The sequence below is a fragment of the Neisseria elongata subsp. elongata genome, assembly GCF_900113545.1.
GTDB lineage: Bacteria > Pseudomonadota > Gammaproteobacteria > Burkholderiales > Neisseriaceae > Neisseria > Neisseria elongata.
Genome location: NZ_FOPS01000004.1, coordinates 1 through 112817, shown reverse-complemented (window position 1 = coordinate 112817; position 112817 = coordinate 1). Strand labels below are relative to the sequence as shown.

At 53.8% G+C, this 112817-nt stretch carries 97 protein-coding genes, 2 tRNA genes and 2 pseudogenes; 44 read left to right on the top strand and 57 right to left on the bottom strand.

The genetic code is table 11. From position 1 onward, the window contains the following. Positions 1 to 223 precede the first annotated feature (223 nt). The 14 genes from cas2 to miaA form a co-directional block, all read right to left on the bottom strand. Positions 224 to 517: a CRISPR-associated endonuclease Cas2 gene (cas2, locus tag BM261_RS05300; RefSeq protein WP_070540902.1), complete on the bottom strand. Its 294-nt coding sequence runs from the start codon at positions 515 to 517 to the stop codon at positions 224 to 226. Positions 518 to 591: 74 nt separating this feature from the next. Beyond that, positions 592 to 1605, bottom strand: a complete 1014-nt coding sequence (gene cas1c, locus BM261_RS05295) for a type I-C CRISPR-associated endonuclease Cas1c (RefSeq protein WP_074895931.1) — start codon at positions 1603 to 1605, stop codon at positions 592 to 594. A 586-nt stretch (positions 1606 to 2191) separates the two neighbouring features. Further along, entirely contained in the window at positions 2192 to 2842 is a 651-nt protein-coding gene (gene cas4 / locus BM261_RS05290; protein WP_074895928.1) for a CRISPR-associated protein Cas4, read from the bottom strand. Between the two features lie 14 nt (positions 2843 to 2856). Beyond that, a complete protein-coding gene (gene cas7c / locus BM261_RS05285) occupies positions 2857 to 3696 on the bottom strand; it encodes a type I-C CRISPR-associated protein Cas7/Csd2 (protein WP_074895925.1) in 840 nt (279 codons plus the stop codon). Positions 3697 to 3717: 21 nt separating this feature from the next. Beyond that, complete coding sequence (gene cas8c / locus BM261_RS05280) at positions 3718 to 5718, bottom strand: type I-C CRISPR-associated protein Cas8c/Csd1 (RefSeq protein WP_074895922.1); 2001 nt, start codon at positions 5716 to 5718, stop codon at positions 3718 to 3720. Next, complete coding sequence (gene cas5c / locus BM261_RS05275) at positions 5715 to 6437, bottom strand: type I-C CRISPR-associated protein Cas5c (protein ID WP_074895920.1); 723 nt, start codon at positions 6435 to 6437, stop codon at positions 5715 to 5717. The genes cas8c and cas5c overlap by 4 nt, the downstream gene beginning before the upstream one ends. A gap of 7 nt (positions 6438 to 6444) precedes the next feature. Then, positions 6445 to 8916: a CRISPR-associated helicase/endonuclease Cas3 gene (locus BM261_RS05270; RefSeq protein WP_074895918.1), complete on the bottom strand. Its 2472-nt coding sequence runs from the start codon at positions 8914 to 8916 to the stop codon at positions 6445 to 6447. Next, the gene (locus BM261_RS05265; RefSeq protein WP_083426651.1) at positions 8913 to 10838 is read right to left on the bottom strand and encodes a CRISPR-associated helicase/endonuclease Cas3; all 1926 of its coding nucleotides are present in this window, start codon (positions 10836 to 10838) and stop codon (positions 8913 to 8915) included. Before BM261_RS05265 ends, BM261_RS05270 begins: the two co-directional genes overlap by 4 nt. Positions 10839 to 11069: 231 nt before the next feature. Then, a complete protein-coding gene (locus tag BM261_RS05260) occupies positions 11070 to 11792 on the bottom strand; it encodes a DUF4184 family protein (protein ID WP_074895915.1) in 723 nt (240 codons plus the stop codon). 278 nt (positions 11793 to 12070) lie between these two features. Continuing rightward, entirely contained in the window at positions 12071 to 12520 is a 450-nt protein-coding gene (locus BM261_RS05255; RefSeq protein WP_074895912.1) for a DUF4149 domain-containing protein, read from the bottom strand. A gap of 70 nt (positions 12521 to 12590) precedes the next feature. Next, on the bottom strand, positions 12591 to 13976 hold the full coding sequence (locus tag BM261_RS05250; protein WP_074895910.1) for an MFS transporter: 1386 nt from the start codon (positions 13974 to 13976) through the stop codon (positions 12591 to 12593). Between the two features lie 66 nt (positions 13977 to 14042). Continuing rightward, positions 14043 to 14306, bottom strand: coding sequence for a hypothetical protein (locus tag BM261_RS05245; protein WP_074895908.1), 264 nt, complete (start codon positions 14304 to 14306; stop codon positions 14043 to 14045). Between the two features lie 13 nt (positions 14307 to 14319). Beyond that, positions 14320 to 14838, bottom strand: coding sequence for an RDD family protein (locus BM261_RS05240; RefSeq protein WP_162817027.1), 519 nt, complete (start codon positions 14836 to 14838; stop codon positions 14320 to 14322). A gap of 174 nt (positions 14839 to 15012) precedes the next feature. Next, positions 15013 to 15951: a tRNA (adenosine(37)-N6)-dimethylallyltransferase MiaA gene (miaA, locus tag BM261_RS05235; protein ID WP_074895901.1), complete on the bottom strand. Its 939-nt coding sequence runs from the start codon at positions 15949 to 15951 to the stop codon at positions 15013 to 15015. Between the two features lie 196 nt (positions 15952 to 16147). On the opposite strand from miaA, the gene panC reads away from it, so the two are divergent. From panC to BM261_RS05220, 3 genes are all read left to right on the top strand, one after another. Continuing rightward, positions 16148 to 16984, top strand: a complete 837-nt coding sequence (gene panC / locus BM261_RS05230; RefSeq protein WP_074895898.1) for a pantoate--beta-alanine ligase — start codon at positions 16148 to 16150, stop codon at positions 16982 to 16984. Positions 16985 to 17041: 57 nt separating this feature from the next. Next, the gene (gene pip / locus BM261_RS05225; protein ID WP_074895888.1) at positions 17042 to 17977 is read left to right on the top strand and encodes a prolyl aminopeptidase; all 936 of its coding nucleotides are present in this window, start codon (positions 17042 to 17044) and stop codon (positions 17975 to 17977) included. A 159-nt stretch (positions 17978 to 18136) separates the two neighbouring features. Beyond that, positions 18137 to 19351: a pyridoxal phosphate-dependent aminotransferase gene (locus BM261_RS05220; protein ID WP_074895886.1), complete on the top strand. Its 1215-nt coding sequence runs from the start codon at positions 18137 to 18139 to the stop codon at positions 19349 to 19351. A 79-nt stretch (positions 19352 to 19430) separates the two neighbouring features. Here BM261_RS05220 and cysI read toward each other — a convergent pair whose 3' ends face one another. Beyond that, complete coding sequence (gene cysI / locus BM261_RS05215; RefSeq protein ID WP_074895883.1) at positions 19431 to 21200, bottom strand: assimilatory sulfite reductase (NADPH) hemoprotein subunit; 1770 nt, start codon at positions 21198 to 21200, stop codon at positions 19431 to 19433. 215 nt (positions 21201 to 21415) lie between these two features. Here cysI and secA point away from each other — a divergent pair, with 215 nt between their 5' ends. Then, on the top strand, positions 21416 to 24181 hold the full coding sequence (gene secA / locus BM261_RS05210; RefSeq protein WP_074895880.1) for a preprotein translocase subunit SecA: 2766 nt from the start codon (positions 21416 to 21418) through the stop codon (positions 24179 to 24181). Positions 24182 to 24508: 327 nt separating this feature from the next. On the opposite strand, the gene BM261_RS05205 is transcribed toward secA, so the two are convergent. The 17 genes from BM261_RS05205 to hda all read right to left on the bottom strand — a co-directional run bounded on the left by BM261_RS05205 (position 24509) and on the right by hda (position 38426). Then, positions 24509 to 25741 carry an HlyD family type I secretion periplasmic adaptor subunit gene (locus tag BM261_RS05205; protein ID WP_074895877.1) on the bottom strand — a complete coding sequence of 411 codons (1233 nt, stop codon included), beginning with the start codon at positions 25739 to 25741 and terminating at the stop codon, positions 24509 to 24511. 103 nt (positions 25742 to 25844) lie between these two features. Further along, positions 25845 to 27992, bottom strand: a complete 2148-nt coding sequence (locus BM261_RS05200; protein ID WP_074895875.1) for a type I secretion system permease/ATPase — start codon at positions 27990 to 27992, stop codon at positions 25845 to 25847. Between the two features lie 65 nt (positions 27993 to 28057). After that, positions 28058 to 29344: a TolC family protein gene (locus BM261_RS05195; RefSeq protein WP_074895873.1), complete on the bottom strand. Its 1287-nt coding sequence runs from the start codon at positions 29342 to 29344 to the stop codon at positions 28058 to 28060. Between the two features lie 220 nt (positions 29345 to 29564). Next, the gene (locus tag BM261_RS05190) at positions 29565 to 30137 is read right to left on the bottom strand and encodes a 50S ribosomal protein L25/general stress protein Ctc (protein WP_049250299.1); all 573 of its coding nucleotides are present in this window, start codon (positions 30135 to 30137) and stop codon (positions 29565 to 29567) included. An 89-nt stretch (positions 30138 to 30226) separates the two neighbouring features. Further along, entirely contained in the window at positions 30227 to 31213 is a 987-nt protein-coding gene (locus BM261_RS05185; RefSeq protein WP_107992932.1) for a ribose-phosphate pyrophosphokinase, read from the bottom strand. Between the two features lie 184 nt (positions 31214 to 31397). Continuing rightward, positions 31398 to 31474 (bottom strand) — tRNA-Gln (locus BM261_RS05180). Between the two features lie 14 nt (positions 31475 to 31488). Further along, positions 31489 to 31565 (bottom strand) — tRNA-Gln (locus BM261_RS05175). Between the two features lie 12 nt (positions 31566 to 31577). Beyond that, positions 31578 to 32426: a 4-(cytidine 5'-diphospho)-2-C-methyl-D-erythritol kinase gene (gene ispE / locus BM261_RS05170; RefSeq protein ID WP_074895872.1), complete on the bottom strand. Its 849-nt coding sequence runs from the start codon at positions 32424 to 32426 to the stop codon at positions 31578 to 31580. A 2-nt stretch (positions 32427 to 32428) separates the two neighbouring features. After that, positions 32429 to 33013 (bottom strand): outer membrane lipoprotein LolB, encoded by a 585-nt coding sequence (locus BM261_RS05165; RefSeq protein ID WP_074895870.1) that lies wholly within the window; start codon positions 33011 to 33013, stop codon positions 32429 to 32431. An 85-nt stretch (positions 33014 to 33098) separates the two neighbouring features. Beyond that, positions 33099 to 34124, bottom strand: a complete 1026-nt coding sequence (locus tag BM261_RS05160) for a hypothetical protein (RefSeq protein WP_074895868.1) — start codon at positions 34122 to 34124, stop codon at positions 33099 to 33101. Positions 34125 to 34211: 87 nt separating this feature from the next. After that, a complete protein-coding gene (locus tag BM261_RS05155) occupies positions 34212 to 34577 on the bottom strand; it encodes a VOC family protein (protein ID WP_049248043.1) in 366 nt (121 codons plus the stop codon). Positions 34578 to 34659: 82 nt separating this feature from the next. Then, the gene (locus BM261_RS05150) at positions 34660 to 35154 is read right to left on the bottom strand and encodes a hypothetical protein (RefSeq protein ID WP_049248044.1); all 495 of its coding nucleotides are present in this window, start codon (positions 35152 to 35154) and stop codon (positions 34660 to 34662) included. 146 nt (positions 35155 to 35300) lie between these two features. Further along, a complete protein-coding gene (gene trmB / locus BM261_RS05145; protein ID WP_074895865.1) occupies positions 35301 to 36008 on the bottom strand; it encodes a tRNA (guanosine(46)-N7)-methyltransferase TrmB in 708 nt (235 codons plus the stop codon). Between the two features lie 69 nt (positions 36009 to 36077). Next, positions 36078 to 36461, bottom strand: coding sequence for an aspartate 1-decarboxylase (panD, locus tag BM261_RS05140; RefSeq protein ID WP_074896232.1), 384 nt, complete (start codon positions 36459 to 36461; stop codon positions 36078 to 36080). 293 nt (positions 36462 to 36754) lie between these two features. Next, a complete protein-coding gene (gene cutA, locus BM261_RS05135; protein ID WP_074895862.1) occupies positions 36755 to 37078 on the bottom strand; it encodes a divalent-cation tolerance protein CutA in 324 nt (107 codons plus the stop codon). Between the two features lie 14 nt (positions 37079 to 37092). After that, the gene (locus BM261_RS05130) at positions 37093 to 37761 is read right to left on the bottom strand and encodes a histidinol-phosphatase (protein WP_074895859.1); all 669 of its coding nucleotides are present in this window, start codon (positions 37759 to 37761) and stop codon (positions 37093 to 37095) included. After that, positions 37758 to 38426 (bottom strand): DnaA regulatory inactivator Hda, encoded by a 669-nt coding sequence (gene hda / locus BM261_RS05125; protein ID WP_074895856.1) that lies wholly within the window; start codon positions 38424 to 38426, stop codon positions 37758 to 37760. Before hda ends, BM261_RS05130 begins: the two co-directional genes overlap by 4 nt. Positions 38427 to 38599: 173 nt before the next feature. Between hda and BM261_RS05120 the strand changes: the two genes are divergently transcribed. After that, positions 38600 to 39247: a DedA family protein gene (locus BM261_RS05120; protein ID WP_049248061.1), complete on the top strand. Its 648-nt coding sequence runs from the start codon at positions 38600 to 38602 to the stop codon at positions 39245 to 39247. Between the two features lie 122 nt (positions 39248 to 39369). On the opposite strand, the gene BM261_RS05115 is transcribed toward BM261_RS05120, so the two are convergent. Both BM261_RS05115 and BM261_RS05110 read right to left on the bottom strand, forming a co-directional pair. Further along, on the bottom strand, positions 39370 to 39579 hold the full coding sequence (locus tag BM261_RS05115) for a heavy-metal-associated domain-containing protein (protein WP_003775097.1): 210 nt from the start codon (positions 39577 to 39579) through the stop codon (positions 39370 to 39372). Positions 39580 to 39850: 271 nt separating this feature from the next. Further along, a complete protein-coding gene (locus BM261_RS05110) occupies positions 39851 to 40573 on the bottom strand; it encodes an SDR family NAD(P)-dependent oxidoreductase (protein WP_074895853.1) in 723 nt (240 codons plus the stop codon). Positions 40574 to 40635: 62 nt separating this feature from the next. Between BM261_RS05110 and coaBC the strand changes: the two genes are divergently transcribed. Next, positions 40636 to 41823, top strand: coding sequence for a bifunctional phosphopantothenoylcysteine decarboxylase/phosphopantothenate--cysteine ligase CoaBC (gene coaBC, locus BM261_RS05105; protein ID WP_074895850.1), 1188 nt, complete (start codon positions 40636 to 40638; stop codon positions 41821 to 41823). 89 nt (positions 41824 to 41912) lie between these two features. Here the strand turns inward: coaBC and BM261_RS05100 are convergent, their stop codons facing one another. Together BM261_RS05100 and BM261_RS05095 are read right to left on the bottom strand one after the other, a co-directional pair. Next, a complete protein-coding gene (locus tag BM261_RS05100; protein WP_074895847.1) occupies positions 41913 to 43271 on the bottom strand; it encodes a CAP domain-containing protein in 1359 nt (452 codons plus the stop codon). Between the two features lie 196 nt (positions 43272 to 43467). Beyond that, on the bottom strand, positions 43468 to 44760 hold the full coding sequence (locus tag BM261_RS05095; protein WP_074895844.1) for a D-alanyl-D-alanine carboxypeptidase family protein: 1293 nt from the start codon (positions 44758 to 44760) through the stop codon (positions 43468 to 43470). A gap of 200 nt (positions 44761 to 44960) precedes the next feature. Between BM261_RS05095 and ilvA the strand changes: the two genes are divergently transcribed. The 4 genes from ilvA (at position 44961) to BM261_RS05075 (ending at position 49322) form a co-directional block, all read left to right on the top strand. Further along, entirely contained in the window at positions 44961 to 46484 is a 1524-nt protein-coding gene (ilvA, locus tag BM261_RS05090; protein ID WP_074896229.1) for a threonine ammonia-lyase, biosynthetic, read from the top strand. A gap of 141 nt (positions 46485 to 46625) precedes the next feature. After that, on the top strand, positions 46626 to 47585 hold the full coding sequence (locus BM261_RS05085; RefSeq protein WP_074895841.1) for a DnaJ C-terminal domain-containing protein: 960 nt from the start codon (positions 46626 to 46628) through the stop codon (positions 47583 to 47585). Between the two features lie 15 nt (positions 47586 to 47600). Continuing rightward, on the top strand, positions 47601 to 47891 hold the full coding sequence (locus tag BM261_RS05080; RefSeq protein ID WP_049248054.1) for a chaperone modulator CbpM: 291 nt from the start codon (positions 47601 to 47603) through the stop codon (positions 47889 to 47891). A 198-nt stretch (positions 47892 to 48089) separates the two neighbouring features. Then, positions 48090 to 49322, top strand: a complete 1233-nt coding sequence (locus tag BM261_RS05075) for a paraquat-inducible protein A (protein ID WP_083426655.1) — start codon at positions 48090 to 48092, stop codon at positions 49320 to 49322. 352 nt (positions 49323 to 49674) lie between these two features. Here BM261_RS05075 and BM261_RS05070 read toward each other — a convergent pair whose 3' ends face one another. The 4 genes from BM261_RS05070 to pheA all read right to left on the bottom strand — a co-directional run bounded on the left by BM261_RS05070 (position 49675) and on the right by pheA (position 53069). Continuing rightward, a complete protein-coding gene (locus BM261_RS05070) occupies positions 49675 to 50235 on the bottom strand; it encodes a ubiquinone biosynthesis accessory factor UbiJ (RefSeq protein WP_074895837.1) in 561 nt (186 codons plus the stop codon). Positions 50236 to 50391: 156 nt separating this feature from the next. Next, positions 50392 to 51225 (bottom strand): Rossmann-fold NAD(P)-binding domain-containing protein, encoded by an 834-nt coding sequence (locus BM261_RS05065; protein WP_074895835.1) that lies wholly within the window; start codon positions 51223 to 51225, stop codon positions 50392 to 50394. A gap of 3 nt (positions 51226 to 51228) precedes the next feature. Beyond that, positions 51229 to 51903: an SMI1/KNR4 family protein gene (locus BM261_RS05060; protein ID WP_074895832.1), complete on the bottom strand. Its 675-nt coding sequence runs from the start codon at positions 51901 to 51903 to the stop codon at positions 51229 to 51231. Positions 51904 to 51986: 83 nt separating this feature from the next. Next, a complete protein-coding gene (gene pheA, locus BM261_RS05055; protein ID WP_074895830.1) occupies positions 51987 to 53069 on the bottom strand; it encodes a prephenate dehydratase in 1083 nt (360 codons plus the stop codon). Positions 53070 to 53254: 185 nt separating this feature from the next. On the opposite strand from pheA, the gene BM261_RS05050 reads away from it, so the two are divergent. The 13 genes from BM261_RS05050 to BM261_RS04990 all read left to right on the top strand — a co-directional run bounded on the left by BM261_RS05050 (position 53255) and on the right by BM261_RS04990 (position 66355). Further along, positions 53255 to 54358, top strand: a complete 1104-nt coding sequence (locus BM261_RS05050) for a conjugal transfer protein (protein WP_074895827.1) — start codon at positions 53255 to 53257, stop codon at positions 54356 to 54358. Continuing rightward, the gene (locus BM261_RS05045) at positions 54355 to 54822 is read left to right on the top strand and encodes a low molecular weight protein-tyrosine-phosphatase (protein ID WP_074895824.1); all 468 of its coding nucleotides are present in this window, start codon (positions 54355 to 54357) and stop codon (positions 54820 to 54822) included. The genes BM261_RS05050 and BM261_RS05045 overlap by 4 nt, the downstream gene beginning before the upstream one ends. Before the next feature lie 74 nt (positions 54823 to 54896). Next, complete coding sequence (locus BM261_RS05040) at positions 54897 to 55127, top strand: NGO_0222 family membrane protein (protein ID WP_074895821.1); 231 nt, start codon at positions 54897 to 54899, stop codon at positions 55125 to 55127. Between the two features lie 9 nt (positions 55128 to 55136). Continuing rightward, positions 55137 to 55730, top strand: a complete 594-nt coding sequence (gene rdgB, locus BM261_RS05035; RefSeq protein ID WP_074895817.1) for an RdgB/HAM1 family non-canonical purine NTP pyrophosphatase — start codon at positions 55137 to 55139, stop codon at positions 55728 to 55730. Positions 55731 to 55811: 81 nt separating this feature from the next. Then, a complete protein-coding gene (locus BM261_RS05030) occupies positions 55812 to 56579 on the top strand; it encodes a DUF6630 family protein (RefSeq protein WP_240317879.1) in 768 nt (255 codons plus the stop codon). A gap of 67 nt (positions 56580 to 56646) precedes the next feature. Beyond that, positions 56647 to 57822 carry a radical SAM family heme chaperone HemW gene (gene hemW / locus BM261_RS05025; RefSeq protein ID WP_074895814.1) on the top strand — a complete coding sequence of 392 codons (1176 nt, stop codon included), beginning with the start codon at positions 56647 to 56649 and terminating at the stop codon, positions 57820 to 57822. Between the two features lie 204 nt (positions 57823 to 58026). Continuing rightward, on the top strand, positions 58027 to 58608 hold the full coding sequence (locus BM261_RS05020) for an opacity family porin (RefSeq protein ID WP_049251514.1): 582 nt from the start codon (positions 58027 to 58029) through the stop codon (positions 58606 to 58608). A gap of 181 nt (positions 58609 to 58789) precedes the next feature. Continuing rightward, positions 58790 to 59371 (top strand): opacity family porin, encoded by a 582-nt coding sequence (locus BM261_RS05015; RefSeq protein ID WP_074895811.1) that lies wholly within the window; start codon positions 58790 to 58792, stop codon positions 59369 to 59371. Positions 59372 to 59504: 133 nt separating this feature from the next. Continuing rightward, positions 59505 to 60596, top strand: coding sequence for a metallophosphoesterase (locus BM261_RS05010; RefSeq protein WP_074895809.1), 1092 nt, complete (start codon positions 59505 to 59507; stop codon positions 60594 to 60596). Positions 60597 to 61041: 445 nt separating this feature from the next. After that, a complete protein-coding gene (locus BM261_RS05005; RefSeq protein ID WP_074895806.1) occupies positions 61042 to 61437 on the top strand; it encodes a hypothetical protein in 396 nt (131 codons plus the stop codon). Between the two features lie 59 nt (positions 61438 to 61496). Further along, positions 61497 to 63479, top strand: a complete 1983-nt coding sequence (gene tkt, locus BM261_RS05000; RefSeq protein WP_074895803.1) for a transketolase — start codon at positions 61497 to 61499, stop codon at positions 63477 to 63479. 408 nt (positions 63480 to 63887) lie between these two features. After that, a complete protein-coding gene (gene hutW, locus BM261_RS04995) occupies positions 63888 to 65720 on the top strand; it encodes a heme anaerobic degradation radical SAM methyltransferase ChuW/HutW (protein WP_074895801.1) in 1833 nt (610 codons plus the stop codon). 2 nt (positions 65721 to 65722) lie between these two features. After that, positions 65723 to 66355, top strand: coding sequence for an NAD(P)-dependent oxidoreductase (locus tag BM261_RS04990; protein ID WP_074895799.1), 633 nt, complete (start codon positions 65723 to 65725; stop codon positions 66353 to 66355). 234 nt (positions 66356 to 66589) lie between these two features. On the opposite strand, the gene BM261_RS04985 is transcribed toward BM261_RS04990, so the two are convergent. Both BM261_RS04985 and BM261_RS04980 read right to left on the bottom strand, forming a co-directional pair. Beyond that, entirely contained in the window at positions 66590 to 66784 is a 195-nt protein-coding gene (locus BM261_RS04985) for a YbdD/YjiX family protein (protein ID WP_074895796.1), read from the bottom strand. Further along, positions 66774 to 68855: a carbon starvation CstA family protein gene (locus BM261_RS04980; RefSeq protein WP_074895793.1), complete on the bottom strand. Its 2082-nt coding sequence runs from the start codon at positions 68853 to 68855 to the stop codon at positions 66774 to 66776. The genes BM261_RS04985 and BM261_RS04980 overlap by 11 nt, the downstream gene beginning before the upstream one ends. A 359-nt stretch (positions 68856 to 69214) precedes the next feature. On the opposite strand from BM261_RS04980, the gene BM261_RS04975 reads away from it, so the two are divergent. Continuing rightward, positions 69215 to 69823, top strand: coding sequence for a bacteriohemerythrin (locus BM261_RS04975; protein WP_074895790.1), 609 nt, complete (start codon positions 69215 to 69217; stop codon positions 69821 to 69823). Positions 69824 to 69961: 138 nt separating this feature from the next. Continuing rightward, positions 69962 to 70450 (top strand): 5-(carboxyamino)imidazole ribonucleotide mutase, encoded by a 489-nt coding sequence (gene purE, locus BM261_RS04970; RefSeq protein WP_074895788.1) that lies wholly within the window; start codon positions 69962 to 69964, stop codon positions 70448 to 70450. 224 nt (positions 70451 to 70674) lie between these two features. Here the strand turns inward: purE and BM261_RS12375 are convergent. The 3 genes and pseudogenes from BM261_RS12375 to BM261_RS04955 form a co-directional block, all read right to left on the bottom strand. Further along, positions 70675 to 70782 (bottom strand): annotated as a pseudogene (locus BM261_RS12375) (IS5/IS1182 family transposase); the annotation flags it as partial. 57 nt (positions 70783 to 70839) lie between these two features. Continuing rightward, positions 70840 to 71463: a dTMP kinase gene (gene tmk, locus BM261_RS04960; RefSeq protein ID WP_074895781.1), complete on the bottom strand. Its 624-nt coding sequence runs from the start codon at positions 71461 to 71463 to the stop codon at positions 70840 to 70842. A 40-nt stretch (positions 71464 to 71503) separates the two neighbouring features. Beyond that, positions 71504 to 73531 (bottom strand): site-specific recombinase, encoded by a 2028-nt coding sequence (locus tag BM261_RS04955; RefSeq protein WP_074896223.1) that lies wholly within the window; start codon positions 73529 to 73531, stop codon positions 71504 to 71506. A gap of 156 nt (positions 73532 to 73687) precedes the next feature. Here BM261_RS04955 and BM261_RS04950 point away from each other — a divergent pair, with 156 nt between their 5' ends. Then, entirely contained in the window at positions 73688 to 74335 is a 648-nt protein-coding gene (locus BM261_RS04950) for an alpha/beta hydrolase (protein ID WP_003775007.1), read from the top strand. A gap of 105 nt (positions 74336 to 74440) precedes the next feature. Here BM261_RS04950 and prmB read toward each other — a convergent pair whose 3' ends face one another. Then, the gene (prmB, locus tag BM261_RS04945) at positions 74441 to 75340 is read right to left on the bottom strand and encodes a 50S ribosomal protein L3 N(5)-glutamine methyltransferase (protein ID WP_074895778.1); all 900 of its coding nucleotides are present in this window, start codon (positions 75338 to 75340) and stop codon (positions 74441 to 74443) included. 151 nt (positions 75341 to 75491) lie between these two features. On the opposite strand from prmB, the gene recN reads away from it, so the two are divergent. The 7 genes from recN (at position 75492) to mpl (ending at position 82219) form a co-directional block, all read left to right on the top strand. Then, on the top strand, positions 75492 to 77153 hold the full coding sequence (gene recN / locus BM261_RS04940) for a DNA repair protein RecN (RefSeq protein ID WP_074895776.1): 1662 nt from the start codon (positions 75492 to 75494) through the stop codon (positions 77151 to 77153). 115 nt (positions 77154 to 77268) lie between these two features. Then, entirely contained in the window at positions 77269 to 77826 is a 558-nt protein-coding gene (locus BM261_RS04935) for a hypothetical protein (protein WP_074895774.1), read from the top strand. A 74-nt stretch (positions 77827 to 77900) separates the two neighbouring features. Next, positions 77901 to 78926, top strand: coding sequence for a tetraacyldisaccharide 4'-kinase (gene lpxK, locus BM261_RS04930; protein ID WP_074895770.1), 1026 nt, complete (start codon positions 77901 to 77903; stop codon positions 78924 to 78926). A 206-nt stretch (positions 78927 to 79132) separates the two neighbouring features. After that, positions 79133 to 79708, top strand: a complete 576-nt coding sequence (locus BM261_RS04925; protein WP_074895767.1) for a DUF2059 domain-containing protein — start codon at positions 79133 to 79135, stop codon at positions 79706 to 79708. Between the two features lie 61 nt (positions 79709 to 79769). Beyond that, positions 79770 to 79952 (top strand): Trm112 family protein, encoded by a 183-nt coding sequence (locus BM261_RS04920; RefSeq protein WP_002221286.1) that lies wholly within the window; start codon positions 79770 to 79772, stop codon positions 79950 to 79952. Further along, positions 79949 to 80719: a 3-deoxy-manno-octulosonate cytidylyltransferase gene (gene kdsB / locus BM261_RS04915; RefSeq protein ID WP_074895764.1), complete on the top strand. Its 771-nt coding sequence runs from the start codon at positions 79949 to 79951 to the stop codon at positions 80717 to 80719. The genes BM261_RS04920 and kdsB overlap by 4 nt, the downstream gene beginning before the upstream one ends. 123 nt (positions 80720 to 80842) lie before the next feature. Further along, entirely contained in the window at positions 80843 to 82219 is a 1377-nt protein-coding gene (gene mpl / locus BM261_RS04910; protein WP_074895761.1) for a UDP-N-acetylmuramate:L-alanyl-gamma-D-glutamyl-meso-diaminopimelate ligase, read from the top strand. Positions 82220 to 82484: 265 nt separating this feature from the next. Here the strand turns inward: mpl and BM261_RS12870 are convergent, their stop codons facing one another. Further along, the gene (locus BM261_RS12870) at positions 82485 to 82607 is read right to left on the bottom strand and encodes a hypothetical protein (protein WP_256205704.1); all 123 of its coding nucleotides are present in this window, start codon (positions 82605 to 82607) and stop codon (positions 82485 to 82487) included. Positions 82608 to 82922: 315 nt separating this feature from the next. Here BM261_RS12870 and BM261_RS04900 point away from each other — a divergent pair, with 315 nt between their 5' ends. Further along, the gene (locus tag BM261_RS04900) at positions 82923 to 83549 is read left to right on the top strand and encodes an NAD(P)H-hydrate epimerase (RefSeq protein WP_074895756.1); all 627 of its coding nucleotides are present in this window, start codon (positions 82923 to 82925) and stop codon (positions 83547 to 83549) included. Between the two features lie 72 nt (positions 83550 to 83621). On the opposite strand, the gene BM261_RS04895 is transcribed toward BM261_RS04900, so the two are convergent. Next, entirely contained in the window at positions 83622 to 84929 is a 1308-nt protein-coding gene (locus tag BM261_RS04895) for a replication-associated recombination protein A (protein ID WP_074895753.1), read from the bottom strand. Between the two features lie 224 nt (positions 84930 to 85153). Further along, positions 85154 to 86752 carry a hypothetical protein gene (locus BM261_RS04885; RefSeq protein WP_074895750.1) on the bottom strand — a complete coding sequence of 533 codons (1599 nt, stop codon included), beginning with the start codon at positions 86750 to 86752 and terminating at the stop codon, positions 85154 to 85156. A gap of 142 nt (positions 86753 to 86894) precedes the next feature. Between BM261_RS04885 and BM261_RS04880 the strand changes: the two genes are divergently transcribed. From BM261_RS04880 to BM261_RS04870, 3 genes are read left to right on the top strand one after another with little or no spacing between them, the layout of a single operon-like run. Continuing rightward, a complete protein-coding gene (locus tag BM261_RS04880; RefSeq protein ID WP_074896209.1) occupies positions 86895 to 87284 on the top strand; it encodes a hypothetical protein in 390 nt (129 codons plus the stop codon). A gap of 53 nt (positions 87285 to 87337) precedes the next feature. Then, positions 87338 to 88747 (top strand): threonine synthase, encoded by a 1410-nt coding sequence (thrC, locus tag BM261_RS04875; RefSeq protein ID WP_074895747.1) that lies wholly within the window; start codon positions 87338 to 87340, stop codon positions 88745 to 88747. A 1-nt stretch (position 88748) separates the two neighbouring features. Continuing rightward, the gene (locus BM261_RS04870) at positions 88749 to 89567 is read left to right on the top strand and encodes a BUD32 family EKC/KEOPS complex subunit (RefSeq protein WP_074895744.1); all 819 of its coding nucleotides are present in this window, start codon (positions 88749 to 88751) and stop codon (positions 89565 to 89567) included. 126 nt (positions 89568 to 89693) lie between these two features. On the opposite strand, the gene BM261_RS04865 is transcribed toward BM261_RS04870, so the two are convergent. Both BM261_RS04865 and BM261_RS04860 read right to left on the bottom strand, forming a co-directional pair. Then, positions 89694 to 90368 carry a DUF3108 domain-containing protein gene (locus tag BM261_RS04865; protein ID WP_114910501.1) on the bottom strand — a complete coding sequence of 225 codons (675 nt, stop codon included), beginning with the start codon at positions 90366 to 90368 and terminating at the stop codon, positions 89694 to 89696. A 96-nt stretch (positions 90369 to 90464) separates the two neighbouring features. Further along, positions 90465 to 91955, bottom strand: a complete 1491-nt coding sequence (locus tag BM261_RS04860) for an FAD-linked oxidase C-terminal domain-containing protein (protein ID WP_070452702.1) — start codon at positions 91953 to 91955, stop codon at positions 90465 to 90467. A gap of 237 nt (positions 91956 to 92192) precedes the next feature. On the opposite strand from BM261_RS04860, the gene lepA reads away from it, so the two are divergent. The 5 genes from lepA to BM261_RS04835 all read left to right on the top strand — a co-directional run bounded on the left by lepA (position 92193) and on the right by BM261_RS04835 (position 99528). Next, a complete protein-coding gene (lepA, locus tag BM261_RS04855) occupies positions 92193 to 93986 on the top strand; it encodes a translation elongation factor 4 (RefSeq protein WP_074896206.1) in 1794 nt (597 codons plus the stop codon). After that, positions 93987 to 95042 (top strand): signal peptidase I, encoded by a 1056-nt coding sequence (lepB, locus tag BM261_RS04850; RefSeq protein WP_074895741.1) that lies wholly within the window; start codon positions 93987 to 93989, stop codon positions 95040 to 95042. A gap of 149 nt (positions 95043 to 95191) precedes the next feature. Beyond that, positions 95192 to 96238 carry an ADP-glyceromanno-heptose 6-epimerase gene (rfaD, locus tag BM261_RS04845; protein WP_074895738.1) on the top strand — a complete coding sequence of 349 codons (1047 nt, stop codon included), beginning with the start codon at positions 95192 to 95194 and terminating at the stop codon, positions 96236 to 96238. Between the two features lie 153 nt (positions 96239 to 96391). Next, positions 96392 to 97141 carry a 23S rRNA (guanosine(2251)-2'-O)-methyltransferase RlmB gene (gene rlmB / locus BM261_RS04840; RefSeq protein ID WP_070452737.1) on the top strand — a complete coding sequence of 250 codons (750 nt, stop codon included), beginning with the start codon at positions 96392 to 96394 and terminating at the stop codon, positions 97139 to 97141. Between the two features lie 206 nt (positions 97142 to 97347). Continuing rightward, on the top strand, positions 97348 to 99528 hold the full coding sequence (locus BM261_RS04835; RefSeq protein ID WP_074895736.1) for a malate synthase G: 2181 nt from the start codon (positions 97348 to 97350) through the stop codon (positions 99526 to 99528). Positions 99529 to 99600: 72 nt separating this feature from the next. Here BM261_RS04835 and BM261_RS12365 read toward each other — a convergent pair. The 5 genes and pseudogenes from BM261_RS12365 to BM261_RS04815 form a co-directional block, all read right to left on the bottom strand. Then, a pseudogene (locus tag BM261_RS12365) lies at positions 99601 to 99814 on the bottom strand (aminotransferase class I/II-fold pyridoxal phosphate-dependent enzyme); the annotation flags it as partial. A gap of 60 nt (positions 99815 to 99874) precedes the next feature. After that, positions 99875 to 101068 (bottom strand): amino acid aminotransferase, encoded by a 1194-nt coding sequence (locus BM261_RS04830; protein WP_074895733.1) that lies wholly within the window; start codon positions 101066 to 101068, stop codon positions 99875 to 99877. 343 nt (positions 101069 to 101411) lie between these two features. Further along, entirely contained in the window at positions 101412 to 103997 is a 2586-nt protein-coding gene (acnB, locus tag BM261_RS04825) for a bifunctional aconitate hydratase 2/2-methylisocitrate dehydratase (RefSeq protein WP_074895730.1), read from the bottom strand. Between the two features lie 331 nt (positions 103998 to 104328). Next, entirely contained in the window at positions 104329 to 105147 is an 819-nt protein-coding gene (locus BM261_RS04820) for an RNA methyltransferase (protein ID WP_074895727.1), read from the bottom strand. 60 nt (positions 105148 to 105207) lie between these two features. Next, complete coding sequence (locus BM261_RS04815) at positions 105208 to 106362, bottom strand: TolB-like translocation protein (RefSeq protein ID WP_074896203.1); 1155 nt, start codon at positions 106360 to 106362, stop codon at positions 105208 to 105210. Positions 106363 to 106547: 185 nt separating this feature from the next. On the opposite strand from BM261_RS04815, the gene BM261_RS04810 reads away from it, so the two are divergent. Next, on the top strand, positions 106548 to 107336 hold the full coding sequence (locus tag BM261_RS04810) for an inositol monophosphatase family protein (protein WP_074895724.1): 789 nt from the start codon (positions 106548 to 106550) through the stop codon (positions 107334 to 107336). A 350-nt stretch (positions 107337 to 107686) separates the two neighbouring features. Here the strand turns inward: BM261_RS04810 and pqiB are convergent, their stop codons facing one another. Next, complete coding sequence (gene pqiB / locus BM261_RS04805; protein WP_074895722.1) at positions 107687 to 109312, bottom strand: intermembrane transport protein PqiB; 1626 nt, start codon at positions 109310 to 109312, stop codon at positions 107687 to 107689. Positions 109313 to 109670: 358 nt separating this feature from the next. Between pqiB and BM261_RS04800 the strand changes: the two genes are divergently transcribed. Next, positions 109671 to 112817: TonB-dependent receptor domain-containing protein (locus BM261_RS04800; RefSeq protein ID WP_074895719.1), on the top strand; the 3147-nt coding region annotated here is incomplete at its 3' end.

Here is a 112817-nt window from a genome sequence, read left to right as displayed (position 1 = left end):
GTTGTTTCAACACACAGCCGCCTAAAGGCGGCTGAGCCTCTCTCAAAAGCCTTGCTCCATCAGGCTTCGCAGCCCCGATTTCGCTAAGCTCCTAAGAAAAGCGTGAACGCGAGTATAACACAGCCTTGTCTGTTACACCCACATTCACAATATCCTGATTGTTAAAGAACAATTCCAGTTCGCCAACCCTGTCGCATTTTCATGAGAACCACAGGTTGGCGATTCACACAATCAACGTATCCTTAAACACATCGACCGCTGGTTTTGCGCCGTGGTGTTCCACTTTGCGCCGCCATTTGCTGCCCAGATGGTAAAAGCGCAGGCTGTCGGTTTCGGGGTTGTAGGTTTTCAAGAGTTTGTCTTTTAAAATAACCCATTGGTCGGGCGCGATGTCGCATTCGAACACCGAATACTGCACGCGCACGCCGTAGTCCAGACACAACTTTGCCACGCGCCGCAGTCTTGCCTGTCCTTCTGCGTCTTCCAGCGAAATATCGTAAGTAATCAGCATCAGCATTTTGTATTCCCATGTGCAGGCTGCTTTAGAGGTCGTCTGAAAATGTCCAACCCGTTTTCAGACGACCTGCAAACCTATCTCATCAAAAACGGCGGATATTCCGCCAAATCCCCGCGCAAATGCCGCGCCAACAGCATGGCCTGAATATACGGCAACAGCCCGATTTCCACTTCTTCGCCCAAAAACGGATGCACGATTTTCTCCTGCTTTTTTGCTTGCAAAGCTTGGAACAAGAGCTTACGCGCATCGGCTTTCAAGTTCACCGCGCCGCTTGCCTCGGTAACAAAATCCTGCGGTTTTATTTGCCCTCGGTTAATCAGCGACAACACCAGCCTGTCTGCCCACCATGCGCGGAATTCTTCCAAAATATCCTGCGCCAAACTGTCGCGCCCCGGACGGTCGGCGTGCAGAAAGCCCACCTGCGGGTCCAGCCCCACGCCTTGCAGCGCGCCGCTGATGTCCTTGCCCAACAGACTGTACACAAACGACAACAGCGCGTTCACACCGTCTCTGGGCGGACGGCGGTTTCGCCCGTCAAAAGAAAAGCCGCTTTTCTCGCTCAAAAGCTGCCCGAACACGCCGAAATAACGCGCCGCCGCATCGCCCTCAATGCCGCGCACCACGTCCAGCCCATCCGCGCCCTTCAACTGCCGCAGCGAAATGTTCAAAGAATCGACCGCACTTTGAATCGCCGCATTCTCGCCGTAATTGCGAATCTGCCGCTGAAGCACCCGCTTACCCGCCTGAATCTTCGCCGCAATGATATTGCGCGCAATCGGCACGGGATTTTGCTCCGACACCCGATACTGCGCCCGACGCAGCAGGACATTGCCGCTCTGCCGCCCCTGAAGCCGCCCCAAGAAACGTCCGTTTTCGGTAAAAAACGCCAAATTCACATTATTTTCGCCGCAAAACCCCAACAAAAACGGCGACACCAACACATTCCCAAAACAGAAAATATGCCCGATGGAATGCACCGGCAACTGCGCCACCTTCTTACGCTCCTGCTCCACCACCAGCGTCTCCCGCTCCTTATGCAGATAGCTGCCTTGGGTGGTGATGTAGAGCGTGTTTTGCAGTTTGCGCATGGGAAACTCCTTGGGTTTTGACCGCACTTTTTTAGGTATTTAACAGGGTTGATCCACCTGAAAAACGGTAGGTCGGATTCTCGAATCCGACATTGCCAGTCCACAGCAATCATTTCAAATTACATCAATCTCAACAAATCTTTGGACACAAGTATCAGATCTTGTATCTACGCATATCAGATAAATCAATTAAATAAGTACCGCCATAAAAAAGGCGGTACTACTCAATCAAATTAAACAAAAAACAATCAAGGTTTCAACACACAGGCATCTATAAAGCACCTGGAATTATAGAGTGATCTTCTTACACACCTCCTTTAAAGACAAAAGACAAACAAATGAATATATTCACGAATGGAAACGGAAATATCCATCTATCAAATAGATAATAGTAAATACAGTTAATATTAGTAAACTAACAATTTTTCTAATTCCCTTAACATGGAATAAAAATTCATCATCGGCTCTTTTTTCAAAATGAATTTTCCAGCCTTTATCGTTCCGACTGCCCATTTTTTCTCCCATAACAAGATGTCATGGAATCCATGATAGACCACTTCAAACAGAAAGTCAATTCCTTGAATGTTTATTGTAAGAATAATCTATTTATATACCCCACACTCCGATCCCGTTTCCCCAACAACTCCGGCTGGCAAATCTCCACCAGCGAGCAGGCTTTGCAGCGTTTGCCGTAGGCGGGCAGCGGGGTTTGGCCGCTGTTTAGAAGGTCGCGCACGGCGGCGATGGTGGCGAGTGTTTGGGCGCGCAGGTCGCCTGAAAACACAACGGGGACGCGGTGGCGGGTTTGCATATACCATAGCGCACCCTCAGAGACGGTTTGCCCCGTCATTTCTTCCAAGCACAAACCTTGGGCGCAAAGTTGGATTTCGTCCATTGGGTCGGGTTTGGGCTTACCGCGTTTATATTCCACGGGTTTCAGGCTGCCTGTTTTCGTGTCCACTTCCACCAAATCCAACACGCCGCTGATACCCAGTTTCTCCGCCGACACATGCACCGTCCGCTCAAAGCGCACGCCCTTGCGCATTTCGGGCTCGCCCGAATCCACCCGCTCGTGCAGCGCCTTGCCCTGCGCGGTCAAATAGTTCTCCGCCCACGCCTGCTCGTTATGTATCAACGCGCATTGACGCGGGCAAAAGGCGTAGTGTTGCAGGGCGGAAAGGGGAATCAGGCGCATGTCCTGATTTTCCCCTTGGCTCTCAGTTGAAAGTGCGGTCATTTTTTTGAATGTTTTTAGAAGCCGTCGATTTCCTGCGGAGTTAAACCATCAAGTTTTTCCAGTTCATAGCCGCCATCGGCATTCACTTTCAGGCTGCCATGCACTTTGGCGGAAGAATATTGCCCTGCTTTGCTGTTGTGTTCCCACCAGATGAGTTTCAGCACCTGCATACTGCCTTCGGGGCGGGCGGAAGATGCGTCACCCTCAAAGAGTTTGGTGAGTACGGCTTTGATTTTTTCGGCATCGTCGTCTGAAAAGCCGGTGCGCTCGGCAAGCTGCGGTGACATCGCGCCGAAGGCAACGTACACGCCCTGATCGACGCGGTGCTTCATGCCCATGGTGTCGGAAGATTTTTTCGTACCGTCGCCTTCGCCGCTGACGCTTTTGGTGATTTGGGTACTGGTGATGTTAATCGGCTCAACGCTGAATGCGGATTGAATGGTAACGGGCCCACGCACAGCAATGGAAATGCCGCTGCTGCCGTCGCCGCTGAATGCGAAGACCTGCCCGAAACTGCGTACATCCAGCCATTTTTCACAGGCCTTTTTGGCGGTATCGTCTTTGTTGGCTTTTTTGGCGTTAAAGGCATCCGCACCCAAGCCGACATCTTTGTCTTTGGCGCGGTTGGCCAGGCTGGTCATGCCGTCGGTTTTCTTTTCGTCCGATTGTACGAAGATGCTCTCGCCGCTGTCTTGCAGGCGGTCGCGGATTTTGCGTTTCAGGCACACATCAGTCATTTCGCCAAAGCCTTGGAAATCGGCACGCGGGCGGTTGCCGTTCAAGGGGTCGCCGTTAGGGTTGGCGTTGGTTACTTTCAGGATTAAGGCAAAGTCGATTTTTTTGGTTAAGCTCATTTTAGTTTTCCTTTAAATGGGTTATTCGTGGGTTTTGGATTTGTTGGCGGAAAGCTCGGCAATGCGGCGGGCAATTTCCATTTTTTGGCAGTGGTAGCCCAAGAGAAATTCGCCGCTTAATTTGTCGTCGCAGGTGAAATCATCGGTGGCAAATAATTCCATAATCTCGCCGATTGCCTGTGCGCCAGTATCTTTACCGTTGTTGCGCAGGCGTTCTTGATAGGGTTTCAACGCCAGCTCGATATTGCGCCATGTGGCAAACGGATGTTCGGCAAAACGCTGCATATAGCGTTCGGCGGTGGTCGCGCGTTTCTCGCCGGCCAGATACAGGGCGTAGGATTCGGTGTTTTCAGCGACGGCAAGCAGCCTGCCGTATAAGTAGTCGCGCGAGCGGTTTTGGGTATCCAAGCTCATAGGGTAAGTTCTCCGTTGTGATAAATCGTGATGACGAGCGCGCCAGCCTTTGTATAGGGCGCAGGCGACGCCGATGTTTCTTTGCCATTCCCAGTTTTCGCAGCCATTAGGATTGCAGGCTGCCTGAAAACTTTGACGCACCAAATCTTCAGGAATCGGCACGGATGTTCCGCCTGCGATAACGGGCAGAAGGCGGGCATAAAGTTGTTTTTTGAGCGTGTCGGACAGGGATTTGCCGTACACGGCTTCGGCAATGCTGTAAGGCGACGGCGGGACGAAACGCCATTGGGTGCGCTTGTCGGTTTTTTTGCCATTTGGGACTTCAATGCTGTAACGCTGATACCAAGAAAAATCGTCAATCCATGCGTCCAAATTGGCAAAATAATCAGCAGGCAAAAATTCTTGGTAATAAGTTAATGCCATGCGCCCCGGCGTTGCAGAATCGAGCATAATCAGGGAGATTTGTTCGTGGGCTTTCAATTCCGCCTGATAGCCATGCAGTTTCTTTTTGATAATTTGTGCAGCAGCACGCCCGATATTTACTGACCAATCGGGGGGTGTTTCCGAATTTTCAGGTAGCCTTTGGGCGGCAATTTCATCGGGATTTTCGACCGCACTGATGTCCCAGTTGCCCATATCCGCCCAATCCAGTTCGGCGGAAATGTCTTTCATCGGCGACGGAACGGGTTTGCCGCTGATTGCCCAGGCGACGGTAACTTGGTCGCCGTTTCGGATGCCTTGGCGGGAAATCAGCCAGCGCAGCGCGCTGTGTGCCTTGGCGGATACGTCTGCCGATACGCTGGCGGCTTCTTCGGCGGTGGCAAAACGCCCGCGAAAGGTGTAACCCGCCGTATCGTTGGAAGAAATCAGTTTGGCTTTATCGCCCGTGTGGCGCAGCTTGGCGGGATGCATGGTGGAAATGACAGTTTCTTCGCCCTGCACCAAGCAAAAACCTTTTTCGGCTTTTCCTGAAGCGGCGTAATCCGCCCAAGATTGCTGTATGGTTTTGTCCGTCCAAGTTTGGCTGTGTACGTCGCCTGCAATTTCCACCTGCCAGCACACCAATGCCGAGCCGAATTCGATTTCGCCCTTGGTTTTAGGCAGCACGGAGAAAATCGGCGGCGCATCGCCTTCTGTTTCCCATTTGTTCAACACTTTGCCGTCCGAATCAAGCGGAAATATGCCTGCTTCCACCAAATCGGCAACCACTCGCCCTTTGGCAACATAGTGCAACACAGCCTGCACTTTAGGATGGGCAAAAGGCGATTCGCACCATGCTTTGAGTTGTTTCAGGTAGCCGTCAAAATAGGCTTTCTTTTCTCCGCCGTAATCGACGTAATCCTTGGCGACATATTGGATTTTGTCAGCAAGCGGATGCGGGGCTTCGCCGCTGGTGCGGTTTTCAGACGACTCGGTGGCAGGCAGCAAAATCGCCGTTTTCGGCGGCATCACGCATGCCGTCTGAAAATTGCCCTGACCGTTAATCACGATAACGATATGCGCGTTTTGGATGGTATGCCCGACCGGCGTCAGCGGCTCGGCATCATCAGTAACACCCTGTTCCAAAATGCTTTCATACGTCCGATAAAGTTTCTGCATCCAACTCATAATTCCAGCTCCTTGGCTTCATCTTCCACAGGCTTGACGTTTTCGCCGCGCTTGAACGGTTTTTCAGGCTGCATTTTGCGGATAAATCGGGTTTTCAGGCAGCCTGCACTTTCGTTTACACTGGGGAATTCAATCACACCGTTTTTCATATTGGCCATCCAAAAGCGGCTTACCAATTCAGGCTTTCCGGTTTCTTCGGGATAGCCGAAGCTGTGGAACATCAGACCGAAATCTAAATTATCTATTTCGTCGTAAAATCCTTTTCCTTTGCCAAACTCACAAGGTTCAACATAGCCTTGGCAATCGCGCGTACCAAGGAAAATATCCTGCCGTCCGCCGCGTTCCAACATTCTTCTGGCAATGGCGATATGTTTGCCGAAATTACGGTCGCCTGCCAATTCTTCCCAATGCTCATTCCATTCAAAATGGGCTTCCACTTGGTATTCCACGTCCTGCAAAAAGGTGTAAATCGCCAAAGTGTTGCCGCCGTTCCAGTCCAGAGGTTTAGTGGATTTGCTTTGGGTCCGGATGGGTCTCATCACACGAATGCGGTCGATATGCCAAATCAACGTGGGTTTCCAATAGATGCTTTTAACGATGCCTTTAATGGCTTCGTATGTCGGCACTTGGTAGCTGAATTTTTCGCCGCCAATTTTGGTAACGGGGTCGGTAAACAAGGCTTGCCGCCCCCATACGCGGAAACTGATTTTGCTGTCCATATTGCTCCTATAAGTCGTAAAAAGTCATTTCGCTTGTTTCATCCAAAGACAAGCCGAATTCATCGTTGTAATAGCGTTCATTCAGATAATAAATGCCAGAATCTTCAATGGTTTCGTGTAAGGCATTTTCTTTTTGCAATTTATCCCAAACGTTGGGGAAGACGTTTACGCTGTAACGCTGGGCTTTTTTCTTTGCATCATACATTTCTTTCGGATCCCATTCGCCGCAGAGTTTGGCAATGAGTTCCGCGCCTTCGCCATATGGCACAATCACGGCGTGTGTCGGCGCGTCTATGGCTTGAAAAGCACGCCCTGCACTTTTGAAGGATTGCATCAGCAATGGTAACGGTTTGCTTCTTTTATTGTTTTTTTCGCCATAAGGATTCAATGTATTATCACTCAGCCAATCCAGCAGGGAGCCCGTTGCGCTGTTTTTGACAGAATACGCCATTTCATCGCTGCGCTGGTAAAAATAGTATTCAAAATAACGTTTCATCGCTTCTGGCTGTAAAATATCCTGTCCAACAAAATCGCGAAACACGCGTTCGGCATGGGTTTTGCCCGCCTGAATATCGGGCAATATCCGCGTAAAATCCTGTTCTTGCAAATTCAACACCCAAACCTGTCCTTTGCCTTCTTTCTCGCCGTGCCGGTTGCAGCGCCCTGCTGCTTGGGCAATGCTGTCTAATCCGCCCAAGGCACGAATCACGCAAGCCATGGAAATATCCACACCGGCTTCAATCAACTGGGTGCTGATGCAGATAACGGGTTGTTTGTTTTCCAGACGAGCTTTGATGGTGTCAAAAATCGCTTTGCGGTGCGCCGCGCATTGGTTGGTACTTAAATGAAACAAGGCCTCGGGCGGCACATTCTGCCTTTGGCAATATTGATAAAGCTCTTGCGCCCATTTTTTGGTGTTGACAATAAACAGGCAGCTTGGGGTTATCTGAAACTGTTCCAGCAAAAACGCGCCCGCTTCTTCCACATTCCAATCGCCTGCTTTTTCGTTGAATCGGATTTCCACGCGTGATAAATCAGCAAATAATTTGTCCAAATCCTGATGCTTGCCCATGATTTCGGCATTTTCTGACAGCCTTAATAAACCACGTGCAGAGATACTTTCTCTTTTTCCTTCAGGAAAATTCTGCAAGCCCGATTCGCCGAGTAAAGGCTGCGTCGCCGTACACAAAACCGCCGTGCTTTTGCCGAACGTCGTCAGCCAGTTCAATACGTTGCAAAACAAATGTACGCATTTCACAGGCAGGGTTTGAATTTCGTCAAAAATCAAGACGCTATTTGTCATCGGGTGGATATGGCGTGCGCCGCGCGTACCGCCGCCGAACCATGCATCCAAAAACTGCACCATCGTGGTAAACACAATGGGCTTGTCCCAGTTTTCGGACAGCAGTTTGTCCTGCCAGCTTTGTTTTTCAGGTTCTAAATTGGAATGGTGTTCGAGCACCCAATCTTCACCGAGAATTTCACGCACGGCTTGGGCGTTTTGATCGATGATGGAAGTATAGGGAATGATGTAGATAATGCGGTCGAGATGGTGTTTTTGCGCATGATGTAGAGCGTAGCGCAGACTGGCCAATGTTTTGCCGCCACCGGTCGGCACTGTGAGCGTATAAAAGCCTTGAGAATCGGATGCTCTTTTTAAGCAGTCGTCTGAAATTCGACGGCGGATTTCGTCAATGGGATAACGGTTTTCAAAGCTCGCCAGATGCGTTTCCAATTTATCGATTGCCGATTGCCAATCTGGTTTTTCGGTCAAGCGGCGGACTTCTTTTTGCGCTTCCCGTTCAAAATCCGAGCTGTTGATGCGGTCGGCATCAATCAGGCAGCTAAACAGAAAACGGGTTAGGCAGCCGAGATAAAATTCTTTGATTTTATTATTGATTGTTTGATTGGAAAGAATCGGCTTCACCGCATTCAGCAGGCTGCGAATTAGGTTTTCACCGGCCAGTTCTTTCGCTTTTTGCTGAACGACTTCATCGGCATTTCGTTCGCATTCCGTCAAATGTGTCAGTTCATCAGTTTTATTAAACCGCTCAATCCATTTCGGATTACCTTCTCCATCCAAACAGTCAATCAAGCCTTCGCCGTGGTGTGATGCAATGCACAAACCCAGCATTTGTCCGAACAATTCGCCGATGCCCTGCTCTGCACCAAATTTTCTCAATTCGCGGTAAACCCATTGCGCTCCGGCGGTGGAATGATCCACTTTACTGCCGTTCGGCGTACTTTCTTCATCATCCAAATCAGGATTAAACAAACCGGTTTCATCGTGGATATATTTTTGGAATTTGCGGGAATATTTACCAAAATCGTGCATGAGTCCGAGTAACTCGCCCGCCTGATCCAAATCCAGCTTGGATGCCAATAATTTGGCGATCTCGGCAGTTTCCGTCAGATGCGTTTGCAAAGATTGAGGTTGCCCGTCCGATTTGCGGACGTGGGCAATATAGTCAAAATTCACGTCAATTCTCCAAATTTAAAACGCGCAAAATTTAACGAACAAGCCCTATAAATGGCTTGAAGGATTGAAAAATCGAAAATCTGTGGAATGAGGTCGTCTGAAAAGCTGTCGGCGGTCAGGCGCATAACGGCAGCTTGGGCGGCAAGTTCGGGTGGGGCTTTCCATTGTTCTTCGGGTGCGAGTATCCAGACAAAGCTGTTTTCAGACGGCCTTTTACCTTCGCGGTTGCAGCGCCCGGCGGCTTGGGCAATGCTGTCTAAACCTGCTTCGGCGCGCATCACTAGCGGAAAATCGACATCAACGCCGGCTTCGATTAAGGAGGTGGCGATAACGCGGCAGGGTTCGCCGTTTTTCAGACGACCTCGGATTTCATCGAGTTTTTGGCTGCGGTGTTTGGCGCACATTAAGGTGGTCAGGTGGAACATTCCGTCAAGGTGTTTGGCTTTGTCATACAGGCTGCGGGCATGGCGGCGGTTATTGACGATGACGAGCATTTTCGGGTGTTCGGCAAGTTTGGTGAGCAGGTCGACGTCGGTTTGTGTGCCGATGTATTGCACGGTGGTGCGGCGCAGTTTGTCGAAAAGTGCGGTCGGTTTTGGGGCGATTTCGCGCACGTTTTCAAAGCCGCGATAGAAGCCGTTTTCGGCTTGCACGGCCGGCTGGGTGGCGGTGCACATGACGATGCTGCAGCGGTAGTTTTGCGCCAATTCTTTGATGGCTTGCATGATGGGCAGCAAAAGATTGAGCGGCAGCATTTGCGCTTCGTCGAGGATGATGACGGAGCCTGCGATGTTGTGCAGCTTGCGACAGCGCGAGGAGCGGTCGGCAAAGAGGGATTCGAAGAATTGCACGGCGGTGGTCACGACAATCGGCGCATCCCAGTTTTCCGAGGCAAGGCGCAATTTGTCTTTGGTGGCCTCATTTTGCAGTTTGCCGTCGTCGAAGGTGCTGTGGTGTTCCAACACGGCTTGTTCGCCTAATTCGCCAAAGGCTTTGCGAAATTCGGCGGCATTTTGTTCGATGATGCTGGTGAACGGGATGACGTAAATCACGCGCCGCATGTCATGTCGTTTGGCGTGTTCCAGCGCAAATGCCATGGAAGTGAAAGTTTTTCCGCCGCCTGTCGGCACGGTGAGCGTGAACAGCCCTTGCGGTTGTGCCGCTTGTTCTACGGCGTAATCGAGAATTTCGCTACGCAGGCGGTTTAAGGCGGCATTACGTTTTTCGGCTTCGGTTTGCGCTGGAGCTTGGGCGATACGTCGTCTGAAAGCGTTGATAAATTGATTGAAATTATGTTGTAAGGCGTTTAGATCGGGATAACCGTCGCGCTCGACGGCTTTGTTTTCTAGGTTTGAATAAAAAGCTTCGGTGTCAAGATAATCAGCATCCACCAAGCAGGAATAGAGCATTCGGGTGAAGAAGGCGTAGGAGAAAAAAGGATGATGCGCGTCGGCTTTGAGTGGTGGTACGGACAGGTTTTGAGGGAGTTTGATTTCTTGTTGCCACAGGTTATCGAGGGCAGGAATATCTGCGCCAAATTGCAACGCCAAACGCTGTTTTAATGTGCGGCGGTTATCGCCTTCACCGTTTCCATTTGCCAATCCGGCATGATGCCCCGCAATGCAAAACGCCATCAGCTTGCCGATAACATTTCCCCAACGCTCGACAGCAATTTTGGCGCCGGCGGTAGCATGATCGACTGAGGAACTGCCGTGTAATCGACGGTCAAAGGCTTCTGAATATTTCCCTAAGTCATGAAGCTGTCCCGTCTGGCAGGCAATTTCCTGTGCACCAAATACCCGCGCAAACTCCGCCGCCATTTCCCCAACATTGACCGAATGGCTTTGCAAGGTTTGCCAATGTTCGTAAGGCAAGAGATTGCCGAATTTGTCTTGCGCGGAATGGGCGTAGTAAGTCGTCATCTAAATCCCCTTGGGTATTTTCACAGCTGGGCTATTTCTGTTTTCTACCATCTGTCTTTGCAAAGACAGACTACGGTTGTCAGTCTGCTTTGAGAGTATGGGCAATATAGTCAGAATTCATTGCTTGCCAAATCAATAAAATAGAAATGATTCTATATCATCATGAAAATACCTTCAATAATAAATAGATATAAAAACAACACACTTAACGATTGCCATAAAACCGCTTTTTCAGCCATTTGCCTTTCGGGCAATATGCCTCAGACACAATATCGAAAATGAAATCACTGCACAATCAATCAAGCGGATTATTTGTGTGGCAGCATGATCCAACGGCACGGGAGCAATGATTTGCCAGATGGAAAAACCAAGGAGCGACAGCATAGCGCAGAGAATCCAAAACCGGTATTTTTGTCCAATGGTTTGACGAGAGCGGTATGGCCGGTGGCGGGCGGTGTGGAATACAAAGTACAGGCAGGTGGTTAGACCTATTACACCGCCGCCGTATTGCAGCCATTTAAAGATTGGCAGAAACAATACGGTTTGTTGCAGTACGGGGAAATGCTGTACAAACCAGCCGGTGGGGTGGGTAAACGCATCAAGGAAAAGATGGGTAGCCATGCCGAATAAGGCACTCGGTATGAAGGCCGCCGATTTGAGTTTATTAAAATCTACATTTTCAGACGGCCTATAAGGGGCAGCATTAAGGCAATTGGGTAAAAAATCAGATAAAGCGTCCCGCCATAAGGCAAGATAAAGCCAATAAACCGCGAAACACAACGGCAGGTTCGGCCACAGCATATCGGCCAAACCATGTCCGCCGGATACGGCACGTCCATGCAGGAAATAGACGAAATCAGGAGAAAGGCTTCCAATGACCAATGCAGGGAAATGGCAATAACGGCAGCGTGAAAACGGCAAAACGGCAACCGGGTGGGCAAGGGTAAACGGCATATTTTGAAATCCGATGATGATGCGAAAACGTGATTTTAGCGCAGCCGGAAGAGTAGAAAATATCGGATTGGATTGAAGGCAGGCCCATTTTCTATGTTCACAAAGAAAATAAAAAATCTGAAAAACTGTTTGTTCAAACCGGTTTTTCAGACGGCCTTTTACTGAGTTTCTGGAATATTATGAATAACGGACAATAAATTTGGCAGCCCGCTTCCATCCGTACAATAAGGGGCGCAGGCTTGCCGCTTCTTGGCTGATAAAAATACTTCCTCAGACGGCTAATTTTTCTCAAACTTCAAATAACGCAACAGCAAACCTAAGCCCAAGAAACTGCATACCAGATAAATGACGTTGGAAATGCCGTGCCACATACCGAAAGAACCGCCCAACAACGAAAGCAGCCAGTTTTCCGTACCCGCCTTGTGCGCCGCAATAACCGGGTTTATCAGGAATTGGTTGGCCGCAGTCAGCAGCAGGAGGAGGATAATGAATTTCGGCGCCACCTTGCCATTGTTGGAAAACGAACGGTTGCGGTCACTCCGCACCACCAGCCAAGCCATGGCCCAGGCCAGCAGGCCGAAATAATTGTTGATTGAAAACAGCACGCCGGCGATGTTCCCCGCTTCCTGCTTGCCTAGCCGTTCAAACAAAACCGGTGCGGCCACATAGCCCGCCATTACCTGCATACCCAGCCACAGGCCGGTCAGCAATGCGCACAATCGGTTCATCATTTCCTCCTGAAATTCAAATCTGCCGCATACTAACATAATTTTCAGACGGCCTGAGGCTCATACCGCCCTACACCAAATTCGACCCGTCCTTCGGATGCAGATAAACGAAAACCCAGCTTGCACAAAAAGTAATCGTACCTATAACCAAAAACGTATATTGGAAAGCCTGATGCACATTGCCCGTCCGCGGATTGCCGCTGCCGAAAAAGTTAAGCAGCAGCGCGCCCAGCGCAATGCCGAAACTGATGGCCAACTGTTGGTTTACTGCCATCAGGCTGTTGCCGCTGCCTTCCATCTGCGGCCGCAAATCGGCCAGGGTCAGCGTATTCATCGACGAATATTGCAGCGAATTGCACATACCGAGCACAAACAGAACCGGCACAATCAGCCAAACCGGCGTAGACGCATCCGGCAAAGCCATAGACATAATCAGCAAACCGATAATGCGGGTATTCCAAATCAGCACCCTGCGGTAGCCGAAACGGGCAATCAACGGTTTCACAAACGGCTTGGTCAGCAAAGCAGCCAACGCCACGGGCGCGAGCATCTGTCCCGACACACTCGCACTGCGCATAAAGGCCACCTGGAGCAGCAAGGGCATCAAAAACGGCATCGCCCCCATGCCCAAACGGCTGATCAGGTTGCCCAAAATCCCCAAGCGGAACGTCCGCACCAAACGCAGGCGCGGCGGATACAGCGCGAGGTCGCCGTCGTGCCGCGCATGCCGCCAATAGCACCACAAAGCCGCCAAACCGCCCATACCGCACAAAGCGGAAAACAAACGCGCCCCCGGATGCATCAGCAGCTCCACCGACAGGCTCAACCCCACCGCCGCCGCACCGAAAAGCAAAAAACCGGTCAAATCGAAATGCGGCACACTACCCTCGGGCGCGGAAAAGTTGGGCATGATTTTCGTCGCCCCAACAATGCCCGCCAAACCGATGGGCACATTGATCAAAAACACCCAATGCCAACTCGCATATTCCACCAAATAGCCGCCCACCAGCGGACCGGCTATCGGCCCCAGCAGCGCAGGCATCACGACGAAATTCATCCGGTTGATCAACTCGGCCTTATCGTAAGCGCGCAGGATAATCAGCCTCGGCACAGGCACCATCATCGCCCCGCCCATCCCCTGCACCACCCTGGCGAACACCAACAGCGGCAGATTCGGTGCCGCCGCGCACATCAGCGAACCCAGCACGAACAACGCCATCGAAACGGAAAACACCTTCTTCGTGCCGTAGCGGTCGGTCAGATAACCGCTCATCGGCATAAACAACGCCAGCGTCAGCGCATAGGAAATCACCGCCGACTGCATATTCAGCGGCGATTGCTGCAAATCCGCCGCCATCTGCGGCAGCGCGGTATTCAATACCGTCGCATCCAGCATCTGCATAAAAATACAAACCGCCAACAGCAGCGGCAACCATCTGGACGGTGTGGCAGCCATATTTGGCCTCCTCTTAAATAACAGGCCGTCTGAAAAACGGCTTTCAGACGGCCTCATCATAACGCACTAAGCTTTTTCGTTCACTTCGGCAAGCATCGCCTGCAACATCGCTTCGATATCCGATTTTTCCCGTTCGGAATACACATCCGCCGCCAACAGGATATTCCGCGCCTCAAGCAGGCCCACTTTCCGGTTATACTGCACGAAACACACGCAGCCTAAAAAAGGCACGCCGCCGTTTTTCAAGCGGACAAGCCCTCCGGCCAACGCCCGCCCATCCAACATCGGCAGGCTTTCCGCATACTTTTTTATTTCGCCGACCGTTTTCATCGTCCGCACCTTTTCAGACGGCCTTATCCTGTTTTTTCACATCCACCAGCCGCGTACCCGCCAGATAATCGTATAAAAACTGACGGTCGGTGTTTAAAAGCGCGAAACCCCACGGCAGAATCCACCAAATCAAAGCCGCACCGCCCGCCGTTTTCGGCGGCACGCCCATCCCGCGGTTCAGCGCGGCATAAGCCAGCATCGGCACAAAAACCAAAAACACGCAGGCCCAAATAAAGCGCAGCCTCAGCAGGTTCAACGGCGGCCGGACACCTGTCCGGTCGCACAAACCGATACGCCACACCTGCATCGCCAGCGTCTGCCCCTTCTTATGCCAGTTTATTTTGAAATACAGCCACCAGGCATACAGAATCACCATCGTTACCAGCAGGCTGCTCAACTGCGGTGCGGATTGATTGAGGAACAAAGCCAGAATCCCGGCAGGGATAAAGGCCGCGCAACTGACCGCGCCAATCAGCAATAATTCGTAGCACAAAGCCGCAAACCGGCGTTTCAGCGGCGCGGCGGGAAGCATATTTCCGTTCATCGTAACCCCAATCGTCATATAGTAAATTCAAATAAGGACCCTCCATACCGTCATACCTGCCTGCACAGAGTGGCGGCCAAACAATAGTCGGAGGCTCCTTATTTCAATTCACAGCCATCACACGGAACAGGCGCAAACGGCAGGCCGCCTTTCAGACGGCCTTCACGAAAAATGCCTTTCCAACGCCGCAGAGGCCGTCTGAAAAACATCCGTGCCGTCATACGGGTCGAGCAGCGTATCCGCTTCCGTCTTACGCAGCCAAGTCAGCTGCCGCTTCGCCAACTGGCGGGTGGCGGCGATACCCGCATCGACAAAAGCATCGTAAGCGCAGGCACCGTCCAAATAATCCCACGCCTGACGGTAACCCACGCAGCGCATCGAATTGTGTTCCGCCGTCAATGACGGATACTCCGCTTTCAGACGGCCGACCTCTTCGAGAAACCCTTGCTCCAACATCAACCGGAAACGCCGCGCAATCGCCTCGTGCAGCAATTCTCGCCGCTGCGGAAACAAAACCAGCGTATGCAGCCGCAGCGGCACACGGTAGGCCGTCTGCACCGCCAAATGGTCGCTCAACGGCCGCCCGGTCAGCAGGAAAACCTCCAACGCCCGTTCGATGCGCTGACTGTCGCCCGGCTTCAACCGTGCGGCGGTGGCCGCATCCACCTCGCACAAACGGCGGTACAACCCCTCAAGCCCCTGCTCCGCCTTCTGCGCCTGCAACTGCGCCCGCACGCCGGCATCGGCCTGCGGCAAATCGTTCAAACCGTTTACCAGCGCGTGGAAATACATCATCGTACCGCCGACAATCAGCGGCATACGCCCGCGCGCACTGATTTCGCCGCACAAGCGCAGGCAGTCGGCGGCAAACTCCGCCGCGCTGTAAGACTGCAGCGGCGAAATGATGTCGATTAAATGATGCGGCACGGAAGCCAGCTCTTCGGCCGTCGGCTTGGCCGTCCCGATGTCCATCCCGCGGTAAACCAAAGCCGAGTCCAGGCTGATGATTTCCAGCGGGAAACGCTGCGCCAAACGCAATGCCAGCCCGGTTTTGCCGCCGGCGGTCGGCCCCAAAACGGCAAAGGCTTTAGGAAAATCCATAAATTCGCCAATACGGATGCAAATTGAAAGGCGGCATTATAACAGGCCGTCTGAAAACCTTTCCCCGCTTTTCAGACGGCCTCCGCCACACTTCTTCCAAAAACCGCCGTCCACAGGCGTATAATCCGCCCGTATACGGAGCCGCCGCCGGTCAAAACGGCAAAGGCCGTCTAAAAACCCAAAAAGGAACAAAAACATGCAAATTATCCACACCGTCCAAGCCCTGCGCGAATGGCGCAAAACCGCCGGAACGGTTGCCTTCGTCCCCACCATGGGCAACCTGCACGAAGGCCACCTCGCCCTGGTGCGCGAAGCGAAAAAACGCGCCGACAACGTCGTCGTCAGCATATTCGTCAACCGCCTCCAATTCGGCCAGGGCGAAGACTTCGACCGCTACCCGCGCACCCTGCAACAGGACGCGGACAAACTGGCCGGCGAAGGCGTGGCCGTCGTCTTCGCGCCCGACGAAAAAGAACTGTATCCGAACGTCGAACAACGCTACAACGTCGAACCGCCGCACCTGCAAAACGAACTGTGCGGCAAATTCCGCCCCGGTCATTTCCGCGGCGTGGCCACCGTAGTTTCCAAACTCTTCAACATCGTCCAACCCGATTACGCCTGCTTCGGCAAAAAAGACTACCAGCAGCTTGCCGTCATCCAAGGCCTGACGGAAGACCTGAACTTCAACATAGAAATCGTCCCCGTCGATACCGGCCGCGCTTCAGACGGCCTCGCGCTTTCCAGCCGCAACCAATACCTGAGCGAAGCCGAACGCGCCGAAGCCCCGCGCCTCTACCGCGAACTGCAGGCCATCGCCGAAGCGGTCAAAAACGGCAACCTCGCCTACGCCGAACTGGAAAACGCCGCCCGCCGCCGTTTGGAAGAAAACGGCTGGACTGTAGACTATGTGGAAGTCCGCCGCGCCGACACGCTGGAAACCGCCCACGCCGGCGACAAACACCTGGTCGTACTGGCTGCCGCCCGACTGGGCGCGACCCGCCTGATCGACAACGTCGAAATCCGCCTGGATTAACCGCAGGCCATCTGAAAACCACCTTTCAGACGGCCTCCCAACCACAAGGAGAAAACCATGCATCCGATTCGAGAACCCGTCCGCAGCGGCCTGCTGCAGGTATCCGCCATCCATCAAATCTACTGGGAAGAAAGCGGCAACCCCGACGGCATCCCCGTCATCTTCCTGCACGGCGGCCCCGGCGCGGGCGCATCGCCTGCCTGCCGCGGATTTTTCAACCCCGAAAAATACCGCATCGTCATCATCGACCAGCGCGGCTGCGGCCGTTCCCTGCCCTACGCCGAAACCCGCGAAAACACGACTTGGGATTTGGTGGCCGACATTGAAAAAGTACGCGAAATGCTGGGCATCGAAAGCTGGCTGGTATTCGGCGGCTCTTGGGGCAGCACCCTCTCGCTGACCTACGCCGAAACCCATCCCGAACGCGTGCGCGGGTTGATTCTGCGCGGCATCTTCCTCTGCCGCCAAATCGAAATCGACTGGTTGAGCGAAGCCGGCGGCGTAAGCATGGTTTACCCCGAACAATGGCAACGCTATCTGGCCGCCATACCGCCGGAAAAACACGGCGCGCTGGTGCAAGCCTATTACGAACTGCTCCAATCGCCCGATCCCGCCGTCCACCTGCCGGCCGCCAAAGCCTGGGCAGACTGGGAAAGCTGGCTGATTCAGTTCGAACCCAAGCCTGTGGACGAAGACGCACAGGCTTCCTTGGCCATCGCGCGGCTGGAGAACCATTATTTCGTCCACCAAGGCTGGCTGCAGGGCGACAAAGCCATCTTGGCCAACGCCCACAAAATCCGCCATATCCCCACCGTCATCGTACAAGGCCGCTACGACCTCTGCACCCCCACCCGCAGCGCATGGGATTTGAAGCAGGCACTGCCGCAGGCCGATTTGCGGATTATCCAGGGCGGACACTCCTCCTTCGAACCCGCCCTGTCGGCCGCGCTGGTGCAGGCGGCGGATGAATTTGCCGAACGCCTGGCAAAATAAGCCCGCCCCTCAACCTCAAGGCAACAGGCCGTCTGAAAACCGCACAACCGTTTTTCAGACGGCCTTCCGTTTGGCCGCCCGGTTGCAAAATCCCTTTGAATTCCGCCGTCAAACAGAGTACATTCACGCTTTGCCCGCAAATCTTCACGGAACACAACAATGGATAAATTCAGCAAATCCGCCAAACTCGACCATGTCTGTTACGACATCCGCGGCCCCGTACACAAAAAAGCCCTTCAACTTGAAGAAGAAGGCCACAAAATCCTCAAACTCAACATCGGCAACCCCGCCCCGTTCGGCTTCGAAGCACCCGACGAAATCTTGGTGGACGTTATCCGCAACCTGCCGACCTCGCAAGGCTACTGCGACTCCAAAGGGCTGTATTCCGCCCGCAAGGCCATCGTCCACTACTACCAAACCAAAGGCCTGCGCGACATCACGGTAAACGATGTTTACATCGGCAACGGCGTATCCGAGCTGATTACCATGTCCATGCAGGCACTTTTGAACGACGGCGACGAAATCCTGATTCCCGCGCCCGACTATCCGCTGTGGACGGCTGCCGCTACCTTGGCGGGCGGCACGGTACGCCATTATCTGTGCGACGAGGAAAACGGCTGGTTCCCCGACCTTGCCGACATGGAAGCCAAAATCACGCCCAAAACCAAAGCCATCGTCGTCATCAACCCCAACAACCCCACCGGCGCGGTGTACAGCAAAGAAATCCTGCTCGAAATCGCCGAGTTGGCGCGCAAACACGGCCTGATTATCTTCGCCGACGAAATCTACGACAAAATCCTCTACGACGGCGCGGTACACCACCACATCGCCGCCCTCGCCTCCGACCTGCTGACCATCACCTTCAACGGCCTCTCCAAAGCCTACCGCGTGGCCGGATTCCGCCAAGGCTGGATGGTGCTCAACGGCCCGAAACACCACGCGCAAGGCTATATCGAAGGCCTCGACATGCTCGCCTCCATGCGCCTGTGCGCCACCACGCCGATGCAGCATGCGATTCAGACGGCCTTAGGCGGTTATCAAAGCATTAACGAGCTGATCCTGCCCGGCGGCCGCCTGCTCGAACAGCGCAACAAAGCCTACGAACTGATCTCCCAAATCCCCGGTATTTCCTGCGTCAAACCGATGGGCGCGATGTATATGTTCCCGAAAATCAACACCGAAATGTACAACATCCATGACGACATGAAATTCGTCTACGACCTTTTGGTGCAGGAAAAAGTATTGCTGGTGCACGGCACGGGCTTCAACTGGGTCAAACCCGACCACTTCCGCATCGTCACGCTGGCCTACAGCCACCAAATCGAAGAAGCCATCGGCAAACTGGAACGTTTCCTGAAACATTACCGCCAATAAGGCGCAACACCAAGAGGCCGTCTGAAAGCATTTGCAGCTTTCAGACGGCCTCTTTTTATTCAGGCAGTTTCAACCCGGTTTATGCCGACCAAAAATCGCGCGGCGCATCCAACACGGGTTTCACCATGCCGGTGCGCACGGCAAAATCGCCGAAACCCTCATCTTTCAGACGGCCTTTCGCCCACGCGCCTATCCAATCGTCCAAAATCTGCAGGATTTCCGGCTCGGTAATATTTTCCTTAAACAAACGCGGAATGCGCGTACCTTCGCGGTTGCCGCCCGCATACAGGTTGTAGCGGCCAACCGCCTTGCCCACCAGCCCGACTTCCGACAGCATGGTGCGGCCGCAGCCGTTCGGGCAGCCGTTTACACGCAACACAATGTGTTCTTCCGACAGACCATGTTTCGCCATCAGGCCGTCCACATGATCGATAAACGCCGGTAGGAAGCGTTCGGCTTCGGCCATGGCCAGCGGGCAGGTCGGCAGCGCGACGCAGGCCATGCTGTTTTCGCGCTGGCGGGTAACGCCGTCGCTAATCAGCCCGTATTCGCGGGCAAGGGCTTCGATTTTGGCCTTGTCGCGGACGGAAACGCCGGCCACAATCAGGTTTTGGTTGGCGGTCAGGCGGAAATCGCCCTTGTGGATTTTGGCGATTTCGCGCATACCCGTTTTCAGCGGGCGGTTCGGCGTATCGGTGATGCGGCCGTTTTCAACAAACAGCGTCAGATGCCATTTTTTATCTTCGCCCTGCACCCAGCCGATGCGGTCGCCGCGCGTAGTGAATTCATAAGGACGTATCGGCCGGAACTTCGCCCCCATGCGGTTTTCCACTTCTTCGACAAACACATCCAGGCCGACGCGCTCGATGGTGTAGCGGGTTTTGGCGTTTTTGCGGTCGCTGCGGTTGCCCCAGTCGCGCTGTACGGAAACCACGGCGGCGGCGCAATCCAATACTTTGTCCAAACCGATAAAGCCGAATTCACGGGCGGTGTTGGGGTAGGTTTTGTGGTTGCCGTGTTCGATGGACAAGCCGCCACCGACCAGCACGTTGAATCCGGCCAGCCTGCCGTTTTCTTCGATGGCGACAAAGTTCAAATCGTTGGCGTGCAAATCGACGTCGTTGTGCGGCGGGATGACAACCGTGGTTTTGAATTTGCGCGGCAGGTAGTTTCCGCCCAAAACGGGTTCGGCCGCGTCGCCGCTTTTCACAGCTTCGGGCAGCGGGGCGTTGCCGGTGTTTTCGGTGGATTCGACTTTTTCGCCGTCCAGCCAGATTTCGGCATAGGCGCGGGTTTTCGGCAGCAGGTGCTCGCTGATTTTCTTCGCCCATTCGTGCGCTTCTTTGTGCAGCCCGCTTTCAATCGGGTTGCTGGTGCATAAGACGTTGCGGTTTACGTCGCCCGCCGTGGCAATGGTGTCCAATCCCAGCTTGTTCAACCATTGGTGCACGGCTTTGATGTCGGGTTTGAGCACGCCGTGGTATTGGAAGGTTTGGCGGTTGGTCAGGCGGATGGAGTTGTAGAGGGTGTGGCTACCGGCAAACTCGTCTATGCCCAGCCACTGCTTGGGCGTAATCACGCCGCCGGGCAGACGGCAGCGTATCATGACGTTTTTTAGGCCTTCCAATTTTTGCTCGTTGCGTTCGGCGCGAATGTCGCGGTTGTCCTGTTCGTACATGCCGTGAAAGCGGATAAGTTGGAAGTTGTCGCCGTTGAAGCCGCCTGTCAGGCCATCGTTCAGGTCTTCGGCAATCGTGCCGCGCAGATGGCGGCTTTGGCCTTTGAGCCTTTCGTTGTCGGCAAGCGGAGTATCGGGAAGTTTGGCGCGCGGGTCGGCTGTGGTACTCATGGCATTCCTTGGAATTTTGCTTGTTCGGGATGCCGCCACTGTAATCAGGCCGTCTGAAAAAAGGAAAGAATGCTTGTTTGTAAGCAAAGACGAGTTGGTTATAAAAAGGCCGTCTGAAAAATATGATTCCTGCCGCACTTATTGCTTTCAGACGGCCTGTGTTAGAATACGCCGTTATCGCTTGCAAAAAGCCCCTATTAGGTTCAGGAATCAATATGCTCACTCAATTAGCTAAAAAAGTATTCGGCAGCCGCAATGACCGGCTGTTGAAACAATATCGAAAAACAGTAGAGAAAATCAATGCGTTGGAAGCCGAAATGCAGGCTTTGGACGATGCCGCGCTACAGGCCAAAACAGCCGAATTCAAACAGCGCATCGCCGACGGAGCCGATTTGGACAGCATTCTGCCGGAAGCGTTTGCCGTCTGCCGCGAAGCATCCAAACGCGTTTTGGGTATGCGCCACTTCGATGTCCAGCTGATCGGCGGCATGGTGCTGCACTATGGCAAAATCGCAGAAATGCGTACCGGTGAGGGAAAAACGCTGGTTGCCACCCTGCCCGTATACCTCAATGCCCTGTCCGGCGACGGCGTACACGTCGTTACCGTCAACGACTACCTTGCCCAACGTGATGCGGCCACGATGGAGCCGTTGTATAACTTCCTCGGCCTGCAAGTAGGCGTGATTATCAGCGATCTTGAGCCTTTCCACCGTCAGAATGCGTATGCTGCCGATATTACCTACGGCACAAACAATGAATTCGGCTTCGATTACCTGCGCGACAATATGGTTGCCGACCAATACGACAAAGTGCAGCGGGAGTTGAACTTTGCCGTAGTGGACGAAGTGGACTCCATTTTGATTGACGAAGCCCGTACGCCTTTGATTATTTCCGGCCAGGCAGATGACAACGTCCAACTTTACCAAATAATGAATCAAGTGCCGCCCCAATTGTTCCGTCAAGAAAGCGAAGAAGGCGAAGGCGATTATTGGGTGGACGAAAAAAACCACAATGTCATCTTAAGCGAAGCCGGACACGAACATGCAGAAGAAATTCTGACTAAAATGGGTCTGCTGCAAGAAGGCGATTCGCTTTATTCCGTCAGCAATATTTCCCTGATGCACCATTTGATGGCCTCACTGCGGGCTCACACCCTCTTCCATAAAGATCAGCATTATGTGATTCAAGACGGCGAAATCGTAATTGTCGATGAGTTTACCGGCAGGCTGATGTCCGGCCGCCGTTGGTCTGACGGTCTCCATCAGGCAGTAGAAGCAAAAGAAGGCGTTGAAATCAAACGTGAAAACCAAACATTGGCTTCAATCACCTTCCAAAACTATTTCCGCCTCTATAAAAAACTGTCCGGCATGACCGGCACGGCCGATACGGAAGCATTTGAATTCCAAAGCATCTACAACCTCGAAACCGTTATCATCCCGACCAACCGCCCGATACAACGTAAAGATTTCAACGATCAGATTTTCCGCTCGGCCGAAGAAAAATACGAGGCTGTGGTTAAAGATATTGCAGAATGCTACAAACGCGGCCAACCGGTTTTAGTGGGTACGACCAGCATCGAAAATTCAGAATTGGTTTCCCATTTGCTGAATCAGCAAGGCATCCCCCACAATGTCTTGAACGCAAAAGAGCACCAACGCGAAGCCCTCATTGTGGCCCAAGCCGGTAAAGTCGGCGCGATTACCGTTGCCACCAATATGGCCGGACGCGGTACCGACATCGTACTTGGAGGTAACGTCAAACATCAGGCAGATGCCATCCGTGCCGATGAAAACCTGAGCGAGGAAGAAAAAGCAGCACGTATCGCCGAACTGGAAAACGGCTGGCAGGAAGAGCACGACAAAGTCATGGAGGCAGGCGGTCTGCATATCATAGGTACAGAGCGTCACGAAAGCCGCCGTATTGATAACCAGCTGCGCGGACGTGCCGGTCGTCAGGGAGACCCTGGTTCCAGCCGTTTCTACCTTTCATTCGAAGATCCTCTGTTGCGCCTGTTCGCCCTAGATCGTGCTGCCGCCATCCTCAATCGTTTGGCGCCGGAACGCGGTGTAGCTATTGAGGCTGGCATGTTGACCCGCCAAATCGAAGGCGCACAACGAAAAGTAGAAGGCCGAAACTTCGATATGCGCAAACAAGTGTTGGAATATGATGATGTTGCCAATGACCAGCGCAAAGTAATCTATTTCCAACGCAACGACATTCTCTCTAACCCAAATATCAGCAATCTGGCGAAAGAATTCCGGCGTGAAACCATCTATGCCTTAGTAGACAACTACATGCCAGCAGACAGCATGGAAGAACAATGGGACTTGCCCGCACTGGAGGCGCAATTAGCCGGTGACTTCCGTTTAAATGTCGATATTCAAGGTTGGCTGAAAGAAGACAACACTCTTGATAACCAAGACATTAAAGAACGTTTATTGGCGCAAGTAGAACAGGAATATGCTGAAAAAACCGAATTGGTGGGCGATATAAACATGCAGGGATTCGAACGCAACGTAATGCTGCAAGTGATCGATACACAATGGCGCGAACATCTCTCCGCTATGGATTACCTGCGCCAAGGTATCCACTTGCGCGGCTATGCCCAAAAGAATCCCAAACAGGAATACAAGCGCGAAGCATTTGAAATGTTCCAAAACTTATGGAGCAATATCAAGCATCAAATTGCCTCTCTGCTGATTTCGGTACAAATACAGATGAACGAAAATGTTGTGGAAGAAAGTGAGCCTGAGAATTTGGATAATCTTAATACTCATGCCTTCCAGGCTGATGCACCGAATATGGAAGAAATCCTGTCACAATCTCAGAGTGAACTGGTATCTGAAGCCTTCGATCCAAATGATGATGAAAACTATACCCCAGAGGCATTAACTGCACGCGGCTTAATTGTTCATCGTAATGACCCCTGTCCCTGTGGCAGTGGCTTGAGATATAAACAATGCCACGGAAAATTGGCTTAATATAGAACTGTATAAAATAAAAAACCGATAGAGAAAAATCATCTCTATCGGTTTTTTATTCAAACTGTAAGCTAGCAACCTTATCAAAGTTACCTCCACGATTGTCAAAGTTTGCCTACCAATCTTCAGAAGTACTCTGCGGGCCAATTAACTCTTTCATCGTATTAAATCAGGTTCTTGGCAGATACTATAAGTCTAACTAGAAAATATTTAACAAAAAAGGAGTACTCCTAACCCAACCAGGAAAACTCCCTTCTTTTGTAAGATAACTGAATTTTTCTAATTGTTCTTAGCTATCTTAAAATCATTTCTAAAATAGATTCAGTTTTATCGTTCACGCAAAGCCTGTTTTAATCTCGTAATCGGCTTGATCAGATATTGAAAGACTGTTTTTTCACCTGTTTTCACATCCACTGTTGCCACCATACCGGGAATAATCGGTAGCTCCTTACCATTCTTATCACGTAATGTATTACCTTCAGTTTGTACTAACATACGATAATATACTTGATTTTGATCTAATTTCAGCTGATCCGTTGCACGATTTTGATTGCTTAAAGTATCCGGACTAATCAATGTCACCTTGCCATCTAAACCGCCATAAATTGCATAATCATATGCACTAATTTTGACCACTGCCGGCAACCCCGGCCTAATAAAAGCGACATCCCTAGGGTTAATATAAGCCTCAACTAACAACTTATCATCCAAGGGGACAATAGTCATAATTTCCTGCCCTGCAGTGACTACACCTCCAACCGTATTAATCTTGATATCTTTCACAATTCCGCGCATTGGTGCTTTAACTTCTGATCGTTCTACCGGATCTGCACGCATTGCCATATTTTCTTTTGCTTGGGCAAGTTCTGATTCAACCCTTACCAACTCCTCATTGGCTTTAGCTGCATAATCATTTTTACGTTGGCTAATTTGTTGAGCCAAATCACTTGATTCACGCTGCATCCTTAATAATTCAACTTCAGAGACCACTCCATGTTTAACCATGGGAGCAGTGATTCGAATTTCTTGATCCAATGCAGCCTTACTCTGTCCCAGTCCGGCAACTGCATCAGTCATTGCACGGCGGCGTGCTTCATAAGCAGCTCGTTCGCGTTGTTGTAAATCTTTGCTGATTCCCGCAGGAAAAACAATGGCTGTACCATAAGATTCTGCTTTTAATCGTGCCAACATCGCTTCCAGATTGGCAACTTTGGCTTCACTTTCCCTTAAAATAGCAGAACTGCGCGTATCATCCAGCTTTAGCAAAACCTCGTCTTTTTCTACGATATCACCTTCCTGTACCCGCATTTCTGCAATTGTTCCAGGATCGAGGCTTTGAATCACTTGTTCACGACTACTTGGAATAATACTTCCCTGTCCCCGAGTTACCTCTTCTAATGGACTGTTATAAGCCCAAATGACGAATACAACCAGAAAGGCAAATAACAGCATGATGACCCAAAACTGTCCATGATGCTTTTCTTTTTGCAAGGCTGCATTCAAATCATTTACCAATTGCAAATCATCTTTTCTAATCGTTTCCCTACTGTTCTTACTCATATGGTCATACCTAACATATCATGAGGCCGTCTGAAAATAAGATAATAACTTTCAGATTGTATCAATAATTGATTATTTTTTAGCTATTTACGTGAAGGATAAGCTACACTATGTTGCGCTTCACATCCGTTCCCCGTTCATTTTGCATCAATCGCTGTAATACCAAATCTCTAGGCCCGTCCATGACTACTTTGCCTTCATCCATAACAATGATACGGTTTACAATCTGCAAAACTTGAGGCCTATGGGTAACAACAAGCAGGGTTTTATCCTGCGCCCACTGCGAAATTGCTTGCAACGACATCCGTTCCGTCGCCTGATCAAGCCCCGTAGTTGGCTCATCCAGCAATACAATCCTCGGATTACGTAATGTCATACGTGCTAACGCAATAATCTGTTTTTGACCACCAGACAAACCTAAACCATCTTCACCCAACGGCATATCCAATCCTTTAGGGTGGCTACGGATAATTTTGTCCAAGCCAAAACGTTGCAATGCTTCCAATAATTCCTGATCAGAAGAATAGCCGTCTGAACGAGCCAAATCCATATTTTCACGCAAGGTACCTAAAAACAAACGTGGGGACTGGCTTAATAATAAGATTTGACTACGAAGAAAATTTGGATCTATTTGGCGCATATCGATGTTGTCCAACATGACATTACCAGTACTGCCATCATATAACCCGCTTGCGAGTTTCAGCATTGTACTTTTACCACTACCGATACGACCTAAAATACCTATCTTTTCTCCCGCACGAATCTGCAAATTCAAATTGCTAACTGCCGGCTTACCGTCCTCTTGATATTGAAAACAGGTATTCTCGAAAGTAATATTGCCCTGAATATTAGAAGGAGAAATATATTTCCGTTCTGGCACACGCTCAATAGGCCGTTCAATAATGTTATTTAATCCTTCCAACGCCAATTTTGCTTGCTGGAAACGGGTTGCTAGGCCGGCAACTTGTGCCAATGGAGATAAAGCACGACCTGATAAAATGACTGCCGCAATCAAAGCACCCATAGTAATCCGTTCTGCTGTATTCTCATTATGAATCAGATACGTACCAAATAGGACTAAAAAAACAGTATTCAGCTGCTGCATCGCCACAGAAAAATTAATCATGAAATTGGCAGTATCTTTAACCTTGATTGATGATGCCGAAGTTTTTGCAGTATATGCATCCCAACGTTGTTGAGCCCATCCAGTAGCATTGTTGGTTTTCAATGTTTCAATGCCTTCCAAGGCTTCTACTGCAAGCCCTTGCCTCTGGGAAGACTCCTTCATCGACTCATTAATATAACGGGATAGCGGCCTTTGAACAATAAACCCAACAATAATTACAATAGGTATGATGATAGCCGGCACAATTGCCAACTTACCGCCAACGATAAAAATGACGGTTATAAATAATAATAAAAAAGGTAAATCTACTAAAACCAGCAAACTGGCACTAGTCATAAATTCACGAACTGACTCAAATTCACGCAAATTATTGGCATATGAACCTGCAGAAGCAGGACGATCTGCCAACCGTAGCGCCATCATACGACGAAAAATTGCAGAACTGATGATTAAATCAGCCTTCTTGCCCGCTATATCAGTTAAATGCCCCCGTATCATTTTGGCTAAAAACTCAAACAAAATTGCCAGCATGACACCGATACTCAAAACCCATAGGGTTTCATATGCCTGATTGGGAATAACGCGGTCATAGACATTCATCACGTATAAAGAACTAACCAACGCTAAGAAATTGATAATGAATGTTGCCAAAATAACTTGATAATAATATCCCTTAAACCGCCAAATAACCTTCCAAAACCATGATTTTGGCAAATGATATTCAGGCAAATCAGACCGATTATCAGCCGCTACTTTGGGCTTAATAAACCAACAATATCCCAAATACAACGAAACAAGCTCGTCATGAGACAATTGCTGTTCCAAGCCATCTATCTGACGAAGGAAATAAATACGATTACGCCCAACCCCCTCTATCCGAACAACAACCGCAGCCTCTTCGTTATGCAACATCAAAACCAACGGAACCGCCAATGAAGGAATATCCTGCAAATCACGTTTTGATAAGGTATTCTCAAAACCATGACTGCGCAATACTTCTCCTAAAGATTGAAAATTGATATTTAATTTCCTATCTCTAACCACTTCTGCAGACAATGCTGCTTCAGAAACTGGGGCACCCAAAATACGAGTTGTCAGGGCAATATGTTCTATAATCGATTTCATCTTATTTTACTTATGGCTAAATTATATTTTTCAGACGGCCAACAAATAATAGTATGCGACCTCATTTATTTGGCAGAATTCATATCTTGAGAATTAGTTATCCCTGCCCAGCGTGCGATTTGCGACTGTGAAACCAAATATTCTAATGCCGCATCGCGAAAATCATTACGGGCAGTAATATTCTCCTGTTCAATTCTTGATAATTCAATATACGAATTCAAAACATCAGTTAAAGTACGGCGTGCTACCTTAAATTGCAGTTCATAAGCTTTTACTACTTCTTTTTGTGCAACAATATGCTCCGCGCTAATATTTACCTGCCTTTCACTTTGCGCCATATCAATTTCAGCTGTTCTGGCACGCTCGCCCACCTCACGCAGAATTTGATCCAACTTAGCATCAGCTGCTGTCAACGTATGTTTATTTTTATTTACCGTATGACGAGATGCTTCATCGAATAGATTCCATTGCAAGTTTAAATACACTTGTTTGGATTTATTGCTCATATAGCCTTCGAGATTCAGTGCAGGGAGACGTGAAGCCTTCGACACGTCTAACTCATAACGTGTACTTTCCCGCTCTGCTTTTTGCGCCAAATAGGTCGGATTATTTCCGTTATCTTCCTGACGAAAGCGATTAATTAAACTGGTGGTAGAATCCGCACTAAAAGGATCTTGTAAATCCTCAGGTTTGATAGGTTCCGGAGTGTATTTTGACAGCTCGCTCAGTGCTAATTCCATAGTACGGCGTAATTGGATAATGGTAGTTTGAACCTGTAACTGCCTAGATCGGGCCTCGATTAATTCTGAACGTCGTCCTGAATCATATTGAACCACTACACCTAAATCATTCAACAACTTGTTATGGCGGTTAAGGCTCTGCTCATTTATTAGTAAAGACTCTTTCGCACGCAATGCCCGCAAATAAAGCTTTCCTATTGTTTTACCTAATTCTTCTTGCGTTTCGTAATATTTGTAATCGTAATAAATCTCTTTTTGCTTATCACGTTTCACACCTGCTTCGATACCACCCCAAGCATATAAATTAAGCGAACCTTTTACACCGAGCCCATTGCTTAAATCATCATCAGAATCATCATTTTTTTGCAATAATGTTTGTGTCCCCGTAACAGAAATGACGGGATAATGGCCCGCACGAGTAGCTTTTGTAGCGCTCCCTGCAGCTGATTTATTAGCCTGAGCCTCCAGCAATAAAGGGTCATTCAAAAGTGACTGTCGCAAAATATCCCGCAGCTCTTTTGCGGCAATTGACTGAGATGCTGATAACAATACAATAGCTAGAAATATCGCTTCTTGTATTGTATCTTTAACTGCTTTCCGAAACTTTTGCATATTAACTCAATGTTATTATCCGCTAAATTTAAGAAGTAAATAGTAACTATTGTACAATTATTATTTTAGTATAGTAGCATTATTATGGCTATTCCTGTTATCAATAAGGATAAATGGTTAAGATAATTACTCAGAAGTAAATCAATTTATTGTAATCGCTGAATATAGAAAAATCCCGCTTATTGAAAACGGGATTTCCTGAATAACAACTAATATCCGCTTAGCCTTTTTTACCAGTTACCGTAGCAACAGCTAAGTTTGAATTACGTTTCAATGCTACACTGCTCACACCTTCAGGATACTGAATATCAGACAGATGGAGGATATCACCTGCTACGACTTGTGCACAATCCAACTCCAAAGCGGCAGGGATATTTTTAGGATCAACAATTACTTCTACACCTGTAGTTAGCAGAGACACTCGGCCGCTTTGCAACTTCACTGCTTTAGATTGTTCTGCATTAACCACATGAATAGGCAAACGAATCTTTAAAGGTTTATTTAAATCAACTACTTGAAGATCAAGATGTTGAATTTGCTGACGGAATGGATGAACTTGGAAATCACGCACAATCACATCATGAGTTTTACCGTTCAATGCCAATTTAATCAAACTAGTATGGAAAGATTCTTTTTCCAAAGCATAGAACACGGTTTTATGATCCAAAGCAATCGCAACTGCTTCCTGATCCTCACCGTACAATACAGCAGGAACTTGACCTTCGCGACGCAGGCGGCGGCTCGCACCAGTGCCTTGGGCTTCGCGAACGGTAGCTTGTAATTCATAAGACATAATTAAATCCTTTTAGGTAAAAAATTAAACCGCCTTACACCGCGACCAGTTTCAGACGGCGTTGATTCAGGCCCGGTATTCCAACAGGCCTACGGCAGTAACATACCACCGTTTGTCAGCACATCTTCGTTAAAAAGATATGAGACAGATTCTTCATTACTAATACGGCGCACTGTCTCTGCCAGCAGACCTGCAATAGATACTTGGCGGATACGAACGCAATTCTGTGCAGCCTCTGATAAAGGAATTGTATCGGTAACAACAACTTGATCAATATCAGATGAGGCTATACGGGAAACTGCCTCTCCAGAAAAAACCGGATGGGTTGCATATGCCAAGACACGGGAAGCACCACGCTCTTTCAAAGCAGAGGCCGCCTTACACAAAGTATTAGCCGTATCAATCATGTCGTCTACAATCAGGCAGGTCCTATCCTGGATTTCACCGATTACATTCATCACTTCCGCCACATTGGCTTTAGGGCGGCGTTTATCAATAATGGCTAAATCGGCATTTAGGGCTTTTGCCATGGCTCGGGCGCGTACGACACCGCCAATATCCGGGCTGACTACCGTTAAATTTTCTATTTGCTGACGCTGCACATCATTCAGCAAAATCGGCGTTGCATAAATGTTATCAACAGGGATATCAAAGAAGCCTTGAATCTGATCCGCATGCAAATCAACAGTTAAAACCCTGTCAATTCCTGCGGAATACAACATATTGGCTACTAATTTTGCAGAAATCGGTACGCGAGCCGAACGCGGCCGACGATCCTGACGTGCATAACCAAAGTAAGGAATGGCGGCTGTAATACGCCCTGCCGAAGCACGCTTCAAGGCATCGGCCATTGCCAAAATTTCCATTAAATTATCATTGGTTGGCGCACAAGTAGGCTGCAGAATAAAAACATCGCGGCCTCGCACATTTTCCAACAGCTCAATGGCAACCTCGCCGTCTGAAAATTTACTGACTGATGCATTGCCGATTGAAATATCGAGATGTTTTACCACATTGGCCGCCAACTTCGGGTTGGCATTACCGGTAAAAACCATCAAACTGTCGTATGCTGCCATATCTTCCTCACATGGAATGGGTTTATTTGCGTCATATTTAGGAAACATCGCGGGGCTTCCTTGGTTGCTTGGCGTTCTCAGACGGCATTATACGCATGTGCCGAAATCCAGCCAAACAAAAAATAACACAAGTATTCTGCAGACGGATAAATAAAAGCGTGCGATAAAATCACACGCTTTTATTTGGCTGGGGATGTAGGACTCGAACCTACGCATGCCGGATTCAGAATCCGGTGCCTTAACCAACTTGGCGAATCCCCAAAGTTCAGTTGTATTGGCTGGGGATGTAGGATTCGAACCTACGAATGCCGGAATCAAAATCCGGTGCCTTAACCAACTTGGCGAATCCCCAACTCTTCACTCTTTATATCAAACCATACAAAGGATGCTGCTGCAACCCTTGAACCAAACGGCTTTGATATTTGCTTGAAACCTTACTGTATACAATCTGAGCATCTTTATAGATATGGAAAGTTAAAAATAGACAAGCTCCAGAGCCTGTCATCATTACCTGACCAAACTGCTGCAAATCTTTATAAATTTGCATTATCTCAGGGTATACCTGCAAAACCACAGCCTGCATATCATTTCTGAACGGCTGCAAATTTGCGAAAGTCGGTATTATGCAGGCCACCGAATCCCTTGTCAAGTCTTTGTGCGAAAAAATTGCGGCAGTAGAAACATGCACAGGCGGTTTAACCACAATATACCATTGCTGCGGCACATTTATTTCCGTCAATTTCTCTCCTATCCCTTTGGCAAAAGCATTTTTGCCAAACAGGAAAAAAGGAACATCGGCACCTAATCCGACTCCGATATTAATCAACTGTTGCCGGGTCAGGCCGCATTGCCACCAACGGTTGAGGACCAATAATACTGTAGCCGCATCGGAACTGCCGCCACCCAACCCGCCGCCGCTGGGAATCTGCTTGTCCAAACGTATGTCCATACCCTGTTCCGTTTTCCGATACGGCAACAAGGCTTCGGCTGCACGGTAGGCAAGGTCTTTCTCCTGCGGCAGACCATCTGTGGGGTTTTGCAACACAATCAGGCCGTCCGAACGCGGAGTAAGGTAAACGGTGTCTTGCCAGTCAATCAGGCAGAATATGCTTTCCAAATTATGGTAACCGTCAGCACGTCGGCCTGTAATGCGTAAATCAAGATTCAGCTTGGCGGGGGCAGGAAATGCTTGTGTGTATTCCGAAATCGGCATGATTATCCCCTGGCGGCGCATTGTGTAGGCGCGTCCGCACCGTTTTCAGACGGCATCACGCTGTCAAACACCAATCTCAACGACAATTGTTCATTGCGCAAAGCCAATACTCTGACGCTGCCGTCTTCCTGTGTTTGGCGGCTGATATTCCATCCGGCCTGCTGCAAATCGCCTTCCGCCGTCAAATTGTGCGGCAAGTCCGCAGCCCACTGCCCCCGCATCCATACGTCGAGGTATTCCAGCGGCAGTGCGAAGCCGAGCAACTTCTGACTCAGCTGGCGAACGTCCGGCGCGGTAAACCGTTCTCCTTTGGCATTGACGGCCAACACGCCCTGCGAATCGCGGCAAATCTGCCCCAAGGTATTGCCCAGCGGGGTATTGACATTGATGGTCTGCACACCGTTCTGCCTGTTCCAATCGAAATTGGCATATGAACCTTTGCCCTCGTGCTGTACGGCCAAGCGTCCGTCGGCGGAAAAATCGGCACCTTCATCTTGCGGCCGCCAGTTCGTCTGCCTGACCGGCGTACTGAGGCAGCCTGCCAGCAGCAATGCGGCGGCGCAAGGAAAAAGTAATTTCGTCTTCATTAACTTACTCCTACAAAAAGGCCGTCTGAAAAACCGTCCTCCCAACAGTCCGGCTTTCTATTTTCAGACGGCCCGAACGGACAGCTTATACGCCTTCCGGTTCGGCTGAATACAGCGTGGAATCAAAATGCTTCCGCCGATATTCTTTTACGGCTTTTTCTGCCTGGTCGTAATTCAATGTTTGAGTCAATACAACTAATTTGGCAGTATCGCCGTCAGGCCTCTGCTTGACAATCTTTTGTCTGGCGGCCTGATAATCGCGGCCATACGTTCCATTTTCACCATTTTCCCCGTCATCGGCGGCGGACAAGAGGCGCGTACCGTCATCGCTGTAAGTCGGCGTATTATCCAATCCAAACAACAATATATTCTGATAAAACAGATACTCGTCAAAAGCTTTGCGGCTCAACCTGCTACCCGGATGGCGTTGCAGGAAATCTTCCCACTCCAGTACCCGTTCGGCCAATTCCTGCCATGAAATAGAAAGGGCGGCATCGTTTGTAGCCAGCTCCTTATCCTGTCGCGCTTCAATTTCGAGAAAGCGGCGGGTATCCGGGCTGACGGCGGGGCCGAACAATTTCAAATAATAATCCGCCTTCGGCCGCACGATAGCCGTACATTCGCCGACATCCCAATATTCCAATCCGACGGCAGACATTTTCCGCTGCAATGTCTTGAGTGCCTCCGTTTCCTCTAATTTGCCCGCCTTTTCGACCCAATATTGTTCGCTGCAGAAGTTGTCTAAAACCGTGGTTTCCCGATCATTGATTTTAACCAGCAGACCGCTTTCAGACGGCCTGTTTTCATTGTAGGTAGTCAGCAGCGCGACATATTCGTCGTACAAATTATCGGCCTGCTTCGGCGTGGCGGAGGCCAACTCCCGTTTGATGCGTTCGGTATGCCATTCAAACTGTTTCAGCAAATCTGCGGGCATCGGATCTTCTTCGGCCTGTATGGTCTCGGCTGATGCCGCTGAGGCCATGGACGCGGCGGCAGGCGCGGGCTCGGAAACGGCGGAGGCGGCAACGGATGCGGCCGGCGGCGGGGTATCGTCCTGCCTGCCGCAAGCGGCAAACAGTAAAGGCAGGCATATCAATAATAGTCTTTGCATGGCTTATATCGGTTTTGCAGAAAATATTGATTGAAGCATAACAAGGCCGTCTGAAAACGGCAGACGCTTTCAGACGGCCTGTCCGTATCAGCGGCTGTGCAGGCCGATGCGGTTGCCTTCGCTGTCTTCAACAAAGGCGGCATAGCCGTTGGCAATCGGGAATTTGTCCTGCAACAGGCGGCCGCCGGCCGCCACGGCGGAACGGGCGGTTTCCGCACAATCGGTACAATTGAAAAATACGGTGGTGCCGCCATAACCCGGCACGGCACCGCCGTCGCTCCACAACATGCCGCTGACCCCGTATTTCGCCCAGTCGGCACCGAAAATCATAAAGCGCATCCCGCCCCCGCCTACTTCCTGAAGCGTTTCGCCGAATACGGTTTCATAGAATTTTTTCGCGCGGTCCAAATCGGCGGCGTGAATGCCGAACCAGCTTACCGGATTGCCTGTCATATCGTACTCCTTTGCAAGTTGTGAAAAGGCCGTCTGAAAATACGGCGTGCGGTACAACGGTATTTTCAGACGGCCTCAAAGTTTATTTGTTCAGTTTTTTAGTGGCGGCACTGTCCACTTTGCAATCTTTGAACAGGATGGTTTGGTCGCCTTTTGGCAATCCGCCGTCCAATTTGCTGGCCTGCATCAGGATTTTACCGTTGGCTTTGGTCAATGTGTCGGGCGAGGCTTTGTCGGTAATCCAAGTCAGGCCTTCGCCGTAATAGCTGTTCTGTTTTTTGCCGTTGGTGTCGTTCATTACGCGCCACAAACCGGGGGTAACCTGATCGCCGACTTTAATCTGCACGACGGCGGTTTCGCCATCTTTGATGCCGTACATGGCGTTCACGTTGCGTTTGCCCTGCTGGCTGTCGCACACATAAGCCACTTCTACCCTTTTGTCCAAACTGCCGACTTCGGCCTGCATCAGAATCGGGGTATTGTCGGGTATTGAGGCGGCGGCTTTTTTGCCGTCGGCGGCATGGGAGAGGGTGGCGGCCAGCAGCAAGGCTGCGGCGGAAATCAATTTGGTTTGCATAACATATCTCCTATTGGTGGATTGTTGATGGATGACAAACGAAGCGCGTATTGTAAAGTATGTTGTGTCAGTAAAATACCGTTTTGTGTAAAGACGGGTGTATTTTCAGACGGCCTTTTGCCATTTGAACGGCAAACCGCCGTTTGTCAGCGTTTGACGAATACCAAATCCCATACGCCGTGCCCCAAGCGTTTGCCGCGCGCTTCGAATTTGGTTTCGGGGCGGTAAGCGGGCGTAGGGGCGTAGGTTTCGGCGGTATTTTGTAATTCTCCGGGGAAACCGTTTAAGACTTCGAGCATCTGCTGCGCGTATTCTTCCCAGTCGGTCGCCAAATGTATGTAGCCGCCGCTTTTGAGTTTGGGCAGCAGTTTGGCCACGAAGGGGGCTTGTATCAGGCGGCGTTTGTTGTGGCGTTTTTTGTGCCAAGGGTCGGGGAAGAAGATGTGTATGCCGTCCAGACTGCCGTCGGCCAGCATATTTTCGACGACTTCCACCGCGTCGTGGCGCATCACGCGTATGTTGGCGATGTGTTGTTCGTCTATCAGTTTGAGCAGGTTGCCGACGCCCGGCCCGTGTACGTCAATTGCGAGAAAGTCGTCATCGGGCAGGCGGCGGGCGATTTCGGCGGTGGCCGTCCCCATGCCGAAGCCGATTTCGAGTATTTTTGGATTACTGCGGCCGAAGGCTTGGTTCAGGTCGGCAGGCGTTTCCTGATAATCCAGGCCGAATTGCGGCCACAGGGTGTCGATGGCGCGCTGCTGGGCGGCGGTCATGTGGCTTTGGCGCAGGACGTAGCTGCGGATGCTGCGGTGGTGCCGCGTGTCTTGGTTTGCTTCGGTGATTTGGTCGGTCATGGTCGGCTTCCGTTGCAAGGCCGTCTGAAAGGGATGTTTTCGGTTTTCAGACGGCCTGCGGCGTTTGGTTTAAAGGACGGTGTGCGGCGGTTCGTAACGGATGATGTCGCGGATTTTGTTGTGCTCGTCCACCAGTACGACTTTGGGTTGGTGGGCGGAGATTTCGGGTTCGGACAGCATGACGTAGGACATGATGATGACGATGTCGCCCTTCTGCACCAGCCGTGCCGCCGCGCCGTTCAGGCAGACCGTGCCGCTGCCGCGTTCGCCGGCGATGGTGTAGGTTTCCAGCCGCGCGCCGTTGTTGTTGTTTACGATGGCGACTTTTTCATTGACGCAGATGCCTGCGGCATCCATCAGGTCGGGGTCTATGGTGATGCTGCCGACGTAGTTCAGGTCGGCTTCGGTTACGGTGGCGCGGTGGATTTTGCCGCCGAGCAGGGTTCGGAACATGTGTTTTCCTTTGATGTTGCGAGTCATGTTTTCAGACGGCCTTTTAGGGAAAGGAGGCCGTCTGAAAAGGCAAAAGGCAGGCATTTTCGATGAAATGTTTCGGCCAAGTCAAATTTTACGGCCGGATATTCCGTGCCGGCTGCCAATCCGACAACAGCTTTTCCGCCCGTTTCAAACGTTGCCCGTATCGCTCCGCCATACAGGATTCGTATACATTCCCTCTGCAATCTTTGCCTTCGGCATGCGGCGACGCACAAACGGCACGGCAAAACGGACGGATTGGATATTCACCGTCAGGTTCCCAATTGCGCCTCCATCCAGCGCAAATAGGCGCGCAAACCGCGCTGTATCGGCTGCATGACGATCTGCGGGCAGTCGTAACTGTTGTGGGCCAGAATGATTTTTTCCACCGCCGAATAATGGCGGCGCGCGCTTTTGATGACGACGCGGACTTCCGCGCTGCGGCAGAGTTCGCCCTGCCAGACATATTCGCTGACGATGTCTTCGTATTGCACGCAGGCGGCCAGTTTGCGCTCCAACAGGGCGCGGCCTATCCGTTCGGCTTCTTCGCGGCCTGCGGCAGTTGTGATGATAACGACGGGCTTGAATGCGGGCATTTTCAGACGGCCTCTTATTTGAAATTCAACACCGGCCAGCCCTTTTCCAAGGCTTCGCGCAGCAGTTCGGCATCGGGATTGACCGCCACCGGCTCGTCCACCGCGCGCAAAAGCGGCAAATCGTTTTTCGAATCGCTGTAAAAATACACCTTGCCGTAGTCGCCCAAATCCTTGCCGCGTGCAGCCAGCCATTGGTGCAGGCGTGTGATTTTTCCTTCCTTCAGGCTGGGGATGCCGGTGTAATTGCCGGTGTAGTTGCCGTCCGCGTCCGTTTCGAGCTGGGTGCCGATAACATTATCGATGCCGAAAATCTTGCAGATGGGCGTGATGATGAACTCATTGGTGGACGAAATAACCAGCAGTTCGTCCCCCGCCGCGCGGTGGCCTTCCACCAGCATCCTGGCCATATCCGAGATATGCGGCGCGATAAATTCGGCGGTAAACTCGCGGTGCATTCCGTCCAACTCTTCGCGGCTGAAACGCGCCAACGGTGCGAGGTGGAATTTCAAAAAGGCATCGATGTCCAAACAGCCGGCCTGATAGTCGCGGTAGAACTTCTCGTTCTGCCGTTCCGTCTCTTCGGCATCAACCAAACCCTTCTTAATCAAATACTGCGGCCAGGCATGGTCGGAATCCGTGTTAATCAGCGTATTGTCTAAATCGAAAACGGCTAAATTGGTCATGGTGTGTCCTGTTGTTTCAAAAGCTGGCGCAAAAGCGGCAGGGTGATGCGGCGGCGGGTGGTGGCGGCATAATGGCAGAGGGTGTCGAGCATCTGCACCAGGCTGTCCATATCCCGCCGCCAATACGTCAGCAGGTAACGAAAAATTTCCGGCTCCAAAGCCAACTGGCGCGCACCGGCCATGCCGACAAGCGCGTCTATCTTTTCTTCGTCGCTCAAAGGTTTGATGTCGTATACCAGACAATAACCCATCCGGGTGCGCAAATCTTCGCGCACGGTAAGCTGTTGCGGCGGCACGTCGGCGGAAAGCAGCAGCCTGCCCCGCGCGCCGTTGCGGAAACGGTTGAAGATTTCAAACAGCAACGCCTGTTCGTCGGCTTGGAGCCTATCCGCGCCGTCCACCGCCAGATATTCGGCGGACAAGGCGGTTTCATCCAGCGGCGCGGTTTCGGCATCGATATAAACGGCATCGTACCCCTGCTCCCGCGCCTGGGCGACCCATGCCTTGAGCAGGTGGCTTTTGCCCGACCCGCGCTGCCCCCAAACATAGACAAACTGATCCTGCGCCTGTTGCAGCACATAAATCAGTTCGCGGTTGGCGGTGCCGAGGAATTTGTCGAAGCCCGGATAATCGCTGCGTGCGAAGTCAAAAATCAGTTGGTTCACGGCATTTTGCTGCCCGAAGGGAAAACGGTGCGATTGTATCGGTTTTCAGCCTGCGGGCAAACCGTGCCGCCGTTGCCGCTGCGGCAAACCGCCTGTTTTCAGACGGCCTGTCATTTCCGCCGCCGCTCGGTTACAATCCGCGCTCTTTTGGCCGCACTCAAGGAAAACGCACCGTGCTTCAAACCGTTATCGACTTCATCCTCCACATCGACCGCCATCTGGCCGAATTGTCCCTGCAATACGGCGTGTGGATTTACGTCATCCTGTTTCTGATTGTATTCTGCGAAACCGGCCTGGTGGTTACGCCCTTCCTGCCGGGCGATTCGCTGCTCTTTGCCGCCGGCGGCATTGCGGCCGTGGGCGGTATGAACATTCATTTGATGGCCGCGCTGCTGATTGCGGCGGCCGTCCTCGGCGACGCGGCCAACTTCACCATAGGGAAATACTTCGGCGCGCGGCTGTTTTCCAATCCCGATTCGAAAATCTTCCGCCAAAGCCATTTGGCCAAAACCCATGCCTTCTACGAAAAATACGGCGGCAAAACCATCATCATCGCCCGCTTCGTGCCCGTCGTCCGCACCTTCGCGCCGTTTGTCGCCGGCATGGCCGACATGCACTACGGTCGCTTTATCCGCTACAACATCATCGGTGCGGTGGCCTGGGTCGTCCTCTTCGCCTATGCGGGCTATTTCTTCGCCAACACCAAAATCGTCAAAGAAAACCTCAGCCTCGTGCTGGCGGCGATTATCGTATTGTCCGTCCTGCCCGCCGTGGTCGAAATCGTCCGCGCGAAACGGGCGGCCAAAAAACAAAACGGCTGATGCCTTTCAGACGGCCTTTCCGTTTACGGCGGACAATTAAAGCCAAGAGGCCGTCTGAAAACCCTGCCTGCGAATAAAACGGGTTTTCAGACGGCCTCTTTCCGGGCAGGCGGGCTACGGCATCACAATGCGGCGTCGAAGCCGCCGTCTTCCACCGCCTCAATCAGCGCGGCCGCACCCGTTTTGGCGGGGTCGAACTCAATCAGCGCGCTTTTTCCTTCCAGGCTGACTTCGGCCTTCGCCACGCCTTCCACGCCTTCCAAAATGCGGGTAACGCTTTTGACGCAGCCGCCGCAAGTCATCCCCTCGATATTGAGCGTAAGAGTTTCCATAAAATTTCCTTTTCCAACAAAAAATACGGTTATTGAAACACGCACCGTCCGGCGGATACGCGCCGAACCGGGCTTCAAACGGGCGGCTTTATCATCATGGGAACAAACCGCCGCACGGAGCAAGGCAGGCCGCCACTATACCCCTTTATCGGCAATGACGGTCAAGACGATTGAAACAGGCCGTCTGAAAACAGGTGTCGGCGCAACCGGGCAAACAGGAAAAATCCGCCAGACAAACCAAATCGGACAAACCAGTTCCCCGACCCGCAGCCTAAACATCACGCACATCGGCCAACGGTTTGCTACCGAAGTCTTCCGCCTCGATCATGGCGGCAATTTTGGCGGCGGTATCGGCGGCGGATTGCAGCTTCGCACCGTCTTTCAGCGCGCGGAAACGCGGCTGCAACGGAAAGTCCCGACAGTCGGCGTTGCGGATTTCCCTCTGCATTTCGGTATCGACCACGCCCGGGGCGATGCAGGCAATCGAAAAGGCCGGATGCCCTTCCACCGCCGCACACAAGGCATGGCGGTCCAACGCCGCCTTGCCCGCGCCGTACACGCTCCAACCGGCATACTCCCGGCGTCCGGCACCGCTGCCGATATGGACGATTTTCAAATGTACGCCGTCCGGCCGCGCCGACAACAGATAATCCGACAACAGCAGCGGCGCGGTAACGTTCAGCGCGACGGCACGGACGATTTCAGACGGCCCCTGCCGTCCGAGCAGCGCATTGGGCGCGGTCGTCCCCGCATTGTTGATCAACAGCAATTCGTCCGCATCGCGGATAAAGTCCGCCAAGAGGCCGTCTGAAAGCTTTTGCGCCAGCAAACCGGCATCGGACAAATCCAATTCGGCCTGAAACAGGTTTTCAGACGGCCTCAAATCCGCCCTGCCCCGCGCCAAACCGAACACCGCCCAACCGGCGCGCAGATAATGTTCCGCCAACGCATAACCCAAACCGCGGCTGTGCCCGCTGATAACGGCCTTACGCATAAACCGCCTCCCAAATTACGATACAATGCACGCCATTTTACGCGCAAACGGAAAACCGATTTATGAAAAAACACATTTTGCTCGGCATCAGCGGCGGCATCGCGGCCTACAAATCCTGCGAACTGGTGCGCCTGCTGAAAAAACAGGGGCACGAAGTCAGCGTGGCCATGAGCCGTGCGGCGGCGGAATTCGTCACCCCGCTGACCTTTCAGGCACTCAGCGGCCGCCCCGTTTTGAGCGAAACCCATCAGGCCGGGGATGGCAACGGCATGGCGCACATCAACCTCACCCGCGAGGCCGACGTTTTCCTGATTGCGCCAGCCTCGGCCAACACGCTGGCGAAAATCGCCAACGGCATCGCCGACAACCTCTTGACCAACCTCGCTGCCGCACGCAAATGCCCGCTCGCCATCGCACCCGCCATGAATGTCGAAATGTGGCGCAATCCCGCCAACCAACGCAACATCGCGCAACTGCTTTCAGACGGCATCACCGTCTTCCCGCCTGCAGACGGCGAGCAGGCCTGCGGCGAAACGGGTACCGGCCGGATGCCCGAAGCGGCGGAACTGGCCGACCTGCTGCCCGATTTGTGGACGGAAAAAAGCCTGTCCGGCAAGCGCGTGTTGATCACACTGGGCGCGACCTTCGAAGCCATCGACCCCGTGCGCGGCATCACCAACCTGTCCAGCGGGCAGATGGGTGCGGCTTTGGCGCGCGCCTGCCGCGCGGCCGGGGCGGACGTGTCGCTGGTTTGCGGACAGGTGCAAACCGCCCTGCCCGCCGGCATGGGCGAAACCGTCCGCGTTTTGGGTGCGGAGGAAATGTACGGCGCGGTCATGCGGCGCGTGCGGGATTGCGACGTATTCATCTCGGTTGCCGCCGTCGCCGACTACAAAGTATCGAACGCCTCCGGGCAAAAATTGAAAAAAGACGGCAGCGGCCGTCCGCCCGTCATCGAACTGGCGGAAAACCCTGACATCCTCGCATCCGTGGCCGCCCTGCCGGATGCGCCGTTCTGCGTCGGCTTTGCCGCCGAAAGCGAACGGGTGTTGGAATACGCCCGCGCCAAACGCATCAGGAAAAATATTCCGCTGATTGCCGCCAACGACGTTTCGGTCGCCATGGGCAAAGCGTCGAACCAAATCACCCTTATCGACGACGCGGGCGAAACCGCCCTGCCCCTCTGCGGCAAAGACGAAACCGCCGCCGCCATCGTCCGCCGCATTGCCGAACTGCTGCCCGCCCGCTGATGCGGTGCCGTTTATCCTGCACCCTCCGCAAAAAGGCCGTCTGAAACATATCTTTCAGACGGCCTCGATGTTGCATACCCCGTTGTTGGCTATTGAATCAGCAGGGCTGATTCCGGGATTGATTTACCCTCCGGGGCAAGCCGCACGCCGCTGCCCCGGCTGCCTTTCACGCTGACCACCACGCCGTCGGGCAGGCTCTCGTGAATCACCAATTCGGCATCGCCGTATGAGCTGTAACTCACATTATCGCAATCACCTTTGCACAGCGAAAGCGGCCAGCGCAGGTAATGGGGTTTGCCTGACTGAACGGCCATGTTTTCGCCGCCCTGCAGGTTGAAGTAGTCGAAATCCGGCTTGCGGGTGCGAAAAGCCCATTCGACTTTTTTTTCTCTGGCCAAGCCGTCTTCTTTGCTGATTGCGGCATAACGGAATACGGCGCGGTATTCGGTGTCGTAGGCCAGCGGGTCGAGCGGGAAGAGCGCGAACTGGTAGGGGGTAAACAGTTTGTTGGGATCGGTTTCGGCATCCAAAATCCGCGTGTTGCCGACTTTTTCCTTTCCTTTGAATAATTCGAACGACAGCATTTCGATTTCGTCCCCCCCTTCTTCATTAAAGGCGATGCTGACCGGGTTGCCGCTGAATTTGCGGTCGGGCAGCGGATTGGGGGTTTCGTTGGCAAACATCGTAGCCACCCGTTTTCCCACCGGGTAGGCAACGTAGTCGGGAGCGGCAATGTCTACTTCATCGGCATAGATAATGCCGCCGTTCTGACAGGCGGAAGAATAAAACGAGCGGTATTCCTCAACATCCTCCTCCGAATGCTTCGTCTGGCCGCACCGTTTGTTGGCGCGGCTGTTGCCTTGGTTGACCACAAAGGCGTGGTTGCCGTTTCTGACGGTGTAGCCGATGCCCGCCTCATCGCTGTTGGCATCCAATAGGGAGAAACGGTGGTAGATGGCCGTCATCAGGCCGTCGAGATGGAGATGCTGTTGCAAGGTCTTGCCGACAGGTTCGCTGTTGGAAACAGTGCTGACGTTTTCCTGCGCGCCCAAATACTGATAGCCCGTTTTTTTCACGCGGTCGCCCAGTTCTTTGCCGCTGAAAAAACGGCTTTCCGGATGGTTTTCATCGTGCATGTCTTCGGGAAAATCGGTCAGATAGTCTGCATGGGCGGCGGCGGAACGGGTCAGTTCGGGCGAACGGGCAAACGCGCCCAATCCGGCCTCGCCGCGCAAATGATTAAGATAGGCCAGCGCATCCATCCCGCCGGTTTCGCCGTCGGTTTGCCCCGTTTTCGGATAAATCAAGTTTTCAGGCGGCCTGGGGCGCACCATGAAACCGAACATTAGCAGCAGGATCACCAGTAATCCGGCCCACACCAATAAAGGACGAAGCCAGCCTTTATTCCCCGTGCCGCCCGGCGGGGCGGAATGACGATTATGGTTCATGGTTTATTCTAAAAGGTAAAGGCCGATCGCCAAAGTGGTAATAGTCAGCAAAAACAGCAGGATAACGGAAATAATGAATCGTTTCATCGGATTCGCCCCATACGGCGGGTTTCAGACGGCCTGTCTACGCAGAAGGAAGCGGCGGCCGACCCGCGAATTTTGCAGGAAGGCCGCCGCCGACACGGCACGGCCGTGCTTATTCGTCGGCAAACATGTTTTTGAACCACAGCTTGATGCTGTCCCACAGGCGGCCGAAAAAGCCCGCCTCGTCCACGGCCGTCAGCGCGACGACTTTGCGTTCGGCCAGCACTTGGCCGTTGTAGGTGATTTTCAGTTTGCCCAGCACCTGGCCTTTTTCAATCGGTGCCAAAACGGGCTGCACGGTTTCCAAAACCGGTTTGACTTTGTTGCCCTCGCCGTGTGGGATGGTGAGATAGACGGGTTCGAGGAAACCTATATTTACGTTGTCTTCCTGCCCTTTGTACACTTTTACGGAAGAAACCGGGGTGTTGGCATCGTATGCCTTGGGCGTATCAAAGGCCTGCAAGGCCCAATTCAGCAGTTTGCTGCTCTCGCCCGCACGCGCCTCAATGCTTTCCGTTCCCACCACCACGGAAACCACGCGGCGGCCGTTGCGCTTGCTCGAAGCAATCAGGTTGTAGCCGGCAGTGTTGGTGTGGCCGGTTTTCAGGCCGTCCACATTCGGGTCGCGGTAGAGCAACAGGTTGCGGTTGGGCTGCTCGATGTTGTTATATTTGAACGACTGCATCGAGTAAATCGGATAATACTTCGGATAATCCTTGATAATCGCCGCCGACAAGATGGCCAGGTCGCGCACGGTGGTCGTGTGGCCGTCGGACGGCAGGCCGGTGGCATTGATAAAATGGGTTTTACTCATGCCCAAGCGTTTCGCTTCGGCGTTCATCATGTCGGCAAAGCCCGCCTCGCTGCCGCCCAACGCTTCGGCCAGCGTGACGGCGGCATCGTTGCCCGACTGCACGATCAGGCCTTTGAGCAAATCGCCCACGGATACCGGTTTGCCCGCATTGAGGAACATGCGCGAACCTTCGGCACGCCAGGCGGTTTCGGACGGCGTCAGCATGGTTTCGGCTTTCAGACGGCCTTCCTCCAAGGCTTTAAAAGCCAGATAAGCGGTCATCAATTTGGTCAGTGATGCCGGTTCGATTTGCTTGTCGAGGTTTTTGCCGGTCAGAATCTGGCCGCTTTGCAAATCCTGCACCAAATAAGCGGCGGCGGCGATTTCCGGCGCGGTCGAAGCCTGCGGGACCGGCTCGGGCGGCAAAACGTCCGGTTCGGAAGCGGCATTCTCGCCCGGCACGGCCGAAGCGGCAGCCGTCGCCGCAGCGGCAGTTGCTGCCGCGACGGGAGGTTTGTATCTGTGCTTGTATTTATGTTTGCTACGGGCGGCATCGGCCGTCTGAAAGGAAAGGACGACGGCCAATGCCGCCACAGTCAGATATTTTTTCATAGGACAACGAATTATGGGGAAAGTAATGGGGTTTTCAGGCCGGAGGCCGTCTGAAAAATTTCCGCCGCCGCACTAAACATTTGCGGCATATTGGCGAAAAAAGCCGCATTATACCGATAGCCCCCGCCTTTGCTAACTTTTTCTTGCGTTCGCACCAACCTGCGGGTATGGTTTTACCTTTCGTAAAAAAATTTAACATCATGGACACCCGCCCTTACGCAGACTACCTCACCCGCATCCTCACCTCCTCCGTTTACGACGTCGCCGTCGAAACCCCGCTCAAACCCGCCCGCAATCTTTCACGCCGTCTGAAAAACAACATCCTGCTCAAACGGGAAGACCTGCAGCCCGTTTTCTCCTTCAAAATACGCGGCGCATACAACAAAATGGCGGCTTTAAGCCCGACCGAACTCGAACGCGGCGTGATTACCGCCAGCGCGGGCAACCACGCGCAAGGCGTGGCCCTTTCGGCACAAACGCTGGGCTGCCGCGCCACCATCGTCATGCCCGAAACCACCCCGCAAATCAAAGTAGACGCCGTTAAGGCGCGCGGCGGCGAAGTCGTATTAAGAGGCACATCCTACAACGATGCCTATGACCACGCCGTCCGACTGGTGGCCGAAAGCGGCCTGACCTACATCCCGCCCTTCGACGACCCCGACGTCATCGCTGGACAAGGCACCATCGGCATGGAAATCATCCGCCAGCATCCGAAGCCGATTGATGCCATTTTCGTCCCCGTCGGCGGCGGCGGGCTGGCGGCGGGCATTGCGGCCTTTATCAAAAACGTGCGCCCCGAAATCAAAGTCATCGGCGTGGAAACATTCGATGCCTGCGCCATGAAGCGTTCGATTGAAGCGGGCGAACGTTTAGAACTGAAAGACGTCGGCCTGTTTGCCGACGGCACGGCGGTCAAACTGGTGGGCGAAACCACCTTCGCCATCTGCCGCGACCTTTTGGACGACATCATCCTGGTAGACACCGACGACATCTGCGGCGCGCTGAAAGACATCTTCGACGACACCCGCAGCATCACCGAACCTTCCGGCGCATTGGCTTTGGCCGGTCTGAAAGCCTATGTCGCCCGCGAAAACTGCGAAGGCCAAACCCTGATTGCCATCAACAGCGGTGCCAACATGAACTTCCACCGCCTGCGCCACGTTTCCGAGCGCAGCGAACTGGGCGAAGGCAACGAAGGCATTTTCGCCGTTTCCATCCCCGAACGCCCCGGCAGCTTCCTCAAATTCATCAACACCTTGGGCAACCGCAGCATCACGGAATTCAACTACCGCTACGGCGACGACGACACCGCCCACATCTTTGCCGGCATCCAAACCACAGGCTCGGCCGACCGTGCCGCCATCGCGGCCGAACTCACCGCCGCAGGCCTGCCCAACACCGACCTGACCGAAGACGAAATCGCCAAAATCCACATCCGCTATATGGTCGGCGGCCGCAGCCACAAAGTGAAAAACGAACGCCTGATTACGTTTGAATTTCCCGAACGCCCCGGCGCGCTGCGCCACTTCCTCAACCACATGCAGAGCAGCTGGAACATCACCCTCTTCCACTACCGCAACCACGGTGCGGACTACGGCCGCATCCTGGTCGGCATCGACGTTCCCGCCGAGGATGAAGCCGCCTTCGCCGCCTTCCTCGACAGCGTGGGCTACGTCTGCGAAGACCACACCGGCAACCCGGCCTACCGCCTGTTTTTAGGCTGACCGGCGCATCCCCGCCGAAGGCCGTCTGAAAAACCAGAGGCCACCGTCCAAGACCCTGCCGGAAGCCTTGAAATACGCACGGACGACTCAAGTTAGAGCACCATCGGATTTAGATTTTTATAACCATGAGAAACTGAATTTATGACAGAAAAAAATTATTACGAAATACTGGGTGTCGCCAAAGATGCGGACGAGGACGCCATTAAAAAAGCCTACCGCAAACTGGTGCGCAAATACCATCCCGATGTGAGCAAAGAGCCGGATGCCGTTGAACGTACGGCGGAAATCAACCGTGCTTACGAGACGCTTTCCGACAAGGAAAAACGTGCTGAGTATGATGAAATGTTGGCAAACCCTTATGGCCGCAATGCAGGGGGCAATCCGTTCGGACAAGGCGGTAACCCGTTCGGCAACGGTTTTGACGGCGGAGGCTTCCGTTATGAGTACCGGGAAGGAGAGCCATTCGGCGCGGGTGACTTTAATTTTGAAGACTTGTTTTCATCGTTCCGCCACGCCCGCTCCCGTCCCGAGCAGCCGCGTGGTCCCGTCAAGGGAGAGGATCAACACGCCGAATTGAGCATTGATATTTATGCAGCCTATACCGGTGCGGAGCGCAGTCTGACTTTGAATGTGCCGACTTTGGACGAGTACGGCCGTATGGCTTACCAAAGCAAAACCCTCAACGTCAAAATTCCCAAAGGCATCGCCGAAGGCCAGCAAATCCGCTTGGCAGGGCAGGGGTTGCCGGGCAGCAACGGCGGAGCGAACGGTGATTTGTACTTGAAAATCAAGTTCCACGACCGGCCGGACTTGTACGTCAAAAACAAAAAAGACGTATATCAGACGATAGACGTCAAACCGTGGGAGGCGGTATTGGGCGGCAAAATCATCGTTCCTACCGCATCCGGCCGCTTACAGGTCAATCTGCCCGCCAACACTCAGAGCGGCAAAACCATCCGCCTTAAAGGCAAGGGCATTCCGGCGAAAGAGGCGGGAGACCTATACTTGAATATCCGCATCAATGTCCCTGTTGCAGAAAGTGAAGCCGACCGTGCCGCATGGGAGAAACTGGCAGAGCATTTCGCTGCGAAACACGCATGAAAGAAAGGATAAACCATGACGCAATCCACCGACATCACATTGACTTTTGAAGAAATCATTGCTGTCAGCCATTGCCGCCGCGATTGGCTGTTGGAACTCATCGAGGAAGACATCATCAGCATAGGCGGCAAGCCCGAACAAACTACGTTCAGCGGTTTCCACCTTGCACGCATCCGCCGCGCACAGCGTCTGAGCCGTGATTTTGAGGCCGGCATCCCTGCGTTGGGCCTGATTATGCGGCTTTTGGATGAAGTGGAAGAGCTGAGGAAAGCACAGCGGCCGTCGGTTTTATTGCAGGACGAATAAAAAATGAATTTGCAGGCCGTCTGAAACACCTTGTTTTCAGACGGCCTTTTCCCGTTCCGCACGCCGGTTTCCGCCCGGGCGGCAAAATCCGTATAATCCGCCTTTTCCGTTTTTTCCTTATCCGTCATGCCCCTGTTCCGCCAGACAACCGCGCCGCAACATCTTTTCAGACAGCATCGGCCGAAATTGCGCCGCCTGATGCTGCCCGCGCACAGCCTGAACTGTCCCGAATGCGGCCTGCTGATTGAGATTCCGATGCTTGGGCAGGGGCGTCAGGCCGACTGCCCCCGCTGCCATCACGAACTGGTGCGGGTGGAAAACCGCCCTTTTACCACCCCGCTCGCATTGGCTCTGGGCACGCTCATCCTGCTGCTGTGCGTGTACAGCGGCATGTTCATGACCGTCAGCACCATAGGCGTTTATGAACGGCTGACGCTGCCGTTTATGCTGGAAGTATTGATTTTGCAGGACTTCGGTTTTTTGGCCGAAGTCATGTTCGTCTTTACTTTCGGCCTGCCGCTGCTGTTTTTGCTGTTGTGCCTCTACGTTTACGGCGCGCTGGCGGTACAAAGTCCCCTGCCCGGCCTGTTGATGGCCACGCGGACGATGGTCCGGCTACGAAGCTGGGTGATGGCCGACGTTTTCCTGATTTCAACCCTGGTCGCCTACATCAAACTGGGCGACGTGGTGCAGGTGGATTTCGGCAGCTCATTCTGGCTGATGTTCCCGATGGTGCTGCTGCTGTTGCGGACCACGCTGTCCGTCCCCGAACACTGGGTGTATTACCAAATCCACCGCCTGCACGGCCACACCACGATTTATGCCGACAACACAGGCAAAATCTGTTGCAGCCGCTGCCGCTACTTCAGGCCGTCTGAAGAAATCCTCTGCCAAGTGTGCGGCACCCACCTTTTCACCCGCAGGCCGAACAGCGAGAAACTGTCGTGGGCCTTCCTGCTGGCGGCGGCGGTGCTCTACCTCCCCGCCAACATGCTGCCGATTATGATTTCCTCCAACCCGACGGTTACCGAAATCAGTACCATCATGGGCGGCATCATCTTCATGTGGGACAGCGGCGACCGTGCGATTGCGGCGATTATTTTCAGCGCGAGCATCATGATTCCGGTCTTAAAAATTTTCGCCATGGCCTTTTTGCTGCTGTGCAGCCGCTACGGCGTGCCGTTCGACATCCGCAAAGTTTCCCTGCTGTACCGGATTACGGAAAAAATCGGCCGCTGGTCGATGATTGATATTTTCGTCATCATCATCCTGATGAGCACGTTCCACACCAACATCGCCCGCGTTACCCCCGGCCCCGCCTCGCTGTATTTCTGCCTCGTGGTGCTGCTGACCATGCTGTCGGCGCACTATTTCGACCCGCGCCTGCTGTGGGACAAATACGGTTCGGAACAGGAAAACGGACATACGTAAAGCAAATGCCGCCTCAACGGCAAAGGCCGTCTGAAAGCCGTCCCATGCAGGAAGCCATACTTTCAGACGGCCTTTTAACTGCGGCCTTTTGCCTGCAATCAACATGGAAAACGCCGAATCGTCTCATTCCCGCCCGGGCGTGAAGGACGGTATGGAAAGTCCTTTTTTCGACTCACCATAGGCCGGGCATCGCGGCACTGATGTATTCCTTCTAATCAAAAATCGCATGACCGCCCCCCTCTTCCACTCTTGCAAACGATAGCCGAAAAAATACAAAAGGCCGTCTGAAAACCAAGTTCCAACCAAGCGGAACAGGCTTTCAGACGGCCTTTTTATCGGATGATATTCGGATTTACCAATCGCGCTCAAACTTATCCAAGCGCGCATGCAGGCGGGCGATGTCGTCGCGCAGGCGTTCGACCTCTTCCGCCCACTGCTCGAATTCTTCGCGCGAAACCACGGGCGATTCGGGTTCCCGGGAAAAATCCGCGCCCTGCTCCAACAGGCTGCGGCCGATTGATTTCAGCGTGCCGGCGATTTTCCGCCCGCGCCCGCCTATGCGTTCCGCCGCCTCTTCGCCGAACAGGCGGCTCAAATCGCGGTCGGCCCGATAGCGCAGGCCGCCGATGACGGTCAGCAGCCTGAAGCCCAAGGTCATGTCGCCTTCGATTTCAAAATCGCCCACGCCGGGCTGCTGCCCGTTCAGCATTTTCCGCAATACGCTGTCGCGGAACACCAGCACGGCATCGGCGGCGTGCGGGCTGTGTTCGAGCAGGCCTTCGCTGTTGAAGCGGCCGTGCAGGGTGAAACCGGCAGCGCGGATGGTGAGGACGATGCCGTTGTAGCCCGCCAGCACGGCCTGCGTTTCGGGGTTTTGACGGATGATGTGGTTGAATATGGAAAGTGTCGGCATATCGTTTTCTGTCTTTCGAGGCCGTCTGAACGGTTGGGCTCCGTTAGGGCTTTGCTTTCAGACGGCCTCATTGTTTGTGCGGTGTCGCGTTGCGTGTCTCTGTCTGTCCGGCGTTTTTTTCAGGCGGCCTCAAACCGCCCGCGCCGGCCGTATGTTTTATCCCGCCGTATCGGCAAGCTGCAATATAGCAGAAAAATCGCCGTATCGGGTTTGCACTGTCCTGCCCCGTCCGCCGCCCTCGGCAAATTGCGGCACGGGCAGGCCGAGTTTGGCGGCCTCGGCGGCGTAGAAACTCCGGCGGGACGGGTGCGGGGTTTCCACCAGATTCCTCAGGCGGTGTCCGTCGGGCGTACAGGCCGTCTGAAACAGGGCGGAAACAGCGCGGTCGCGGTGCAGCATATTGACCGCTTCCCTGCCTTTCAGACGGCCTGCGTTTTTGGCAACGGTCGCCAGCGGATGCCGTTCGGCATCGTAGAGGCCGCCCAGCCGCAAAATATCGGTGGCGGCCACGCTGCTTGCCCGCACCGCCTGCTCTGCCGCCAGCAGCCGCACGGCTTTTTCATCTCCGTCATCGGGCGGGCTGTCTTCGTCGCACACCCGCTCCCGCCGCCCGTAAACGCCTATGCTGCCGGTAAAAATCAGATGTTCCGCGCCATACCGTTCCGCCGCCGCAACCCATGCCGCAATCAGTGCGGGATAGTCGGCGAAGGCCGAAGGCGGCAGCAGGCAAATCCAAGTCGGAATGCCCTGCCAGCAGGCGAAGAGGCCGTCTGAAAGCGGGGTTTGGTTTAAATCGGCGGTGTGCAGCCCGATGGGCAGGTTGATGTCGTCGGACGTGAGCCGCCTTTTCAGTGCGGAGACGCGGCAGCCGTGCTGATAGAGCCGTTCGGCCAGCGGGCGGCCGAGGTAACCGAAGCCGAGTATGGCGCAGGCGGCGGGCGGGGACGGGGCGGTTTCCGCTTGGAAGCCGCAGGCGGGATTTTCCACCATGCTTTACCTCACCACCTTGTTCGACCATTCGACAAACGAATCGCCCTTGCTTTCCTGCTCCCCCATCTGTACGGGGGTAACAATCTCCGTGCCCAATTCGGGGATGGTGGTGCGGAAGGTGTTTTCCACCCATGTGCGGAAAAGCAGGTTGGGTTTGACAAAAAGTCCGTCTTCATCGTGGTTCGGCGGCAGCGGCAGTTCGGAATCCCAGCAGATTTCGTCGTAGCCGATGGCCAGCAGGCGCAGGAAATCCAAGCCGTTTTGCGCCAGCGTGCACAGCATGGCGGAGCCCGAACCGGAGCCGAGGTGGACGATTCGCGTTTCGCCTTCGTCGTCCAGCCACAGCGCGCCCATCGAACCTTCCGCGCCCGTTTGGCTGAATATGCACAGACGGCTGCTTATTTCTTCATTCTTATTGCCGTAGTAGCGGGTAACGGTCTCGTCCTGTTCCTCTCTGCTGTCGACGTAGAACGAGATGATGGTGCCGCCTTCACGTTCGGTATCGGTCCAACTGTCCCGTAACGCCTGCTGCGGGTACAAATAGCCGTAGCGGATGCCTTCGCGGTCTTCGTAAAACCCGTTGTCTTCAATCCATTGGTAAAGCCGGCGCAACTCTTCGGGAACCTTCATGCCTTCGCAAAGCACGTTTTCCAGTTGCCGCAATAAGATATTTTCCATCTCTGGTTCCTTAGTCGGGTGTTAAAGGCATGGAGGCCGTCTGAAAGCGGCCGCCGCACGGGGCGTTTCCCTGAATTTCACCATCACAGCACGGCCACGGGGTAAGAGCCGATGATTTTGACGAAGACGTTGCGCTCGGCAAAACGCGCCAAGACGCGGCGGACGGTTTCGTCGTCCTTATGGCCTTCGATGTCGATGAAAAACACATATTCCCACAAGCCGGTTTTGCTCGGACGGCTTTCGAATTTGGTCATCGAAATGCCCGCCTCGCTGAACGGCGTGAGCAGTTCGGCGGCGGCGCCGGCGCGGTTGGGGGTGGAAAACAGCAGCGAGGTTTTGTCGCGCCCGCTCGGCGCAGTGTCCTGTTTGCCCAACACCAGAAAGCGCGTGGTGTTGTTCGGCTCGTCTTCGATATTCCGCGCCAAAACGGTGAGGCCGTAGATTTCAGCGGCGGTTATGCCTGCAACGGCCAGCGCGGAACCGTCTGCCGCCGCCAGCCGCGCGGCTTCGGCATTGCTCGACACCGGTACGCGGACGATGCTGTCCGGCAGGTTTTTGCCCAGCCAGTCGTGGCACTGCGCCAAGGCCTGCGCGTGGCCGTAAACGGTTTGCACGCCGTCCAACCCCTCGCGGTTGCGCAACAACTGGTGGTGGATGCGCAACACCACTTCGCCGCAGGCACGAAGCGGCGAGGACACCAGCAAATCCAACGTGCGGCCGACCGAACCTTCGGTGGAATTTTCCAGCGGCACGACGGCATAATCGGCCTGATCGGATTCGGCCTGCCGCATACATTCGTCCACCGTATTGCAGCCCACCGTGTCGGCGGCGTGGCCGAAATGCTTGACGGCCGCCTGCTGGGTAAACGTGCCGGCCGGGCCGAGGTAGGTGATGGTCAGCGGGCGTTCCACCGCCAGGCATTCGCTCATCACTTCGCGGAACAGCCGCGCCACGCCTTCGTCCGAAAGCGGGCCCCGGTTCAATTCCTTAATCCGCCGCAACACCTGCGCCTCGCGTTCGGGGCGGTATACCGCGCCCGTCCCCTTCAATTCGCCGATGGCGCGCGCATGGACGGCACGTTCGTTCAGCAACTTCAAAACGGAGGCATCGATTTCGTCTATCGCATTGCGGTGCGGCAGCAGTTGTTTTTCCAGCTCGGCGGACATGGTCGCTCCTTGTTTCCGGTGTCGTAAAATCGGCACCATTTTACCGTAAAACCCGCCTCCGCCCCACGCGGCGGGAAAAGGCCGTCTGAAAAACGCCCCGATGCTTTCAGACGGCCTTTCAAGATACGGTTTGCGTTATAATCACCGCCTTTCACCCGACACATCAAAACAAAGGCAGAAACACCATGTCAGAACACCGCTATCTCCCCGACACCCGCCCCTATCCCGCCGAACCCGTCAAACGCGAACTGCTGATGCACGCCGAACAGGCCGCGCGCGGCGGCGCACAGGGCAAACTGGCCGCAGAAGCACTGCGCGCGCAGATTTACGGCATGCTGTCGCAAAATTTCTACCTCAACCTTTCCGTCGCCCTCAGCATGACCCCGAGCGAGGCCGCATACGGCACCATGATGGCCGCGCTCAACGACGTATTGCAGGCCAAAACCGACGAAGAAATACAATGGTTCGCCCTGCCCGTGATTCTGGTTGCCGGCTGCAAACAAGCCGCCGCCCTCACCGCCGCCGCACCCGCGCACGAACTCTCCGTCTGCCTGGCCAACTACCCGCACACACGCGCCCTCTCCCGCGCCACCTGGCTGCCGCAACTGTTCACTGCCGGACAAATCTCCGAAATCAACGCCGGACAATGGTTCAAAGCCAAACAAAACGCCGAAGCCGCCGCAGAATTCGCCGCCTCGCTGCCGCAAAACGACAGCCTGCCGCTGGTCGAAGGCCAATCCGTCAGCGCAGCCTTCGCTCTGGGCTACGGCGGCCGCGAACTGACCGCCGCCTTGGGCAAAAACCTTCAAGAAGCCGCCCTGCCGCTGATGCAGGTATGGCAGCAGGCCCTGTCCGCCCCCGGCGTAACCCTGTTTGCCAACCCCCTCTCCCCCGACAGCCCGCCCGCCGCACTCACCGATGCCGGCCACATGCGCCTGCGTATGGCTTTGGACGTTTTCACCGCCAACTCCATCCGCTCCATCCGCCTGCAAAGCCCGCGCGTCGGCGTCGTTATGGCCGCACAAGAAGGCGGCAGGCTCGTATTCGGCTTCAACGCCACCGACAGCCAGTTCGAACTCCAGCCGCAAACCTTCACCTGGCCGCTCTCGCCGATGGACAAAATCGAAATCGTGCAGCAAAACTTCCTCGACCTGCTGGCCGAATGCCAAGTGGAAAACATCCGCCTGCTGCACGACCCCATAGGCGAAAACGACGAATTGCCCACCTACTCGCAAGCGGTCAAACTGCCCGGCCACAACCCGCTCTACGGCGACGGCAGACACTCATGAACAAACACCGCATCCTGTTTGTCTGCCTCGGCAACATCTGCCGCTCGCCGATGGCCGAATACGTCCTGCGCCACCAAGCCGCCGAACGCGGCCTGTCGCACCTCGTCGAAACCGCCAGCGCGGGCACGTCCGGCTGGCATGACGGCGAAGGCATGCACCGAGGCACCAAGGCCGAACTCAAGGCGCACGGCATTGCCGCCGACGGATTTTCCAGCCGCAAAATCCGCCGCAAAGACCCGGCGCATTACGACCTCATCATCGCCATGGACGACGACAACCTGGCCGAACTGGAACGGCAGTTCGGCAGCCGCCCCGGAAAACAGTTCAAACTCACCGACCTGATTCCCGACAGCGGCTATCAGGCCGTGCCCGACCCCTGGTACACCGGCGACTTCGCCGAAACCTTCCGCCTCGTCTCCGCCGCCGCAGAAGCCCTGCTCGACAGGCTGGAAACGGCAGGATAAACAAAAAGGCCGTCTGAAAACGCATTTCCCGCTTTTCAGACGGCCTCCCGAGCCACCTAACCCCGTTTACCGCCATGACCAAACGCCGAACCTTCCTCATCCTGACTGTCCTCTTCACCCTGCTCTTCATCGCATTGGTAACTCTGGGCGCGTACCTGCTTTCCATTCAAAGCAAACAATTCGCCGTCGCCGCCTTCCTATTCGCATTCGGTGCCGTCTTCGGCCAAGTCGCCTGCCTCGGCCTCTTCGTCCGCGAACACGCCCGCGCTAAAGTAATGCGCGAACAGCAAAACCAATCCCGCTAAGGAAAACCCATGTTCGAAAAAATCGTTCTCGCCAGCGGCAACGCGGGCAAACTCAAAGAATTTTCCCGCCTCTTTGCCGATTTGAACATCGAAGTCCTGCCGCAATCGCAGTTCGACACGCCCGAATGCCCCGAGCCGTACCACACCTTCATCGAAAACGCGCTCGCCAAAGCCCGCCATGCCGCCAAACACAGCGGCCTGCCCGCGCTCGCCGACGACTCCGGCATCTGCACCGCCGCATTAAACGGCGCACCCGGCGTCCTCTCCGCCCGCTATGCCGGAGCCAATCCCAAATCCGATACCGCCAACAACAAGCGCCTTTCAGACCACCTCGCCGACAAAGCCGATAAAAGCTGCTACTACGTCTGCGTCCTCGTCCTCGTCCGCCACGAAAACGACCCGCAACCCATCATCGCCGAAGGCTTCTGGCGCGGCCAATGGCAGGCCGAAGCCGCAGGAACCCACGGCTTCGGCTACGACCCGCATTTCTACCTGCCCGAACACAACTGCACCGCCGCCGAGCTTGACCCCGAAATCAAAAACGCCGAAAGCCACAGGGGGCAGGCGTTGCGGGAATTGTTGAGAAAAATTGAAGCCTTATAAAGTATACAGGCCGTCTGAAAACCCCAAAACGTCTTTTCAGACGGCCTGTAATTGTCCTTGTACCGAAAGGAAAACGAATTTATGGCCCATTCCCGCCATCAACTTTTGAAACTGCTCTTGCTGCCCTTTATTCTGCTGATGCAAACTATCCGTTTGATATTGTCGTCTATAGTAACTTTGTCATTAATTTTGTTACTGTTTATTTCTAAAACTTTGTTGTTTGTCTCAAAGCCTTTTCTGCCCGTCATTGTCGTTTTACTGCGTTTATTGATATGGTTGATGTTCCCTTTATTTTTTATCTGTTTGTTTATTTATACATTGTTCCGCCCATTAAAAAATCATGAAACACTTTTCCGGCATTGGCTGGATGTTATTTACCGCGACCGGCCGAAAACCGTTAGCATCATTATCGAAAATATCCATCAAGACTTAAGAGGGGAAGATGAAAGCGGGGAAAATAATACGCAGGAAAAAAATAACGAAACCGCCGTATTCAAAAACCTCTTAACCGAAGGCTTCATCCTACACAATAATCTCGAAGACTACGCACATCTGTTTTCCGTTGATTGGAAAGACGGGGAAAGTTTTATTGACTGCATCACAGAAATGGCGCAACGTTTTAATGTTGTCCTAAATTGGACCGAACAGCAGCTTGAAGAAGATCTGCCCGATCAGCTAGCAAGGGCCGTATATCCCTTATTTGAAGCCGCCGGTGCAGTACTTTATAGTGCAGACACAGGAAGCGACTATTACACCTTTATCATCATCCCGCAACAAGACACAGCCGATTTTGAAAAAGTATCAAAACAATATGGTGTGTCCTTGCAGCGGGCAAATAAAACCATCTGAGACGAAACTTAATACCACAGATGCCGTCTGAAAAAATTTCAGACGACCTCAATCCCAAAAACATACCATGACCCAAATCACTTTCCAACGCCCCGGACAACTGACCGCCCTGCCGCCCCTGTCGCTCTACATCCACATCCCGTGGTGCATCAAAAAATGTCCGTATTGCGACTTCAATTCCCACAGCCTGAAAAACGGGCTGCCCGAAGCCGCCTATATCGACGCGCTGCTGACCGACTTGCAGCTTGAATTGCCCAATATCTGGGGCAGGCCGGTGGAAACGATATTTTTCGGCGGCGGTACGCCCAGCCTGTTTCAGGCGGAATCGATTGACCGTTTGTTGAGCGGCATGCGTTCGCTGTTACGCTTGCAGCCGGAAGCGGAGATTACGTTGGAAGCCAATCCGGGCACGTTTGAAATTGAGAAATTTCAAGGATTTAAAGATGCGGGTATCACGCGGCTTTCTATTGGTGTACAAAGTTTCAACGACGATATGCTGATGCGACTAGGACGCGTCCACAACGGCAAAGAAGCCTTAACCGCCATCGATACTGCGTTGAAATTATTTGATAAAGTCAATATCGACTTGATGTACGCCCTGCCGAACCAGACCGTTCAGACGGCATTGGACGACGTACAAACCGCTATCGCCACAGGCGCGACACACATCAGCGCGTATCATCTGACCATGGAGCCGAACACGCCGTTTGGTCATACGCCGCCGAAAGGTTTGCCGCAAGACGAAGCCGCCCTCGACATCGAAGACGCGGTACACGGCGCGCTGGAAGGCGCGGGTTTTGTCCACTACGAAACATCGGCTTTTGCGAAACCCGCCATGCAGTGCCGCCACAATTTGAACTACTGGCAGTTCGGCGATTATTTGGGCATAGGCGCGGGCGCGCACGGCAAAATTTCCTACCCCGACCGCATCGAGCGCACCGTCCGCCGCCGCCATCCCAACGACTACCTCGCCTTAATGCAAAGTCAGCCGAGTGAAGCCGTTGAACGCAAAACCGTCGCCGCCGAAGATTTGCCGTTCGAATTCATGATGAACGCCTTGCGCCTGACCGACGGCGTACCCGCCGCGATGTTGCAGGAACGCACAGGCGTACCCGCCGCCAAAATCATGGCGCAAATCGAAACGGCAAGGCAAAAAGGTCTGCTGGAAACCGACCCGACCGTGTTCCGCCCGACCGAACGGGGACGGTTGTTTTTAAACGATTTATTGCAATGCTTTTTATAAATCTTTGTATTGCTGCGGCAGATGGTTTTCAGACGGCCTCCAATATACGGCTCCGCTTTTTTATTGTTGTGTGGAAGCTTCCCAGCCATATCAAAACCATCTTAACGTTGTTTAAACCTTCATAACAGAATACAATCGGCCCGTCGGCGGTTGCAAGCCGTTTGACTACTAATAATTTTCTATCCAATTATTGAGGATGACATCATGAAAAAAGTTCTGGCTACCTTAGTTGCCCTTTCCCTTCCCGCTGTCGCATTGGCAGATGACAACCGTGGTTTCTACGTTCAAGGCGATCTCGGCCACTCAACCATTAAAACCAAAGATGATGGCGGTAAAGGCAGTGCCAAAGGCTTCAGCCCGCGCCTGTCTGCCGGATATGATTTCGGTGATTTCCGTGTAGCTGCCGATTACACCCACTATAAAACTTTGAAAGAACATGAACGCGATCCGCTTTACACATTTGACGCAAAAATCAAATTCCAAAGCTTTGGTGTTTCCGCCATTTATGATTTCGACTTAAATTCTCCGGTTAAACCTTATGTCGGCGCACGCTTGGGTCTTAACCGCATTTCTTATAGCGACGATTTCCGGGGTACTACCGGCTACCACGAAACTGAATCTTTCCGTAAAACCAAAGCCGGTGTTGGCGTGATGGCCGGTGTCGGCTACGACATCACCCAAAATGTTGCCTTGGATGCCGGCTACCGCTACAACCACTGGGGCAAATTCGATGGCTTGAAAGTACACTCTCACGAAGTATCTGCCGGTGTGCGTGTAAAATTCTAATTTTTCAAACCATCGGTATTCACGCAAGCCGCCCGAAGTGCCAAACTTCGGGCGGCTTGCAATTTTTCAATGAAAACTGTGATTGTTGTAACAGACGAAACGCAATACAATCCAAACAACCAACAGTTGCAGAGAGCCTGATGGCCATCAATAATTTTTTCCACCTACGAGGAACAACATCATGAAAAAAATTCTGACTACACTGGTTGCCCTTTCCCTTCCCGCCGTCGCACTGGCAGACGAACACCGTGGATTTTATATCCAAGGTGATGTCGGCCATGCTTCGGTAAAAGGCAAGGCTTACGGCGAAAGCGTGACGACAAAAGGCTTCAGTCCGCGCCTGTCGGGCGGTTACGACTTTGGCGATTTCCGTGTGGCAGCCGACTACACCCACTACAAATCCCACAAAGAAAGCGGCAGAATCAGCAGCTCCACCAATTATGACGCGAAAGCCAAATTCCAAAGTCTCGGTGTTTCCGCCATTTACGACATCAACCTGCAATCCCCTGTTAAACCTTATGTCGGCGCACGCGTAGGCCTCAACCGCGTATCGTTTGATACAACGGAATACAGTTCAAACTTTATCGAACGTTATGAAACCCGCAAAACCAAAACCGGCTTGGGCGTGATGACGGGCATCGGTTACGACATCAATCAAAACATCGCCCTGGATGCGGGCTACCGCTACAACCACTGGGGCAAATTCGACGGTGTAAAAGTACACACCCACGAAGTATCCGCGGGCGTGCGCATAAAATACTAAACACCCGCATCATCAGCTCTCAGCCGTCCCGAGGTATGCATCCGGGTGGCAGCTTTCTTATCATAAAACCCTGCCGCCACCCGTGTCGGACGGCATTACAATCCGTCCGAATCACCACACACGCAACTCATACATGAAATTTCTCTCCTTCCTGACCCTGTTTGTCTTATTGATGCAGCCGTTTACCTACGGTTTTTACAAAGCCTTATGCTGGCAGTTTGAAGGCCGTCTGAAAAAACGCGGCCGCCGGTTGCTCTGCCTCGCCCTGTTTGCCTTCGGCAACGGCCTGATACTCCTCTCCCTCCTCAGGCTGTGGCACGGCTCTTTCCGCCTGACCGCACTGTGGATGGTCTTACTGCTGTATACCGGCTTTGCCGCCTTGTTTGCTTGGTTATTGAAACTGCTGCTGCGCCAGCGCGTGGCCGACGAAAAACTCCGGCGCATCCTGCGTATTGCCGCACCGGCGGTAGTCGCTTCACTGTTCTGCCTGTCGCTCTACAATGCCTATCTCCCGACCGTCCGCCACTACCGCGTGGTATTGGACAAGCCTTTGGCCAAACCGCTGCGCATCGGCGTAGCCAGCGACCTTCACCTGGGCATCCTGTTCGGCGCGCGCCAACTCGACAAACTGGCCGGCATCATGCAACAGGAAAAAGCTGACATCATCCTGCTGCCCGGCGACATCATGGACGACGACACCGCCGCTTACGAAGCCGAACACATGCAGCCGCACCTGTCCAAACTGCGCGCGCCGCTGGGCGTATACGCCACATTGGGCAATCACGATCTGTTCGGCGCACAACGGCAGATTACCCGCGCCATCGAAGCGGCGGGCATCACGGTGCTAAACGACGGAATCATCGAAACGGGCGGCCTGACCGTTATCGGCCGTCCTGACGATTTGGACAAAGGCCGTCTGAAAACCGCCGAACTGCTGGAGCAGGCCGATACATCCAAACCCGTCGTCCTGCTCGACCACCGCCCTTCGGAAATCGAACTGCATTCGACTCTGCCCATCGACATCCAAGTTTCCGGCCACGTCCACAACGGCCAGATTTTTCCGGCCAACCTCATCGTCCGCACCATCAACCGCCTGCACTACGGATATGAAAAAATCGGCAACGGCCACTTTTTCGTTACTTCCGGTTACGGCTTCTGGGGCATCCCGCTGCGGCTCTGCTCGCAGTCGGAAGTGCTGATTATCGATGTGGAAGGCCGCCGCTGAAGCCGCCCCGCTTTTCAGACGGCCTCCAAATCCGGGCTGACAATCGCCAAGGCCTCTTGATTAAAAAACGGCTGCCATTCCTTTCAAGCAAGGCCTATTCGCAAAACCGCCACCGGCGCCGCAGCGAGATAAAAGCAAGGGAAACATACAAACCCGTCTCAAACCGCTTAAAAGGCCGTCTGAAAACGTGCAAACATCTTTTCAGACGGCCTCAATCATGCTTCGTCTGCCGAAACATCAACACCATGCACGGCAAACCGTTTTCCCAATAGTTTCAACGCATACGCCCGACATCCGCTTTTACCGAAACACTTAAGTTTCCCTCCCCCGCACCAATCCGCCTTGTAGGAAAAAAGCATGGCTTCGGCTATAATTTGCACCGTTTTTCATCCCCCATTCATCGCAAACAACTCGGACAAAACCGCCCGCCCCTCAGGAATCCACCATGCAACAAGCCTTCCACGATAAAGCAAACCGCCTTTTCTCCGCCATCACAAACGATCCGCGCTGGGATATCAACGACGAACTGCTGTTTCAAATGGCGGGCTTCACCTTCTACGGCTACTGCTTCGGCCGGCTGGTGTGCCTGATGGATGCCGACGACATTGATGCCTATGCGGCCGGCAAACTCACCGGCCTCGGCGCGGGCGCGAAATACGTGCAAGGCATGATAGCGCGCGCACGGCAGGATTTTGTTACCGACGAAGATACCGAACCCGCCGATACGGACGACCCTTTAAGCCGGTTAATCGGCATCGGCCATTCCTATTTCTCCGCCGATGACTTTAGCCCGCTCGTCGAATCCGTTTACGAAAATTACGACCTGTTAAGCGGCGAATAGCCGACCCGCTTTTCAGACGGCCTACAAACCCATTTCAAACCCAACTATTAGGAAACACCATGCCCTCCCAACTTGCCAACGCCATCCGCTTCCTCTCTGCCGACGCCATCCAAAAAGCCAACTCCGGCCACCCCGGCGCGCCGATGGGTATGGCGGAAATGGCGGAAGTATTGTGGACGAAATTCCTGCGCCACAACCCCGCCAACCCCAAATTCTACAACCGCGACCGCTTCATCCTCTCCAACGGCCACGCGTCCATGCTGTTATACAGCCTGCTGCACCTGACCGGCTACAACCTGAGCATTGAAGACCTGAAAAACTTCCGCCAACTGCACAGTAAAACCCCCGGCCACCCCGAATACGGCTATACCGACGGCGTGGAAACTACGACCGGCCCGTTGGGACAAGGCATTGCCAACGCGGTGGGTATGGCATTGGCCGAAAAAATCCTTGCCGCCGAGTTCAATAAAGACGGTTTGAACATCGTCGATCACTACACCTATGTCTTCATGGGCGACGGCTGTATGATGGAAGGCGTATCGCACGAAGCCTGTTCGCTCGCCGGCACCTTAGGCTTGGGCAAACTGATTGTTTTATATGATGACAACAATATTTCCATCGACGGCAAAGTGGACGGCTGGTTTACCGAAAACATCCCGCAACGCTTTGAAAGCTACGGCTGGCATGTCGTTCCCAACGTAAATGGCCACGACACCGCCGCCATTCAGACGGCCATTGAAGCCGCCCGCGCCGAAACCGGCAAACCGTCCCTCATCTGCTGCAAAACCTTAATCGGCAAAGGCAGCGCCAACAAAGAAGGCAGCCACAAAACCCACGGCGCACCTTTGGGCGCGGATGAAATCGAAGCCACGCGCAAACATTTGGGCTGGACTTACCCCGCATTTGAAATCCCGCAAGAAATTTACGCCGCATGGAGCGCGAAAGAACAAGGCGCGAAACTGGAAGCCGAATGGAACGAACTGTTCGCGCAATACCAAGCCAAATATCCTGCCGAAGCCGCAGAATTCGTGCGCCGCATGGATAAAAAACTGCCGGACAATTTCGATGCATATGTTCAAGCTGCATTGAAAGAAGTGTGCGCCAAAGCCGAAACCATCGCCACCCGCAAAGCCAGCCAAAACAGCATCGAAATTTTGGCTAAAGAGCTGCCCGAACTGGTGGGCGGTTCTGCCGACCTGACCCCGTCCAACCTGACCGACTGGCCGGGCAGCGTCTCCGTTACCCGCGAAAAAGGCGGCAACTACATCCACTACGGCGTGCGCGAGTTCGGCATGGGCGCCATCATGAACGGCCTTGCCCTGCACGGCGGCGTGAAACCGTTCGGCGCAACTTTCCTGATGTTCAGCGAATACCAGCGCAATGCCTTGCGCATGGCGGCGCTGATGAAAATCAACCCCGTCTTCGTCTTCACCCACGACTCCATCGGCCTCGGCGAAGACGGCCCGACCCACCAACCTATCGAGCAAACCGCCACCCTGCGCCTGATTCCGAACATGGACGTATGGCGTCCGTGCGACACCGCCGAATCGCTGGTGGCATGGGCGGAAGCGGTAAAAGCCGAAGACCATCCGTCCTGCCTGATTTTCAGCCGTCAAAACCTGAAATTCCAAGCGCGCAACGAACAACAACTGAACGACATCAAACGCGGCGGCTACGTCATCAGCGAAGCCCAAGGCAACGCCCAAGCCGTCATCATTGCCACCGGTTCCGAAGTCGAGCTGGCTCTGGAAGCGCAAAAAGCCCTCGCCGCGCAAAACATCGCCGTGCGCGTCGTGTCCATGCCGTCCACCAACGTATTCGACCGCCAAGACACCGCCTATCAAGCCGCCGTCCTGCCCGAAGGCCTGCCGCGCGTTGCAGTAGAAGCCGGACACGCCGACGGCTGGTACAAATACGTCGGATTGAACGGCGCAGTCGTCGGCATCAACCGCTTCGGCGAATCCGCCCCTGCCGAACTGCTGTTCAAAGAATTCGGCTTTACCGTGGACAATGTTGTCGATACTGTAAAATCAGTGTTGTAAAACGGTTTTCCGGTATTCCAATAGAGGCCGTCTGAAAAGTTTCAGACGGCCTCTCTGTATTACCGGTGCGGAAACGATGCAATCAAAACCGAATCATAAACCACCAATCCGTTTTAACTTGTCTGCCTCCTTAGCCTTAAGGAGAGATAATTTTTGAATATGCAAAGTGCCCGGTGAATCGGTTTCTATAAATTACGCCACCCGCAGCCTTGCTTTGCACACACCGTTTCTAAACATAATTATATGATTTCAACAAATATTAAAATCCTTAATTCCTCCCATATAAACCCCACTTTTAAATAATATCTATCAATTTTAATAATAATTCTCTATTATTTGATATGAATCAAAAACAATATCTCATTTTTTACACAGAATAATAACTGTTGTTATTTTATTCATGATGCCATGAAACGAGAAATAAAAATCAGCAACGGGCAAGCCGTACCGGATGCTTTTCCCGAGCGGCAGGCACTGATGCCTGTGTGGGGCGGCATCGACGTGCCGTCCGATGAGTGGCAGCGGCTTTGGCGCGAGCAGGCGCAAACGGTTTTGCAGGAAGATACCTTGGCCTACCTGCATATCCCGTTCTGCGCCAACCATTGCGTTTTCTGCGGCTTCTACCGCAACGCCTGGAAAGACGATTACAGCCGCGCCTATACCGATAAAATCATCGCCGAATTGGCGCAGGAAGCCGAAATCCGCCAAGGAAACGGCAAAATCCGCGCCGTCTATTTCGGCGGCGGCACGCCCACCGCGCTTTTGACCGACGATTTGGTCCGCCTCATCAAAGCCTGCTACCGTTATCTGCCGCTGGCCGACGACTGCGAATTTACACTGGAAGGCCGCATGAGCCATTTCGATATAGCCAAGGCACAGGCCTGCATCGATGCGGGGGTAAACCGTATTTCCATCGGCGTGCAAACTTTCGATACCGCCATCCGCCGCCGTTTGGGGCGCAAACACAGCGGCGAAGAAGCGGCCGCCTATTTGGAAAAGCTGGGCAGGCTGGATGCCGTAATTGTGGCCGATTTGATTTTCGGCCTGCCGGGGCAAAATGATGAAATCTGGCATAATGACTTGCGCATTGCGGCCGCCCTGCCGCTGTCGGGTCTCGATACTTACGCCTTCAACTGTTATCCCTTCCTGCCCATCAACCGCATGATAGAAAAAGGCGCGTTTCCACCGCCGGCCGGCTTCGACACGCAGTCGCTGCAATATGCCTATACGGTCGAGTATTTGGCGCAACAGGGCTGGCGGCAAATCAGCAACAACCACTTCGCCTATCCCGAACGCGGCGAACGCAACCTGTACAACCGCCTGGTCAAGTCGAATATGGCCTGCCTGGCCTTCGGTTCGGGCGCGGGCGGCAACGGCGGCGGATACAGTTATCAGGTGCAAAGCGATTTGGACAGTTACCTTGCCACGCCCGCCGGCCAAAAAAACATCGCCTACATGAGCCGCCACAGCGGAAACAAATACCTGCTCGGCCGTTTGCAGCACGATATCGAAACCGGAACGATAAACAGCCGCCTGTTTGCCGGGCAACCGCGCGCGCAGGCCCTGCTGGCGCAGTGGGCGGAACTCGGTTTGACGGGCAAACCCGATTCGGACGGCCTGATTCATTTAAACACCAGCGGCCGCTACTGGTCGCCCACCTTAACCCGCAAGCTGATGCTTGCCCTACCCGCAAACGAAGAAAAGGAGCAATCTATGCCTAACCCCCTGTCTGCCGAACAACAAACGGTATTGCGCAACTCGTTGGCCGAAAATCCCGGCCAGATTCTCGAAATGCTGGCCGGACGCTTCCAATGCAGTTTTGAAGAAGTCATCAACTGCCTGCCCGCCGGCACGGTGAAGAAAACGGATGGCGGACGCTTTGTCGAAATCATGCAGGCAATCGCCAAATGGGACGAAGCGGTTACGTTTATCGCCCATACGCCCGACGTGATTGCCGAAGTAACCGGCAAACTGCCGGACGGCAGCGTGGGACGCGGCTTCTACAATTTTAAAGAAGCCGAACCGGGCGGCATCCACGGCCATATTTATTATGAAAACTGCACGGCGGTTTATTTGGTCGAACGCCCGTTTATGGGCAAAGACACGGTTTCGCTCAACTTCATCAACCGCAGCGGCGGCGCGATGTTCAAGATTTATGTCGGCCGCGATGAAAACGGCGAATTGCGCCAAAACCAAATCGAAGCCATGCGCGCGCTGTTTGCCGAAGAAAAAGGGGCGTAACCATGCTGACCATATTCGGTGCAAACGGAAAAAGCGGCCGCGAACTGATTGCGCGCCTGTCGGCAGACGGTTTTTCAGACGGCATTACCGCCGTCCTGCGCCGCCCCGAACAGGCCGAAGACCCGTTTTTCAAACAACACGGCGCAAATACGGCAACGGCCGACGTGCTTGACGCGCAAGCCTGCGCCGCCGTCATCCGCGACAGCAAACCGCAAACCGTCGTCAGCTTTGTCGGCGGCAAAAACGAAGCGGGCGTACGCAGCGATGCGGCCGGCAACATCAACATCATCGACGCGGTGGCCGCCCACGCCCCCCAAGCCCGCCTGATACTCGTAACCAGCATGGGCTGCGGCGAACAGTGGGAAAACACGAACGCAATGTTCAAACAGGCATTGGGCGAAGCGGTTCAGGCCAAAACCGAAGCGGAAAACCACCTGCGCCAAAGCGGCCTGCATTGGACGATAGTGCGCCCGTGCGGCTTGGGCAACAGCGGCAGCGACAGCTATACGCTGCACACCGCCATCGACGAAATCCCGCGCGACTACATGGACAGGAAAGGCTTGGCCACCGCCGTGGCGAAACTGATTGCGGATAAAGAAAGGCCGTCTGAAAGCGTATATTCGGTAACCGCCTAATCGTCCGAATATAAAAAGGCCGTCTGAAAAACCGTTTATGGCTTTTAGACGGCCTGCTTCATTATCGGCACTATGCCTTAGCAGCACCGCCCGCCGTTTGCGCCGCAGCGGTGTTTTAAGAAAGGCTATCCGAAAGTGTAGATTCAATAACCGCCCAACCGTCCGAATACAAAAAGGCCGTCTGAAAAACCGTTTATGCTTTTCAGACGGCCTGCTTCATTATGGCACTACGCCTTAGCAGCACCGCCCGCCGTTTGCGCCGCAGCGGCGTTTACGGCAATAGTCTTGGAATTGCTGCTCGGTCATCACGGGAGCGCTCGGATTATGCCTGCGCTGTTGGGCAACGTAGTTTTCATAATCGGGCACACCTGCCATGAGGTTGGCTGTCAGCCTGGCGGTTTTCCACCAGGCGGCGAGTTTACGCTTCACCTTGTGCCTCCGGTTGTTTGCCGTCGCGGTATACCGCAGGGATTTCTTTCGCGGTCGGCCAAGCCACTTTGCGCGCCTTCAGGGCGGTACGTAAGCCGTAGATGGCAACGACGACGACGACGGAGAGGAACAATGCGGTCAGGCCGGCATTGATGTAGTCGTTGAAGATAATCTGCGACATTTCGCCGATGTCTTTGGCCGGCGGCAATACTTTGCCCTCATCCAAAGCAGTTTGGAATTTTCCGGCGTGCGCCAAGAAGCTGACGCGCGGGTCGCTGTGGAACAGTTTTTGCAGGCCGGCATAGCAGGTTACAAACAGTACGCCGAAAGCCGGAACAAGTGTTACCCAAATATAGCGGTCGCGCTTCATTTTCACCAATACGACGGTACACATAATCAAGGCTACGCCTGCCAGCATTTGGTTGGCGATACCGAACAAAGGCCAGAGCGAGTTGATGCCGCCCAACGGGTCGGTCACGCCGGTGTAGAGGAAGTAACCCCACAATGCCACGGCGAAGAAGGTCGCAATCAGGTTGGCAGGGATAGAGTCGGTGTTGCCGAAAGGTTTGTAGAAGATACTGCCCAAGTCTTGAATCATGAAGCGTGCGACGCGTGTACCGGCATCAACGGCGGTCAGAATGAACAAGGCTTCAAACAGCAGGGCAAAGTGATACCAGAATGCCATCATGGCTTCGCCCGGAATCAACTGGCTCATGATGTGCGCCATACCGACTGCGAGGGTTGGTGCACCGCCGGCACGGGAAAGGATGGTGCTTTCACCCACTTCTTTTGCCGTGTGCAGCAAGGTTGCAGCATCGACAGGGAAGTTGAGTTTGGTTGTAATCACTTCGGCAGCTGTGTTGGCATCCGTACCGATCAGGGCAGCCGGGCTGTTCATGGCGAAGTACACACCCGGATCAAGCGACGAGGCGGCGGCCAGAGCCATAATGGCCACAAAACTTTCCATAATCATACCGCCATAGCCGATCATGCGGACGTGTTCTTCATTCTCAACCATTTTCGGTGTGGTACCGGAAGAAATCAGCGCGTGGAAGCCGGAAACCGCACCACAGGCGATGGTAATGAACAAGAACGGAAACAGTGCGCCGGAGAATACGGGGCCGGAACCATCGATAAAGTGGGTTACGGCAGGCATACGCAGATCTGGATTAACAATCACGATGCCCAAAGCCAAGGCCACAATCGTTCCGATTTTCAGGAAGGTAGAGAGATAGTCGCGCGGAGTCAGCAACAACCAAACAGGCAATACCGAAGCCACGAAACCGTAAATCATAATCGCCCAAGTGAGCTGGATACCGTCAAGGTCGAACCAGTGGCCAAATGAACTGTGCGCCACGTCTTCACCATATATCACGGCCAACATCAGCAAGATAAAGCCGACGATGGAAATCTCGCCGATTTTGCCCGGGCGGATATAACGCGTGTAAATACCCATAAACAGCGCAATCGGCATGGTGGCGGCGATGGTAAACGTACCCCAAGGGCTGTGAACCAAGGCTTTCACCACAATCAGCGCCAACACCGCCATGATGATGACCATAATCATCAAAATGCCGATGGACGCAATCACGCCCGGCACAGTGCCCAGTTCTTGTTTTACGATATCGCCCAAAGACTTACCGTCACGGCGCATGGAGACGAACAAGACCATCATGTCCTGTACCGCACCGGCAAACACTACGCCGAAGATAATCCACAGCGTACCCGGCAGGTAACCCATTTGTGCAGCCAGTACGGGACCGACCAACGGACCTGCGCCCGCAATCGCGGCAAAGTGGTGTCCGAACAATACGCCTTTGTGTGTCGGCACATAGTCCAAACCGTCATTGTGCCGCTCGGCGGGCGTGAGGCGGTTCGGATCAAGCTGCATCACGTTTTTGGCAATGTACAGGCTGTAGAAACGATAGGCGATGCAGTACACCGATATGGCGGCGGTTACCATCCATATCGCACTGACATGCTCGCCGCGGCTGACGGCCAAGGTGGTAAAGGAGGCTAGGCCGACCAAAACCACAATGCCCCATATAAGGAACGTTTTCAGCGATTTCATGGTTGAATCCTTAGAATATATAAATAAACACAAGGGCCTGAGTTATGACTCCGGGCAAACGATCGCCCGCAGTACCTTTATGTGGGGAGACTAAAGATGGTAGTGTGAAGCCCGCTTATAAGATTAACACAAAAACGACAAAACATGCGGCAGACTTAACATATCGAAATCATAAATGCTTTAAATCAGCCCGATTGTATCAATCTCATTCTTAAGCAGCCTGCACCCTCCCATTCAGGCCGTCTGAAATGATGCGCTTCCTGCCGGCTATATTCTTTGACTTAGATTAAGCCGCAGAGTACTTGCATCATTACAATACCCCCCTCACAGGGAAAACCATCAGAACAGGAAACAATAAAATGAGCTATTTCGACTGGACTCCGGATCTCGACACCCACATAGAATTGGTGGATGAGCAGCATAAGATCCTGGTCCGCTGCATTAACGAACTGCACGAAGCCAATCAACGCAAGGATTTCGAGGCGGAGGGAAAAATCATCGAAGACCTAATCCGCTATACGGTCGAACATTTTTCCGATGAAGAAAAACTGATGGACGATGCCGGATATCCGCTCGGCAAACAACACAAACAAATCCATCAGCGTTTTGTCGATAAAGTCAGGGAAATCCAACAAAAACAGCGCGAAGGCGAAGACATCGGACAAGAACTGCTGGGCATACTGCACAACTGGCTGTTTACCCATATCAGCCATCACGACAAAGGTTTTATCCCCGCCGTGCAAAAATATTTGGCCGCCAAATCTTCTTACGACGAATTGGAAGCCGAAGCAGCGGTTCGGGCAGCCTTCCAAAATTCGCGCCGCACACAAAATCCGGCTGTATTCCCCGCCTTTATCGACGACGATGCGGCCAATGCCAACCATTCCGGCAACAACAATGCGCAAGAATCGGAAGACATTTTTTCCAAAGCACGGCAAAATATCAAAAATTTGAAAATTTGGCGTTAGAACCGGCGGCGGGGCGGACTGCGGAGCATTCCGGCAACGCCTGCCGTTTTTGAAACGATACCTGTTTCAGGCAAAATCAAAACCAGCATCCTCAGGGTTTGAAACCCTACCCACCCATCAAACGATTAAGGAACCACCATGGCAAAAATCGGCATCATCATGGGCAGCAACAGCGACTGGCCCGTTATGCGGCATGCCGCCCAATTTCTCGAACAATTCGGTATTTCTTACGAAGCGCGCGTCGTTTCCGCTCACCGCACGCCGGACTTGATGTTCGAATACGCGGAAACCGCACGCGAACGCGGCATTCAGGCCATTATCGCCGGAGCGGGCGGCGCGGCCCATCTGCCCGGCATGGTGGCGGCAAAAACCACCCTGCCCGTACTGGGCGTACCCGTGCCGAGCAAATATCTGAGGGGCGAAGATTCCCTCTTGTCCATCGTCCAAATGCCCAAAGGCATACCCGTCGCCACCTTCGCCATCGGCGAAGCGGGAGCGGCAAATGCCGCGCTGTTTGCGGTTTCCCTGCTGTCCAACCACGATCCCGAACTGGCGGCCAAACTGGCCGATTTCCGCGAACGGCAGAAACAGACCGTTTTGGAAATGGAGCTTCCTGCCAAAGAATAGGTTTGGCAGAAATCAATAATGAGGCCGTCTGAAAAGAGTATGGCGGCTTTATCCGCTTTTACTGTTTGCATGAATCATGCAAACCGGCCCGCTTCATATCGACGGCATCTCAGACCTTAAGCTCTTCAGGCTGAGGGAATCCCATTCCATAGCAAGCATAAAACGGATTTACCGCACAAAAAATGCCGAACTCATGAATCAATCATGAATTCGGCGTTTTTTTATAGTGGATTAAATTTAAACCAGTACGGCGTTGCCTCGCCTTGCCGTACTATTTGTACTGTCTGCGGCTTCGTCGCCTTGTCCTGATTTAAATTTAATCCACGATATCGCGCAAACAACAACTCGATTCAAAAATCAAACGGCCGTACGACAAGCGTCCGCTGTTTTCAGACGGCCTCGAAATGCGCCTGCAAGGCTGCTTCCACCGCCGCACGCACTTCTTCCCTGCTCCGGTTGCTGTCGATGACGCGGTAGCGTTGCGGATGGCCGGCGGCACGGTCGAGATAAGCACGGCGCACGCGGGCGAAAAACTCCGCCTCTTCCTGTTCGAAACGGTCTTTCTCGCGCGAACGGGCAATACGTTCGAACGATACCTCAAGCGGCACGTCCAACAGCAGGGTCAGGTTCGGGCGCAGGCTGCCCTGCACCCAGTTTTCCAACACTTCGATGTCCGCCGCCGGAATACCGCGCCCGCCGCCCTGATAAGCGAAGGTGGCATCGGTGAAACGGTCGGAAACGACGTGGGTGCCTTTATCCAAAGCCGGCAATATCACGTCTTCCAAATGCTGGCGGCGGGCGGCGAACATCAGCAGGGTTTCGGTACGCAGTCCGACGCGGCTGTCGGGCGATAACAGCAGGCGGCGTAATTCCTCGCCCAAAGGCGTGCCGCCCGGCTCGCGGGTGAACAGAACCGGCATTCCGCGCCGTTCAAACCATTCGCGCATGGTTTCCAGATGGGTGGATTTACCCGAACCATCGATGCCGTCGAGTGTTAGAAATTGTGCCTGCATGGTTGTGCCTCGCTAAATGGATTTACTTTTTTCAGACGGCCTATCCGCCGTTTTTGTTTTCTTTTACTGCTTTTTGGATTTCGGAGGCCGTCTGAACAGGATAAATCAGACTCATCGGATTGGCTTTGATCTGCATCCACATCGAGTCTATCAGTTTCGACAGGCTTTCGATGCGCGTGCCGCGCGAACGCAGGGCGACAATCAGCGCGAGCGAGAAGCTGACCAACAGGTTTACTACGCCTATCATCAACACAAAAGCCAGATTTATCAGGAAATATAGAATGTTACTGCCGTCGCTGACGGCGGCGTAACCCAAATTGGCCGAAGAAAAGGCGACGTGGCGGATGTCCAGCGGCAGGCCGAGCAGATGGCCGACCCAGCCCGTCATGCCCAACAGCATGCCGAAAATGAAATTGCCCGCCAGCGAGCCGTAGTGGCGATGCAGATAGTCGGCCAAACGGGCGCGGATGCCCGGCGGCAGGATTTTTTTCAGCAACGGCTGCACCGTCAAGCGTTGGCGCAGGTTGAGGTAGTCGGCGCGGTTGTCGAAAAAGCCGGAGATGATACCAGAGCAAAACAGCCACACGCCCGCGATTGCGGCATACCACAGCGTCGGCTGGGTAAACGGCTGGAGCGATTTGAACTGGTAGGCAACCGCATCGGCATCCAAGAACGGCCGACCGTTGTTTTGCGCGAAAGACAGCGACACCAGCGTGGCCACCAGTACGGCAATACAAACGTTGCCGAACACCGCCACGGTCTGCGAACGCGCGACGTCGATCAGCAGTTTGGCCAGTTTGCCTTCCACCGCGCCGCGCACCTTGTCGCCCTGCTCCACCGATTCGGCGATGCGGGAAGCGGTCATGGCAGGCTGTTTGGTGGCCACGGTGCAGTGCACCATGTGGATGAACATAAAGCCCAAGCCGTAGTTCAGGCCGGACAGCAGGGCGGTTGTAAAATCGCCCAAACCCCAGCCGGCGATGTTGATTTTATTGCCCGCCATCAGGGCGATAATCACGCCGCCGCCCGAAGCCGAAGCCAACATGCCCCAATATTCGCGCCTGTTGCGCGTGATGTAATGTTCGCCGTGGCCGCTGGTGTTCTCCGAAATGCTGCGCGCCAGCATTTTGATGCTGCGCCTCCTCAGCAGCTCCGTGCTGTGCTGTTCTACGGCGGCCATCGTCAGGGAACGCAGCAAACGCACGGTATGGCGGCGGTAGGCACGGCCGTTTTCAGCCGTTTGGATTTCCAGCAGCACATCCAAACGGTCGAGCGTTTGCGACAGCCTTTCCAATAGGTGCGCCACCTTGACCGACGAGCCCGCGCCCGCGCCGGTGCCCCGTTTGCGGAGCCTCTCCACCTGCTGCCGGCATTGTTCCATCATCACTTCGAGGTGGGCGGTATCGAATGCCTCTTTGTAATCCGGCAGGCGGTAATGCGCCACCAGCCGGCTGATTTCCTGATGCAGGGCGACGAATGCAGAATCCACTTCCATCAGTTTCGGTTCGATGCGGGTAAACTCGGGTTCCAATTCCTCCGCCGCTACCCAAATCGACAGCATTTCCAAAGCATGAAGCCGCGCCTGCGTCAGATGCCTTGCGGCCGTCTGAACCGTTGCATCCTCCGCGCCCGCACGCAGGCAGCCGTACAGCTTCAACCAACGGCGCAAGTTAATGGTTTCCAGCCATTTCTCATCGTTCTGCGAATGAAACAGATGCAGGAAGACATCGCGCAGGTTATTCAAATCCTTAAACGACGGCATAAAGCGTTCATAGATTCGGATACCGATTTCGCGTGCAAAACCGCTGCGCGAAAAAATGCCCAAGCCGACCAAGGCCGGATAAACGTGTACGCTGCCCAGCCATTGGTAAAAACGGCTGCCGAACAGTGCCGCCAATTCCGAATCACGCCGCAGTACATCCAGCAGAAGGTCGAAACGCTGCCCCGCGCGCCTGATACCGCCCCTGCGCAAAAATTGCACCAGCGCATCGAGTATCGTCGCCATATCCTTTTTCGCTAGGGCCTCGGCCAGCAGGACGGGCAGGTTGTCCGGAGTAATTTTTTTCATGATTAGAATGTTTGGTGTGGAAAGCGGGAGAAGGAAAATAACGGAAAGGCGCGGTGATGTAAAGGCCGTCTGAAAAATCGTTTCGGGCATCCTTCATAGACAAAGCCCGACTGCCGCCTTTACAATCCGCCATCCGAAACCGCAAGGAACGCCATCATGAACCAACCGGAAGTTTTGAGCATCAACGGCCCCGTAGGCACGCTCGAAACCATTTTCCTGCCGTCGCAAACCGCCCCGCAGGGCGTGGCGGTCATCAACCACCCCAACCCGCTGCAAGGCGGCACCAACACCAACAAAGTCATCCAAACCGCAGCCAAAGCACTCAACCGGCTGGGCTTCCACTGTTACCTGCCCAACCTGCGCGGCGTCGGCAACAGCGGCGGCGAACACGATTACGGCCGTGGCGAAACGGAAGACTGCCTGGCCGTTATCGACTACGCCCGCAGCCGCCACCCCGAAGCACCGAAACTGGTCATCGCGGGCTTTTCCTTCGGCGGCTACGTTTCCCTTTTCGCTGCCGCCCGCCAGACCCCTGACTTACTGCTGCTGATGGGCCCTGCCGTGCGCCACTACGATCGCGAACGCGAACCCGACGCGCCGAACCCGGCCCGCACCCTGCTGATACACGGCGAGCTGGACGAAGTCGTCAAACCGCAGCAGGCATTGGACTGGGCGGCCGGACAAGACATCCCCGTCATCCTCATCCCCCAAGCCTCGCATTTCTTCCACGGCAAATTGATTCCCCTGCGCGACACCATCCAACGTTTCGCCCCCGCCGTACTGCAACAGGCAGATGCCCGATAAGGCAGCCCGTCACGGCTGAGGCCGTCTGAAAAACCGTTTCCGACAAGAAAAACGGTTTTCAGACGGCCTCAGGCTTTTTTCAATGCCGGGCGGCACTGCTTCCGCCTATTCCTTACCCAGCAACTGTTCGCGCGTCAGCAGGAACACGAAGCCGTCGCCGCCGCTGGTTTCCAGCCAGGTAAACGGCAGTTCGGGATAAGCGGCTTCCAACACATCGCGGTTGTGGCCGATTTCCACCAGCAGCACGCCGCGCGGATTGAGGAACTTCGCCGCCTGCAGAATAATCTGCCGCGTCGCGTCCAGTCCGTCTTCGCCGCTGCCCAAGGCCTCTTCCGGCTCGTGCAAATATTCCGGCGGCAGTTCGGCCACCGACTCGGCATCGACATAGGGCGGATTGGAAACGATTAAATCGTAAGTGCCTTCCAAGCCTTCGAACAAATCCGTATGAATCAGATTGATGCGGTCTTCCAAGCCGTAATCTTCCACATTAATGGCCGCCACTTCCAGCGCATCCAGGCTGATATCGACCGCATCGACGTCCGCCGCCGGATAATGATGCGCCATCTGGATGGCCAGGCAGCCGCTGCCGGTACACAAATCCAAAGCCGTATGCACCAGCTCGTCATACTCTATCCACGGGCGCAGCGGCTCGCCCAGCAGCTCGTAAATAAACGAACGCGGCACAAGCACCCGTTCGTCCACATAAAAATCAAATTCGCCCTGCCAAGCCTGATTCGTCAAATACGCCACCGGCACACGTTCGTTTACCCGCCGCTCGATCAAAGCCAGCAGGCGGCGTTTTTCAGACGGCAGCAAAACCGCATCCAGATAGGGTTCCAGCAAATCCAGCGGCAGATTCAGCGTGTGCAGGATCAGATAAGCGGCTTCGTCGTGCGCATTGTCGCTGCCATGGCCGAACGCCAGCCCCGCCTCATTGAAACGGCTGACGGCAAAGCGCAACATATCGCGCACGGTGGAAAGGTATCGTTCGGCTTCTTTAAACATAATTTATCCGGTGTGATTTTAAAAACGGCGCGGATTATACCTTACTTTCAGACGGCCTTTGCTCCGTCGCGACCGCTCAAGACAAGCAAACAGTCGTCTCACGGCCGCTTCCCCTATATAATCGCCGCCCACGACATCCAAAGGATTCACCATGCTGCTGGCACTTTCCCTCAACGACTTCGTCATCGTAGACCGACTCAACCTCGACTTCCAACCCGGTTTCACCGTATTGACCGGCGAAACCGGCGCCGGAAAATCCATCACCCTCGACGCCATCGGCCTGCTGTTGGGCGACAAGGCCGACTACGGCCAAATCAGGCAGGGTGCGGCAGAAGCACGCCTCTCCGCCCTGTTCGACCTTTCCGAACTGCCCGAATTGCAGGCCGAACTGCGCGAACAAGGGCTGCTGGCGGAAGATGCGGAAGAACTCTCCGTCCGCCGCATCATCGATGCCAAAGGAAAAAGCCGCAGCTACATCAACAACCAGGCCGCCACCCTGTCGCAACTGAAAAGCATAGGCAGCCGCCTGATCGACATTCACGGCCAAAACGCCCACCACTCGCTCAACCAAGAAGCCGCGCAGCGCGAACTGCTGGATGCCTTTGCCGGCTGCACCGCGCTGGCGAGCGAAGTCAAAGCCGCCTACCAAAGCTGGCAAAACGCCAACCAAGCCCTGAAGGCCGCCCAAACCCAAAGCGAAAACCTGCAAATCGAACGCGAACGGCTGGAATGGCAGTTTGACGAACTCAGCCGCCTCGCCCCCGCGCCCGGCGAATGGGAAACCGTCAGCCAAAGCCACGACAGCCTCGCCCACGCCGCAGAACTGATGGAAGCCGCACAGGAAACCGAAGAAGCCATCAACGGCGACAACGGCCTGCAGGCGCAAATCTACCGCTGCCAGAAAAAACTCGAAGCCCTCAGCCGCATAGAACCGCGCTTCAACGAAAGCCTGAACCTTCTGGCCAGCATCGAAGCCGAATTGGGCGAAGTATCCGCCAACATGCGCGACGTAGCCTCCCGCAGCGACCTCGATCCGGCCGAACTGGCCGCACAAGAACAACGCCTGGGCGAACTGATGGGCATGGCGCGCAAATACCGCGTCGAACCGCAGGATTTGCCGGCTAAAATGCAGGAAATCGAAGCCGCGCTGCAACAACTTCAAGCCGCCGCCGACATTGCCGCCCTCGAAGCCGCCGCCGAACGCTGCGAAAAACAATATCACGAAGCGGCGCAGCAACTTTCCGCCGGCCGCCGTCAGGCCGCCGAACGCCTCGGCAGCGAAACCGCCGCCCACATGCAGGAATTGGCCATGAAGGGCGCGCGCTTCCACATCGAACTGCTGCCCGCCTCCCCGTCCGCCTTCGGACTGGAACAAGTGCAATACCAAGTGGCCGCCAACAAAGGCAGTCCGCTGCGCCCGCTGAACAAAGTCGCCTCCGGCGGCGAACTGGCGCGCATCAGCCTCGCCCTGCAAGTCGTCACCAGTCAATACACCCAAACGCCGACCCTGATTTTCGACGAAGTGGACACCGGCATCGGCGGCGGCGTAGCCGAAATGGTGGGCCGCGCCCTGAGAAGCCTCGGCAGGAAACACCAAGTGCTGGCCGTTACCCACCTGCCCCAAGTGGCCGCCTGCGGCGAACAGCATTGGCAGGTCAGGAAAAACAGCGAGGGCGAGCAAACCGTCAGCAGCATCCGCGTACTCTCCGCCGAAGAACGGGTGGAAGAAATCGCCCGTATGCTCGGCGGCGAAACCCTCACCGCCACCACGCGCAGCCATGCCGCCGAACTGCTGGAAATGGCGGCACGCTGAACAACGACGCCGCCATACGGTCAGGCCGTCTGAAAAGCGGGTTTCCCGAACATATTTTCAGACGGCCTGAAATGGTAATATCGGGGTTTGCCCCTTTCCATTCACGGAAACGAATATGAACAAAATCGGAATCTTCCTGACACTGACTTTCGGCTGCACCCTGCCCGCCGCCGCAGAATGCCTGATCAGCCCGACCAGCATCGGCGACGTCTCACTCGGGCAGGACCTGAAACAGGTCAGGCAAAAATTTCCCAAAGCGAAATTCAAACGGGAAAGTGATGCCGAAGGTGCGGCCTTTGTCGACATCACGCTGTCCAAAGATATTACCGTGTCGGCCCATTTGAACGGCGACGACGATCCCGATGCGCCTTTGCGGCTGAACAAGAAAATTATCTGGCTGGGCACTTCCTCCCCCGCCTGCCGCACCGCTTTGGGCATCCGCCCGGGCATGAAAATCCAAGATGCGGAAGCAAAACTGGGCAAGCTCAAACGCATCAGCCTGTCGGAAATCGAAATGCGCGAAACCGCCGAATTTACCCGTATGCCGAAACAGATGACGTTCCGAGTCGAAAGCGGGGCGGGAATTTATGCGGATCCAGACAAAATACCGAACCAAACCCGCCGCTATCGCAAAAACTCCCGCATAGAAACCATTTCCGTTTCATCATATTGATTGCCACGACAACCCAACCGAAAGATAAAACCTGCCTACTACCATACATTTTCCATACTCTGAAGGCCGTCTGAATGCCCAAACCCCATCAAATCATCGAACGACATTGGCAACGCCCCAATCCGTTTTTATCTTTCCTGCTCAAACCCTTATCCATGCTGTTTGCCAAAATTGCGGCGAAACGGCGCGATGATTTCGTTTCAGGCCGTATGAAAAGCGAAAAGCTGCCCGTGCCCGTGGTCGTGGTCGGCAATATCCACGCGGGCGGGACGGGGAAAACGCCGATTGTCGCCGCGCTGGTGTCGGGTTTGCAGGAAAAAGGCGTCAAGGTCGGCATCATCAGCCGGGGCTACGGGCGCAAGAGCAAGGCGGTTCATGTATTGAATGCCGAGAGCCGTGCGGAAGATGCTGGCGACGAGCCTTTGCTGCTGTTCCGTAAAACCGGCGCGCCGACGGCAGTGGGCGGCAGCCGTGCGGAGGCAGGCAGGGCGTTGCTGGCGGCGCATCCCGACATCGGGCTGATTGTGGCGGACGACGGTTTGCAGCATTACGCCCTGCGGCGGGATGTGGAAATCGCGGTGTTTCCGGCGGCGGATACGGGGCGCACCGATTTGGATTTGCTGCCCAACGGCAGTTTGCGCGAACCTTTGTCGCGGCTGGATTCGGTGGACGCGGTCGTGATTAGCGGCGGCAAGGCAGATGCGTCGTTTGCGCCGTCTGAAAATATGTTTCACAGCCGCATCGAAACGGGACAGATTTACCGTTTGAACCAGCCGTCCGAAATACTGGACACAGTTCGTCTGAAAAACCAAACCGTCGCCGCCGTGGCGGGCATCGCCAAGCCCGAGCGTTTTTTCGATTCGTTGCGGAACATGGGCATCACCTTGAACCAAACCGTCGCGCTGCCCGACCATGCCGACATCGCAGCGGCAGACCTGCCGGATGCGGACGCGGTGATTATTACGGAAAAGGATGCGGTTAAGTTTTCAGACGGCATCAATCTGAATCATGTATGGGTATTGCCTGTTTGTGCGATAATCGAACCTGATTTGGCGGAATTTGTGTTGGAACGGCTGGAGCATGCGCCGAAGGTCGTCTGAAAGCATGGTTTAAGCTAAGTTATCATGGACTCGAATAAGAACGCCTCACGCCGTCATTCCCGCGCAGGCGGGAATCCAGACCTTGAATTTTCAGGAATGCCTGGGGGACTTCAGAAATCCCAAATCTCCGGATTCCCGCCTGCGTAGGAATAATGGAAGCCGGTTGTATTTTTTATCTGCATTAATCATTCGTTAAAGGAGTGGATATGAAACTGAAAACCTTATTATTGCCCTTCGCCGCACTGGTACTGTGTACCAACGCATTTGCCGCCCCGCCCAGCGACGCGTCGCTGAAACGTCTGTTTGAAGTACAAAGGATGGACGCTCTGTTGGATCAGTCTTTCCAAAGGGTTGGTGGCATGGTGCTTGCTAATCCGAATATACAGAATTTTTTGAAAGATGCGCCGGCCGACAAGCGTCCGCAGTTGGAAGCAGCCTTGAGAAATCATGCAAATCGAATAGTTGCCGAAATCAATACGCCGCAAGTGCGCGCCCAATTGCGTAAAGCAACTATGGACGGCGTAAAGACGGTTCTTACTCAGGAAGAAGTCGATGCGTTGATCGGCTTTTACGGCACGGAGGTAGGTCAATCGATACTCGATAAAATGCCGCGCTATCTTGAAGCAACGATGAATCCGATGATGATCATCCTCACCGAAAAATACGAAAAATCAAATCAAAACGAAAAATTAGTCCGAGAAATCCAGCAGATTATGTGCGGCGGCAAAAATCCTGCCCCAGACTGCCCAACACAACCACCAAAAGCGGCACGGAGAAAATAATGCCGCTTAAGGCCGTCTGAAAGCGAGTTTCGCTAAAACCATCAAACCCGAAAGAAACCCCATGGAAAAAAAATTCTTAGACATCCTCGTCTGCCCCGTTACCAAAGGCAGGCTGGAATATCATCAGGACAAACAGGAATTGTGGAGCCGTCAGGCGAAGCTTGCCTATCCGATTAAAGACGGCATTCCCTATATGCTGGAAAACGAAGCACGAGCGTTGAGCGAAGAGGAACTCAAAGCATGACCGAATTCGTCGTATTGATTCCGGCGCGGCTGGATTCATCGCGCCTGCCCGGAAAAGCCTTAGCGGACATCCACGGCAAACCGATGGTCGTGCGCGTTGCCGAACAGGCGGCAAAAAGCAAAGCCGCGCACGTCGTCGTTGCCACCGACCATCCCGATATTCAGACGGCCTGTCAGGCGCACGGCGTCGAAGTCGTCATGACTTCAAACCGGCACGAAAGCGGCACAACCCGCCTTGCCGAAGCCGCTGCCGCGCTGAAACTGCCGCAACATCTGGTGGTCGTCAACGTACAGGGCGACGAGCCGCTGATTGCCCCCGAACTCATCGACCGCACTGCCGAAGTCTTGGTGGAAAACAACGTGCAGATGGCGACCGCGGCGCACGAATTGCACGATTTCGACGAATTTATGAATCCCAACATCGTCAAAGTCGTCCTCGACAAAAACCGCAACGCCATCTACTTCAGCCGCGCCCCGATTCCCTATCCGCGCGATGCCATGCGCGCCGAAAAACGCGAATTGCCCGCCGAAACCACCGTCCTGCGCCATATCGGCATCTACGCCTACCGCGCCGGTTTTCTGCAACGCTACGCCGAAATGAGCGTCTCGCCGCTGGAAACCATCGAATCGCTGGAACAACTGCGCGTCCTGTGGCACGGCTACCCGATTGCCGTCGAAACCGCCAAAGAAGCCCCTGCCGCCGGTGTGGATACGCAGGAAGATTTGGAACGTGTGCGGGTAGTTTTCCAGACGGAACAGAACGGCTGAAGCCCGATTTTCCTTTCAGAGGCCGTCTGAAACGTTTTCCATGCTTGAAACCTCGTTTCAACTGCGTCAAAACAATGCTTTCAGACGGCATTTAGATTTAAATTCATTTAAAGATTCAAAATTATGAAACACATCCACATTATCGGTATCGGCGGCACGTTTATGGGCGGGGTGACCGCCATTGCCAAAGAAGCGGGGTTCAAAGTCAGCGGTTGCGACGCGAAGATGTATCCGCCGATGAGCACCCAGCTCGAAGCCTTGGGCATAGACGTACACGAAGGCTTCGATGCCGCGCAGTTGGACGAATTTAAAGCCGACGTTTACGTTATCGGCAATGTCGCCAAGCGCGGGATGGATGTGGTTGAAGCGATTTTGAACCGCGGCCTGCCTTATATTTCCGGCCCGCAATGGCTGTCGGAAAACGTGTTGCATCATCATTGGGTACTCGGCGTGGCGGGGACGCACGGCAAAACCACCACCGCGTCCATGCTCGCCTGGGTCTTGGAATATGCCGGACTTGCGCCGGGCTTCCTCATCGGCGGCGTACCGGAAAACTTCAGCGTTTCCGCCCGCCTGCCGCAAACGCCGCGCCAAGACCCGAACAGCAAATCGCCGTTTTTCGTCATCGAAGCCGACGAATACGATACCGCCTTTTTCGACAAACGCTCCAAATTCGTGCATTACCGTCCGCGTACCGCCGTGTTGAACAATCTGGAATTCGACCACGCCGACATCTTCGCCGATTTGGGCGCGATACAGACCCAGTTCCACCACCTCGTGCGCACCGTGCCATCTGAAGGCCTCATCGTCTGCAACGGACAGCAGCAAAGTCTGCAAGACACTCTCGACAAAGGCTGCTGGACGCCGGTGGAAAAATTCGGCACCGGACACGGCTGGCAGGTCGGTGAAGTCAATGCCGACGGCTCGTTCGACGTATTGCTTGACGGCAAAAAAGCCGGACACGTCGCATGGGATTTGATGGGCGGACACAACCGCATGAACGCGCTTGCCGTCATCGCCGCCGCGCGCCATGCCGGCGTCGATATTCAGACCGCCTGCGCAGCCTTGAGCGCGTTTAAAAACGTCAAACGCCGCATGGAAATCAAAGGCACGGTAAATGGCATCACCGTTTACGACGATTTCGCCCACCACCCGACCGCCATCGAAACCACCATCGAAGGCCTGCGCCAGCGCGTCGGAAACGCCCGCATTCTCGCCGTCCTTGAGCCGCGTTCCAACACCATGAAACTCGGCACCATGAAAGCCGCCCTGCCCGAAAGCCTCAAAGGTGCCGACCAAGTATTCTGCTACGCCGGCGGCGTGGACTGGGACGTCGCCGAAGCCCTCGCGCCTTTGGGCGGAAAGCTGCACGTCGGACAAGACTTTGATGCCTTCGTTGCCGAAATCGTGAAACATGCCGAAGCAGGCGACCATATTTTGGTGATGAGCAACGGCGGTTTCGGCGGGATACACGGGAAGCTGCTGGAGGCGTTGAAATAAGGTTGGTTGAAATTTTGGAATGATTGAGGTCGTCTGAAAACCGGAGTTTGGTTTTCAGACGACCTTTGTTTCTGTGAATCAATGAGATGCAGGTTTGGGTTGTTAAAGTTCGCTTTTAGGGTTCGTCTGAAAAGCTCTAGACTCAACTATTTATATCTGACATCAATATATGCAATATTTTTCTGTTTAGACTATCGTCCAAAAATATACAAAAGGTCGTCTGAAACCATTTCAGACGACCTTTTTTCTTCCTAGCTATCCATATTTAACCGCAACCGCCGCATTTGCCGCAGCCGCTGCTGCAATCGCGTTTTTTCGGTTTGGCGACAATAGAATCAATGTGCGCAACCGCGCCTTTACTGAGTTTTGATAAAGGTATGGTAGACATAGGGGGTTACTTTCGGTGTCGATTAAAAAACAAACAGCCTGGAAAGACGAATCTGACGCGGGGAAGGATAAGGATATATCTCGCCGCCCGCTCCCGCAAAAAAGATAATTTTAATTATTTGCTGCTTTATTTCGCTATGATAATAAATCTTGTTAATAAAAAAATCAAATCCAAGAGCTGCCAAAACCCTGATTTCAGACGGCTTCTTGCGGCAAATCAAAAAAAGGAATGATTCATCGGAAAAGCAGGGGAGCACTATTGATGGGATTTCCGTTTTGATGTTTCATAAAACGGTGGAGACAAAAGGAGCAAATGATGAAAATCTACACCGCCGCAGAAATGCGCGAACACGAACAAATGGCAGTCGACAAAGGCACGACTTTCGAGCAACTGATGGAAAACGCGGGACGAGCCGCAGCCGCCGACCTGCTGCGAAGGCGGCCCCAGGCCGGGCGGGTGCTGATTGTGTGCGGCAAAGGCAACAACGGCGGCGACGGCCTGGTGATGGCGCGGATACTGCAGGTGCACGGCTGGCGGGCGGACATCCTGTTTGCCGCCGGAGAAAAACTATCCGAACTGGCGGAATTAAACCGCAGCCGGCTGCAAGGTTTGGACGGCATAGGCTTGATTGCCGCCGAAGACTTGGCAGGCCGTCTGAAAACAGGTTACGACGTGATTATCGAAGGCATCTTCGGCACAGGCTTCGGCGGCAGGCTGCCCGCCGGCATCGCCGCAATCTGCCGCCTGCTGAATCAATCGGACGGCCTGAAAGTCGCGCTGGACATCCCGACCGGGCTGAACTGCGACACGGGAGAAGCGGATGCGGATACCTTCCGTGCCGATTTAACCTACACCTTCGCCGCCTACAAACCGGCGCACCTGGGCGGAAACGGCAAAACATACTGCGGCGAAATCGTCTGTTTGGATATTGGCATCGATTAAGGCCGGGCAATATGTCAGAGGCCGTCTGAAGGTTGTTTTTCAGACGGCCTCTGCCCTACCCCGCGTTGTTTTTTATTCTTTCAACGCTTCCTCATCCAGCGATTTCAACCATTCCAGCTTCTCACCGATTTTGATTTCCAGCCCGCGCGGGACGGGTTGGTAGAAGTCCGGTTCGTCCAGGCCGTCGGGCATATAGCTTTCGCCGGCGGCGTAGGCGTTCGGTTCGTCGTGGGCATAGCGGTATTCACGTCCGTAGCCCAATTCCTTCATCAGCTTGGTCGGGGCATTGCGCAGGTGGACGGGCACTTCGTCGCTGGCGTTTTCTTTGACGAAGCGGCGCATTTGGTTGTATGCCTTGTAGCCCGCGTTGGATTTCGCGGCGGCGGCAAGGTATAACACGGCTTGCGCCAGCGCGAGTTCGCCTTCTGGCGAGCCTAAGCGTTCAAAGGTGGCGGCGGCATCGTTGGCGATTTGGAAGGCGCGCGGGTCGGCAAGCCCGATGTCCTCCCACGCCATGCGCACGATGCGGCGGGCGAGGTAGCGCGGGTCGGTGCCGCCGTCGAGCATACGGCAGAACCAATACAGCGCGGCATTCGGATGCGAGCCGCGCACGGATTTGTGCAGGGCGGAGATTTGGTTGTAGAAACTCTCGCCGCCTTTGTCGAAACGGCGGATTTGCGCCCCGAGACTGTCGGCGAGAAATTCGGCGGTTAAGGTTTTCAGACGACGTGTGTCGGCGGCGCGTAAAAGTTGTTCCAATAAATTCAACAATCTGCGCGCATCGCCGTCGGCGGTATTGACGAGCAGCTCCTGCGCATCGGCTTCAATCGTGAAATCCCGGTATTCGGGCAAAGCCAACACTTTGGCAATCAGTTTCTTGAGGTCGTCTGAAGACAAGGATTGCAAAACATATACCTGTGCGCGGCTCAACAGCGCGGGATTGACTTCAAACGACGGGTTTTCCGTCGTCGCGCCGATAAAGGTCAGCAAACCGCTTTCAACATGCGGCAAAAACGCGTCCTGCTGCGCCTTGTTGAAGCGGTGGACTTCATCGACAAACAAAATCGTCGCGCGTCCCTGCTGCAAAGCGATTTCAGCCTTATCGATTGCCTCGCGTATGTCCTTTACGCCGGAGAACACGGCGGAAACAGGCAGAAACTGGGCATTGAAACTCTGCGCCAAAATCCGCGCCAACGTCGTCTTGCCCACACCCGGCGGCCCCCACAGCAACATAGAATGCGGCTTCCCGCCTTCCACCGCCACACGCAGCGGCTTGCCTTCGCCGATTAAATGCTGCTGCCCGATGACATCATCAAGCGTATGCGGGCGCAGACGTTCGGCAAGCGGCGCATCGGGTTTGCGGGTGAAAAGGTCGGACATGGCAGTTTCCGTGAAAAGGGTTTTCAGACGACGTGGATTATATCAGGTCGTCTGAAAACGGACGGATGGCAAAGGGAACAATAAAGACAGGATACATCACAACCGTCATTCCCGCGCAGGCGGGAATCCACTTATGAATTTCAGTTGATTGATTTTTAGGGCTTTGTCTATCCTCAAAGATGGATTCCCACCTGCGCGGGAATGACGGCATGGTTTGCCATAACTTACTGGCAGATTTTTTTGTCGGTGTATCCTATATCAGGATGACCATCCTTGTTTCTTGGCGAATCATGATTACAGCTGCTGTAATTAATCTGGATTGACATATTTTTTGCATTGGATTGTATCGGCAGGATAGGTTGGACATTGAAATTATTCAAGCCGGCATTGGATTGGGCGTTAAGGTCATTTTTGAATCTAACGTCAGTATTAATATCAATTGCAGGATCGTCATGACCGGTATTGTCAGGATTACCGTCGTCAATGCCATCAGTATTGGTACTGATATAACCTTTCGGCATGATTTGCAGGGCTTTTCCGCTGATGACGATACATTCTTCGGTTAGTTGCTTAGCTGCTTTTCGTTTTTCAGTATCCTGACCTTTCTCATCTTTTTCAGTGAAGTCAGCTTCAGTGTTATCAGTAGTCGCCGGGCAGAAAAACTTAGTATCGCCCAAATTCCACGCCATATAGCCGTATAGGGCGTTGTTGCGTTGTTCGGGAGTGGTTGAGCAATGTATTTTCTTCTGTGGTTCTATGTTGTCCCTTTCCTGTTTCTTTAAAAAGGAAGAACAGTTGAATTTTTCTTTTATTTTCCTTAAGTCATTTTTATCAATGCCGTTGGTTTCTTGAGAGCCGTTGTTTTGTTGGAAGTTATTATGCAATAAGTACCATGAAGAGTTTTCAGGAATTTCAATGATATGGGTAAAATATAAAATTGCTATTTTATCGCTAAAACCGAATATCAATAGACATAATATTATTATATATGTCATGGCTCCCTTGATAATAATTTTATAAATTGAATTGAGGTCTTTAATCCAGTTTTTATAAAAATAATAGAGAACTATAACGACATTAATTATTATCACAAGTGGATATATATTTTTTGCTTGTGGGTATAAATATTTTAAAAAAATTTCGAGTAATTGAGAAAGAGCATAAACAAATACCAAGTAAAATATTATAAATAATAATATTTTTACCCATCCAACGCTTTTATCAGAGCGATTTGACTTAGGAGATTTTAGGCTTCGAATATCCTGTATCAAAAGAACTGAATCTGGTAATAATAAATACACTAAAAGTTGGTACAACAAAAATATAATAATAGAAATAATTATAAAAACTGTACTTGCAGCGATTAGGCTAGACGGATTGCTGATTACATCAGGAAGAATGCTTAATTGATTAATCTTTAAGAGATAAGCAAATATAACAAATCCACCGACGAGTATCCCTAATACTGTCGATATTCCGATGAGTTTGCTGATGGTTTCCAAATGATCAGACGGTTTCCTTTGCTCTTTTGGTTGCTCAACCGTATCAGCTTGTTTCATTTCTGCCAGTTTTGCAGCATCATTATTTTCTGTGGCATTTTCATTCGCCTTGTTTGAGTTTTTATTTTTTCTCGCGTATATCCATTCTGCAATCTTTTTAAAAAATCTACATAAGCATGTAGATTCATCTTTTTTCTGTGCATTGTCTTTTGATTCAGGCTGTTTATTTTCAGCGGTATGCTCTGAATGCTCTTGAATGCCTTCATTAGCCATTTTCTCTTGATTGTCTTTAGGGTTTTGCGTGTTTTCGTTTGAGTTAGCCATTTATAAATCCTCTATTTTCCCAGAAAAACGGATTATAACTCGACTTTCCCCAATCCCCCATCTCACACCGCTTACGGTATAATACGCGTTCGTTTAAAGACTTTGCAGGGCGTTTCAGACGGCCTTGCGGCGAGGGATGATTATGAATATGAAGAAGGTTGTTGCCATTGCTTCTGTAGCGGCGTTGTTGGGCGGTTGTGCTTATGATTCGAACTCGGTGTTCGGCGGTTTCGGCGGCAGTCAGGATATGGCCGGCATCGGCAATTCGATGCTGAAAACCGTTATCGACGGACAATGCCGCACCGAGCTGAACAACCGTAACGAATGGCGCATGATTGCACTGAGCATGAGCGCGGAACGCCAACGCCAGTGGGAAGACAGAATCTGCAGCTGCGTGAGCGAAGACGCGCTGAACCAGGTCAGCGTGGCCGACCTGACTTCCATGCTGGACACCAACAGCCGCAATCAGGCCGTGGCGAAAATCACCGCCCGCACAGTAACATCCTGCGTGAAACGTATTTACAGACCCTAAACCTTTTCAGACGGCCTTTTGAGGCCGTCTGAAAACATGATTCGGAGAAAAAAGTGAAATACATCAGCACACGCGGCGCAACCGACCGCAAAACCTTCGGCGAAGTCCTGCTTATGGGGCTGGCACCCGACGGCGGCCTGATGCTGCCGGAACATTATCCGCAAATCGACCGTGCGACCTTAGACAAATGGCGCGGTTTGGCCTATGCCGATTTGGCGTTTGAAATCATGCGCCTGTTTGCCACCGACATCCCCGAAGGCGACCTTCGCGCCATCATCAACCGCACCTACACCGCCGAAGCCTTCGGCAATGCGGAAATCACCCCCGTGCGCACCCTTTCAGACGGCCTGAAAATCCAAGCCCTGTCCAACGGCCCCACACTGGCCTTCAAAGACATGGCCATGCAGTTTTTGGGCAATGCCTTCGAATATGTTTTGAAACGCGAAGGGCAAACCCTGAACATCGTCGGCGCCACCAGCGGCGACACCGGTTCGGCCGCCGAATACGCCCTGCGCGGCAAGGAAGGCATCCATGTGTTCATGATGTCGCCGGAAGGCAAAATGAGCGCGTTCCAACGCGCGCAGATGTACAGCCTGCAAGACGAAAACATCCACAACATCGCCGTGGACGGCATGTTTGACGACTGCCAAGACATTGTAAAAGCCATTCAAAACGATGCCGCCTTCAAAGAAAAATACCGCATCGGCACGGTCAACAGCATCAACTGGGGACGCGTGATGGCGCAGGTGATTTACTACTTCGCCGGCTATTTCAAAGCGACGGAGAGCAATGACGAAACCGTCAGCTTCTGCGTGCCCAGCGGCAACTTCGGCAATGTCTGCGCCGGACACATCGCCAAACAAATGGGCCTGCCCGTGCGCCGCCTGATGGTCGCCACCAACGAAAACGACGTATTAGACGAGTTTTTCAAAACCGGTTCCTACCGTCCGCGCACCGCCGCGCACACCCACGTTACCTCCAGCCCGTCGATGGACATTTCCAAAGCGTCCAACTTCGAACGCTTCATTTTCGACCTGACCGGCCGGGATGCGGCGGAAATCGAAACGTTGTGGGCGGAAGTCGGCGCAGGCAAAGGCTTCAACCTCGCTTTCGCGCTGGACAAAATCCGCAATGAATACGGCTTTGTTTCCGGCAAAAGCCTGCACCGCGACCGCCTGGCCGTCATCAAACAGGTTTACGGGCAAGACGGCGAACTCATCGACCCGCATACCGCCGACGGTGTGAAAGTCGCCCGCGAATTGCGCGAGGCAGGCGAAACCGTCGTTTGCCTGGAAACCGCGCTGGCGGCAAAATTTGCCGACACCATCCGCGAAGCGGTCGGCGATGTGGACATCCCGCGTCCGGCCAAACTGCAGGGTTTGGAAGATTTGCCGCAGAAGGTGCAGAACGTACCGAATCAGGCCGAAGCAGTAAAAGAAATTATCCGCAACGTGTTAGATTAAGATGCAGATAAATAAAAAAGATACGGACACCAACCATACCAATGCCCCAAACTTTGCCGTCGAACTTACCCGGCTCGCCGCTCAGCAAAGTAACAATATCGCGCGCTATACACTTTCAGACGGCAAGACCGTTTGGATACGTAAAGCTAAACCGCATAATCCTGCCTGGCGTTACGCACTACTGGGTATGATTACCAAACCGCTCCATTTAGGAGTACTAAAGCCTGTACCAAACTTAGGTGGAGAAAAAGCGATTGCAGTTGAATCAACCCGCCTACGTACGCTTTATAAGGCCGGCATCCGCGTACCAGAATTACTGGCTGTACAGAACAACGCCCTGATGATGGGTAATTTGACCGGTATCGCACTTGACGTCCGAATCGAACAAGAAGCCGGAGAGGGGCACTTGGACGCATGGGAAACAGGATTGTCGGCAATCGAAGACGTGCATCGGCGCGGGCAATTCCTAAGTCAGGCTTTCGCCCGCAACTGCATGATAGACAGCGATAAAGTCTCTTTCCTCGATTTTGAGGACGACCCGTCCGAAGTATTGACCTTGGAGGAATGCCAAAGCCGGGATTGGTTGTGCTATCTGCATTCGACTTCGTTATTGTTAAAAAAATACGGTTTGCTGAAACAGGCGTCGGTTTTATGGCATGACAAACTGTTGGAACAATCGGAAACAGTGCAAAAACTGGTATTGCAAACTGTGCGGCCAATACGCTGGATACATTGCATAAGTCATTCGTTTTGGGGGCGGGATGCACTGAGGCTGGCTGCACTAACCACCTTGTTTATATTGGCCGATAGTTATTTTTGAACGGGATTCCCAATATAGAAAATAAATGCTGTATTGATTTCCTATTTGTCATTCCAGATAAGGCCGTCTGAAAAATCCTACAAACGCATTTTTCAGACGGCCTTTTTATCTCAGGACAACACAGCTTCAAGGTTTAATCGTTTGGCCGTTGATTTTCAGGCCGGTCAGTTTCAAATCGTAGGTTTTGCCGTTGTCAGTGTAGGTGATTTTGGCCGGAATGTTGCCGAACGCGGGCGCGAAGGAATAGTTCACGATGTCGTCGCCGCGTTTGACGCGGTAGTTGTCGATGGTGGTTTTGCCGCCGTTGAACGCATATTGTGCCGAACCGGTTTTCACCAGCCCGCTGACATTATAGACGCGCTTGCCGTTGGTGATTTTCAGGCCGGCGGGGAGTTTGCCGTCGGTGGCGGCCAGCTGCCACGACAGGGCGAACAGGTCGAGGATTTGTCCGGCGGCGTTTTCGGTTTGCAATTCGCCGCTTTTGCCGTAGGTGATTTTGCCGCCGCCGAATTTGGCTTCGGCATAGGTTTTGCCTTTGCGGATGTCTTTGTAATAGCTTGGGTGCAGGCTGTTGCCGTGGATGGTGCCGCCGCTTTCGAAGCGGAAGTTGTACATCGGCACTTTGATGACGGAAACGATGCGGTAGCTGTTGCCGCTGCGGCTAAATGTCATAGTTGCCGGAATGCCGTAAGAGCCGCTGTATTGCAATTCCGCGCTTTGCGGCAGTTCGGCTGCCGAGGCAGGTAGTGCGGCGGTTAGAAGTGCCAGCGCGGCGGGCAATAGGGAAATGGGTTTCATCATGGATCCTCTCAGTGCTTACCCTGCTTCAGGGTGTGGAAAGATTGCTTTTTCAGACGGCCTCTCCAGCATAAGGCAGGCCGTCTGAAAAACGGATGTTTAAAAATATTCCAAATCGGGAAACTTGGCGGCAATGCTGCCGCCGTCGAATGTGCGGGCGTATTCGGCGCAGCGCGTTTTCAGCGGCAGTTTTTTATCGCGGTTGAGCAGCATTTCAGGGTCGAACGCGGCTTTGATGCCCCAAAAGGCGGCGCGTTCCCCTTCGCCGAATTGGGCACACATGCCGTCGATTTTTTCCAGCCCTACCCCGTGTTCCCCTGTAATCGTGCCGCCGAGCTGCACGCAGCGGCGCAGGATTTCCGCACCGAAGGCCTCGGCGCGCGGCCATTCGCCCGCCTGATTGTCGAACAGGATGAGCGGGTGCATATTGCCGTCTCCCGCATGGAAAACGTTGATGCACTGCAGGCGGTATTTCTTCGACAGCCCGTCGGTAAAATCCAGCATTTCGCCGATTTTCCGCCTCGGGATGGTGCCGTCCATGCAATAAGAATCGGGCGCAAGGCGGGCGGCGGCAGGGAAGACGGATTTGCGGCCCGCCCAAATGGCGGTACGTTCGATTTCGTTGCGCGACACTTTCAGGCCGGTCGCGCCGGCGCGGTTCAGGATGTGCCGTATTTTACCGATTTCCGCTTCAACCTCTTCGGCCATGCCGTCCGATTCGCACAGCAGCAATGCTTCGGCTTCGCGGTCAAAACCGGCATGCAGGTAGTCGTCCACGGCGCGGGTGGACGCGCCGTCCATCATTTCCAGCCCGGCTGGAATGATGCCTTCGGCAATAATATCGGCCACCGCTCGCCCTGCTTTGCCCATATCGGCAAACGAAGCTTGGATGACTTGCGCGGTTTGCGGCTTGGGCAGAAGTTTCAATACGACTTCGGTGACGGCGGCAAACATGCCTTCGCTGCCGATAAACAGCGGCAGCAAATCCAAGCCCGGCGCGTCATACGCTTCGCCACCCAGTTCGATGATGCTGCCGTCCATCAATACGGCGCGGATTTTCAACACATTGTGGGTGGTCAGGCCGTATTTCAAACAGTGCAGGCCGCCGGCATTTTGCGCGATGTTGCCGCCTATGGTGCAGGCAAGCTGGCTGGACGGGTCGGGGGCGTAGAAAAGGCCGTACGGCGCGGCGGCATCGGAAACGGCCTGGTTGCGCACGCCGGGCTCTACCGTGGCGGTACGCGCCTGCGGATCGATTTTCAAAATGCGGTTAAACCGCGCCATCGCCAGCAAAAGCCCGTCGGGCGTGGCCGTGCCGCTGCCGGTCAAACCCGTGCCCGCACCGCGTACAGTAACGGGTATCCCCAACTTCGAACAGGTTTGCAGAACGGCCTGCACCTGCGCTTCGGTTTCCGGCAGGGCGACGGCCAGCGGCGGGCGGGTGAAAACGGTCAGCGCGTCGCATTCGTAGGCTTTCAGTTCGTTTTCCGCCGTCAGCAGGGTCAGGCCGCCCAGCGCGCCGCGCAGGATTTCCTGCAACATGGCGCGTTGTTCGACATTGAGGACGGTTTGCGGGGCGGGTTCCTGCATGGCGGTCTGCGTTCGGGAAAAACAAGCGGGCAGTATAGTCCATTGGCGGATGCTTGCAAAACCGCATCCGGGCTTTGCCGACCCGCCGTTATTTTTCAGACGGCCCCAATTAGCCGAAACGGGCTTTTTCGGCTAAAATGCGCGGCTATTTGCCTTTTCTATTTTCAAAGGCCGTCTGAAAAAACCGATTTGTTTGGAAACATGTTTTCAGACGGCCTGCAACCCATAGCGAACCAAATGAAAAATATCCGCAATTTCTCCATCATCGCCCACATCGACCACGGCAAATCCACCCTCGCCGACCGCTTCATCCAATTCTGCGGCGGCTTGGAAAACCGCGAAATGAGTTCGCAGGTTTTGGACAGCATGGACATCGAAAAAGAGCGCGGCATCACGATTAAGGCGCAAACCGCCGCGCTGAACTACAAAGCCAAAAACGGCGAAACCTACCTGCTGAACCTGATTGACACCCCGGGACACGTCGATTTTTCCTACGAAGTGTCGCGCAGTCTGTCCGCCTGCGAAGGCGCGCTGTTGGTGGTGGACGCATCGCAGGGCGTGGAAGCGCAAACCGTGGCCAACTGCTACACGGCGATTGATTTGGGCGTGGAAGTCGTGCCCGTGCTGAACAAAATCGACCTGCCCGCCGCCGACCCCGACCGCGTGGCGCAGGAAATCGAAGACATCATCGGCATCGACGCGGTGGGCGCGGTCACGTGTTCCGCCAAATCCGGCTTGGGCGTGGAAGACGTGCTGGAAGAAATCGTGGCCAAAATCCCCGCCCCCGAAGGCGATGAAGACGCGCCGCTGCAAGCCGTGATTATCGACTCGTGGTTCGACAACTATGTCGGCGTGGTGATGCTCATCCGCGTGAAAAACGGCCGTCTGAAACTGAAAGACAAAGTACGCTTCATGTCCACCAAGGCCGAAAGCCAAGTGGAACAGCTTGGCGTGTTTACCCCGAAATCGGTAAACAAACAAGAGCTTAAAGCAGGCGAAGTGGGCTTTTTGATTACCGGCGTGAAAGAGCTGGGACAGGCCAAAGTGGGCGACACGGTAACGCTGGTGCAAAACCCCGCTTCCGAGCCGCTGCCCGGCTTCAAAGAAGTGCAAAGCCAAGTGTTCGCCGGCCTGTATCCCGTGGAAAGCCACGATTACGAAGCCCTGCGCGACGCGCTGGAAAAGCTGCAACTTAACGACGCTTCGCTGAAATTCGAGCCGGAAGTCTCCCAAGCATTGGGCTTCGGCTTCCGCTGCGGCTTCTTGGGCTTGCTACACTTGGAAATCGTGCAGGAACGCTTGGAACGCGAATTCGACATGGATTTGATTACCACCGCGCCGACTGTCGTTTACGAAGTGATTTTGAAAAGCGGCGAGAAAATCGACGTGGAAAACCCGTCCAAACTGCCCGACATCGCCACCATCGACACGATTATGGAGCCGATTATCACCGCCACTATCCTCGTGCCGCAGGATTATGTCGGCAACGTGATGACGCTGTGCAACCAAAAACGCGGCGTGCAGCGCAATATGCAGTACATGGGGCGGCAGGTGATGCTGACCTACGATTTGCCGATGAACGAAGTGGTGATGGATTTCTTCGACAAACTCAAATCCACCTCGCGCGGCTATGCTTCTTTGGACTATGAATTTAAAGAATTTATGCCGTCCGACCTCGTAAAACTGGATATTATGGTGAACGGCGACAAAGTAGACGCGCTGAGCCTGATTGTGCACCGCCAAACCTCCGTGCAACGCGGCCGCGAACTGGCGGCGAAAATGCGCGAACTCATCCCGCGCCAAATGTTCGACATCGCCGTGCAGGCTGCCATCGGCGGGCAAATCATCGCCCGCGAAAACGTGAAGGCGCTGCGCAAAAACGTATTGGCGAAATGTTACGGCGGCGATATTACGCGTAAGAAAAAACTGCTGGAAAAACAAAAAGCCGGTAAAAAACGCATGAAACAAGTGGGCAATGTGGAAATTCCGCAGAGCGCGTTTCTGGCGATTTTGCAGGTGGGGGACAAATAAATGAATATCTATCTGATCGGCGCACTAATGGCCTTAATTGTCGGCATCGGCCTGTTTGCAATCAGCAGCAAAGAGCGGGGCGAAAACGGCGAATGGAGCGACGGCCTGCAATGGGGTTATCTCTTGACCATGATCGGCATATTCGGCTTGCTGGCGTTCAAGATGAGCTTTACCGCCGTATTGCTGGTGTTTGTCGTATTTACCGGCGCGATTTGGCTGTGGCGCAAGCTGTCTTTCAAACCCGGGCAGACGACCACGGTGGATGAAAAAGGACAAAAGGTGTTGAGCGGCACCTTGGATGACGAAAACCATTTCCGCGATTATATGTCCGGCTTTTTTCCGATTATCCTGACCGTATTTATACTGCGTACCTTCATTGCCGAACCGTTTCAGATTCCGTCCAGCTCCATGCGCCCGGGCCTGGTGAAAGGCGACTTTATCTTAGTCAACAAGTTTGCCTACGGCATCCGCATGCCGATTATGAATAATGTGTTAATCGATACCGGTACCATTCAGCGCGGCGACGTGGTGGTCTTCAATTATCCCTTGGAGCCGGAAACCAATTACATCAAACGTGCAGTCGGCATTCCCGGCGACGTGGTGGAATACAAAAACAAGGTATTGACCGTGAACGGCCAGCCCGTACCGCAAACGGCAGCGGGCAACTACGAATACCCCGAAGACGAAAATCCCGCCCTAACGCATTCGTCCGAACGCTTTCAGACGGCCTTAAACGGTAAAAACTTCGACATCCTTCTGGATGAAGGCCAGCCGTCGTTCAATCCCGAAGGATTGCTGCGTTACCTCAACGTACTGATGCCGGAGAAAAATTATCAAAGCAGCGGATTGAAAGAGTTTTGCCAATATGCCGAAGACGGCAGTGCCTTTACCTGCAAAGTGCCCGAAGGCCGCTATTTCATGATGGGCGACAACCGCGACAACAGCGCGGATTCCCGCTACTGGGGTTTTGTCGATGACAAACTTATTGTCGGCAAAGCGTTTTTCATCTGGATGAACTTGGGCGACTTCGGCCGCATCGGCAACAGCGTGAACTAAAACCGAACCGCCCTCCCGAACAGAGGCCGTCTGAAATCCTTCTTTCATCCCGAATAAGGATTTCAGACGGCCTTTTTAGCGGATATTTCGGCCTGCCTGCCTTTGGTTTACAATAACCACCTTTCAGACGGCCTGTATAAGGAAACAACATGACCATCATCGTAACCGGTGCCGCCGGCTTTATCGGCAGCAACATCGTCAAAGGATTGAACGCGCGCGGCATCAGCGACATCGTGGCGGTGGATAACCTGAGCAACGGCCAGAAATTCAAAAATCTGGCCGACTGCGACATCGCGCATTATCTCGACAAACACGAATTCATCCGCCAAGTGCGCGAACATCTCTTTCCGTTTGACGACATTGAAGCCGTATTCCACGAAGGCGCGTGTTCCGACACCATGAACCACGACGGCAAATACATGATGGACAACAACTACCAGTACACGCTCGACCTCTTGGACTGGTGTCAGGACGAACGCATCCCCTTCCTCTACGCCTCCAGCGCGGCCGTTTACGGCAAAGGCGAAACCTTCCGCGAAGAGCGGGAATTGGAAGAACCGCTGAACGTCTACGGCTATTCCAAATTCCTGTTCGACCAAATCGTCCGCCGCCGCATCGAAGAAGGGCTGACCGCGCAGGTGGCCGGTTTCCGCTATTTCAACGTATACGGCATGCGCGAACAGCACAAAGGACGCATGGCTTCCGTAGCCTTCCACCACTTCAACCAATACCGCGAGCAAGGCTATGTCAACCTGTTCGGCGGTTACGACGGCTATCCCGAAGGCGGCCAAAGCCGTGATTTCGTCAGCGTGGAAGACGTCGTGAAAGTGAACCTGTTCTTCCTCGACAACCCCGAAAAATCGGGCATTTTCAACCTCGGCACAGGCCGCAGCCAGCCCTTCAACGACTTGGCCGCCGCCACCGTCAACGCCTGCCGCGCCGCCGAAGGCAAAGACCGCCTGCCGCTGGAATCGCTGATCAAACACGGCCTAATCCGCTACACCGAGTTTCCCGACGCGCTCAAAGGCAAATACCAAAGCTTCACCCAAGCCGACATCACCCGCCTGCGCGACGCGGGCTATGAACAAGAATTCCTGACTGTGGAACAAGGCGTGGACCGTTATGTGGACTGGCTGTTCGAACACCATTCCCCACTGCAAAGTTGCCCAAAAAGCAAGAATCGGTCTAGCTTTTAGCATTTAAAACAAGAGATGATGGAAACCGTTTATCCATAACCTATCCATGCAAACGGCAAAAAGGCCGTCTGAAACACCGTTTTGGCTTTTCAGACGGCCTTCCCCATTGCGGCAGCCTGCTATAATCCCGCCTTTCAAACCGAAAGACCCAGCATGGCCAACCAACGCTTAATCTACGGCTTCCACGCCGTCAACGCCCGCCTGTGGCAAAACCCGAAATCGATTACCGAACTCTACGTCCAAGAAGGCAAAAACGATGCCCGCACGCGCGATGTGTTGGAAAAAGCGGCAAACGAAAACGTGCGCGTACACTTCGCCGACGCCGACCGCCTCAACGCCATCAGCAAAGGCGCGCGGCATCAGGGCGTGGTCGGGTTTATCGACGCTTCCAAAAACCACGTCCACCTCGAAGACGTATTGGAAAACCTGAGCGAACCGCCGTTGCTGTTGATACTCGACGGCATCACCGACCCGCACAACCTCGGCGCGTGCCTGCGTACCGCCGACGCAATGGGCGTACACGCCGTCATCGCGCCGAAAGACAAAAGCGCGGGACTGAACGCCACCGTCAGCAAAGTCGCCTGCGGCGCGGCGGAAACCGTCCCCTACATTACCGTAACCAACCTCGCCCGCACCCTGCGCGAGCTGAAAGAATACGGCATCTGGATCATCGGCACCGACATGGGCGGCGACGCCGACCTCTACCATTGCGACCTGCCCGACAGCGCGGCATGGGTGATGGGCAACGAAGGCGAAGGCATGCGCCGCCTGACGCGCGAGCATTGCGACATGCTGGTGTCGATACCCATGTTCGGCACGGTCGAAAGCATGAACGTCTCCGTCAGCGCGGGCATGGTGTTGAGCGAAACGCGCCGTCAGCGAGTGCTGAAAGCCGAAAGATAAAAGATTAAACTAAGCAAAAGGCCGTCTGAAAATCAACTTTCAGACGGCCTTCGGTGTTCCAAATGTAAGAAAACAAAATCCGACACCGAAATCGATTGTAATTAAATAATTTTCAGACGGCCTACTTTTATCCATTGAAAAATAGTGTTAAGGTTGCATGGCGTCATCGCGATGTTTCATAAGAACAATATTTTGGAGAATTTATCATGGCATACAACTATATCCCCGCAGCCGGCCTGCAAATCGACAACCACCTCTACCGTTTCATCACCGAGCAAGTCCTCCCGTCCCGCCCCGACATACAGGCCGAGGCATTTTGGCAGGGCTTTGCGGAACTCTTGGCGGAATTCGCGCCGCGCAACCGCGCCCTCTTGGAGAAACGCGATGCCATCCAACAACAAATCGACGACTGGCACAAACAAAACGGAGCCGCAACCGATGCCGCCGCCTACCGCGCCTTCCTGAAAGAAATCGGCTATCTGGTCGAAGAACCCGCGCCGTTTAAAATCGGCACGCAAAACGTTGATCGGGAAGTGGCCGAGCAGGCAGGCCCCCAACTGGTCGTCCCCATCAACAACGCCCGCTACGCCCTCAATGCCGCCAATGCCCGCTGGGGCAGCCTGTACGACGCACTGTACGGCACGGATGCCATCGACCAAAGCGGCGATTTGGCCGCAGGCAAAGCCTACAATCCGAAACGCGGCGACGCCGTCATCACCTTCGCCCGCAACTTCCTCGACCAAAGCATCCCGCTGGCGCAAGGCAGCCACCGCGACGTATCCGCCTACCGCGTAGAAGGAGGCCGTCTGAAAGCCAAGCTGAAAGACGGCGGCGAAAGCAGCCTGCAAACGCCCGAACTCTTCATCGGCTACAACGGCGATGCAGAAGCACCCTCCTCGCTCCTCTTTCTGCACAACGGCCTGCACATCGACATCCTCATCGACAAAAACAGCCCGATAGGCAGCCAAGACCCTGCCGGCATAAAAGACATCATCCTTGAAGCCGCCCTTTCCACCATCATGGACTGCGAAGACTCCGTGGCCGCCGTAGACGGAGAGGACAAAGCACTGGTATACGCCAACTGGCTCGGCCTGATGAACGGCACACTGACCGAAGAAGTGGAAAAAGGCGGCAAAACCTTCACCCGCAAACTGAATGCAGACCGCGGATACACCAAACCCGACGGCAGCGGCAGCTTCACCCTGCCCGGCCGCTCGCTGCTCTTCATCCGCAACGTCGGCCACCTGATGACCACGCCCGCCGTATTGGATGCCGAAGGCAAAGAAATTCCAGAAGGCATCCTAGACGGCGTGATGACCGCCCTCATCGCCCCGCTCGACCTGAACCGCAGCGAAAACAAAAACAGCCGCAGCGGCAGCGTTTATATCGTCAAACCCAAAATGCACGGCCCGGAAGAAGTCCGCTTTGCCGACGAACTGTTTGCCGCCATCGAAAAACTGGCCAAACTGCCGCCGAAAACTCTGAAAATGGGCATCATGGACGAAGAACGCCGCACCTCGGCCAACCTCGCCGCCTGCATCCAAGCGGCTTCCGACCGCGTCGTCTTCATCAATACCGGCTTCCTCGACCGCACCGGCGACGAAATGCACACCTCCATGCAGGCGGGCGCGATGATACGCAAAGGCGACATGAAAGCCAGCAAATGGATTGCCGCCTACGAAGCCGGCAACGTCCAAACCGGCCTGCAATGCGGCCTGCCCGGCAAAGCCCAAATCGGCAAAGGCATGTGGGCGATGCCTGATTTGATGGCGGAAATGCTGAAACAGAAAATCGGCCATCCGAAATCCGGCGCCACCACCGCATGGGTGCCCTCGCCTACCGCAGCCACCCTGCACGCCATGCACTACCATCAAATCAACGTATTCGACGTACAGCGCGAACTGGCCGCCCGCCCTGCCGCCGATTATCTGGACGACCTGCTCACCATCCCCACAGCCGCCGACACCAACTGGACGGAAGCGGAAAAACAACAGGAATTGGACAACAACTGCCAAGGCATCTTGGGCTACGTCGTCCGCTGGGTGGAACAAGGCGTGGGCTGCTCCAAAGTGCCCGACATCCACAACGTCGGCCTGATGGAAGACCGCGCCACACTGCGGATTTCCAGCCAGCACATCGCCAACTGGCTGCTGCACGGCATTGTCAGTGCCGAACAGGTCCGCACCACTTTGGAGCGTATGGCTGCCGTGGTGGACAAACAGAACGAAGGCGATCCGGCCTACACCCCCATGGTCGGCCGCTTCGATACCTCCCCCGCCTTCCTCGCTGCCTGCGACCTGATTTTCAAAGGCACCGAGCAGCCCAACGGCTACACCGAACCGCTGCTGCACCACTGGCGGCGCGTAGCGAAAGCTGCGGCGGAATAATCGTTTAGCAGCCTTTCCATGAATAAGAGGCCGTCTGAAAATGTTTTCAGACGGCCTCTTAATTATCCGTAATTACAGCACTTTCACAACGCTTTCACACAGATAGTCAATATTGCCGGTTAATGTCCGCAACGTTGATGCGGCCGGAACGCACGGCATAAATGGCAAATTCGCTTTTCAGACGGCCTCTTGCCCAAGGTATCAAACCGCAGAAGGAAAACATGCCGTTTTGCTTCACGATAAAGTCGAAATCCTGTTGCGCGCCTTTTTCTTTCAGCAAATTAACAAGCCAATCAACAAGAGGCCGTCTGAAAATGTTTTCAGACGGCCCCTTAATTATCCGTAATTACAGCACTTTCACAATGCTTTCACACAGATAGTCAATATTGTCGGCGGTAATGCCCGCAACATTGATGCGGCCGGAACGCACTGCATAAATAGCAAACTCGTCTTTCAGGCGGTCCACCTGTTCGGGCGTCAGGCCGGAGAAGGAGAACATGCCGTTTTGCTTCACGATAAAGTCGAAATCCTGTTGCGCGCCTTTTTCTTTCAGCAAATCGACAAATTTCTGCCGCATTTCCTTAATCCGCGCACGCATTTCGTCCAGCTCTGCCACCCATTGCGCTTTCAATTCCGTATCCTGCAGCACCATGGCCACCGTATTGCCGCCGTGCGATGCCGGATTGGAATACAGTGTGCGGATGATGGTTTTGACTTGGCTGAAGGCGCGGTTGGCCGTATCTTCATCGGCGGCCACCACGGTAAACGCACCCACGCGCTCGTTGTACATGCCGAAGTTTTTAGAATAAGAGCTGGCCACCAGCAATTCTTTATTCAGCTTGGCAAAAGCGCGCAAACCGTAAGCATCCTCTTCCAAACCGTGCGCAAAGCCCTGATAGGCGAAGTCGAACAGCGGCAGCCAGCCTTTTTCAGCCGACATTTTCGCCAATGTTTCCCATTGTTCGGGGGTCGGGTCGATGCCGGTCGGATTGTGGCAGCAACCGTGCAGCAGCACCACGTCGCCGGCTTCGGCTTGGGACAAATCGGCAATCAGGCCGTCCCAATCCAAGCCGTGCGATGCTTTGTCGTAATAACGGTAATCGCGGATATTGATGCCGACGGCTTTAAAAATGGCATTGTGGTTCGGCCAGGTCGGGGCGGAAATCCACACGTTTTTCGCACCGGTCTGACGTTTGACAAACTCGGCGGCGATGCGCAGCGCACCCGTACCGCCCAAGCTCTGCGCGGTTTTGGCGCGCTTGGAGGCAATGATTTCGCTGTCCGCGCCAAACAGCAGTTTTTGCGTTTCGGCGTTGTAGGCGGCCACACCGTCGATGGTCAGATAGTTTTTGCTGTTTTCATTGGCCAACAGGCGGGTTTCGGCTTCTTTCACCGCTTTCGGAATCGGGGTGTTGCCTTTAGCGTCTTTGTAAACACCGATACCCAAGTTCACCTTATTGCTGCGGGTTTCGGCTTTGAATGCTTCGCCCAAACCCAAAATCGGGTCGGCAGGCGCAGCTTCGATTTTATCGAAAAACATGACACGTCCTTTCTGTTTTGACTGGTTGGATAACCAAACGGTTATACTGCTAAGTTGTGTTAAAGGCAAGCTGTTTATATGCCGAAACAGCCTATTTCCGCACAATTTTCTTCACGCAATGAAAATAAGAACGGCACACCCTGTTTCATACATTTTTCAGACGGCCTTCCGGCATTTGAAGGCCGTCTGAAAATATTTTACTTCCACTGATTCAGCCCTTGCCTCTTACAAAAACGGCATTGTTTGCACCATAAAAAAACGGAATAGTCAAAACCATTCCGTTTTTTGTTTTCAGACGGCCTTTATAGATTTGGAGGCCGTCTGAAACCGTTTTATCAACCTATCAAATGTTCACCGTTTCGGCTACTTCGTTGTAGCTGTCGATTTCGTTGAAGTTCATGTAGCGGTAGATTTGGTCGCCCTGCTCGTTGATGATACCGATGTTGGCTTGGTATTCTTCAACGGTCGGGATTTTACCTAGTTTGGAGCAAATCGCCGCCAATTCTGCCGAGCCAAGGTAAACGAAGGTGTTTTTACCCAAGCGGTTCGGGAAGTTGCGGGTGGAAGTGGACATGACGGTTGCGCCTTCGTGTACTTGGGCTTGGTTACCCATACACAATGAGCAGCCCGGCATTTCCATACGCGCACCGGCGCGGCCGAGTACGCCGTAGTGACCTTCGTCGGACAACTCTTTCGCGTCCATTTTGGTCGGCGGCGCTACCCACAGGCGTACGGGGATGTCGCTCTTGCCTTCCAGAAGTTTAGAGGCAGCGCGGAAGTGGCCGATGTTGGTCATGCACGAACCGATGAACACTTCGTCGATTTTGGTGCCGGAACGTTCGGACATGAAGCATACGTCGTCCGGGTCGTTCGGGCAGGCGATAATCGGCTCTTTGATGTCGTCCATATTGATTTCAATCACGGCGGCGTATTCGGCATCTTTATCCGCTTCGAGCAATTCGGGGTTTGCCAGCCATTTTTCCATGGCTTTGATGCGGCGTTCCAGCGTGCGCGGGTCTTGATAGCCGTCGGCAATCATGTTTTTCATCAACACGACGTTGGATTTCATGTACTCGATAATCGGCTCTTTGTTGAGCTTCACGGTACAGCCGGCGGCGGAGCGTTCGGCGGATGCGTCGGTCAATTCAAAGGCTTGTTCCACTTTCAAATCAGGCAGGCCTTCGATTTCGAGGATGCGGCCGGAGAAGATGTTTTTCTTACCGGCTTTGGCAACGGTCAGCAAACCTTGTTTAATCGCGTAAAGCGGAATGGCGTTTACCAAATCGCGCAGGGTTACGCCCGGTTGCAGTTTGCCGCTGAAGCGTACCAATACGGACTCAGGCATATCGAGCGGCATTACGCCGGTGGCTGCTGCGAAAGCAACTAGGCCGGAGCCTGCGGGGAAGGAAATACCGATAGGGAAACGGGTGTGGCTGTCGCCGCCGGTACCGACGGTATCAGGCAGCAGCAGGCGGTTGAGCCATGAGTGGATCACGCCGTCGCCCGGACGCAGAGCCACGCCGCCACGGGTAGAAATAAAGGCGGGCAGTTCTTTATGGGTTCTCACATCGACAGGTTTCGGATAAGCCGCGGTGTGGCAGAAAGACTGCATTACCATGTCGGCAGAGAAGCCCAAACAAGCCAAGTCTTTCAACTCGTCGCGGGTCATCGGACCGGTAGTGTCTTGCGAGCCGACCGTAGTCATGCGCGGTTCGCAGTAAGTACCCGGACGAACGCCTTGTCCTTCCGGCAAACCGCAGGCGCGACCGACCATTTTTTGTGCTAATGTGAAACCGGCTTTGCTTTCGGCAGGTGCTTGAGGCAGGCGGAATTCAGTGGAAGCAGGCAGTTTCAGGGCTTCGCGCGCTTTGGCAGTCAGACCGCGACCGATAATCAGGTTGATACGGCCGCCCGCTTGCACTTCGTCCAGTAATACTTGGGATTTCAGGCTAAATTCGGCAACGGTTTCGCCGTTTTTCACAATTTTGCCTTCATAAGGCAGAATATCGACGACATCGCCCATTTTCAGTGCGGAAACATCGACTTCAATCGGCAGCGCGCCGGAGTCTTCTTGAGTATTGAAAAAAATCGGTGCGATTTTGCCGCCCAAGCAGACGCCGCCGAAGCGTTTGTTCGGTACGAACGGGATGTCTTCGCCGGTATGCCAAATAACGGAGTTGGTCGCAGATTTGCGTGAAGAGCCGGTGCCGACTACGTCGCCGACATAGGCAACCGGATGGCCTTTGGCTTTGAGTTCTTCCAACAATTTAATCGGACCGACTTCGCCCGGTTTGTCGGGAGTGATGCCGTCGCGCGGGTTTTTCAACATTGCCAGCGCGTGCAGCGGAATGTCGGGACGGCTCCACGCGTCGGGCGCAGGGGAGAGGTCGTCCGTATTGGTTTCGCCGTCAACTTTGAAGACGGTAACGGTGATTTTTTCGGGAACTTTGGCGCGAGAGGTAAACCATTCGGCATCCGCCCAAGATTGCAAAACTTCCTGCGCGTATTTGTTGCCTTTTTCGGCTTTTTCCTGAACGTCGTGGAAAGAATCGAACATCAGAAGCGTATGTTTCAAACCTTTGGCAGCGATTGGCGCGAGTTTGTCGTCGTCCAAGAGTTCGATTAAGGCATGAATGTTGTAACCGCCGAGCATCGTACCTAAGAGTTCGGTCGCATATTCGGGGGAAACCAACGGGCTGGATGCGCTGCCTTCGGCAACGGCAGCCAGGAATGAGGCTTTGACTTTGGCGGCATCGTCCACACCGGGCGGCACACGGTGGGCAAGCAGTTCGACCAGAAATGCTTCTTCGCCGGCCGGCGGGTTTTTCAGCAATTCGACCAAATCGGCGGTTTGCTGTGCGGTTAAAGGAAGGGCTGGGATGCCGAGTGCTTCGCGCTCGGCGGCGGCTTTGCGATAAGTTGCTAACATATTTTGTTCCTTTATGTGTTTTTCTTCTGAAACCATGCGGGATGTAGTCCGCAGTAGTGGCCGAACTATAAACCAAAATTTACAAAATAGGAATATGTGGGGCAGGGACTTTTACAGTAAAAAAGATGTTGATGAACGGGCATGCAGATGCCGTCTGAAAATTTCAATTTGACGGTTTGTTTGCCAAGCGGTATGGAAGATGCTCCGGTAGGGCTGATGCTGCCGCGATTTGGATGTTATATGCCAATACCGCAAGGAGGCCGTCTGAAAACCTGTTGGAAGGTTTTCAGACGGCCTCTTTAGTTTCGACAACGGCTGCGGGATGACGTTTTTATTCCCTATTTTTATCCAGGCGTTTTTTCACTGTATTGAAAAAACCGCGCAGGATGTCGATGTCTTCGGTTTCCGTGCCGGCGCGGGCAAACAGGTTTTGCAGGCGGCGGATGATGCGTTCGCCGTTGCGGCGGTTGAAAAAGCCGATGTCTTCCATCAGGCCCTGCATATGGGTGACCATGCCGCCGATTTGGGCATGGGTGGCGGTGTTTTTTTCCACTTTCAGATGTTCCATGCTGCTGTCGGTTTGGCTGTAGATTTCGTAGCACACGACTTGCACGGCCTGGGCGAGGTTGAGCGAGAAGTAGTCGGGATTGCCGTTGATGGTCATCAGGCGGTTGCAGGCTTGTACTTCTTCTATGCTCAGGCCGTAGGTTTCGTTGCCAAACACCAGCGCGGTTTGTTGTCCTGCTTCGGCTGCCGATAGAAGCTCGGGGGTCAGTGCGCGCGGGGTTTGCAGTTCGGCGGTCAGTTCGCGGCGGCGGCTGGTCAGCGCGCAGCTCAATACGGTGTCGGCAAGGGCTTCTTCCAGTGTGGCGCAAATGCGGGCGTTTTCCAGTACGTCGGCCGCGCCGGAAGCAAGGATGAAGCTTTCTTCGGGCAGTTTGAACGCCTGCGGGTTTGCAGGGTCGAACACGGGCGGCTCGGCGGTCATCGGGGTTTGCATCAGGTTGGGTGCGACGAGGGTCAGTTTGGTCAGCCCCATGGTTTTCATGGCGCGGGCGGCGGAGCCGATGTTGCCCGGATGGCTGGTGCGGGTGAGGACGACGTTGATGTTGGAGAGGTAGTCGGGGGCGGTGGGTTTGGTGTTCGGCATAGTGTGGTTTGCTGTATGTTTCAGACGGCCTCAAGTGGTCATGAGGCCGTCTGAAAAGGTTTAAGGTTGCAGGCGGAGTTTGCTTGCCCAGCGGGCTTCGGTCAGCATTTTTTCTTCCCCTTCCGCCGTGGCGTGCACGATGTATCGGCCGTTGGAGTAGATGATGCCGCCGTCCGGGCAGAGGGTGTAGGCCATTACGCCGGAGTGTAAAACCGTGCATCCGCCTTCGGGCGTGTATTTTACCAACTGCCAGCTTTTCGGAATGGCCGAGGGGTAGCGTTCGTTTTGCTCTTCTTTGTCGCGCCGGCGGCGTACTTTGACCAGATTGCCTTCGATAAAGCGTTCTTCTTCCGACTGTTGTTTGGACTTGGCCGGATTCGCGCCGGAGGTGCGCAGCGATTCGCCGCCGTAGCGTTGGCTGAAGAAATCGAGCCAGCCGAACATGGCTTTGAACAGTTTGAACGGTATCAGCAGGATGTCCCGCAGTATGTTGCCTTGTTTTTGCACTTCTTCGCGGTGCGGTTTGCGGATGCAGTAGAGGTTGCCCGCGTGGTCGGGCTGCGGCATGAAAAAGTCGTATTGTTCGTCGTGCAATACGGTTTCGAGTTCGCCGTCGGACAGGTTCAGGCGGTTGATGGAGCGGATGCTGTTCAGTGTGCCGTGGTCGGTGTAGGCCAGGCCGCAGGAGTCGTAATAAAGGATGTTGCCGTTTTTCGGATCGAAACAGGGGTTGCTGTCGCGGCATTCGCCTTCGGTAATAAACTGAAAACGGTTGCCCGAAAGCGGCATGACGGCCAGATGCCGGTCGCCGTAACAATCGCCGGCCAGCGACAATGCCAGGCGTTCGTGTGCCGCATCGTAAGCCATGTCGTATATCGTGCAGTCGGTATGCCGCAGCAGGAGGCCTTCGGCCTGCGCCAAGTCGTTAATCGGTTTGGCCTGTATCGCCGCACCGCCCTGCAATGTCGCACCGTACACCAGCCGGCCGTCGGCAGTACAGACCGAATCGCTCGGATGGATGTCCGACAAATCTAGCCCCTCCTGCCGGATGCCCATAAAGTCGGCGCCGCTGCCTTGGGTTTTCCATTCTTTTTTGCGGTGTATCTGTTTCAGGTTGCCGATATATTGCTCTACCGCCTGACACGTTACCGGCTCGCTGCGGCCGTCTGAAAAACGGTACAGACGTTGTTCCTGCATATAAAAAAGCGTGTTCATGGTTTCCTGCCCTGTCTGTTTTACCGGCGGGAAAAGGCGTATAATGCGCACTTTCCGCCTGCATGACGGATAAACCGCGCATTTTACGGCGCGTCCGGTTCTTTAACAATCGTTAAACGCGTCAGCCGCACAAAAAGCCTTTTTCAGACGGCCTTCCCGCCTCATTTCTCTATACAGGAATTTATATGAACCCGATTTTAAATACCGCCTTCAAAGCCGCGCGCAAGGCGGGCGACCTCATGATCCGCGCCTCCAAAGACTTGGGCAACATCAAAACCGACAGCAAAGCGTTTAACGATTTTGTTTCCGACATCGACCGCATGTCGGAAAACATCCTGATCGAAACCCTGCTCGAAGCCTATCCCCAGCACAAAATCACCGCCGAAGAAAGCGGCAGCCACGGCAATCCGAATGGCTCCTACGAATGGATTATTGATCCGCTCGACGGCACCACCAACTATCTGCACGGCCATCCACAATACGCCATCTCGATGGCACTGCTGCACAACGGCAAATTGCAGGAAGCTTTGGTTTACGCCCCCGAACGCAACGACCTTTACATGGCCTCGCGCGGTAAAGGCGCGCTGCTGAACGACCGCCGCATCCGCGTTTCCAGCCGCATCGACCTGCCGCAATGCCTGATCGGAACGGGTTTCCCCGTGGTAGACCAAAGCCGGACGGATACTTATCTGGCCATTTTGAAAGACTTTTTGTCGCAAACCGCCGGTGCGCGGCGCGAAGGTGCGGCCTCGCTGGACTTGTGCGCATTGGCCTGCGGCCGTTTCGACGGTTTCTTCGAATTCAACCTCAAGCCCTGGGACATTGCCGCCGGTGCGCTGATTGCCAGAGAAGCGGGCGCGGTGGTTACCGATATGACGGGCGAACAGGGTTGGCTGGAAAGCGGCGACATTGTGGCCGCCAACCCGAAAGTTTTGGCGCAAATGCTGCAAATCATCGGCAACCATATCGGTTAAGCCTGAAACGGTCAGCATCATTGAAGGCCGTCTGAAAACTCTTCTTCCGAGAGGAAAAGGGGGTTTCAGACGGCCTCATTCAATAGGCTAGCTGTCCGCATACGCCGGCCGTGCCGTACCTTCATTGCACTATAGTGAATTAAATTTAAATCAGGACAAGGCGACGAAGCCGCAGACAGTACAGATAGTACGGCAAGGCGAGGCAACGCCGTACTGGTTTAAATTTAATCCACTATAAAACCTGCCGTAAGCCGAGATGGCTACGGCGGGCACGGCGACGGGAAAAAATCAGGCCGTCTGAAAAAACCTCCCACAGGTTTTCAGACGGCCTGACTGTCTTTCCGACCGCATCAGCGGCCTTTGGGTATCGGATCTTTCTCCGAACGGTTGAAAATCAGCGCGTTCGGTTTTTCTTTTAACGTGTTGAGCACGGGTTGCGCGTCGCGCAGGGTTTGGTCGATATTGCGCAGGGTTTCCTGAACATCGCGGTACACCGGCGAGGAAGGCGAAACACCTTGCAATGCCTGCCGCAGTTCGGCCAGTGTTTTGTTCAATTCTGCCGGGATGGCCTGAGTTTGCGGTTTGGCCAGCAGGCTGTTGGCCGACTTCAGCGTGGATTTCAATTCGGCCAGGCTGCCGTTCAGTTCGCCCACTGTTTTATCCAACGGCAGTTTGTTGAATTTTTCCAACAGGTTGCCCAGCTGCGCCTGTAAATCGTCGAAACCGCCGCTGCGTGTGGCAATGACCGTCAGCCCGTTGTATTCGGCCATCGGTTTCAGCCGTTCTCCGTCCGAAGGTGCGTCGGTCAGTTCGATCATTTTGCTGCCCAACAGCAGGTTGTCGCTCGACAACGTGGCGTTCAGGCCGCCGTTTAAGGCCGTCTGAAAAGCCTTCTGCCAGTATTCGCGGCTTTCGCGGTCGCCGTTTTGCTCGATTAAATGCGGCTCTATCCGCAGGCGTACCGGGATCCAGCCGTTTTCAAACAGTTTCAGGCTGTCGCCGCTGCCGAAATAAGGCACGTCGGCCACGCTGCCCACTTTCACGCCTTTGTATTCCACCGGCGAACCGGCATTCAGGCCGCGCACCGATTGGCGGAAAAAGGCCGTGTAATACATGGCGCGTTCGCCCGGCAGGCGGTCCACTGCGGCGCGGTTGTTGTACAGCTCGAATTTTCCTTCCGCCTTGGCCGGAGGTGCGGCACGGTCGGGCGTGCGGAAGGTAATGGCACCGGAAATCAACGCCCCCAACGGCGCGCTGTCCAACTGGAAACCGCCGCCGTCGGCCTGAATACGGATGCCGCTGTCCAGCCAGAATTGGCTGCTGCTGTTGATTAAGCTGTCGTTCGGATGTTCGATAAACACGGTGTAGCTGACGCGGCGGCTTTCCGGATCGAATTTTGCGCTTTCTACCCGTCCGACGGGAAAGCTCTCATATACGACGGGTGCGCCCGTTTCCAGCATTTTGCTGTTCGCACCCGATAATTGCAGCCGCAAACCGTCCTGCGCCAGCGCGGAAATCGGCGGTACGTCGGCAACATCGAATGTATCTTTCGATTCCGCCGCCTTGCCCGGCATAAAGGCAATATACGAGCCGGAAACCAGTGTGTTCAGGCCGGAAATGCCGTTGCTGTCGATGCGCGGTTTCACCACCCAAAACTGCGTGTCGCTCCGCATCATATGTTTCACATCCGCATTGAGTTGTGCCGTCAGCTCTACGCCCTTACCGTCTTCACGCAGGCGGATCTTGGTTACTTTGCCGACATTCACGCTCAATACGCGAACCACCGTGTTATTGACTTCGATACCGTCCGCGCTATCAATATGCAGCGTAATTGTCGGCCCTGTGTTGCGGATGTGATCGAACAGCAGCCACCCGCCCACTAAAAAGGCTATCAGTGGCACCAGCCAGACAAAAGACGCGAAAGCATTCGTTTTTCGGATACGGGAAGGAACGGGAGACGGGGCTTGATCGGACATAGCGCGTTATAGGGACAAAAGAGGGGTAATTATGCCGCTTTGCCCCCGACATGGCAACGAAAAGGCCGTCTGAAACAGCATTTGAAATCTTCAGACGGCCTTTTTGCAATCAGAGACACAGCGTTTAGAACCACCATAAGTTCACAAATCTTAAGCTGCTCGCATCAATTTATATCAGCGGTAGAAAAATTGAATCATAAAATTTCAACTATTTGGATAACTGAAAACAAACTGCCGAATCAGTCGTATTTCGCATTTCGTTCTTAGAGATTTTTAATAATTGATGTGCAGTATCATTTGTATTAATATAATAAAATTCACATCTTAATTACTAAGGCTTAATAGAAAGGCCGCAGAAATGTCCCAAGCCAAATACAGCTTTCCCTTTCAGCCAAAAATTCTCGCCATCAGTCTTATCGGCATCTTGAACTCTCTACCGGCCCATGCAGACGATGCGGCGGATATCCCGTCCTCGAAAGTGATAGAAAGCAGCAATATCGAATCGCTCACCGTTACCGGTAAACGCAGTGCCGACCAAAAAGGTGCGGACGACGTGTTTTATAAAAACGTTTCCAGCGTCTACGCCGGCCGCGAATACCTCGAACGCTACCGCACGGATGCCGCCGGCGACGTGTTTAAAGGCTTAAACGGCGTGTACAACATGAACACCCGCAACGCCGGCAGCGCGATTACGCCCAATATCCGCGGCATCAGCGGCAAAGGCCGCATCCCCGTTACCATCGACGGCACGGAGCAGACCGTGGACGTGTGGATGAACAACTACGGCATCGCCGACCGCAATTATGTCGATCCTGCCCTGTTCCGCAGCATCACGGTGGAAAAAGGCCCGGCCATGACGCGCGGCGTGAAATCCGGCGTGGGCGGCGCGGTGTCCATCCGTACCATCGAGCCTGCCGACATCATCCCCGAAGGCAAAAGCTGGGGCGTGGAAGTAAAAACCGAGTTTTCCAATAATACTGCTGAGCCACTGCAAAAATTAAACGACTATTTGGGCAAAGACTACCGCACCTTGCCCGGCAATCCTACTGCCGATGGTGCAGCCGGCATGATGGATGGCGGTGTGGCTTTTTCCGGCCTGACTTTCTACGGTGCAGATAACGACAAGCCGCGTACCGGCAGTCGTTTTACCGAATTTAAAAACGACCGCAACTTACTGTTTTCCGCCGCCTTCAAAACCGATATTGCAGACGGCCTGATTGCCTACAGCGACCGGCGCAAAGGCACTTATTTCAGTGGCAAGCACGGTTTTGAAGGCTATCAGGGCAACAGCGTGCTCTCTGAAGACCCGCGTGCAGGGCTTTCCGAAACGCTGGTTCCCGACATGGCTGAACTCTACCGTCCGGGCGAACAAGTGCCCAACAGCAACGTGGCCAGCCGCAGCCTGCTTGTAAAAAACAACTGGTACTTGCCGCGCAACCAGCAAATCAACCTGCACTACATGGATACCAAAATCCGCTTTGGCGAGATAAATCCTTTTATCAATTCATTATTGCTTGGGTTCAGCGGATTGTGGAACAACACGACTCAGAAACGTTATGAAATCGTGCCGATACAAGGCATTGATTCCAATATCCACAGCCGTACCTACAAACTCGGCTACCAATGGCAGCCCGAAGGCAGCCGCTGGATAGACCTCAAAGCCGACTTATGGCGCGTCAACACCACCAGTATCCGCCACCAAAGCGGCGGCCCCGATTTGGCCGTGCCGTATGGCGATCCCAAATACGATGCCTGGGCGCGCTGCTTCCGCCACAATGTAGAGCCCGATCTTGCACAAGGCTACAGCTGCCAAGATTTGCTTAACGAAGGCTATAATGCCGACACCCCGCCCAATGATCCGCCCATTGTCGATGGCGCAAACATCGTATTTGCCGGTTCTCGCCAAACCACCAAGGTTTCCCGCACCGGCTTCAACCTCAGCAACCGCATGCGCCTGAACGACCAATTCAGCCTCACCCTTTCCGCCCTCCACCAATATGAAAAGCTGGATGAATCCAGCATTATGGCCAACAACGACAAAGACATCTTCGGCATCATGAATGCCGTAACCGCGCTCACCAAGCTTACCGGCCCGCGTGCCGGGCGGCGCAAAGAGTGGGGCGCACAATTGAGTTTCGACTGGCGACCGACTTCACGCCTGCGGATTGAGGCAGGCATCCGTTACGACCGCTTCTGGGCATTTGACGACGCACTCGCCCGTGCCCGTGCCCGCCGCGACCCCATCTACTCCGTTACCCAAGGTGGTGGCGCTGATAGTGTTATCAGCGGATTGGCATTACCCTATTTGCAAGTGATGACCCAAGAGGAAATCGATGCCTACAACCGCGCCCAAGTTGAGCTGCAAAACCGCCCGAACGATTGGGTAGAAATCTACCGCGACTTCTACCGCCGCCACGGCTTCTTCCCCGATGGCACCATTTCACGCCACAACCAAGACGGCAATACCAGCTATGTCGATAGCAACGACCAATTCCAGGATTTTGACGAAAGCCAAACCGTGCTCTACCGCCCGATGCCGGCCAGAATCTCGCACTACCGCGACCGGAAATTCAGCGGCCCCGTTTTCGAAAACGGCTTTTTTGAGCAGCGCGTGGAAAACCCACAGGGCAGGCAGGGCAGCTTCTACCGCCATCTGCGGGTTGAACCTGGAAGTTTTAACTATTGGTCGTCAAGCCGCGTGCTTGACATTACACATGACAGCTATAGACAAAGTATGTACACGGAAGGGGTAACGGATGGCAGCAATAATTCGGATTACCGCACCAAGCGGGGCGATATTGCCAGCACCGATATTGAGATGGAAGCGGAGCGTATCCATACCTATATCGACCGCAACAGCGATGCCAACTTCCCGCCGGTGAAGCGCATGAACGGCTCGGCCTGGTCGCCCATGATCGCCCTCAGCTACGACCTCACCGACAACGGCCGCCTGCACCTGCGCTGGGCGCAGATGACGCGCTTCCCCAGTATCTACGAGGCCACCAATATGTCTGCCGGCGCGGTATATAGCTACCCCATGCTGCCCTCGATCGACCTCAAGCCCGAGCGCAGCACCAACTGGGAGATCGGCTACAGCTACAACTTCGCCCCGCTGTGGAGCAGGTTGCGCGAAGGCGACGTGCGCCTCACCTATTTCTCCAATACCATCAAAAATGTGATCGACACCAACGAAAACAAAGATTTGATGCAGTACGACCGAAAAATTACCCAAGGCATCGAGCTGCAAAGCCGCCTCGATTTCGGCCGCTTCTTTATGTCGCTCGGCGGCACATACCGTTTAAAACAAGAAACCTGTGATGCCAACCTCTCCTTTGCCTACGATATTTTCTACAACAGCGCGCCCACCTGCATCGAAGGCGGCATCGGCGCCACCCGGTTCTACCAATCCATCCAGCCCAAATACTCCATTAATTTAGACTTGGGCGTGCGGCTGTTGGGCGAAAAACTCGAGCTCGGCATCCGCGGCATCCACCACAGCCGCCGC

Bases quoted from the DNA above. Each gene is read 5' to 3' on its own strand.
- cas2 (WP_070540902.1), bottom strand. From the start codon at position 517: ATGCTGATGCTGATTACTTACGATATTTCGCTGGAAGACGCAGAAGGA.
- cas1c (WP_074895931.1), bottom strand. From the start codon at position 1,605: ATGCGCAAACTGCAAAACACGCTCTACATCACCACCCAAGGCAGCTAT.
- cas4 (WP_074895928.1), bottom strand. From the start codon at position 2,842: ATGACCGCACTTTCAACTGAGAGCCAAGGGGAAAATCAGGACATGCGC.
- cas7c (WP_074895925.1), bottom strand. From the start codon at position 3,696: ATGAGCTTAACCAAAAAAATCGACTTTGCCTTAATCCTGAAAGTAACC.
- cas8c (WP_074895922.1), bottom strand. From the start codon at position 5,718: ATGAGTTGGATGCAGAAACTTTATCGGACGTATGAAAGCATTTTGGAA.
- cas5c (WP_074895920.1), bottom strand. From the start codon at position 6,437: ATGGACAGCAAAATCAGTTTCCGCGTATGGGGGCGGCAAGCCTTGTTT.
- BM261_RS05265 (WP_083426651.1), bottom strand. From the start codon at position 10,838: ATGACGACTTACTACGCCCATTCCGCGCAAGACAAATTCGGCAATCTC.
- BM261_RS05260 (WP_074895915.1), bottom strand. From the start codon at position 11,792: ATGCCGTTTACCCTTGCCCACCCGGTTGCCGTTTTGCCGTTTTCACGC.
- BM261_RS05255 (WP_074895912.1), bottom strand. From the start codon at position 12,520: ATGAACCGATTGTGCGCATTGCTGACCGGCCTGTGGCTGGGTATGCAG.
- BM261_RS05250 (WP_074895910.1), bottom strand. From the start codon at position 13,976: ATGGCTGCCACACCGTCCAGATGGTTGCCGCTGCTGTTGGCGGTTTGT.
- BM261_RS05245 (WP_074895908.1), bottom strand. From the start codon at position 14,306: ATGAAAACGGTCGGCGAAATAAAAAAGTATGCGGAAAGCCTGCCGATG.
- BM261_RS05240 (WP_162817027.1), bottom strand. From the start codon at position 14,838: ATGCTTCCCGCCGCGCCGCTGAAACGCCGGTTTGCGGCTTTGTGCTAC.
- miaA (WP_074895901.1), bottom strand. From the start codon at position 15,951: ATGGATTTTCCTAAAGCCTTTGCCGTTTTGGGGCCGACCGCCGGCGGC.
- panC (WP_074895898.1), top strand. From the start codon at position 16,148: ATGCAAATTATCCACACCGTCCAAGCCCTGCGCGAATGGCGCAAAACC.
- pip (WP_074895888.1), top strand. From the start codon at position 17,042: ATGCATCCGATTCGAGAACCCGTCCGCAGCGGCCTGCTGCAGGTATCC.
- BM261_RS05220 (WP_074895886.1), top strand. From the start codon at position 18,137: ATGGATAAATTCAGCAAATCCGCCAAACTCGACCATGTCTGTTACGAC.
- cysI (WP_074895883.1), bottom strand. From the start codon at position 21,200: ATGAGTACCACAGCCGACCCGCGCGCCAAACTTCCCGATACTCCGCTT.
- secA (WP_074895880.1), top strand. From the start codon at position 21,416: ATGCTCACTCAATTAGCTAAAAAAGTATTCGGCAGCCGCAATGACCGG.
- BM261_RS05205 (WP_074895877.1), bottom strand. From the start codon at position 25,741: ATGAGTAAGAACAGTAGGGAAACGATTAGAAAAGATGATTTGCAATTG.
- BM261_RS05200 (WP_074895875.1), bottom strand. From the start codon at position 27,992: ATGAAATCGATTATAGAACATATTGCCCTGACAACTCGTATTTTGGGT.
- BM261_RS05195 (WP_074895873.1), bottom strand. From the start codon at position 29,344: ATGCAAAAGTTTCGGAAAGCAGTTAAAGATACAATACAAGAAGCGATA.
- BM261_RS05190 (WP_049250299.1), bottom strand. From the start codon at position 30,137: ATGTCTTATGAATTACAAGCTACCGTTCGCGAAGCCCAAGGCACTGGT.
- BM261_RS05185 (WP_107992932.1), bottom strand. From the start codon at position 31,213: ATGGCAGCATACGACAGTTTGATGGTTTTTACCGGTAATGCCAACCCG.
- ispE (WP_074895872.1), bottom strand. From the start codon at position 32,426: ATGCCGATTTCGGAATACACACAAGCATTTCCTGCCCCCGCCAAGCTG.
- BM261_RS05165 (WP_074895870.1), bottom strand. From the start codon at position 33,013: ATGAAGACGAAATTACTTTTTCCTTGCGCCGCCGCATTGCTGCTGGCA.
- BM261_RS05160 (WP_074895868.1), bottom strand. From the start codon at position 34,124: ATGCAAAGACTATTATTGATATGCCTGCCTTTACTGTTTGCCGCTTGC.
- BM261_RS05155 (WP_049248043.1), bottom strand. From the start codon at position 34,577: ATGACAGGCAATCCGGTAAGCTGGTTCGGCATTCACGCCGCCGATTTG.
- BM261_RS05150 (WP_049248044.1), bottom strand. From the start codon at position 35,154: ATGCAAACCAAATTGATTTCCGCCGCAGCCTTGCTGCTGGCCGCCACC.
- trmB (WP_074895865.1), bottom strand. From the start codon at position 36,008: ATGACCGACCAAATCACCGAAGCAAACCAAGACACGCGGCACCACCGC.
- panD (WP_074896232.1), bottom strand. From the start codon at position 36,461: ATGTTCCGAACCCTGCTCGGCGGCAAAATCCACCGCGCCACCGTAACC.
- cutA (WP_074895862.1), bottom strand. From the start codon at position 37,078: ATGCCCGCATTCAAGCCCGTCGTTATCATCACAACTGCCGCAGGCCGC.
- BM261_RS05130 (WP_074895859.1), bottom strand. From the start codon at position 37,761: ATGACCAATTTAGCCGTTTTCGATTTAGACAATACGCTGATTAACACG.
- BM261_RS05115 (WP_003775097.1), bottom strand. From the start codon at position 39,579: ATGGAAACTCTTACGCTCAATATCGAGGGGATGACTTGCGGCGGCTGC.
- BM261_RS05110 (WP_074895853.1), bottom strand. From the start codon at position 40,573: ATGCGTAAGGCCGTTATCAGCGGGCACAGCCGCGGTTTGGGTTATGCG.
- coaBC (WP_074895850.1), top strand. From the start codon at position 40,636: ATGAAAAAACACATTTTGCTCGGCATCAGCGGCGGCATCGCGGCCTAC.
- BM261_RS05100 (WP_074895847.1), bottom strand. From the start codon at position 43,271: ATGAACCATAATCGTCATTCCGCCCCGCCGGGCGGCACGGGGAATAAA.
- BM261_RS05095 (WP_074895844.1), bottom strand. From the start codon at position 44,760: ATGAAAAAATATCTGACTGTGGCGGCATTGGCCGTCGTCCTTTCCTTT.
- ilvA (WP_074896229.1), top strand. From the start codon at position 44,961: ATGGACACCCGCCCTTACGCAGACTACCTCACCCGCATCCTCACCTCC.
- BM261_RS05085 (WP_074895841.1), top strand. From the start codon at position 46,626: ATGACAGAAAAAAATTATTACGAAATACTGGGTGTCGCCAAAGATGCG.
- BM261_RS05080 (WP_049248054.1), top strand. From the start codon at position 47,601: ATGACGCAATCCACCGACATCACATTGACTTTTGAAGAAATCATTGCT.
- BM261_RS05075 (WP_083426655.1), top strand. From the start codon at position 48,090: ATGCTGCCCGCGCACAGCCTGAACTGTCCCGAATGCGGCCTGCTGATT.
- BM261_RS05070 (WP_074895837.1), bottom strand. From the start codon at position 50,235: ATGCCGACACTTTCCATATTCAACCACATCATCCGTCAAAACCCCGAA.
- BM261_RS05065 (WP_074895835.1), bottom strand. From the start codon at position 51,225: ATGGTGGAAAATCCCGCCTGCGGCTTCCAAGCGGAAACCGCCCCGTCC.
- BM261_RS05060 (WP_074895832.1), bottom strand. From the start codon at position 51,903: ATGGAAAATATCTTATTGCGGCAACTGGAAAACGTGCTTTGCGAAGGC.
- pheA (WP_074895830.1), bottom strand. From the start codon at position 53,069: ATGTCCGCCGAGCTGGAAAAACAACTGCTGCCGCACCGCAATGCGATA.
- BM261_RS05050 (WP_074895827.1), top strand. From the start codon at position 53,255: ATGTCAGAACACCGCTATCTCCCCGACACCCGCCCCTATCCCGCCGAA.
- BM261_RS05045 (WP_074895824.1), top strand. From the start codon at position 54,355: ATGAACAAACACCGCATCCTGTTTGTCTGCCTCGGCAACATCTGCCGC.
- BM261_RS05040 (WP_074895821.1), top strand. From the start codon at position 54,897: ATGACCAAACGCCGAACCTTCCTCATCCTGACTGTCCTCTTCACCCTG.
- rdgB (WP_074895817.1), top strand. From the start codon at position 55,137: ATGTTCGAAAAAATCGTTCTCGCCAGCGGCAACGCGGGCAAACTCAAA.
- BM261_RS05030 (WP_240317879.1), top strand. From the start codon at position 55,812: ATGGCCCATTCCCGCCATCAACTTTTGAAACTGCTCTTGCTGCCCTTT.
- hemW (WP_074895814.1), top strand. From the start codon at position 56,647: ATGACCCAAATCACTTTCCAACGCCCCGGACAACTGACCGCCCTGCCG.
- BM261_RS05020 (WP_049251514.1), top strand. From the start codon at position 58,027: ATGAAAAAAGTTCTGGCTACCTTAGTTGCCCTTTCCCTTCCCGCTGTC.
- BM261_RS05015 (WP_074895811.1), top strand. From the start codon at position 58,790: ATGAAAAAAATTCTGACTACACTGGTTGCCCTTTCCCTTCCCGCCGTC.
- BM261_RS05010 (WP_074895809.1), top strand. From the start codon at position 59,505: ATGAAATTTCTCTCCTTCCTGACCCTGTTTGTCTTATTGATGCAGCCG.
- BM261_RS05005 (WP_074895806.1), top strand. From the start codon at position 61,042: ATGCAACAAGCCTTCCACGATAAAGCAAACCGCCTTTTCTCCGCCATC.
- tkt (WP_074895803.1), top strand. From the start codon at position 61,497: ATGCCCTCCCAACTTGCCAACGCCATCCGCTTCCTCTCTGCCGACGCC.
- hutW (WP_074895801.1), top strand. From the start codon at position 63,888: ATGAAACGAGAAATAAAAATCAGCAACGGGCAAGCCGTACCGGATGCT.
- BM261_RS04990 (WP_074895799.1), top strand. From the start codon at position 65,723: ATGCTGACCATATTCGGTGCAAACGGAAAAAGCGGCCGCGAACTGATT.
- BM261_RS04980 (WP_074895793.1), bottom strand. From the start codon at position 68,855: ATGAAATCGCTGAAAACGTTCCTTATATGGGGCATTGTGGTTTTGGTC.
- BM261_RS04975 (WP_074895790.1), top strand. From the start codon at position 69,215: ATGAGCTATTTCGACTGGACTCCGGATCTCGACACCCACATAGAATTG.
- purE (WP_074895788.1), top strand. From the start codon at position 69,962: ATGGCAAAAATCGGCATCATCATGGGCAGCAACAGCGACTGGCCCGTT.
- tmk (WP_074895781.1), bottom strand. From the start codon at position 71,463: ATGCAGGCACAATTTCTAACACTCGACGGCATCGATGGTTCGGGTAAA.
- BM261_RS04955 (WP_074896223.1), bottom strand. From the start codon at position 73,531: ATGAAAAAAATTACTCCGGACAACCTGCCCGTCCTGCTGGCCGAGGCC.
- BM261_RS04950 (WP_003775007.1), top strand. From the start codon at position 73,688: ATGAACCAACCGGAAGTTTTGAGCATCAACGGCCCCGTAGGCACGCTC.
- prmB (WP_074895778.1), bottom strand. From the start codon at position 75,340: ATGTTTAAAGAAGCCGAACGATACCTTTCCACCGTGCGCGATATGTTG.
- recN (WP_074895776.1), top strand. From the start codon at position 75,492: ATGCTGCTGGCACTTTCCCTCAACGACTTCGTCATCGTAGACCGACTC.
- BM261_RS04935 (WP_074895774.1), top strand. From the start codon at position 77,269: ATGAACAAAATCGGAATCTTCCTGACACTGACTTTCGGCTGCACCCTG.
- lpxK (WP_074895770.1), top strand. From the start codon at position 77,901: ATGCCCAAACCCCATCAAATCATCGAACGACATTGGCAACGCCCCAAT.
- BM261_RS04925 (WP_074895767.1), top strand. From the start codon at position 79,133: ATGAAACTGAAAACCTTATTATTGCCCTTCGCCGCACTGGTACTGTGT.
- BM261_RS04920 (WP_002221286.1), top strand. From the start codon at position 79,770: ATGGAAAAAAAATTCTTAGACATCCTCGTCTGCCCCGTTACCAAAGGC.
- kdsB (WP_074895764.1), top strand. From the start codon at position 79,949: ATGACCGAATTCGTCGTATTGATTCCGGCGCGGCTGGATTCATCGCGC.
- mpl (WP_074895761.1), top strand. From the start codon at position 80,843: ATGAAACACATCCACATTATCGGTATCGGCGGCACGTTTATGGGCGGG.
- BM261_RS12870 (WP_256205704.1), bottom strand. From the start codon at position 82,607: ATGTCTACCATACCTTTATCAAAACTCAGTAAAGGCGCGGTTGCGCAC.
- BM261_RS04900 (WP_074895756.1), top strand. From the start codon at position 82,923: ATGAAAATCTACACCGCCGCAGAAATGCGCGAACACGAACAAATGGCA.
- BM261_RS04895 (WP_074895753.1), bottom strand. From the start codon at position 84,929: ATGTCCGACCTTTTCACCCGCAAACCCGATGCGCCGCTTGCCGAACGT.
- BM261_RS04885 (WP_074895750.1), bottom strand. From the start codon at position 86,752: ATGGCTAACTCAAACGAAAACACGCAAAACCCTAAAGACAATCAAGAG.
- BM261_RS04880 (WP_074896209.1), top strand. From the start codon at position 86,895: ATGAATATGAAGAAGGTTGTTGCCATTGCTTCTGTAGCGGCGTTGTTG.
- BM261_RS04870 (WP_074895744.1), top strand. From the start codon at position 88,749: ATGCAGATAAATAAAAAAGATACGGACACCAACCATACCAATGCCCCA.
- BM261_RS04865 (WP_114910501.1), bottom strand. From the start codon at position 90,368: ATGATGAAACCCATTTCCCTATTGCCCGCCGCGCTGGCACTTCTAACC.
- BM261_RS04860 (WP_070452702.1), bottom strand. From the start codon at position 91,955: ATGCAGGAACCCGCCCCGCAAACCGTCCTCAATGTCGAACAACGCGCC.
- lepA (WP_074896206.1), top strand. From the start codon at position 92,193: ATGAAAAATATCCGCAATTTCTCCATCATCGCCCACATCGACCACGGC.
- lepB (WP_074895741.1), top strand. From the start codon at position 93,987: ATGAATATCTATCTGATCGGCGCACTAATGGCCTTAATTGTCGGCATC.
- rfaD (WP_074895738.1), top strand. From the start codon at position 95,192: ATGACCATCATCGTAACCGGTGCCGCCGGCTTTATCGGCAGCAACATC.
- rlmB (WP_070452737.1), top strand. From the start codon at position 96,392: ATGGCCAACCAACGCTTAATCTACGGCTTCCACGCCGTCAACGCCCGC.
- BM261_RS04835 (WP_074895736.1), top strand. From the start codon at position 97,348: ATGGCATACAACTATATCCCCGCAGCCGGCCTGCAAATCGACAACCAC.
- BM261_RS04830 (WP_074895733.1), bottom strand. From the start codon at position 101,068: ATGTTTTTCGATAAAATCGAAGCTGCGCCTGCCGACCCGATTTTGGGT.
- acnB (WP_074895730.1), bottom strand. From the start codon at position 103,997: ATGTTAGCAACTTATCGCAAAGCCGCCGCCGAGCGCGAAGCACTCGGC.
- BM261_RS04820 (WP_074895727.1), bottom strand. From the start codon at position 105,147: ATGCCGAACACCAAACCCACCGCCCCCGACTACCTCTCCAACATCAAC.
- BM261_RS04815 (WP_074896203.1), bottom strand. From the start codon at position 106,362: ATGAACACGCTTTTTTATATGCAGGAACAACGTCTGTACCGTTTTTCA.
- BM261_RS04810 (WP_074895724.1), top strand. From the start codon at position 106,548: ATGAACCCGATTTTAAATACCGCCTTCAAAGCCGCGCGCAAGGCGGGC.
- pqiB (WP_074895722.1), bottom strand. From the start codon at position 109,312: ATGTCCGATCAAGCCCCGTCTCCCGTTCCTTCCCGTATCCGAAAAACG.